78 protein-coding genes and 2 tRNA genes (1 of these 80 running past the window's edge) are annotated in these 86,958 nt (G+C 33.1%); 38 read left to right on the top strand and 42 right to left on the bottom strand.

From position 1 onward, the window contains the following. Positions 1 to 2,041 carry the 3' portion of an AAA family ATPase gene (locus tag IEV63_RS06165; RefSeq protein ID WP_188405915.1) on the top strand. Its footprint begins 986 nt before the window's first position, so only the last 2,041 of its 3,027 coding nucleotides appear in the window; its start codon lies beyond the left edge, outside the window; its stop codon occupies positions 2,039 to 2,041. A 114-nt stretch (positions 2,042 to 2,155) separates the two neighbouring features. Beyond that, entirely contained in the window at positions 2,156 to 2,926 is a 771-nt protein-coding gene (locus tag IEV63_RS06170) for a class I SAM-dependent methyltransferase (RefSeq protein WP_188405916.1), read from the top strand. Here IEV63_RS06170 and IEV63_RS06175 read toward each other — a convergent pair. The 8 genes from IEV63_RS06175 to IEV63_RS06210 form a co-directional block, all read right to left on the bottom strand. Beyond that, on the bottom strand, positions 2,919 to 3,929 hold the full coding sequence (locus IEV63_RS06175) for an FAD:protein FMN transferase (RefSeq protein ID WP_188405917.1): 1,011 nt from the start codon (positions 3,927 to 3,929) through the stop codon (positions 2,919 to 2,921). The two genes, IEV63_RS06170 and IEV63_RS06175, sit on opposite strands and share 8 nt — an antisense overlap. Further along, positions 3,929 to 4,288: a DUF8840 domain-containing protein gene (locus IEV63_RS06180; RefSeq protein ID WP_188405918.1), complete on the bottom strand. Its 360-nt coding sequence runs from the start codon at positions 4,286 to 4,288 to the stop codon at positions 3,929 to 3,931. The genes IEV63_RS06175 and IEV63_RS06180 overlap by 1 nt, the downstream gene beginning before the upstream one ends. A gap of 68 nt (positions 4,289 to 4,356) precedes the next feature. Further along, positions 4,357 to 5,652: an NADH:ubiquinone reductase (Na(+)-transporting) subunit F gene (gene nqrF / locus IEV63_RS06185; RefSeq protein ID WP_188405919.1), complete on the bottom strand. Its 1,296-nt coding sequence runs from the start codon at positions 5,650 to 5,652 to the stop codon at positions 4,357 to 4,359. A gap of 11 nt (positions 5,653 to 5,663) precedes the next feature. After that, positions 5,664 to 6,278, bottom strand: coding sequence for an NADH:ubiquinone reductase (Na(+)-transporting) subunit E (nqrE, locus tag IEV63_RS06190; protein WP_188405920.1), 615 nt, complete (start codon positions 6,276 to 6,278; stop codon positions 5,664 to 5,666). Between the two features lie 20 nt (positions 6,279 to 6,298). Beyond that, positions 6,299 to 7,027: an NADH:ubiquinone reductase (Na(+)-transporting) subunit D gene (locus IEV63_RS06195; RefSeq protein WP_188405921.1), complete on the bottom strand. Its 729-nt coding sequence runs from the start codon at positions 7,025 to 7,027 to the stop codon at positions 6,299 to 6,301. A gap of 2 nt (positions 7,028 to 7,029) precedes the next feature. Further along, complete coding sequence (nqrC, locus tag IEV63_RS06200; protein WP_188405922.1) at positions 7,030 to 7,752, bottom strand: NADH:ubiquinone reductase (Na(+)-transporting) subunit C; 723 nt, start codon at positions 7,750 to 7,752, stop codon at positions 7,030 to 7,032. 3 nt (positions 7,753 to 7,755) lie between these two features. Next, on the bottom strand, positions 7,756 to 8,928 hold the full coding sequence (locus IEV63_RS06205; RefSeq protein WP_188405923.1) for an NADH:ubiquinone reductase (Na(+)-transporting) subunit B: 1,173 nt from the start codon (positions 8,926 to 8,928) through the stop codon (positions 7,756 to 7,758). Positions 8,929 to 8,946: 18 nt separating this feature from the next. Beyond that, positions 8,947 to 10,290 carry a Na(+)-translocating NADH-quinone reductase subunit A gene (locus IEV63_RS06210; protein WP_188405924.1) on the bottom strand — a complete coding sequence of 448 codons (1,344 nt, stop codon included), beginning with the start codon at positions 10,288 to 10,290 and terminating at the stop codon, positions 8,947 to 8,949. Positions 10,291 to 10,433: 143 nt separating this feature from the next. On the opposite strand from IEV63_RS06210, the gene IEV63_RS06215 reads away from it, so the two are divergent. Next, on the top strand, positions 10,434 to 11,687 hold the full coding sequence (locus IEV63_RS06215; protein ID WP_188405925.1) for a type IX secretion system plug protein: 1,254 nt from the start codon (positions 10,434 to 10,436) through the stop codon (positions 11,685 to 11,687). Positions 11,688 to 11,800: 113 nt separating this feature from the next. Further along, complete coding sequence (gene pruA, locus IEV63_RS06220) at positions 11,801 to 13,429, top strand: L-glutamate gamma-semialdehyde dehydrogenase (protein WP_188405926.1); 1,629 nt, start codon at positions 11,801 to 11,803, stop codon at positions 13,427 to 13,429. 268 nt (positions 13,430 to 13,697) lie between these two features. Here the strand turns inward: pruA and IEV63_RS06225 are convergent, their stop codons facing one another. The 3 genes from IEV63_RS06225 to IEV63_RS06235 all read right to left on the bottom strand — a co-directional run bounded on the left by IEV63_RS06225 (position 13,698) and on the right by IEV63_RS06235 (position 16,742). Continuing rightward, positions 13,698 to 14,582: a T9SS type A sorting domain-containing protein gene (locus IEV63_RS06225; protein WP_188405927.1), complete on the bottom strand. Its 885-nt coding sequence runs from the start codon at positions 14,580 to 14,582 to the stop codon at positions 13,698 to 13,700. Positions 14,583 to 14,872: 290 nt separating this feature from the next. Continuing rightward, positions 14,873 to 16,177 (bottom strand): 30S ribosomal protein S12 methylthiotransferase RimO, encoded by a 1,305-nt coding sequence (gene rimO, locus IEV63_RS06230; RefSeq protein WP_188405928.1) that lies wholly within the window; start codon positions 16,175 to 16,177, stop codon positions 14,873 to 14,875. 238 nt (positions 16,178 to 16,415) lie between these two features. Then, positions 16,416 to 16,742: a DUF6122 family protein gene (locus tag IEV63_RS06235; protein WP_188405929.1), complete on the bottom strand. Its 327-nt coding sequence runs from the start codon at positions 16,740 to 16,742 to the stop codon at positions 16,416 to 16,418. A 362-nt stretch (positions 16,743 to 17,104) separates the two neighbouring features. Here IEV63_RS06235 and IEV63_RS06240 point away from each other — a divergent pair, with 362 nt between their 5' ends. After that, positions 17,105 to 17,842 (top strand): hypothetical protein, encoded by a 738-nt coding sequence (locus IEV63_RS06240; protein WP_188405930.1) that lies wholly within the window; start codon positions 17,105 to 17,107, stop codon positions 17,840 to 17,842. 80 nt (positions 17,843 to 17,922) lie between these two features. On the opposite strand, the gene IEV63_RS06245 is transcribed toward IEV63_RS06240, so the two are convergent. From IEV63_RS06245 to IEV63_RS06265, 5 genes are all read right to left on the bottom strand, one after another. Then, positions 17,923 to 19,251 carry a coiled-coil domain-containing protein gene (locus IEV63_RS06245; RefSeq protein WP_188405931.1) on the bottom strand — a complete coding sequence of 443 codons (1,329 nt, stop codon included), beginning with the start codon at positions 19,249 to 19,251 and terminating at the stop codon, positions 17,923 to 17,925. Positions 19,252 to 19,329: 78 nt separating this feature from the next. Further along, positions 19,330 to 20,064: a hypothetical protein gene (locus tag IEV63_RS06250; protein ID WP_188405932.1), complete on the bottom strand. Its 735-nt coding sequence runs from the start codon at positions 20,062 to 20,064 to the stop codon at positions 19,330 to 19,332. After that, positions 20,048 to 20,617 carry an RNA polymerase sigma factor gene (locus tag IEV63_RS06255; RefSeq protein WP_188405933.1) on the bottom strand — a complete coding sequence of 190 codons (570 nt, stop codon included), beginning with the start codon at positions 20,615 to 20,617 and terminating at the stop codon, positions 20,048 to 20,050. Before IEV63_RS06255 ends, IEV63_RS06250 begins: the two co-directional genes overlap by 17 nt. Positions 20,618 to 20,745: 128 nt before the next feature. After that, positions 20,746 to 21,582 (bottom strand): alpha/beta fold hydrolase, encoded by an 837-nt coding sequence (locus IEV63_RS06260; protein ID WP_188405934.1) that lies wholly within the window; start codon positions 21,580 to 21,582, stop codon positions 20,746 to 20,748. A gap of 59 nt (positions 21,583 to 21,641) precedes the next feature. Beyond that, on the bottom strand, positions 21,642 to 22,046 hold the full coding sequence (locus tag IEV63_RS06265; protein ID WP_188405935.1) for an acyl-CoA thioesterase: 405 nt from the start codon (positions 22,044 to 22,046) through the stop codon (positions 21,642 to 21,644). A 164-nt stretch (positions 22,047 to 22,210) separates the two neighbouring features. Between IEV63_RS06265 and dnaA the strand changes: the two genes are divergently transcribed. From dnaA to IEV63_RS06300, 7 genes are all read left to right on the top strand, one after another. Continuing rightward, positions 22,211 to 23,641 (top strand): chromosomal replication initiator protein DnaA, encoded by a 1,431-nt coding sequence (gene dnaA / locus IEV63_RS06270; protein ID WP_188405936.1) that lies wholly within the window; start codon positions 22,211 to 22,213, stop codon positions 23,639 to 23,641. 5 nt (positions 23,642 to 23,646) lie between these two features. Next, the gene (locus IEV63_RS06275; protein WP_188405937.1) at positions 23,647 to 24,120 is read left to right on the top strand and encodes a low molecular weight protein-tyrosine-phosphatase; all 474 of its coding nucleotides are present in this window, start codon (positions 23,647 to 23,649) and stop codon (positions 24,118 to 24,120) included. Beyond that, entirely contained in the window at positions 24,107 to 24,835 is a 729-nt protein-coding gene (locus tag IEV63_RS06280) for an SAM-dependent methyltransferase (RefSeq protein WP_188405938.1), read from the top strand. Before IEV63_RS06275 ends, IEV63_RS06280 begins: the two co-directional genes overlap by 14 nt. A gap of 65 nt (positions 24,836 to 24,900) precedes the next feature. Further along, on the top strand, positions 24,901 to 27,276 hold the full coding sequence (locus IEV63_RS06285) for a TonB-dependent receptor (protein WP_229737196.1): 2,376 nt from the start codon (positions 24,901 to 24,903) through the stop codon (positions 27,274 to 27,276). 1 nt (position 27,277) lies between these two features. Continuing rightward, complete coding sequence (locus tag IEV63_RS06290; RefSeq protein WP_188405939.1) at positions 27,278 to 28,093, top strand: DUF4249 domain-containing protein; 816 nt, start codon at positions 27,278 to 27,280, stop codon at positions 28,091 to 28,093. Next, positions 28,093 to 28,902: an N-acetylmuramic acid 6-phosphate etherase gene (gene murQ, locus IEV63_RS06295; protein ID WP_188405940.1), complete on the top strand. Its 810-nt coding sequence runs from the start codon at positions 28,093 to 28,095 to the stop codon at positions 28,900 to 28,902. Before IEV63_RS06290 ends, murQ begins: the two co-directional genes overlap by 1 nt. Next, on the top strand, positions 28,895 to 29,116 hold the full coding sequence (locus tag IEV63_RS06300; RefSeq protein ID WP_188405941.1) for a DUF6095 family protein: 222 nt from the start codon (positions 28,895 to 28,897) through the stop codon (positions 29,114 to 29,116). Before murQ ends, IEV63_RS06300 begins: the two co-directional genes overlap by 8 nt. A 37-nt stretch (positions 29,117 to 29,153) precedes the next feature. Here the strand turns inward: IEV63_RS06300 and IEV63_RS06305 are convergent, their stop codons facing one another. Genes IEV63_RS06305 through IEV63_RS06315 form a run of 3 tightly spaced genes read right to left on the bottom strand, consistent with a single transcriptional unit; the run spans position 29,154 to position 31,943 of the window. Beyond that, the gene (locus IEV63_RS06305) at positions 29,154 to 29,726 is read right to left on the bottom strand and encodes a DUF6252 domain-containing protein (protein WP_188405942.1); all 573 of its coding nucleotides are present in this window, start codon (positions 29,724 to 29,726) and stop codon (positions 29,154 to 29,156) included. A gap of 41 nt (positions 29,727 to 29,767) precedes the next feature. Continuing rightward, on the bottom strand, positions 29,768 to 31,102 hold the full coding sequence (locus tag IEV63_RS06310) for an MFS transporter (RefSeq protein WP_229737197.1): 1,335 nt from the start codon (positions 31,100 to 31,102) through the stop codon (positions 29,768 to 29,770). Beyond that, positions 31,095 to 31,943: a M48 family metallopeptidase gene (locus IEV63_RS06315; RefSeq protein WP_188405943.1), complete on the bottom strand. Its 849-nt coding sequence runs from the start codon at positions 31,941 to 31,943 to the stop codon at positions 31,095 to 31,097. The genes IEV63_RS06310 and IEV63_RS06315 overlap by 8 nt, the downstream gene beginning before the upstream one ends. A 182-nt stretch (positions 31,944 to 32,125) precedes the next feature. On the opposite strand from IEV63_RS06315, the gene msrB (IEV63_RS06320) reads away from it, so the two are divergent. The 5 genes from msrB (IEV63_RS06320) (at position 32,126) to IEV63_RS06340 (ending at position 37,372) form a co-directional block, all read left to right on the top strand. Continuing rightward, a complete protein-coding gene (msrB, locus tag IEV63_RS06320; RefSeq protein WP_188405944.1) occupies positions 32,126 to 32,617 on the top strand; it encodes a peptide-methionine (R)-S-oxide reductase MsrB in 492 nt (163 codons plus the stop codon). Positions 32,618 to 32,620: 3 nt separating this feature from the next. Next, the gene (gene msrB, locus IEV63_RS06325) at positions 32,621 to 33,004 is read left to right on the top strand and encodes a peptide-methionine (R)-S-oxide reductase MsrB (RefSeq protein WP_188405945.1); all 384 of its coding nucleotides are present in this window, start codon (positions 32,621 to 32,623) and stop codon (positions 33,002 to 33,004) included. A 4-nt stretch (positions 33,005 to 33,008) separates the two neighbouring features. Beyond that, positions 33,009 to 33,551, top strand: a complete 543-nt coding sequence (locus IEV63_RS06330) for a hypothetical protein (protein WP_188405946.1) — start codon at positions 33,009 to 33,011, stop codon at positions 33,549 to 33,551. 120 nt (positions 33,552 to 33,671) lie between these two features. Continuing rightward, on the top strand, positions 33,672 to 34,784 hold the full coding sequence (locus IEV63_RS06335; protein WP_188405947.1) for a PQQ-dependent sugar dehydrogenase: 1,113 nt from the start codon (positions 33,672 to 33,674) through the stop codon (positions 34,782 to 34,784). 176 nt (positions 34,785 to 34,960) lie between these two features. Beyond that, the gene (locus IEV63_RS06340) at positions 34,961 to 37,372 is read left to right on the top strand and encodes an alpha-ketoacid dehydrogenase subunit alpha/beta (RefSeq protein ID WP_188405948.1); all 2,412 of its coding nucleotides are present in this window, start codon (positions 34,961 to 34,963) and stop codon (positions 37,370 to 37,372) included. 28 nt (positions 37,373 to 37,400) lie between these two features. Here IEV63_RS06340 and IEV63_RS06345 read toward each other — a convergent pair whose 3' ends face one another. The 5 genes from IEV63_RS06345 to IEV63_RS06365 form a co-directional block, all read right to left on the bottom strand. Next, positions 37,401 to 38,936 (bottom strand): PH domain-containing protein, encoded by a 1,536-nt coding sequence (locus IEV63_RS06345; protein ID WP_188405949.1) that lies wholly within the window; start codon positions 38,934 to 38,936, stop codon positions 37,401 to 37,403. Next, positions 38,929 to 39,459, bottom strand: coding sequence for a PH domain-containing protein (locus IEV63_RS06350; protein ID WP_229737198.1), 531 nt, complete (start codon positions 39,457 to 39,459; stop codon positions 38,929 to 38,931). The genes IEV63_RS06345 and IEV63_RS06350 overlap by 8 nt, the downstream gene beginning before the upstream one ends. Positions 39,460 to 39,465: 6 nt before the next feature. Beyond that, complete coding sequence (locus IEV63_RS06355; RefSeq protein ID WP_188405950.1) at positions 39,466 to 40,050, bottom strand: SPOR domain-containing protein; 585 nt, start codon at positions 40,048 to 40,050, stop codon at positions 39,466 to 39,468. Positions 40,051 to 40,195: 145 nt separating this feature from the next. Next, positions 40,196 to 41,029 (bottom strand): 1,4-dihydroxy-2-naphthoyl-CoA synthase, encoded by an 834-nt coding sequence (locus IEV63_RS06360; protein WP_188405951.1) that lies wholly within the window; start codon positions 41,027 to 41,029, stop codon positions 40,196 to 40,198. A gap of 18 nt (positions 41,030 to 41,047) precedes the next feature. Continuing rightward, on the bottom strand, positions 41,048 to 41,563 hold the full coding sequence (locus IEV63_RS06365; protein ID WP_188405952.1) for a cysteine dioxygenase: 516 nt from the start codon (positions 41,561 to 41,563) through the stop codon (positions 41,048 to 41,050). Between the two features lie 87 nt (positions 41,564 to 41,650). On the opposite strand from IEV63_RS06365, the gene IEV63_RS06370 reads away from it, so the two are divergent. Beyond that, a complete protein-coding gene (locus tag IEV63_RS06370) occupies positions 41,651 to 43,000 on the top strand; it encodes a pyridoxal phosphate-dependent decarboxylase family protein (protein ID WP_188405953.1) in 1,350 nt (449 codons plus the stop codon). A 114-nt stretch (positions 43,001 to 43,114) separates the two neighbouring features. On the opposite strand, the gene IEV63_RS06375 is transcribed toward IEV63_RS06370, so the two are convergent. The 7 genes from IEV63_RS06375 to IEV63_RS06405 form a co-directional block, all read right to left on the bottom strand. Further along, on the bottom strand, positions 43,115 to 43,672 hold the full coding sequence (locus tag IEV63_RS06375; protein ID WP_188405954.1) for a thioredoxin family protein: 558 nt from the start codon (positions 43,670 to 43,672) through the stop codon (positions 43,115 to 43,117). A gap of 48 nt (positions 43,673 to 43,720) precedes the next feature. Further along, entirely contained in the window at positions 43,721 to 44,137 is a 417-nt protein-coding gene (locus tag IEV63_RS06380; protein ID WP_188405955.1) for an arsenate reductase ArsC, read from the bottom strand. 12 nt (positions 44,138 to 44,149) lie between these two features. Continuing rightward, the gene (gene arsB, locus IEV63_RS06385; protein WP_188405956.1) at positions 44,150 to 45,160 is read right to left on the bottom strand and encodes an ACR3 family arsenite efflux transporter; all 1,011 of its coding nucleotides are present in this window, start codon (positions 45,158 to 45,160) and stop codon (positions 44,150 to 44,152) included. Position 45,161: 1 nt separating this feature from the next. Next, the gene (locus IEV63_RS06390) at positions 45,162 to 45,650 is read right to left on the bottom strand and encodes a DUF6428 family protein (RefSeq protein ID WP_188405957.1); all 489 of its coding nucleotides are present in this window, start codon (positions 45,648 to 45,650) and stop codon (positions 45,162 to 45,164) included. Positions 45,651 to 45,661: 11 nt separating this feature from the next. Continuing rightward, a complete protein-coding gene (locus IEV63_RS06395; RefSeq protein ID WP_188405958.1) occupies positions 45,662 to 45,994 on the bottom strand; it encodes an ArsR/SmtB family transcription factor in 333 nt (110 codons plus the stop codon). A 129-nt stretch (positions 45,995 to 46,123) separates the two neighbouring features. Further along, entirely contained in the window at positions 46,124 to 47,629 is a 1,506-nt protein-coding gene (locus IEV63_RS06400) for an OmpP1/FadL family transporter (protein WP_188405959.1), read from the bottom strand. Positions 47,630 to 47,649: 20 nt separating this feature from the next. Then, positions 47,650 to 48,897, bottom strand: a complete 1,248-nt coding sequence (locus IEV63_RS06405) for a hypothetical protein (protein ID WP_188405960.1) — start codon at positions 48,895 to 48,897, stop codon at positions 47,650 to 47,652. Between the two features lie 112 nt (positions 48,898 to 49,009). Between IEV63_RS06405 and proS the strand changes: the two genes are divergently transcribed. The 8 genes from proS to IEV63_RS06445 all read left to right on the top strand — a co-directional run bounded on the left by proS (position 49,010) and on the right by IEV63_RS06445 (position 56,471). Then, positions 49,010 to 50,488, top strand: a complete 1,479-nt coding sequence (proS, locus tag IEV63_RS06410; protein WP_188405961.1) for a proline--tRNA ligase — start codon at positions 49,010 to 49,012, stop codon at positions 50,486 to 50,488. Positions 50,489 to 50,550: 62 nt separating this feature from the next. After that, positions 50,551 to 50,622 (top strand) — tRNA-Glu (locus IEV63_RS06415). Between the two features lie 19 nt (positions 50,623 to 50,641). Then, positions 50,642 to 50,713: transfer RNA gene (locus IEV63_RS06420), tRNA-Glu, on the top strand. 16 nt (positions 50,714 to 50,729) lie between these two features. Further along, positions 50,730 to 50,981: a 30S ribosomal protein S20 gene (gene rpsT, locus IEV63_RS06425; RefSeq protein ID WP_188405962.1), complete on the top strand. Its 252-nt coding sequence runs from the start codon at positions 50,730 to 50,732 to the stop codon at positions 50,979 to 50,981. Between the two features lie 307 nt (positions 50,982 to 51,288). Beyond that, the gene (locus IEV63_RS06430) at positions 51,289 to 53,469 is read left to right on the top strand and encodes an endonuclease MutS2 (protein WP_188405963.1); all 2,181 of its coding nucleotides are present in this window, start codon (positions 51,289 to 51,291) and stop codon (positions 53,467 to 53,469) included. Continuing rightward, complete coding sequence (locus IEV63_RS06435) at positions 53,469 to 53,897, top strand: thiol-disulfide oxidoreductase DCC family protein (protein ID WP_188405964.1); 429 nt, start codon at positions 53,469 to 53,471, stop codon at positions 53,895 to 53,897. Before IEV63_RS06430 ends, IEV63_RS06435 begins: the two co-directional genes overlap by 1 nt. A gap of 53 nt (positions 53,898 to 53,950) precedes the next feature. Continuing rightward, entirely contained in the window at positions 53,951 to 54,706 is a 756-nt protein-coding gene (truA, locus tag IEV63_RS06440; RefSeq protein ID WP_188405965.1) for a tRNA pseudouridine(38-40) synthase TruA, read from the top strand. Continuing rightward, positions 54,699 to 56,471: an ABC transporter ATP-binding protein gene (locus IEV63_RS06445; RefSeq protein WP_188405966.1), complete on the top strand. Its 1,773-nt coding sequence runs from the start codon at positions 54,699 to 54,701 to the stop codon at positions 56,469 to 56,471. Before truA ends, IEV63_RS06445 begins: the two co-directional genes overlap by 8 nt. A gap of 13 nt (positions 56,472 to 56,484) precedes the next feature. On the opposite strand, the gene IEV63_RS06450 is transcribed toward IEV63_RS06445, so the two are convergent. Beyond that, positions 56,485 to 56,649, bottom strand: a complete 165-nt coding sequence (locus IEV63_RS06450) for a hypothetical protein (RefSeq protein WP_188405967.1) — start codon at positions 56,647 to 56,649, stop codon at positions 56,485 to 56,487. Further along, positions 56,649 to 57,410, bottom strand: a complete 762-nt coding sequence (locus IEV63_RS06455; RefSeq protein WP_188405968.1) for an MBL fold metallo-hydrolase — start codon at positions 57,408 to 57,410, stop codon at positions 56,649 to 56,651. The genes IEV63_RS06450 and IEV63_RS06455 overlap by 1 nt, the downstream gene beginning before the upstream one ends. Positions 57,411 to 57,521: 111 nt before the next feature. Here IEV63_RS06455 and IEV63_RS06460 point away from each other — a divergent pair, with 111 nt between their 5' ends. Both IEV63_RS06460 and IEV63_RS06465 read left to right on the top strand, forming a co-directional pair. After that, on the top strand, positions 57,522 to 58,991 hold the full coding sequence (locus IEV63_RS06460; protein ID WP_188405969.1) for a TonB-dependent receptor: 1,470 nt from the start codon (positions 57,522 to 57,524) through the stop codon (positions 58,989 to 58,991). A 70-nt stretch (positions 58,992 to 59,061) separates the two neighbouring features. Further along, a complete protein-coding gene (locus tag IEV63_RS06465) occupies positions 59,062 to 59,298 on the top strand; it encodes a hypothetical protein (RefSeq protein WP_188405970.1) in 237 nt (78 codons plus the stop codon). Here the strand turns inward: IEV63_RS06465 and IEV63_RS06470 are convergent. The 5 genes from IEV63_RS06470 to IEV63_RS06490 form a co-directional block, all read right to left on the bottom strand. Continuing rightward, on the bottom strand, positions 59,288 to 62,353 hold the full coding sequence (locus IEV63_RS06470) for a tetratricopeptide repeat protein (RefSeq protein WP_188405971.1): 3,066 nt from the start codon (positions 62,351 to 62,353) through the stop codon (positions 59,288 to 59,290). The genes IEV63_RS06465 and IEV63_RS06470 overlap by 11 nt on opposite strands. An 86-nt stretch (positions 62,354 to 62,439) precedes the next feature. After that, positions 62,440 to 63,006: a phosphatase PAP2 family protein gene (locus IEV63_RS06475; RefSeq protein WP_308419937.1), complete on the bottom strand. Its 567-nt coding sequence runs from the start codon at positions 63,004 to 63,006 to the stop codon at positions 62,440 to 62,442. Further along, positions 63,006 to 63,614 (bottom strand): hypothetical protein, encoded by a 609-nt coding sequence (locus IEV63_RS06480; RefSeq protein WP_188405972.1) that lies wholly within the window; start codon positions 63,612 to 63,614, stop codon positions 63,006 to 63,008. The genes IEV63_RS06475 and IEV63_RS06480 overlap by 1 nt, the downstream gene beginning before the upstream one ends. 117 nt (positions 63,615 to 63,731) lie before the next feature. Continuing rightward, the gene (locus IEV63_RS06485) at positions 63,732 to 67,031 is read right to left on the bottom strand and encodes a TonB-dependent receptor (RefSeq protein WP_188405973.1); all 3,300 of its coding nucleotides are present in this window, start codon (positions 67,029 to 67,031) and stop codon (positions 63,732 to 63,734) included. A gap of 122 nt (positions 67,032 to 67,153) precedes the next feature. Beyond that, the gene (locus tag IEV63_RS06490) at positions 67,154 to 67,618 is read right to left on the bottom strand and encodes an Lrp/AsnC family transcriptional regulator (protein WP_188405974.1); all 465 of its coding nucleotides are present in this window, start codon (positions 67,616 to 67,618) and stop codon (positions 67,154 to 67,156) included. Between the two features lie 159 nt (positions 67,619 to 67,777). Here IEV63_RS06490 and IEV63_RS06495 point away from each other — a divergent pair, with 159 nt between their 5' ends. The 3 genes from IEV63_RS06495 (at position 67,778) to IEV63_RS06505 (ending at position 70,915) form a co-directional block, all read left to right on the top strand. Then, positions 67,778 to 69,007, top strand: a complete 1,230-nt coding sequence (locus IEV63_RS06495; RefSeq protein WP_188405975.1) for an aminotransferase class I/II-fold pyridoxal phosphate-dependent enzyme — start codon at positions 67,778 to 67,780, stop codon at positions 69,005 to 69,007. A gap of 277 nt (positions 69,008 to 69,284) precedes the next feature. Next, complete coding sequence (locus IEV63_RS06500) at positions 69,285 to 69,554, top strand: heavy-metal-associated domain-containing protein (RefSeq protein WP_188405976.1); 270 nt, start codon at positions 69,285 to 69,287, stop codon at positions 69,552 to 69,554. Between the two features lie 11 nt (positions 69,555 to 69,565). After that, on the top strand, positions 69,566 to 70,915 hold the full coding sequence (locus IEV63_RS06505) for an MBL fold metallo-hydrolase (protein WP_188405977.1): 1,350 nt from the start codon (positions 69,566 to 69,568) through the stop codon (positions 70,913 to 70,915). Between the two features lie 72 nt (positions 70,916 to 70,987). Here the strand turns inward: IEV63_RS06505 and fumC are convergent, their stop codons facing one another. Then, positions 70,988 to 72,388: a class II fumarate hydratase gene (gene fumC, locus IEV63_RS06510; protein WP_188405978.1), complete on the bottom strand. Its 1,401-nt coding sequence runs from the start codon at positions 72,386 to 72,388 to the stop codon at positions 70,988 to 70,990. Positions 72,389 to 72,537: 149 nt separating this feature from the next. Here fumC and IEV63_RS06515 point away from each other — a divergent pair, with 149 nt between their 5' ends. Further along, on the top strand, positions 72,538 to 72,711 hold the full coding sequence (locus IEV63_RS06515; protein WP_188405979.1) for a hypothetical protein: 174 nt from the start codon (positions 72,538 to 72,540) through the stop codon (positions 72,709 to 72,711). Positions 72,712 to 72,816: 105 nt separating this feature from the next. On the opposite strand, the gene IEV63_RS06520 is transcribed toward IEV63_RS06515, so the two are convergent. Beyond that, positions 72,817 to 75,258 (bottom strand): TonB-dependent receptor, encoded by a 2,442-nt coding sequence (locus IEV63_RS06520; RefSeq protein WP_188405980.1) that lies wholly within the window; start codon positions 75,256 to 75,258, stop codon positions 72,817 to 72,819. 157 nt (positions 75,259 to 75,415) lie between these two features. Further along, on the bottom strand, positions 75,416 to 78,646 hold the full coding sequence (locus tag IEV63_RS06525) for a cytochrome c biogenesis protein CcsA (RefSeq protein ID WP_229737199.1): 3,231 nt from the start codon (positions 78,644 to 78,646) through the stop codon (positions 75,416 to 75,418). A 241-nt stretch (positions 78,647 to 78,887) separates the two neighbouring features. Between IEV63_RS06525 and IEV63_RS06530 the strand changes: the two genes are divergently transcribed. From IEV63_RS06530 to IEV63_RS06555, 6 genes are all read left to right on the top strand, one after another. After that, complete coding sequence (locus IEV63_RS06530; RefSeq protein ID WP_188405981.1) at positions 78,888 to 79,649, top strand: Rossmann-like and DUF2520 domain-containing protein; 762 nt, start codon at positions 78,888 to 78,890, stop codon at positions 79,647 to 79,649. Continuing rightward, the gene (locus IEV63_RS06535; protein WP_188405982.1) at positions 79,633 to 80,139 is read left to right on the top strand and encodes a KdsC family phosphatase; all 507 of its coding nucleotides are present in this window, start codon (positions 79,633 to 79,635) and stop codon (positions 80,137 to 80,139) included. Before IEV63_RS06530 ends, IEV63_RS06535 begins: the two co-directional genes overlap by 17 nt. Positions 80,140 to 80,156: 17 nt before the next feature. Continuing rightward, positions 80,157 to 81,056, top strand: coding sequence for a UbiA family prenyltransferase (locus IEV63_RS06540; RefSeq protein ID WP_229737200.1), 900 nt, complete (start codon positions 80,157 to 80,159; stop codon positions 81,054 to 81,056). A gap of 76 nt (positions 81,057 to 81,132) precedes the next feature. Further along, positions 81,133 to 81,720: a Maf family nucleotide pyrophosphatase gene (locus IEV63_RS06545; protein WP_188405984.1), complete on the top strand. Its 588-nt coding sequence runs from the start codon at positions 81,133 to 81,135 to the stop codon at positions 81,718 to 81,720. A 64-nt stretch (positions 81,721 to 81,784) separates the two neighbouring features. Beyond that, a complete protein-coding gene (locus IEV63_RS06550) occupies positions 81,785 to 82,681 on the top strand; it encodes an ABC transporter ATP-binding protein (RefSeq protein WP_229737201.1) in 897 nt (298 codons plus the stop codon). 3 nt (positions 82,682 to 82,684) lie between these two features. Beyond that, on the top strand, positions 82,685 to 86,329 hold the full coding sequence (locus IEV63_RS06555) for an ABC transporter permease/M1 family aminopeptidase (protein ID WP_188405985.1): 3,645 nt from the start codon (positions 82,685 to 82,687) through the stop codon (positions 86,327 to 86,329). 238 nt (positions 86,330 to 86,567) lie between these two features. Here the strand turns inward: IEV63_RS06555 and IEV63_RS06560 are convergent. Then, on the bottom strand, positions 86,568 to 86,958 hold a 391-nt coding region (locus IEV63_RS06560), incomplete at its 5' end, for a T9SS type B sorting domain-containing protein (RefSeq protein ID WP_188405397.1).

Raw genomic sequence — 86,958 nt, forward strand, 5'->3', positions numbered from 1 at the left:
TGAAGAAGATAGCTTAATTAAAGCAATACAAAATATACTTCCGCATCAAATTGACTTAAAACAAGTAACTGCTCATTTGGAAGCTTTTCGAATAGAGGTAAATCGACTAACTCACCAACTAAATGATGTTAGGAAAGAATACAAATTACATTGGAATTCGTTAAAGAATGAACTACGAAAAGTGGATATCGAATTTAAAAATCAATCGCTTGAAGAAATTGAAATTGAATTAGACGAGAACTTGACTAGATGGAAAAAAGAAGAAAATAAGCTTCAATTACAAATTAAACAATTTGAAGCAAATTATGAGAAAATTGCTTCATCTGAAATTGCAGATTTATTAGAGAAAGCCATTGAAGCTAAACAACTTGAACCTGCCATATTCAAATTAAAAGCACAAACAGAAGAATACGAATTGCAAATTAAAAAATGCAATCAAGAATTAAAAGATTTGCCCAATCGATTAGAAAGTAAAATTAATCTAATTGAAAAAGAGCAACTCAAATTAGATGTAATTCAAGAAAAAAAACAACACCAACTAACTATCGCTAATTTGGATAAGTTACGCAGTTATTTACAAAATGGTGAAGCTTGTCCGTTGTGTGGGTCTGAAATGCATCCGTATGCGAAACATTTGCCAAAAATAGAAGATGATTTAGACCTTAAAATAAAGGAACAAAAACATAAGATTCAACAATTCGAAAAAGAGCGAAACACGCTCAATGAAGAACTAATAAGCTTACAAAACAAGCTCAAAACCAATCGGCAACAATTCCGTAAAACCAGTGAAGATTTAGCTACTGAACAACAAAAATGGGAAACCCATTACGCAGATTTAAGCAAGCAAAAAGGAAAATTAAACTGGGAAGATTATGCACAGCAACTTAAAAAATACCAAAGCAATTTAGAGCAGATTAAAAAAAATAAAGAGAAAATTGAGCTATCTAGAAATGTTGCTGAAAAACTAAGTGAGTTACAAGAATTAACAAAACAAGGCACAGTTGCTAAAAATAAATTAAATTCAGTTTATGAAGGATCTGATATCGATCATGAAGTTGGAAAACTAAAGTCGAATTGGGATAAACTTTCTGAAAAAATTGAAGGTAAAAAAGAAACAAAACTTCGATTAAAAAACAAACACAAAGAATTAGCTAATGAGTTTGATGTTTTTTCAAAACAATTAGAGAAAAAAGTAATTAGAAAAGGTTTTAAAAGCATCGATGCCAGTTTAGCTGCTAGATTAAGCGAGCAAGAATTTCAAAATTTACAGCATCAGCAACAAAAGTTAGCACAACAAGTTTCTGATGCAAAAGCCAAAATACAGCATATAGAGAAAGAGTTGACCACTATTTCGCAAAAAATAAAAGCGACATCTATGGATGAACTTCAAGGAGATATAACTCGAATTACAGAAGAAATTCAAGAAATTGAAGAAAGCAGCAAAAGGTTATTTAGCGAACTTGAGCGACAAAAAGAAAAACTTGAACGCATTTCAGCACTTCAAAAAGCAATTAAAAAAACACAAAAAGGAAACGAATACTGGCTGCTTATGGCCGAATTAATCGGTGATGCTGAAGGCAAAAAATTTAATGATTTTGCACAGGATTTAAGTTTAGAGCATTTATTAAGCATGGCAAATGTTCAATTAAAAGAGCTAAACGATCGCTACCAATTAGATCGCCCAAGCCCAGATGAAGGAAGCGATTTAGTAGTTATAGATTTCCATATGGGTAGCGAACGCCGTTCGGTGCGAACACTTTCTGGCGGAGAAACTTTTGTGGTCAGTTTAGCCTTGGCTTTAGCACTTTCCGATTTAGCTTCTAAAAATGTGCAAATCGATAGTTTGTTCATTGATGAAGGTTTTGGCACACTAGACCCAGAAACTTTAGATCAAACTTTGGACACCTTAGAACGCTTACAAGCCGAAAGCAATAAAACCATCGGCATAATTAGCCACGTTGAAGCTTTAAAAGAACGCATCCAAACCCAGATTAAATTAAGCAAAAACGGCCAAGGCTATTCTAGTTTAGAAGTGATTTAGGGATTGCTGATTGTTGATTGCAGATTGATGATTGGGGATTGGTAAATTCAAATCGGAAATCGGAAATCCCAAATCCTAAAGTCATAAGTTGTATTTTTACAGAAATTTTTCAGCTTGAAGCGAATCTTCAAATTTATTCTGAACATCGTTCCCAGACCTTTTTTAATTAGGTTAAGTTACTGGATTCGTCCATTTTTAATTCTGTATTACAAGGGAAACAAATACCAAGATCCAATTGACGACAAAAAATTTAGAAGTTTTTTACCTTACGGTTATGAAAATCAAAGAGAAAATGTGCTTTCACCATCTACACTTTCATTAGAGCGACATCGTTTGCTATGGTTATGGTTAAAAAATGAAACTGATTTTTTTAAAAAAACACAAAAAATATTGCATTTTGCTCCAGAACAAGCATTTTACAAGCGTTTTAAAAAGATGAACCACCTAGATTATGTAACTACTGATTTGAACTCACCTTTAGCCGATGTAAAAGCAGATATTTGCGATTTACCTTTTGAAGAAAATAGCTTTGATTGCATTTTATGCAATCATGTTTTAGAACACATTCCAGATGATGAAAAAGCGATGAAAGAATTGTATCGCATTTTAAAACCTAAAGGAATGGCGATTTTACAAATTCCTCAGGATTTAAACAGAGCTTCAACTTTTGAAGATGACAGCATTATCGACCCAAAAGAAAGAGCACGAATTTTTGGGCAATACGATCACGTTCGGATTTATGGTCGAGATTATTTTGAGAAATTAAGAAAAATAGGCTTTATAGTTGAAGAAGTCGATTACACCGATCAACTTTCTGAACAGGAAATTGAAAAGTACAGACTTCCCAAAGGTGAACTAATTCCGGTTTGCTTTAAACCTATTTGATAACATATTTATTTAAGCCTTCGGAAATATAGGTTTTCACTTCTTCTCCTTTTGAATAAATAAGTATTACTTCTATGTTTTCTAAATCGGGTAACAGCATCATGGTTTTTTCAAAACCCATCGCCATAAAAGCAGTTGCGTAAGCATCAGCCGTCATACAATCTTCAGCAAAAACACTTGCACTTAGCACATCAGAAGCTTCACTCCTACCTGTTTTTGGATTAATCGTATGCACAAATTTATTGCCATCGGCATCTGTTTTAAATTTACGGTAATTACCAGAAGTTGCCATGGCTCGGTTTTCTAATTTAACTATGTATTGAAGCAGTTCACGGTCTGATACAGAAGTTGCTTCAGGGTTATCAATACCGATTTTCCATACTTCTTGGTTTTCAATTTGTTTGCCTTTAGCTACCAGCTCTCCTCCAACTTCAACTAAATAATGTTGCACACCAAACTGGTTTAATAAAACAGCTAATCGGTCTACCGCATATCCTTTGGCAATAGAATTAAAATCGAGATAGGTTTCTAAGTGTGCTTTTTTTAATTTATTTTCAGCAGTAAGAAAAACTTTATCAAAACCTACATAAGTCATAAGGGAATCTATAGTTCTCGAATTCATTTGTAGATTGTAAGTTTCTGGACCAAAACCATAGGCATTTACCATAAGACCAACCGTTGGATCGAAGAAGCCTTGTGTAGCTTTATAAATTTGTTTTGAAGCCATAAAATTATCAACTAACTGTTGGTCTACTGTTACAGTTGTATCACCCGAATTAATTTTTGAAATATCAGAATTTGAAATGTAAGTGCTTAAAGATTGATTAAGTACAGAAAAAGTAGAGTCGATTGCTGAACTTAATTCCAATTCATTTGGATGAAAAAATTGAAGTTGAAATGTAGTTCCCAAGGCTTGTCCTGAATAAACTTGTAGGGAAGATTTTTTTTCTGTTGAGCAAGACAGAAGAACTAATGAAGTAATGAGTAAATAAAAAGTTTTCATTAAGATATAGGTTTTAATCCAGGATATTGCACAACATAATCTTCGTCTGAATTAACTGGTAAATCATAATTAGATTGATTGGCTAAGCCAACGCCAGCATAGAATGTTTTAGCGTTAAATTTATCTGCATGGTTTTTCATCTTTGTTAATAATTCTTCATTATACAAATTTGGGTCGTTAGGATAACGTACTGCTCTTACAATTACAAAGTGAAGCTTTTTATCTTTTAAAGCCACAAACTGTGGATTTTTCTTCAATTTAGAGTTTACTCCTAAGAACTCGTAGCCTTGTTTTTCTAAATCTTTACCCACAATGTTCATTGCAAGGTTATGTAATTGTTGTTCATCTAATATAGCCATATTACAAAATAAAATAAAAAACCCAAGCTAATAAAAAGCTTGGGTTGATTTTATAAATGATTTTACTTTTATCCACCAAAATCGTCGAAACGAATATTTTCGTCTGGGATTCCAAAATCTTCTCCCATTTTTTGAACAGCTTGATTCATTAAAGGTGGGCCACAGAAATACAATTCGATTTCTTCGGGTTCTTCATGATGGTTTAGGTAATTATCGATTACACATTGGTGAATAAAACCAACAAATCCATCACCTTCATCGTCAATACTTTTTTTCTCTTTCCAATTGTCTTCTTCTAAAGGCTCAGATAATGCCATGTAAAATTTGAAATTAGGAAAGTCTCTTTCTAAAGCTTTAAAGTGGTCTATATAAAATAATTCCCTTTTAGAACGACCACCATACCAATACGTAACTTTTCTACCTGTTTTCAGTGTTCTGAACAAATGGTATAAATGCGAACGCATAGGCGCCATTCCTGCTCCACCACCAACATACAACATTTCAGATTCAGATTCATTGATGAAGAATTCGCCATAAGGCCCCGAAATCACACATTTATCACCTTCTTTCAAATTGAAAATATAAGAAGATGCAACACCAGGGTTAACATCCATCCACGCATTTTTTTCACGATCCCAAGGTGGTGTGGCAATACGAACATTTAGCATAATTCTTCTTCCTTCTGCAGGGTAAGAAGCCATAGAATAAGCGCGTTCTACCACTTCATCATTCTTCATGGTTAAAGGCCAAAGACCAAAGTTATCCCATTCTTTCTGGAATTTATCTTTTTGGTCTGGGTGCTCTTCAGGATGAGCAGTGATGTCCATATCCTTGAAATTTACCGTACACTTAGGAACTTCAATTTGAATATATCCACCAGCTTTATAATCCATATCTTCTGGAATTTCAACAACAAATTCCTTAATAAAAGAAGCAACATTATAGTTTGAAACTACGGTAGCATCCCACTTTTTAATTCCAAAAATCTCTTCTGGAATTTCAATTTTCATATCTTGCTTTACTTTCACTTGGCAGCCTAAACGCCAACCTTCAGCAATTTCTTTTCTAGTAAAGTGTGGTTTTTCGGTGGGCAAAATTGCACCACCACCATCTTTAACGATGCACTTACATTGAACGCAAGTACCTCCACCACCACAAGCTGATGGTAAAAACAACTTATTATCGCCTAAGGTAGATAACAGAGTTGAGCCTGAGCCAACTTCCATGTCTTTTTCACCATTTACATTGATTGTAACTGGTCCTGAAGGTGATAATTTAGATTTTGCTGTTAGTAGTATAACCACTAATAATAAAACTAGGGTTAAGAAAACAACAATACTAGATAATATAACTGTATAATCCATATTTTTTATTTTTATAAATCAATTCCCATAAAACTCATAAATCCAATCGCCATCAATCCGGTAATTATAAATGTAATACCTAAACCTTTAAGGGGTGCAGGCACATTTGAATAAGCAATTTTTTCGCGTATAGCAGATATAGCCAAAATAGCCAAGAAAAATCCAATACCACTACCTAAGCCATAGACAGCAGCTTCATGAATACCTATAAAATCTTTTTGTTGCATAAATAACGACCCACCTAAAATAGCACAGTTTACTGCAATAAGGGGTAAAAATATACCCAAAGAACTATATAAAGCAGGTGCAAATTTTTCAACTGTCATTTCTACTAATTGTACCATCGATGCGATTACTGCAATAAACATGATAAAAGATAAAAAGCTTAAATCAACCGTAGCAAATTCGCTACCTAACCAAGTAAGTGCACCCGGCTGAAGCAAATAATTATCGATTAAATAGTTTACGGGTACGGTAATAAATAGTACGAAAATTACAGCAGCACCAAGTCCAACTGCAGTTTTAACTGTTTTGGAAACCGCCAAATAAGAACACATGCCCAAAAAGTAAGCAAATACCATGTTCTCGATGAAAATACTTTTTGTAAATAAATTAATTAAATCCATATAATAAACATTTTGACGATTTAGTTTTCTTCGATTAATTGTCTGTTTCTACTTCTTTGGATCCAAATTACGATTCCAACCACAATAAGTGCCATAGGAGAAAGCAAGAAGAATCCATTATCAACGTATCCTGCTTCATAAAATGCTTCAGGAATTACAGGTATTCCGAATAATTTTCCAGAGCCAAATAATTCTCTAAAGAAGGCTACAATAATTAGAATTAGACCGTAACCAGCTGCATTTCCAATTCCATCTAAAAAGGATTTATAAACACCGTTACCCAAAGCAAAAGCTTCTAAACGACCCATAATAATACAATTGGTAATAATCAATCCTATAAATATAGAAAGTTGTTTACTTACATCGTAAGCATAAGCTTTCAGAATTTGGTCAACTAAAATTACCATTGCAGCTACAACTACTAATTGAACAATAATTCTAATTCTGCTCGGTATAGAGTTTCTTAAAATAGAAATAATTACATTACTTAACGCCATTACAAACATTACTGCAAGTGACATTACAATAGCAGGTTTTAATTGCACGGTAATTGCTAATGCAGAACAAATACCTAATACTTGTACTGTAATAGGATTGTTATCATTCAAAGGATCGGATAGTAATTTTCTATTCGCTTTTGAAAGAAAGCCTTCTTTCTCTTCTGAACTAGAAAGGAATAAAATCAATTCTTTCTTTTTCTCTTCTTCTGAGTATTTTTTCTCAGTGTTCTTACTGTTTGCTTCTTTCATAATTATCGAGTTGCAAGTTTAGATTTCTTTTTTGTTTCAAAATAAGGCAAGTATCTTTTCAAACGTTCCTGCATCATATCAGTAACGCCATCTCCAGTAATAGTAGCTCCAGAAATAGAACTCACTTTATTATCACCTTTAACATTATCAGAGTAACCTTTTTCTACAATAACCCCAACTAGTTCTCCTTGATCATTAAATACTTCTTCGTTTTCAAATCTTTCCTTAAACCAATCGGTAGTGATTTCAGCTCCTAACCCAGCAGTTTCTCCTTTGTGATCAAAAACTACCCCTTTAATGGTATTTACATCTTCTTTTAGGGCAACATAACCCCAAATAGCATCCCAGAGTCCTTTACCACGTAGTGGAACTATATAATATTTTTCATTTTCGTAGTCTGCAACATACAATGGGTAGGCTTGCTCTTCAACTGGTTTTTTTAACTCTCTGGCTAAATTTACCGTAAATGCATCAACATCTTGCATTTGTTCACCTTGGTGGTTTAATGTAAGTTGTTCTGTAATGTATTTATTGTAAAGTTCTTCTGCTGCATCTCGCTCAACATTAATTCCAATAGTGGAAAGAATATTTTGCATTTTTTCTTTTCGAACATTTTCAGCTTGCATAGGCTGTAAAGATGTAGCTGCAAAACTTAATGCAGCCGCAACAACAATAACCATCGCTATTGCGAAGAAAAATGTATATTTATTACTGTTCTTATCCATATTTTAGGCTGTTTTTACCGTTTGCGTTTGCATTCGTTTTTTTCTTCTTTTTACATTGGCTTCAACCACATAATGATCGATAGTTGGAGCAAATACATTCATTAAAAGTATGGAAAGCATGATACCTTCTGGATATGCTGGATTAAGTGTGCGTATTAAAATCGCTGTTAATCCTATTAAAATTCCATAAATCCATTTTCCTTTCATGGTTTGCGCTGCACTTACTGGATCAGTTGCCATAAAAACAACACCAAAAGCAAAGCCACCTACAATTAAATGATTATACCATGCGAAATTAGTTAAAGCGTTGCCTTCAACACCCATAGATGGTAAGGCATTTAACAATAACCCCATGGCAGCCGCTCCTACAAAACCACCAACAATAATTCTCCAATCTGCTACTTTGGTAAGTACAATCAATAAGGCTCCCGCTAAAATGCATAAAGTTGAAGTTTCCGATATAGATCCTGGAATCATGCCAGTAAACATCGAAGCACTTTCGTACATCACTTCTTTTCCTGCTGCTAGCGTACCTAAGATAGTTTCACCCGAAACACCATCAACGTTTGCAGCTTCTGAAACCCAGACTTCGTTACCAGACATATATGTTGGATATGCAAAGAATGCGAATGCTCTTGCGGTTAAAGCAGGATTTAAAATATTCATCCCTGTTCCACCAAAAGCTTCTTTACCAATAAGTACTGCGAAAATAACCGATAAGGCTACCATCCATAAAGGAATATCTACTGGCATAATCATCGGAATTAATAATCCCGTTACCAAATAACCTTCATTTACTTCGTGACCACGCATAATGGCAAAGGCAAATTCAAGCGCTAAACCTACACCATAAGAAACCACAATCATCGGTACAATTTTCCAAGCACCATGAATAAAAGCATCCATAAAGCCAAATTCTTCACCTGTTTGTGAATAATATTGATAACCTGTATTCCACATTCCAAAAATAAGTGCAGGAACTAAAGCCAAAACAACTGTAATCATTGTTCTTTTTAAATCTACCGCATCACGTATATGCGCTCCCTTTTTGGTAGTATGATTAGGTACAAATAAAAATGTATCTAGAGCATTTACAGCTGGAGCAAATTTTTCAAATTTATTACCTGGCTGAAAAGGTTCTTTAATTTCATCAAGTCTTTTTCTAATCCAATTCATAGTCTTTCTTTTCTTTTTTTAACCAACTTCTGTTATCATTAAATCTAAACCTTGTCTAATAATATCCTGTGCTTCAATTTTAGACGTATTTGTATAATCTATCAACGCAAAATCTTCAGGAATAACTTCATATATACCAAGGCTTTCCATTTTTTCAATATCGCCAGCCATACAAGCTTTTAATAATTGCATAGGATAAATATCCATTGGCATTACTTCTTCCATTTCTCCTGTAACAACTAGCGCTCTTTCTTCTCCGTTAAGGTTGGTATTTACATCGTACTTTCTTTTTGAAAACAACCAAGAAAGTGATGTTTTAGACATAGAATGGATATGATTATCTTTAAAAGGCAACCATCCAAACATTCTATATGAATTCCCTTCTGGTATTAAAGTCAATTCATTTGGAAGAAAATTAATATACCCGTTATAGTCTATTTTTTGGCCGGTTAAAACATTACCAGAAATAATTCTTGTGTTTTCTGGCTCTTCTGCTAAAATTGATTTTACTTCTGCACCAATTTTAGTTTTAAAGTATTTGGTTTCTTTAGCAGCATTTCCAACAACAGCAATAATACGTTCTGCATTAAACTTTCCGGTTTCGAAAAGCTCGCCTATTATGGTCACGTCTTCTGGACGCACTGTCCAAACACGCTCACCTAGATTTATAGGGTTTATTTTTTGCACAATAACCCCAACATTTCCAGCTGGATGCGGACCTTGAACATTTACAACTTCAACATTTTCTACATGGCGTATTTCTCCTGTCGATTCTTTATCAACCCCTAAATACACCTTTCCTGATGTTAATTTAGTAAGTACATTTAAACCTGTTTGAAAGAAATTTATTTTGTTTTTCAAAATAAATTCCTGTGAAGCAGACAGGGGCGCCGTATCTACAGCAGAAACAAAAATAGCTTTCGGCGTATCTTCTGCGTTAGCTATTACATCGTATGGACGCTGCATAATAAAAGCTCCAAGACCTGATGAAAAAACTTGCTCTTTTACTTTTTCTGCATCAGCTTGTAAAGGATCCATTTTTTCGAATTCTTTGAACTCTTGTTTTTCATCTGGGGAAATAACCAATTGCAATATTCTTCTTTTATCTCCACGAACAATCTCTTTAAGTGTTCCACTTACAGGAGAAACAAATCTGGTTTTTTCTGAATATTTAGAAAAAAACAATTCGTCTCCAGCTTTCAGTTTAGCACCTTCTTTTACTACCATCTTTGGTACAATTGAATGAAAGTTGGGAGGTTGGACGGCAATGGTTTTCGATACTGGCGCGTCTACTAATATTTTTTCAGCTTCTCCTTTAAGATTAAGCTTTAATCCGCGTTTAACTTTAACGTCTATAGACATTTATTATCACTTTTTGTTAAGCGTTGCAAAAATAACAATTTAATATTCATTTTCAACTTAAACAAATATTTAAGTCTTGCTATTTTTAATGATTCTAAATAATACTAATTTAATTTTTTTACATTTACAGAAATTACTTTCACATGGTTAAATCAAGCATTTTTCTTATACTTTTTGCATGTTCATTTTGTTTGTTCGGACAAAATTTTGAAGTTATCCCACCACATTATATAAAGACTATTCAGCTATTAAGTAGTGAAAATGAATTTAATGGCACACCCATTATTAAACTTGGTTCAGGTTTTACCTTAAGTTTTGACGATATTCGGGCTGCCGAAGAAGATTATTATTATATAATCGAGCATTTTAATTACGACTGGACACCTTCGAAATTATCTAAAAATGAATATTTAGAAGGCTTTGATAATCAGCGCATTTTTGATTACACGAACTCATTTAACACCTTACAATCCTATTCTCATTACGAATTACAAATTCCTAATGAGAATATTCGTGCTATAAAAGAAAGCGGAAACTATATGTTGAAGATTTTAAATTATAATGGTGATGTTATTTTCTCCCGAAAATTTATTGTTTATGAAAATTTAGCCAAAGTACCTACAGAAATAAGACGATCTAGAGATTTAGAGTTTGTTCGAGAAAAACAAGTGGTTTACTTTATTGTTGAAAGCGAAAATTTAATTTTTAGAAATCCCAATCAAACCATTAATGCTACAATTATTCAAAATAACGATTTAAATGAAGCTATTTATGGATTAAAACCACAGTACACTTCTGGTAATAATTTAATTTACCGCTACGATCAAGAAGCTTCATTTTGGGGAGGAAATGAATACCGATTTTTTGATAATTCTGATATCCGATTAGCATCACAAGGAATTGATCGAATTGAACTTGGCAATAAGCTATATAACACCTATCTGAGACCACATCAGCCTAGAGATCAACAAAAATATAGATTTAACCCAGATATAAATGGTGGATTTAAAATAAACACCCAACAAGGTGCTGACCCAAGAAGAGAAGCAGAATATGCTTGGATTCACTTTCGTTTGAATGATACAAAACGAACACAAGGTGGTGAATTTCATCTGTATGGAAGATTTAATAATTATATTTTAGATGATAATACGCATCTTGTATTTAATGAAGCTTCAGGGTTATACGAAACCAAACTTTTGCTAAAACAAGGCTTTTATAACTTTAAGTATGTGTATTTAAGTCCAGATGGAGAATTTGACACTGGATATGTAAGCGGAAATCACGATATAACAGAAAATGAATACACCATACTTATTTATTATAGAGATATTGGAGCTCGTTTTGACCGATTAATTGGTGTTGGTAGCGCTAATTCAAGAAATATAATCAATTAAATATAAATGTTTTCAAAAGCTTAACACTCCTTAAATAAACCTTATCATACTAAGCTTTATAATCTTGTTAAATTATTTATATTTGAAGTGAATTCAAAAAAACAGTATAAAATATGGGAAAAGGATTTTTTCACGTACCGCCAGCAGTTAACGAACCCGTTAAATCATATGCACCAGGAACTACAGAACGCGACGCAGTTTTAAACACTTACCGCGAAATGTGGGAACAGCAAATTGAAATACCATTATATATTAATGGTAAAGAAATAAAATCTGGGAATACAAAAGAGATTCGCCCACCACACGACCATCATCATGTGGTTGGAAAATACCATACTGCAGAAAAAAAACATGTAGATGAAGCAATTGAAACTGCATTAGCAGCAAGAAAAGCTTGGGCAGATTTACCTTGGGAGCAACGTGCTGCTGTATTTCTGAAAGCAGCCGAATTAGTTGCTGGGCCTTATCGCTACAAACTAAATGCAGCGACCATGATAGGGCAATCTAAAAATATTTATCAAGCTGAAATTGACGCAGCTTGTGAGTTAGCAGACTTCTTACGTTTCAACGTAGAATATATGTCTCAAATTTACGACGACCAACCCGAATCTGATGCTAGCGCTTGGAATAGAGTTGAACATCGACCACTTGAAGGATTCATTTATGCCATTACTCCATTTAATTTTACTGCCATAGCTGGAAATTTACCAACAAGTGCTGCTATGATGGGTAATGTTGCGGTTTGGAAACCAAGTGACAGCCAAATGTATTCTGCGCAAGTAGTTATGGATGTATTTAAAGAAGCTGGTGTACCCGATGGCGTTATTAACATGATTGTAGGTGACCCAGAAATGATTACCGATACTATTTTAGCTCATCCAGATTTTGCAGGTGTTCACTATACTGGTAGTACTTCTGTATTTAAGGGAATTTGGTCTAAAATTGGAAAAAACATTAATAATTACAAGACTTACCCGCGTATTGTTGGAGAAACAGGCGGTAAAGATTTTATAGTTGCTCACGAATCTGCTGATCCTAAAATGGTAGCTACTGCCCTAGGACGCGGTGCTTTCGAATTTCAAGGACAAAAATGTTCTGCTGCTTCACGGTCGTATATTCCAAAAAGTTTATGGCCTAAAGTAAAAGATTTTTTAATTAAAGATGTACAATCTTTCAAAATGGGATCGCCTGAAGATATGCGTAATTTTATTACTGCCGTTATTCACGAAGGATCCTTTAATAAACTAGCTAAATACATCGACCAGGCTAAAGCTGCAGATGATGCTGAAATTATTGTAGGTGGTAACTACGATAAATCTAAAGGATGGTTTGTTGAACCAACGGTTATTGTAACCACCAATCCAAAATACGAAACCATGGAAACTGAATTATTCGGTCCTGTGTTGACGATTTACGTATATGAAGACGAAAAGTACGAAGAAACCTTGCATTTAGTAGATGAAACAAGTGAATATGCCTTAACGGGTTCTATTATTTCTACAGATCGTTATGCTGCAACGCTAGCTACTAAAATTTTAGAAAATGCAGCAGGTAACTTCTACATTAACGATAAATGTACAGGTGCAGTTGTAGGTAGACAACCTTTCGGTGGCGCTAGAAATAGTGGTACAAACGATAAAGCTGGATCGAAGTTGAATTTATTACGTTGGGTTTCTCAACGCTTAATTAAAGAAACTTTTGTCCCTGCAACCGATTATCGATACCCGTTTATGGGAGAGTAGTCTAATCTCAAAATAAATCTTAAAAAGCCTAACTAGATTAAATTTTAGTCAGGCTTTTTTATTGTTAATATTCAAAAACTCTATTAGTCTTAAAAACCCATATAAAACTTAATAGTATTCTTCATTTAGATAAAAAAGAATCATTTGTAAAGGTCTAATAAGTTATGTAATATATAAAATATGTTTTTTTATGGTGTTTTTAGTTTAAATAAAAAAAGCTACCCCTTTAAACTGAAGTAGCTTTTTAATTTATTGAAAACTGGTTTTTTTAATCAATAATAATTTTTTGAGTTCTCAAACCACCTGTTGTTTCAATTTTCAACAAGTAAATACCACTATTTAAAGATGTTACATTAATTTTACCATCGATAAAATTAGCATCTGTTTTTCTTCCTAATAAATCAAATAAACCAACGCTTTTTAATTCAAGAGACAAAGGCAAATCAATGTTTAATGATTCTTTCACCGGATTAGGGTAAACAGAAATTTGTGAAAGTGCAAAATTATCTGTATTAAGTGTTGTCTCTCCAATTAAATTAAGAATCAAGTGGTTGTCTGGAAAGTTTATTGCAGCAAAAGTACCAGGGCTTGTTAAACCACAAGCTGTAGAAGTTAAATAACTTGGCGAATCTTGCCCTGCATCGTTAGCCCCAATTCTAAAATCGTAATTGTTTGGAGGTCCTGGGTTAGCAACAATATCAACTGCTACAATTAATTCGGTTGAAGCATCAACTACAACAGGCGAATCAAACATTACTTCAAACAATACACCATCATCAGCAGCAGATACATCAAAGGTTTTTGATGCAACTTCAGTTAATGTTCCAGCTGGAAAAGCTTGATCAGATGTAAATAATCTTACGGTATTGGTAACAGTAGGGTTAGATCCAGCAACATCAGTAAATTCAGCAACAAATGCGATTCCCATTGCATCAAAATCTCCACTAAATCCAAAATCTGAAGGTGTGTAAGTTCGATAAAAAACATTATCCGATATACCTTCGTCTCCTGTGTTAGGCTGTTGATCAGGGTTAGATGCACAAGCAACCGTACCAGTATCAGAATCTTGACTCACAGAGTGAGACAAAGTTTGTTGTGCATACATACCCATTGTAAATAGGAATGAAGCAATTAAAAAAGTAGTTTTTTTCATGGTAAATTATTTAAGTTCGATTCAAAAATAAACATATTTTTAAATTAAACGCACTTATTATAGATATTTGTAATATTTATGTTAATAAGATACACTATTCAGCATTAAATAAAGATGTTTTAAATTTAAACTCAAACCTTAAGATTTTAATAGCACACAATCTTTTGTTAACTTTCAACAGATCATAAATATTAATCTTCTTAGATTTTAATTTACAACATTCAAAACCCTGCAAGGATAAAAATCCTTGCAGGGTTTTCATGAATTTATAACTGGAATTATTGCAACTACTAAACTACTGGCTCCGCGTACAAATCAAAATCGGCTGCATCGGTTATTCTTACTTTGGTAAAATCACCAGTTTTAATGTAGTGTTGGGTAGCATCAACTAAAACTTCATTATCTACATCGGGAGAGTCAAATTCGGTTCTTCCTACAAAATAGTTACCTTCTTTTCTATCGAACACACAGGTAAACTCCTTCCCTATTTTTTCTTGATTTTGTTCCCATGAAATCTGCGATTGAATTTCCATAATTTCGTTGGCGCGTTGCATTTTTACATCTTCAGGCACATCGTCTTCTAAGTTGTATGCATGTGTATTTTCTTCATGCGAATAGGTAAAACAACCCAAACGCTCAAATCGCATTTCTTGCACCCAAGCTTTTAATTCCTGAAAATCTTCTTCTGTTTCCCCAGGATAACCAACAATTAAAGTAGTTCTAATGGCCATTCCAGGAACTTTCTCTCTAAATTTATAAAGTAAATCGGTTGTTTTTTTGTGGTTGGTTCCCCGTCGCATCGATTTCAATAACTTATCCGAAATATGCTGTAACGGGATGTCGATATAATTACAGACTTTAGGTTCTTCGCGAATTACATCTAACACATCTTCTGGAAAACCAGTTGGAAAAGCATAATGCAATCTAATCCATTCAATACCTTCTACTTTTACCAAGTTTTGAAGCAACTCAGCTAGATTTCTTTTTTTGTATAAATCGAGACCATAGTAGGTTAAATCTTGCGCAATTAAGATGAGTTCTTTTACACCATTAGCAGCTAATTTTTTAGTCTCTTCTACTAATTCTTCAATGGGTTTAGACTTATGTCCGCCGCGCATTAAGGGAATTGCACAAAACGAACATGGACGGTCGCAACCCTCTGCAATTTTTAAGTACGCATAATTTTTAGGTGTGGTAGTTAAACGTTCGCCAATCAATTCATGTTTGTAATCGGCTCCCAAAGCTTTCAATAAAGCAGGTAATTCGGTAGTGCCAAAATATTGGTCTACCGTAGGAATTTCTTTTTGTAAGTCTGGCTTGTAGCGTTCAGACAAACAACCTGTTACAAAAACTTTATCGACCAAGCCATCTTCTTTTTGTTGTACAAAATCTAAAATGGTATTTACAGATTCTTCCTTTGCATTATCAATAAAACCGCAGGTATTCACCACCACAATATTACCTTCTTGCTCGTGTACAACTTCTTTGTTGTTAGCTTTCAGTTGACCCATCAAGACTTCAGAGTCGTAAATGTTTTTACTGCAACCTAAAGTTACTACATTAATTTTATTTTTCTTTAAAGACTTTGTACGCATAGCAAAATTTTGGTTGGCAAAGATACAATCTAAACTTCAATTAAATTCTTAATTAATACTTGATTATTAGGGCGTTCCCTTACATCAAAAAAGTAAGGTCAGGCTATCTCTTCAAGTACGCAGTAAAAGGCAAGTTTTATGGTATAAATATAGCTTCGTGAAGTCGCTATTTTTATACACAACAACTAAATCCTTTTACTTTGCGGGCTTTCTGTTCTATCCTTAACGCAGATTTCAACTACCCATAAGCTGTTAGTAAGCAATCCACCCCATCGGTAAACATATGAAAAAGTAAACCGATAAAAATCAAACGCAGAATTTTCTGCTTAACAAATACAGCTCCCAAAAGATAAACCACAATTGCTGGATAAGAATGAAAAGTATGGAAACCAATACTGCATCGGTCAGGATCAAAAATAGGATTTGCCCAGAGATGATCTACATCTACCAACATCGTGGCCAATAAAATTAAATAAGCTTTTTTCCAATTTGATGGCCAGTATAAATAGGCAATTATAGCAATAGCAGCAAAATGTAAAAAGTAATGTATTATTGGTTGAAACATGTTAAATTCTAAAAAAAATGTAATAAAAATTGATCATGTACTTCTACATTTTAAAAACTGCTTTCATATTTAATTAATGTAAAAATCATCTTACTAAAAATAGATGTCAGAGTAGAAATTTTATGAAAGGCAACTCCCGTTTCAATTAAATAATTAATAATAGTTAAAGTAAAAATAAACATAAATACAAATTAGGTAAGCCTTGTATGCAAACTTTTTTAAAACTTAAAGTAAAAATATACCGAATAGTTGATGTAGTTTTGCAGATTATAAAATTAACTGAAAATGAAAGTTTCATGTTAAATTATTTTACACAGAAAAGAGCCTGTTATAACTCTTAAAAAAACAAATAAAAAATAAAAATGAAGAATTTTAAAAAATTAGTATTGATCTTTATTGTTTTGGCTTCTTTTCAATTTCAAGCACAAGACAAAAAGGTAGCAGTTGTTTCCTTTTCAACGAATAAAGTAATTGGAGTTTCTGATTTGGAACTTAACGACCTTAAGATTTTGGCAGATAAAATATTCGATTTACAAAACGACCCAAATTTCAACCTAAGCCCTGTTTTAGAAAAATATCATACAGCATTTTTCGATAAATATTCCAAAAACTTCCCATTCCAGTTATTAGCTGAAGAAAATGTAATAAACAATCAAGCTTATATAGATTTTCAGCCTAAGTTCCCTGACACAGATACTAGCGTTAATGGAATTATTAATTACGATGGATATAAATACATTTACGAAGGAATTATTGGAAAATATAATGAAGAAGGAATGGCTAAACTATTTAGTAATGAAGCAGATGGAGTGCTTTTTACAAATATTTATTTTGGTTTAGTAAAAGGTTTCGGTATCGGATCAAATGCCACTGTAAAAATGAGAGCTTTTGTGCGTATAGCACTTTACGATAAAACAGGGAAAAAAGTATGGGTAATTAATGAAGCTGAAAATTCAAAGAAAACAACTGTAATGGTAAAGGGTATTCCAGTACTAGATCCTAAAAAAATAACTCCTATGTGTGAGAGCGCACTAGATGAATTAATGAAAGACTTAGACAAACGTTTAAAAAAAATAACCAAAAAATCAAAATCACTTTAATGTATTTTGAATTCAATAATTAAATGCAAACAAAAAAACGCCATCTACGGGCGTTTTTTTTAGTTTATTTAATTTATTGGCTAATCTAAATCAAATCGTATTCCAAATTGAATGTTGTGGGCATCCACTAGGTTGTCGGTAAACATGGGGTTTAAATTATATTGTGCATAAAAAGAAAAGTCGTTCCAGCCAACATAAGCGCTTAAACCATATAATAAATTAGTAGTATTAAAATCGTCTCTAATACGTTCTTTTACGCGCTGACCCGAGTCGTTAGTGTACTTAAGTTTATTGGTGTTTAATAAGTTAATACCTAAAAAACCACCCAAACCTACTTTAAAATCGTGGTCTGCATAAAATCGATTTCCCTTGCTATTGGTTTTTATGCCATTGCTACCTATTTGCAAATGCAATGGAAAAATTAAATTATCCATTCTAAACTTGTTTTTTCGTAAATTAAAATCGAATTCTTCAATAGTGGTTTGGTCACCATCTATAGCAAAAACATTGTTCCCTTCGGGTTTTAAACCATTAAATTGAAAAGAAAATCCATATTTAACACTTAAGGCACCTACATTTTTAAAAATACGAGTTTCACGGGCATAACCAATTTCAAAAGTTCTGCTGCCACCAAAACGGATTCCAGAATTGCTTAAAGAATTTCCGTCAGAAATGCTGTTATTGAAACCAACCGCTAAAACTAAAGCATCTGAGCTACGCGAACCTTTTATTTTCTTCACATTATTTGTTGCTAAGTTTTCAGGTTGCGTTGGAGCATCTGGTGTTGCTGGCAAAGGCGGAGATGGTGGAGTTGGCGCATTAACAATTTCTTCTTTTCGATCTTCAAATTGCTGTTGGCGGATGGCTTTCAATTCTTCTCGAGCTTTTAATAACTCTTCTCTTTTGGTTATTACTTCGTTTCGCTTCGCTTTTAAAGTTGCATACTCTTCGTGGTCACTGAGTTGAAAATCTTCAAACACATTGCCTAAAACTTCTAAAACATTAAACAAACTTTCAAGATCCTGCGTAGGCAAGTCTATTTCTAGTTCTTCAAAATCAATCTCCGAAAAATCTAAAGGATAATTGTTTCGCTTCATGTAAAGCGTGTACGAATCTACAATTTTATTTAAATCGTTTATGTTTTTTGCAGCCAGTTCAGAAGCTTCTAACTTTAATACTTTTGCTTCTTCTTTTGTTAATTCGTTAGCTTCAAGTTGTTCATTTACTTGTTTAATTTTTTGTTTCAAGGCTTCTTTTTCATAATCTTCAATGCGTTGTAATAGCGCTTCGTAATCTGCTTTCTCCGTTTCATTAAACTGTATATTTTCTGTTAATTGCGCATAAGCTGTTGCGCATTTCAATGAAAAAAGTATCATAAAAAAGGAGACAATAAGTAATTTGGTTTTCATCTTGTTAGTTTTAAAATTAGACATCGTTTAGTTTGTAGATGCTTGCATCTATTATTTAGGTGAAATAATTATTGAAATTTATTTTAAGCTTGCTAAGGCAGATTCTAAATTTTGTACATTATTTTTCACAAATTGCCACACTTTGTTTTGAAGCTTTTGTTCTGAAATATCATGCTCTACATCTGCCAATAAATCGCTGGCTTTAGCAAATTGATACAGCTCGTTATAAGTTGTATTTTTAATAAGTAATTGGGCTTCTGCTAGTAAAACTTCTGCTTCTTCTGCAGGCCTAAGTTTTTTGTTTGTATTGGAAGTGGAATCTAACTCTGCTTCTACTTCTGCTAATAGTTGATGCGCCTTATCTTGAATGAAAGCATCTTCATTTTTGTTTATTAAGCCAATTTTTTCAGCTGAAGCTATGGGCTTTTGTATTGCAAAATTTGTTTTATGAACTGATTTTTCTACTGCAAGGATGTTATTTTTTTGTTTAGATTCTTCATTTTTCAATGAAACTTGACTTTCAATAATTACGGGTTGAATAGTAAATTCACTTGGATAAATCACATCTTGTTTATCTAGTTTATTTTCTTCAACTAAGTTCGACTCCACCTCAGATGGTGTTGAAAAATCTGGAAAACTAATAAAAACAACAAATCCTATTAAACTCGCGGCAACTAAACTAATAATGAACTTCTTTTTAAGTTGAAATTGACTCTTTTTTTCTAAACCAGCTTCAACTGCTAACCAAGCTTCGTCAGAAGGTTGTATGCTGCTATTTCGCAGTTGACTTTTCCAATTATCTTGCTTTTTCATTTTGTTTTAATTTTGTAGTTACTGCATTTGCCACCCATTTTCTAGCTTTAAACAATTGCGATTTAGAAGTGTTTTCAGAAATAGATAAAAGCTGAGCAATCTCTTTATGTTTGTAGCTTTCAATTTCGTATAGCACAAAAATGAGTTTATAACCCGAAGGTAATTCGTCTATAATTTCTTGTGCTTTTTCAATTTTGTCTAAATTCATTTCAACTTCTGGCTGATTTAAAGCTTCGTGCAATCTAAAATCGTCTATCGGGAATTCTACTTTTTTCTGGCTGCGTAAAAAATCAATGCTTTCCCTTAGCATTATTTTTCGTAGCCAACCTTCAAAACTTCCTTCAAATTTGAATTTATTTAATTGTGCAAATGCTTTTAAAAAGCCTTTAGACATTACATCTTCTGCAAAATGCAAATCTTTAACGTACATGCGGCATAGTCCTAACATTTTTGGTGAAAAGCATTTATATAATTGAAATTGTGCTCGCCTATCGTTTTTTAAGCAAGCTTCAATTAAGCTTTTCTGTTGCTGATGTAAGTCTATTATTTTCATTTTTTCTGATAGGCTTCTATTACATAGACGGAAAAGTTTTTAAAATGGTTGCCTGGATTGTATGTTTTTCATAAAAAAACCTGACCAAAGATCGTCAGGTTTTTGTATAATTAATTGATTTACAATATTTAATTCTGAATAAAGTCGATTAAAATTTTATTCAATTCTTTATAATGCGTAAAGGTTAAGCCGTGTGGAGCATCCTTAATAATTTCAAATTTTGCATCTTTAATAATTCCAGCAGCTTTTTTTCCAGATACATCAATAGGTACAATTTCATCATCATCGCCATGCACTACTAAGGTAGGAATGTCAAATTTCTCACAATCTGCTCTAAAATCAGTTTTCCCAAAAGCATCAACACAATCTAAAGTAGCTTTTTTTGAAGCCGAACAAGCCACATACCAATTGTAGTTTACTTGGGCTTGACTTACCCTTTCTTCATTTTTAGTTAAATTGACAAAGTTTTTACCAAATTCTTCAAAAAATCCTGCTCGGTCTTTAGAAATACCTTCTTTCATACCATCAAAAACAGAAGCATCAAACGCATCTGGATTATCTTCAGTCTTCATCATAAATGGAACTACAGAAGAAATTAAAATGGCTTTTGAAAGGCGTTTAGTACCATATTTTCCAATATAGCGAGCAACTTCTCCACCACCCATAGAGAAACCAGCAAGAATAATATTATTCAATTCTAAGCCTTCAATTAAATCGTTTAAATCTATTGCTAAATCGTTATAAGTATAACCATTCCATGGCTTAGAACTCTCACCAAAACCACGTCTATCGTAAGTAATAGCGCGAAAACCAGCATCTACAAGATGAGCAATTTGTTGTTCCCACATGGCAAAATTAAGCGGCCAACCATGAATTAAAATAATGGGTTGTCCATTGCCATAATCATTATAAGCCAATTGAACTGATGAGCCTTTTTCAATGCTTGTCGTTTTTAAATAATTCATATAAAAGCTAATTTTTAATTCTGTTTAAAAATAAAAAATAATCGTGGCATAGGATATAATTAATACCCAAATTTTGAAAGTAAAAAAGAAGGACAACGCATAGGCTTTCTTGTTTTACTATCAACAAAAACCAAGGTTGTTGTTGCTTCTACTAATAACTGTTTAGTTTCTAAATTGTAAATTTTATAGGTAAAAATAATTCGCACATTCGGTTTTTCTTTCAACAGTGTTTCAACTTTTAGTGTATCGCCAAATTTAGCAGATGCCAAATAAGAGATTTGTAAGTTATAAACTGGAAGCATAACACCTTGTTCTTCCATTTTTTGGTAGTGTAAACCAAACTGATTGAGCCAATCTAACCTACCAAGTTCTAAATATTGAGGATAAATGCCATGATGAACCACTCCCATTTGGTCGGTTTCTGCATAGCGGACTTCTATTTTAGTTTTAGTTAATTTCGTCATTTTTAAAATGTTAAATTGATGTAAACAATTTTTTTGTAGTATGCACAAAAAAAACTAGAAATTCAATAGCAAATAAATTTTTTATTACACAATTTGTTCACATATTTGTCATCGCAAAAAAAGCAACTTGCTTTCTGTAATTAATTATAATAGTACTTAAATTTATGTCTAAAACTGCGGAAACGGTATGGAACAATTGTCTCAAATTCATTGAAGACAACATTTCTCCGCAAGCCTATAAAACTTGGTTCGAGCCAGTAATAGCCGTAAAATTACAAGAAAATTCTTTAAGTATTCAAGTGCCTTCTAAATTCTTTTACGAATGGTTAGAAGAGCATTATTTTAATTTATTAAAAGTTGCTTTAACCAAAGAAATTGGTAAGGGCGCTAAATTATTGTACATCATAAAGATGGAAAATAAAGCGGGTAGCTCACAATCTTTTACAGAAAAAATACCAAGTTCACATCGCGGCAGAGTTTCCTCACAAGATGTTAACGTAAAGTTATCTTCTAAGAATCCGGAATTAAAAAATCCTTTTGTAATCCCTGGAATTAAAAACTTAAAAATCGATTCGCAGCTTAATGCTAATTACAACTTCGATAATTTCTTAGAAGGTGAATCGAATAGATTAGCGCGTTCGGCTGGAAAAGCTATTGCTAATAAACCAGGTGGTACATCCTTTAACCCATTACTCGTTTTTGGTGGAAGTGGTTTAGGAAAAACACACTTAGCCCACGCTATAGGAGTCGATATTAAAGAAAAATATCCCGATAAAACAGTATTGTATATTTCAGCAGAAAAGTTCACCCAACAATATATTGATTCGGCTATAAAGCGAAAAAATTTAAACGACTTTATTCATTTTTATCAGCTAATTGATGTGTTAATTGTAGATGATATTCAACTTTTGTCAGGAAAAATGAAAACACAAGAAGCATTTTTTCATATTTTCAATCATTTACACCAAAATGGTAAGCAAGTTATTTTAACTAGCGACAAGGCACCAGTTGATATGCAAGAAATTGAACAACGCTTGTTATCTCGTTTTAAATGGGGGCTTTCTGCTGAATTGCAAGTTCCTGATTATTATACACGTAGAAAAATAATTGAAAGCAAGCTCTACAGAGATGGTGTAGAAATGCCCGAAGAAATTATCGATTTTGTGGCACGAAGCATAAAAACAAATATACGTGAATTAGAGGGTGCAATTATTTCATTAATCGCTCATTCTTCTTTTAGTAAAACTGAAGTTGACCTTAACCTAGCTCAACGTATAGTTTCCAATTTTGTGCGCAAAACCAAAAAAGATGTTTCTATAGATCAAATTCAGAAAGTAGTGAGCAGTTATTTTAATATGGATATTGAAACTCTTCAATCTAAAACTCGCAAGCGCCATATTGTACAAGCTCGACAAATCGCCATGTATTTTGCTAAAAAAATGACTAAATCTTCTTTAGCCAGCATAGGTAAACAAATTGGTAGTAGAGATCATGCTACAGTCTTACATGCTTGCAAAACCGTAGACAATTTACAAAGTACAGACAAAGAATTCAAAAAATACGTAGAAGATTTGAGTTCTAAGTTGAAATACTAAATTCAATGAATCAGACAAAAGTATTGATGGTTTGCTTAGGAAATATTTGCCGCTCACCTTTAGCGGAAGGAATTTTAAAAAGTAAATTGAATACAGATAATTTCGAAGTAGATTCAGCTGGAACTTCTGCTACTCATGCAGGTGAATTACCCGACTCACGCTCTATAAAAGTTGCACAACAAAATCAAATAGATATTAGTAATCAGCGTTCAAGACCTTTTAATAAAAATGATTTTGATGAATTTGATTTAATTTATGTTATGGATCAACAAAATTACAGCAATGTAGTTTCGCTTGCTAAAACCGAAGAACATCGAAAAAAAGTAAGCTTAATTTTGAATACAATCCACCCTAAAACAGATGCAGAAGTACCTGATCCTTATTATGGTGGCCAAAATGGATTTAAAAATGTTTTTTCTATGTTAAACGAAGCTTGCAAAGAAATAGCTAACCAACTTCAAAACAATGGCGACGCATAATCAAGAATTTCAAAAAGGTAGATTATTTTTAATTCCATCGCTTTTAGGTGAGCAACCACCATTAGAAGTTTTACCCCTATCTATTCGAAAAAAAATAAATGACATTAACATTTTTATAGCTGAAAATGAAAAAGTTACCAGAGCCTTTATCAAAAAAATTGTGCCTGGTAAGTCTCAATCAGATTTGCATTTTTTTTCGCTGAATAAATTTACTCAACCCTTAGAAATTCCGAGTTTTTTAGAGCCTTGTAAAGAAGGAAAAGACATTGGTTTGGTTTCCGATGCTGGTTGCCCTGGTGTGGCAGACCCCGGTTCTCAAATTGTTAAATTGGCTCATGAAAACTTAATAAAAGTTATTCCTTTAGTTGGGCCATCTTCTATACTATTAGCCCTGATGGCAAGTGGAATGAATGGACAAAATTTTGCGTTTAATGGCTATTTACCAATCGACAAATCCGAATGTAAAAGCAAAATTAAACAACTCGAAAAACGCTCTATAAAGGAACAACAAGCTCAAATTTTTATTGAAACTCCATACAGAAATGAACAGCTTTTAGAGCTTCTATTAAAAACATTATATCCAGAAACCAATTTATGCATTGCTTGCGAACTTACTCTTGCTAGCGAATACATTCAAACCAAAAAAAGTGCAGATTGGAAAAAAACTAAGTTAGACCTTCACAAAAAACCTTGTATCTTTATTATACAACAATAATTTAGCATTAAATTAGTTTTTAAACTTATCGCATTGTAATAGACTAATTTATATTTGCGCAAAAATTGAATATCAAGAAATTTAGTTACGTATTGCTTATTTTTTGGTTATCCTTCGGTTTTGTTAATGCACAAGATTTTTCCTTAACGGGAAAAGTTTTTAATAACGAAAACAAAGAGCCAATCTTAGGAGCAAACCTTATTGTTAAAAACACCAAATTTGCTGGCGTTACTAATTTTAATGGTAAATTCGAAATTCAACTTCCTAAAGGAGTTTACGAAATTGAATTTTCTTATTTGGGTTTCGAAAACCAAATAAAAACACTTGAAATCTCTAAAGACACCAATTTTGATATTTATTTAGTTCCAAGCGAAGAACAACTAGATGAAGTTTTGGTACAAGAAAATATTGAAAAAACAGAAATTCGAAGTGCAAGCATGAGCGTTAGCAAACTCACCAGCAAAACCATTAAACAAATTCCGGTTGTGCTAGGTGAAGCAGACGTTATTCGTTCTTTAATACAATTACCTGGCATATCGAATACTGGCGAAGGCGCTTCAGGCTTTAACGTTCGTGGTGGAAGCGCAGGACAAAATTTAGTTCTAGTAGACGAAGCTACCATTTTCAATTCTTCGCATTTATTTGGTTTATTTTCAGTTTTTAATCCAGATGCTATTAAAAATGTAAGCTTATTCAAAGGTGGTATCCCTGCAAATTTTGGTGGAAGAGTTGCATCTGTTCTTGATATTGAACAACGCCGTGGTAATACTCAAAAGTTTAAAGGAGAAGCCAATATAGGTGTAGTATCGAGTAAATTACTGCTGGAAGGTCCGATACAAAAAGATAAAAGTAGTTTTTTAATAAGCGGTAGAAGCTCTTACGCCCACTTGTTTCTTAAGTTAGCAGACAATCCCAATTCAGCTTATTTTTACGATGTAAATGCTAAATTTAATTTCAAGTTGAACAAAAATAATATCATTTCTACTTCTGCTTACTACGGTAGAGATGTTTTCGATATCAGCGATAACTTTATTAACACCTATGGAAGTAGTTTTATTTCCACTCGATGGAATCATGTATTTAACGAAAGTACTTTTAGTAACTTACATTTTATAGTAAACGATTATATCTACGATTTAGAAATTAATACAGCTGAATTTGTTTTTGAAACAGGTTTGAATAATTTCAATTTAAAATACGATGTAAATCAGCAAATCAACAACCAATTTACCTTAAAATATGGAATCGATTCATTTTATCATGAATTTAATCCGGGGGTAATAAAACCTAATAATCCTAATTCTGGTGTAAATTTACGTGTATTAGACAAAAAATTTGCAATCGAAAATGCTTTTTATCTTGGAGCAGAACACAATTTAACAAAAGATATTCAGTTAGAATATGGGCTTCGATTAAGTAGTTTTTATCGACTTGGTCAAAAAGGTTTTGCTTCTTACGAAAATAACGAACCCGTGTTTTATAACACCTCTATTGGTATTTATGAAGAAGCCCCAATTACTGCTCGAGAAAACATTTCTAAAAGTAATAGCATAAAAAGTTATCATAATTTAGAACCGCGCTTTTCGGTAGCTTACAGTTTAAACAACAATCAATCTTTTAAATTAGGATACCATAGAATGGTTCAAAACCTGCATTTAATATCCAACACTTCTGCCCCAACACCCTTCGACATTTGGGCACCAAGTGGTCCATATTTGCAGCCACAGAAAGCAGACCAATTAGCCATTGGGTATTTTCAAAATTTTAAAGAAGAAGCGTACTCGCTCGAAACAGAAGTTTACTATAAAAAAGTCCAAAACAGTTTCGATTTTATAAATGGCGCCAATTTAATTGCCAATAATAATATTGAGCGGGTTTTACTTAATGGTGAAGGTAGAGCTTATGGATGGGAATTTTTATTGAAAAAGAATACGGGTAAATTAACAGGCTGGATTGCTTACACCCTATCCAGAACCGAACAACGCACACCCGGAAGAACTCCAAGTGAACCAGGAATTAACAATGGCGAGTGGTATTTAAATAATTTCGATAAAACACACGATTTAAGTATAGTTGCCAATTATCAATTCAATAAAAAATGGTCCTTTAACGCAAGTTTTGTCGTACAAACCGGATTACCTGTTAATTTTCCAGTGGGTCAATACCAATTCCAAGATTTAACAATTCCCGTATATGAAGGAAGGAATTTAAACAGATTGCCTACTTTTCATAGATTAGATATTTCAGCTACCTTAATTCCATCTAAAAATGAAAATCGAGATTGGAAAACTTCTTGGTCTTTTGGTATTTACAATGTGTATAATCGAATGAATGCTGCAGCAATTAACTTTAGGCAAAATCAAGAAACAGGAGCAAACGAAGCTGTTCGACTTTCAATTTTTGGGGCAGTACCATCAGTTTCTTATAATATAAAATTTTAAGATGAAAGCAATTCAATTAGTTAGTCTTTTCTTAGTTTTCAGCCTTTGTACTTCATGCTTAGATGTAGTTGAAGTAGATTTAGAAGAAGCTACTCCAAGAACGGTAATCGATGCAACAATAAAATGGGAATACCCCAACGAAAGTAACAAACAGCTTATTCAAATAAGTGAAACGCGTAACTTTTTTGAAGATGAAATTACTTGGATTAGTAATGCAAATGTTGAAATTACGAATGCAAATAGCCAAACTTTTATTTTCGAAGAAATTGAACCTGGACAGTACATCACCAACAATTTTATACCCGAATTAAATGCAGATTACCAATTGCAAATACAAGCTAATGGAATTCAATATGAAGCCACAGAGCGATTTGTGAACCCATCGGTAATCGACTCTATTGTACAAGACGATGATGGAGGTTTTACAGGTGGCGAAAAAGAAGTTATTATTTATTTTCTAGATAATCCGGAGGAAGAAAATTATTATCTAGCGCGTTTTAATACCGAATTTTTAGCTTTTCCAGAAGTAGATATACAGTCTGATGAATTTAATAATGGCAATCGTATGTCGTTTAGCTTTGCTGACGAAGATTTAAAAACTGGAGATAAAGTAGAAATAGAATTTTACTCGATTAGTAAAGCTTATTACAATTTTTTATTTCGTTTGTTATTACAATCTGGTTCGGCAGGTGGCCCATTTCAAGCGCAACCTGCAACTGTTCGCGGAAACATAATCAATTCAGATAATTTTGATGATTTTCCATTTGGTTATTTTAGTTTGTCTACATTTGAAAAAGTTAGCGTTACAATAGAATAATGGGAGACTTCGAAAAAATAACCGAGCAAGATTCACTTTACAGCAATTTAGAACATATGCCAATAGGCGAATGTATTTCTGCTATAAATACAGAAGATCAAAAAGTTGCCTTAGCTGTAAAAAAAGCACTTCCACAAATTGAAAAATTAATTGAAGTAGTGGTCCATCAATTAAAAAAAGGTGGAAGATTATTTTATATTGGTGCTGGTACAAGTGGAAGGTTAGGAATTTTAGATGCAAGTGAATGCCCTCCTACTTTTGGTGTTTCGTCAGAACTTATTCAAGGAATAATAGCAGGTGGAAACAAAGCCATTCGTAAAGCCGTTGAAAACGCAGAAGATAACACAAACCAAGCTTGGAAAGATTTACAAAAACATCAAATTAGCTCAAAAGATGTTGTCATTGGCATTGCAGCTTCAGGAACAACTCCTTACGTAATTGGTGGCATTCAACAAGCTAGAGCTAATCAACTTAAAACGGGCTGCATTACGTGTAATCCTAAAAGTCCTTTAGTAGTATCTACAGAATTCCCTATTGAAGTAAAGGTAGGACCTGAGTTTGTAACGGGTAGTTCAAGAATGAAAGCTGGCACGGCACAGAAAATGATTCTTAATATGATAAGCACTACAGCTATGATTCAATTAGGAAGAGTTAAAGGCAACAAAATGGTAGATATGCAATTGAGCAACTACAAGCTTAACCAACGTGCAATCGAAATGTTAATGGGAATTAAAAATATTAGTTCTACAGAAGCTGAATTGCTTCTAAAAAGGCATGGTAGTGTAAGAAAAGCTTTAGAAAATGAATAAAAAAAAAGAAGTTTTAGGGAAAGGCGTTCGTTATTTAGCCATTTCGCTTCCGCTATGTTTTATTGGTCCTTCTGTAGTATTTAGTGCATTTAATAACCAAGACAAGTTTTTATTTATCCCTGTGTTAATTATTGGAATAGCTGTTTTAATTGGAGCCGGTTATTGCATTTTCAAAGGAATAAAAACTGTAATGCAAGCCCTTTTCGATAACTAGAGTTGCAAAATTTTAGTGAAATGTTTTTTGAGAAGTATTAATCTTCACCAGAACCATCTCCGTTACCATCACCATCACCCGGTAGCTCATCATCACCTGGAACTTCTATTTCTATAACTTCAATAAATCGAACATCTTCAAAAATACCTTCAGTCATTTGAATATCTTCTCCCAAACCAACAAATTCGGATAAAGTTCCTGAAAATGTACCTGAGATTATTCCAATTTCTTCATTATAACTAGAAATGGTCAACTCTCCAGATGTTGCTATATAAAAAGTCTGTGCACTGGTGTTATTGGGCACATAAGTAAGAATTAATTCTTCACTAGTGTTAGAAAGTGTATAAGTTCCAACAGTTGGATTGCTTATGTTAATGCTCAATTCTGCATTCCCTTTTTTACCAGACAATTCAAGTGCTTCTTCTTGTATTGCTGTTATTTCTTCAGCTACATAAAGTGTTTCATTTAAACGAACTTGAAAAGTTGCATCTCCATTAGGATCAAAAACATCGTTGATATCTTCGCCAAAACCACCATCTAGTGGCTCGTTATCGCAACTGATAAAAAATAAGGTAGAAACAAATAAGAATGAAAAAATATATTTAGGCATAAGTATAACGATTTAATGGGCGTAAACTTAATTAATTTAATTTAAATACGAGTACGCTTAGGAATACGGATTAATAAAAAAATTCCTACAATAAAAAAAACAACTAAAAATATAACTGAATTACGCATACTATCAGTTAGTTGGCTAATTAATCCAAAAATAGACATCCCTACAACAATTCCAATTTTTTCGGTTACATCGTAAAAACTAAAAAATGATGTAGTGTCTTTTGTATTAGGTAATAATTTGGCATATGTAGAGCGCGAAAGCGATTGAATGGCTCCCATAACTAATCCCACAAAAAAAGCAGCTAAATAAAAATCGGTTGGCGATTTCATAAAAAAAGCGTAAATACAAATACAGGCCCAAATACAGTTAATTACAATTAAAGTGAAAATATTACCGAATTTTCTTGCCAATTTCGCTGCTAAATAAGCCCCACCAATAGCAACTATTTGAATAAGAAGTATACTAATTATAAGTCCACTAGTTTCATCCTGACCAGACCAGTTAATTTCTTCCATTCCAAAATAGGTAGCAATTAACATAATGGTTTGTACAGCCATACTATATACAAAAAAAGCTCCTAAAAACTGTTGCAATGTCGGAATGCTTTTAATGTTGACAAAAACTTGTTTTATTTCCTTAAAACCATTCAGGAAAATTTCTTTAGAATAGGCATTCTTTTTAAAACTTTTAGGTAAATAGGCATACGTGTATTGACTAAAACCTATCCACCAAATACCAGTTAGCACAAACGAAATTCGTGTTGGTTGAGCATTGCTATCGAAACCAAAGTAATCGTATCCCATAATCATGCTTAAACAAATTAAAAGCAAAATAACGCTTCCAATATACCCTAAGCTAAATCCAAAAGCACTAGCTTGATCTTGTTGATCTTTAAAAGCTATATCTGGCAAATACGAATTGTAAAACACAATACTTCCCCAAAAGCCAATTAAACCAAAGAAATAGAACAACAAACCGATTTCAATATGTTCTAGGGTAAACCAATATAAACCGATACATGAAATTGCGCCTAAGTAATTGAAGAATTTCATGTAAATACGTTTGTTCCCAATATAATCTGCTATTCCAGAAAGCAGCGGACTTAAAATAGAAATACAAACAAAAGCAAAAGCCGTAATATAACTAATGAGTGAATCGTTATTTATATTAAAACCCAGAAAATCAACTTGATCGTTAATTACTTCTCCGGCTTCATTTTTTACCAAAGTAAGGGCTCCGTAAAATATAGGAAAAATAGCAGATGAAATAACTAAACTGTATACTGAATTTGCCCAATCGTAAAAAGCCCAAGCTTTAATTAGCTTGGGATGACCTTTAGGCAAGACAGTTTCTTTTTTATTAATCACTAATCGGAGTATTTGGTTTAAATTTAGTTACTCCAAACTTCTTAGCTTCTTCTTTTGCTAGGCTAGACATGCGGTTTAAATTTTCAATTCTATTTTCAGTTGAAGGATGTGTACTTAAAAACTCAGGTGGTTTATTACCGCCGCTAGCTTGATCCATTCGTTTCCACAATTCTGAGCCTTCATCAGGATCATAACCCGCAATGGCCATTAATTTAAGGCCAATCTCATCGGCTTCTGTTTCATGTTTTCTACTAAAAGGAAGCATCCCTAAATATTGAGAACCAAGACCATAGGCCAAATTGAAATACTCTTGCTGTTGTTGATCTTCAGAAAAAATAGCTCCACCAACCACACCTAAACTTTGTTGTAATGTACTAGCGCTCATTCGCTGTTGTCCATGATTAGCAAGCGCATGCGCAACTTCGTGTCCCATAATGGTTGCTATTCCATTTTCGTTAGCTGCAACTGGTAAAATACCTGTATAAAAAGCTACTTTTCCACCTGGCATAGCCCAGGCATTAACAGTATTTTCATCGATTAGTACAAATTCCCATTTGTAGTTATCAGTATAATTCTTGTATCCATTCGCATCAAGCCATTGTTCTGCTGCTTGTGCAATTTCGTTACCAATTCGTTTAATCATTTCTGCTCTAGGTGTTTCTGTAATAATTGTACTTTGTTCTTTTACTTGTTCATACTGCTGAAAAGACATAGGTAATATTTGATTATTTGGCACGATGGCCATTGTTTTATTACCTGTAAAAGGATTAGTAGCACAATTGGAAACAAAAATGAAAACGAAAACACTAAGAATTATTTTGGCTTGAGATGTTTTAAACATAAAATTAATTTTAAACAAATTTACATGTTTCTTTGTTGTATGCATTAACTCGTCTAAGATAATTTTTATCTGTAGAAGTCTTTACAAAAACCAAACAGATAATTTAAACTTCTTTTTAGAATTGAGTCGGACTTTAATCTATACATTTACAAAAAAGGCACACTTTTTGAAAAATATTATTTATGAAAAAATTAATTGTACTTTTTACCTTATTTAGCTTGGCTTGTAATACTACTGCACAGCAAGAAAAACAAACCCAAACAGAGAAAAAATTTGAAGTTGAAAAATCTGAACAAGAATGGAAATCCGAGCTCAGCGAAATGGAGTTTCAGGTTTTAAGAAAAGCGGCAACCGAACGAGCGTTTAGCAGTTCATTAAACAATATAAAAAAGGCAGGAACCTTTGTCTGTGCAGCTTGTGAAAATCCGTTGTATAAAACAAAAGACAAGTTTAATAGCGGTACAGGATGGCCTAGTTTTGATCGAGCCATCGAAGGTAGCCTTGCTTATTCTTCAGACCGAAAACTCGGTTACAAACGCGATGAAGCTTTGTGTGGTAAATGTGGTGGACATTTAGGCCATATTTTTGAAGATGGCCCAAGAGAAACCACAGGAATGCGACACTGCATTAACGGTGTAGCCTTGAAATTTGTTCCAGATGAAAAAGAAAAATAAACTATGAAATTATCTAATAAAGAATGGAAACAGAAGTTAAGCGAAGAACAATTTAAAATTCTTCGAGAAGCTTCAACAGAACGGCCTTTTACAGGCAAATACAACATGCACTTTGAAGATGGAACCTACAAATGTGCTGGATGCAATACACCTTTATTTGCAAGCGAAACTAAATTTGACAGCAGTTGTGGCTGGCCAAGTTTTGATGAAGCCATTGAAGGAAGTATTGAATACAAACAAGATCGAACACTGGGAATGCTCAGAACTGAAATTTTATGTACCAACTGCGGCGGACACTTAGGCCACGTTTTTGATGACGGCCCAACTGCAACTGGCAAACGATACTGCGTTAATTCGCTTAGTTTAAATTTTAACTCAAACCCTTAACCTTATGAAAAAAATTGGAACTTTACTTTTATGCTTGTTTTTTATAGCAGCATGTACAGACGATGTTGGCCCTCCAGGACCACAAGGACCACAAGGACCAGCTGGTATAAATATTTTAGGGAATATTTTTGAAGTTACTGTAAATTTTACATCGCAAAATAATTATGGTACATTAATTGACTTTCCTCAAGAAATTGAAGTTTTTGAAACCGATGTAGTACTGGTTTATTTATTAGAAGATGTAATTCCCGACTCAACTGGACCTATTGATGTTTGGTCTTTGTTACCTAGAACTTTTTATCTAGATGATGGAAGTCAAGTTGCGTATAATTTTACCCATACGTTTTTAGATGTAGAATTGTTTTTAGCGGGAAACACTAATTTTTCAACTTTAGGAAGCGCATTTACACTCGATCAAACTTTTAGAATTGCAGTAGTTCCTGCCGAATTTGCTGAAAATCCTGATATAAATGTAGCTGACATGCAAGAAGTTGTTCAAGTTTTAGCATCGCAGCAAGATGACTTTAACATTCAAAAACTAGAATAAACTTGATTTATAAAAAAACCATATTTTAAGCCATTTCATCTTTAGAAATGGCTTTTTTTTTTGCAATTTTGTTAACTCAGTTTACATTAACAATGCTTAATTTCACAAAAAAAATACCACATGAAAAATATTATATTTTGCCTACCTATACTATTGTTTACTGTGTTAGCCTGCGCTCAAAAAGATGAAAATATTGTTGAAGTTGAACAAGATTACGAATATGAAGTAATTACAGATCAATTAGAAATAACATGGGGAATCGACTTTTTTAATGATGGAAGCTTTTTGGCAACCGAAAAAGAAGGAAAATTATACCATTACAAAAATGGAAACTTAAATGAAGTAGGTAATGTTCCTGAAATTATGTTGAAAGGACAAGGCGGATTAATGGACGTTAAAATACATCCTGACTTTAAAAACAATCAATTTATTTATTTGAGTTTTGCAGAACAGGGAAATAAAGATGGTGTAGGCAACACGAAAATTATACGTGCTAAATTTACTGGAAATCAACTAAACGATATTATCCAAATTTACAAAGCTTCACCAGATTCAAATAAGCCTTACCATTTTGGAAGTAGAGTAGAATTTGATAATGATGGATATTTATATTTTTCAGTTGGAGACCGAGGTAATCGCGACGAGAATCCACAGGACATAAAACGAGATGGCGGAAAAATTTATCGCTTGAATGATGATGGAAGCATTCCTGAAAACAATCCTTTTGTAAATGAAGCCAATGCGAAGAAAGCTGTTTATTCGTATGGACACCGAAATCCACAAGGAATGGAATTAAATCCCTTTACAGGAAAAATATGGGTGCACGAACACGGCCCAAAAGGCGGTGATGAAATTAACATAATTCATGCTGGAAAAAATTATGGGTGGCCTGTAATTAGTTATGGAATAAATTACGACGGCACAAGTTTTACAGATGAAACTTCCAAACCTGGCATGGAGCAACCTATTTACTATTGGGTTCCATCGATTGCTCCAAGTGGAATGACCTTTGTAACTTCAGATTTATATCCCGAACTGAAAGGAAATTTACTAGTAGGTTCCCTTAAATTTTTATATTTAGAACATTGTATTCTTGAAAATAACAAGGTTGTAAAACGAGAACGCTTACTTAAAAATATAGGTAGAGTTCGCAGCATAAAGCAAAGCCCAGATGGTTACTTGTATGCTGGTGTAGAAGGTTTAGGAATTGTGAAAATTCTTCCTAAATCTTAAAATTCGCAATAAATTCAACCCTAGAATAATTGTAAATTAAAAAAGGATTTTTTTAAGATTCATCAATAAAATGCATTTTTATTAATAAAAATGCATTTTTTAGTTTGCAGAGCTTCATTTAGCTATTGATTATGTAAGTTAAATATTGTATTTTCGCAAGACTTAAAAAAGATGTTATGCCAGATATTTCCCCTAAAAAAGATGAACTTTCGTTTGAAGATTTCAAAAAAGAAGTGCTTCAAGATTATACTATTGCAGTAATCAGTAGAGAATGTAGTTTGTTAGGAAGACGTGAAGTTTTAACTGGAAAAGCAAAGTTCGGAATTTTTGGTGACGGAAAAGAAGTACCTCAACTTGCTTGGGCTAAGTCTTTTAAAAATGGAGATTTTAGATCGGGTTATTACCGCGATCAAACCTTTATGATGGCTATTGGCAAATTAAGTATAGAAGAATTTTTTGCTGGATTGTATGCTAATACAGACATTCAACAAGAACCAATGTCGGCTGGTAGGCAAATGGGCGGTCATTTTATGACACATTCTTTAAATGAAGATGGCAGTTGGAAAAACCTTACAGAACAAAAAAATTCGAGTGCAGATATTTCTCCTACAGCAGGACAAATGCCTAGGCTACTTGGGTTAGCACAAGCATCAAAAGTGTATCGTGCTGAAAAAAATATAGATAGTACATTATTTTCGAACAACGGAAATGAAATTGCTTGGGGAACAATCGGCAATGCCAGTACTAGTGAAGGTTTATTTTGGGAAACCATCAATGCAGCTGGTGTTTTACAAGTCCCGATGGTAATTAACGTTTGGGACGATGATTATGGAATTTCAGTTCATGCCAAACACCAAACTACCAAAGAAAATATTTCAGAAATCTTAAAAGGATTTCAACGTGAAGAAGGAACTAATGGTTTCGAAATTTTAAAGGTTAAAGGTTGGGATTATCCAAGTTTGATTGAAGCTTACCAAAAAGCAGAAAAATTTGCTAGAGAAGAACATGTTCCTGTTCTAATTCACGTAGTAGAATTAACCCAACCACAAGGACATTCTACCTCAGGTTCACACGAACGTTACAAAAGCAAAGAACGCTTAGAATGGGAAAAAGAAAACGATTGCAACTTCAAAATGCGCCAGTGGATTTTAGATCACGGCATGGCTACAGAAGAAGATTTATCGCAACTGGAAAAAGACATTAAAAAACAAGTGCGAGATGGAAAAAAAGCAGCTTGGACGGCCTTCGGAAAACAAGCAAAACAAGAAAACAAAGAAGCAATTGCTTTGCTTACCGATTTAGCTAATGCAAGCGAAAACAAAGCTTTTATTCAACCACTTGTCAACGAATTAAAAGAAAACACTGAACCACTTAAATCGGTTGTAATTGCTACAGCTCGTAAAGCATTGCGTTTTGTGCGTAACGAAAATATAGAACCTAAAACTAAATTAATCAATTGGATAACTGATTTTAAAAATAGAATTCAGCCACAATACAGTAGTAACCTTCAAAGTGAAAGCAAATGGAAGGCTACCAACATTGAAGCTATAGATCCAATTTACGATACCGATGCGAAAGAAGTAGATGCACGCATGATTTTACGCGACAACTTCGATAAAATATTTGAAAACAAACCTAAAGCTTTGATATTTGGAGAAGATTCTGGTGAAATTGGTGATGTAAACCAAGGCTTAGAAGGCTTACAAGAAAAATACGGTTCCATACGTGTCGCCGATACTGGAATTAGAGAAGCTACTATTTTAGGTCAAGGAATTGGAATGGCATTACGTGGCTTAAGACCCATTGCCGAAATTCAATACTTAGATTATATTTTGTATGCTCTGCAAATTATGAGTGATGATTTAGCAACTACCGCATACAGAACTGCTGGAAAACAAAAGGCACCTTTAATTGTACGTACGCGAGGACACCGATTAGAAGGAATTTGGCACTCAGGCTCACCCATGGGTGGTGTGTTGAATTTAATTCGTGGCGTGCATGTCTTAGTTCCAAGAAATATGACCAAAGCAGCTGGTTTTTACAATACTTTATTAGCTAGTGACGAACCAGGCTTAATCGTTGAATGTTTAAATGGTTATCGTTTAAAAGAGAAAATGCCTTCAAATTTAGGAGAATTTAAAACCGCTATTGGCCAAGTTGAAACCATTCGCGAAGGAAGCGATATTACTTTAGTTTCCTACGGTTCAACTTTACGAATTGTTTTGCAAGCCGCAAATGAATTACAAGAACTGGGAATTGATGCAGAAGTAATCGATGTACAGTCTTTAGTTCCATTCGATTTGAATCACGACATTGTAAAAAGCGTAGCAAAAACCAATCGTTTAATGGTGATTGATGAAGATGTTCCTGGTGGCGCTTCAGCTTATATTTTACAAAAAATTATAGACGAGCAAAATGCATATATGCATTTAGATAGCAAACCACAATGTTTAACTGCAAAGGCGCATCGACCAGCTTATGGCACAGATGGAGATTACTTTTCAAAACCTTCATCTGATGATGTTTTTGAACAAGTTTATGCGATTATGCACGAATTTAAACCCAGTCGGTTTCCTAAGTTAATGTAATCATTTATTGAAGCATATAAGGCGATGCTTATATCCAATCTAAACGAGAAGATTCAATTTTGTAAAGCATAAAATTAAATAACTTTAAGCTTTCTTGGTATGGTAAATAAGAAATAGAAATATTTCCAGATGCTGTGTATATCAATAGGTCAGAATGATCATTTCTTCGCTGAAAAATACTCCTTTTTAGTTGAACAGATTGTATTTTGTGCAAAGCTACATATTCAAGTTTTGTATGAATAGATCCCGAGCCTATTTGCAAAACATCATCATTTAAACCAATAAAACTCTTTTTAACAATTTTGTAATTTAAGAAAGAAAAGCCTATTAATATTAAAAGTGCAAATGCTATTGCAGCAAATATTGAAAACAATAAATATCCTGCAATTCCAAAGCCTAATACCACAGGAAGCTGTCGCCAAAACAAAACAATCATGTAACGAAAACTCGTGTGCACATATACAAAATTCTGCTGCAAATTTAAATCGAAAATCGCTTCAAAAAACTCTTTAAATTGTTCTGAAGTTATTCCTACTAAACCAATTTTTTGCTTCTCTGTAATTTCAGATGCAGATGCTTGGCTTACAAAAACTTTATTAATTTTAAAAAGACGAAGAATTGGATTGTGTTCAAAACTAACAACTTGTGTCTTATTTTTCTTAATAACTTGATTTACTTTTTTAAATAAACCATATTCAACTTCAAAATTGTTTTTTATGCGAACAACCTTTAAATTAAAGTATTTAATTACTTCTAGGGAAACGGTTAACAAAAAAACTAAGGAAATTAACACAAATGCTACTAAAGCAATAAAACTTAAAGTTTCGGGCAAACGATTTACCAAATCTTCATTGAAATCAACTTCAATAAACCTACTTAAAATATCATTTACAAAGTTGCTTATGCTACCAATAAAAACTGCAAGTAAGCCAAGGCCTTTAAGGTAGTTTGAGCTTAAACCTACCTTTAAAAGTTTACCAAATGAAAGATGTAATAAGGTTGATGTGGATTGTGACGAAGTTTTACTTTCGATGTCCTTGTGGTGGTGGTGATCTTGATTTTTATCAGCTACAACTTTAGCATCGTCTAAAACATCTTTAACATCTTCTAACAAAGCATTTTTTAATTGTTTTGCGGTAGTTTGGCTTAAGGCTTTAATTTTAATTTCAGAAGCACTTTCGCCAGCTGTTTCAATTTGAAACCCTACTACTCCAAATACTTGTTGCAAAATGTTTTGCTGGAGATTAATATTTTGAATTCGGTGAAAAGGAATTTCAACTTTACTGCGCTTAATTACTCCTTTTTGAACAATAAAGGCTTTTTGTTGAATTTGAAATTGGTATTTTAAATAGGATAAATACGAAAATATAAATTGTAGAATAACCAATACAATAATACCAGCCACTAAATAAACAGAATAATTTTCCCTGAAATTTTCACTTAAAAAAGGGGCAAACAGAGCATAAAAAAAACGCTTAAACTGCTTAGCTACATCTGCAAAAAATATAAGGAAAATCCCATTTACAGATTGCCGTTGAGGTTGAGAAAAATCCTGTTTACTCATCTTTATCTTCACTTACCTGCAAAACTTTAGCTTTCAATTTTTCAGCGGTTTGCAAGTCCAATCCATTAATTACTAGGTCTCCGCTTGAAGCACCAGCCGTAAATAATTTCAACGAATATAAATTTAGCAGACGTAAAATTGGTCCTTGTTTAATTTCTACGTGTTGTATACGCTTAAAAGGAATAACGGTTTCTTTAAAAAAGAAAAAGCCTTTTTGAAAAATAATATCCAACTCACGAACACCAAATTTTCGTTTAGGAAATCCTTTGAAAGTTTCAATTGCTGTAAATAATAGGATAACTAAAAATAAAGCAGATGCAATTTTTAATATTATCCTCGGAAATTCTTCAATAAAAAAATAAAAACCAGTAATTAATCCTACAAAGAAAAAAACCAATAATAAAAAATTAAACCACAATACATACTGGTATTTTTTAGCAATAGGTACTAATTTAGCTTTCGAAAAATCGGGTAATTCTTTAACTGGAACCGATAAATTAGAAAACTCGATTGATGTATTCATATAATATTAAAATTGAGCATCTACTCGCTCTCCATTTTCATATTTACCTACAAAAGCATCTTTAAAGTTAAGCTGCTTTACTACTTTACGCAATTCTTCAGCTTCAGCTTCAGTTTCAAAAACACCTAAAGTAAATAAATTAAAATCTTGGTAATTAGCATTGCGAACAATATTGTAACTATCTGAACTTAAGCGTGTGTTAAACTTTTTAAAAGCACCTAATTGAACCGCGTAAAATGCATTCAAGTCCAAAGGATGACTTGTATGTTGTGCAGCTAAATCTTTTTCTAGTTGTGCAATTGAAGCTTTATAATTTTCAATTTCAGATTTTTTTACGACTACTTCATCTGCCGCCAGGCTATTGGTTTCAATACCTAATGTTTCAGGTGAATTAAAAAAGATAACTAAACTTATAATGAGCAGAACAAGGCAAATTATAAATCCAATTAAAAAGCCTTTCTTTTTGGTTTTAGCATCTTCAACATCTTCTTGAAGTTGCTTTTGATTAGCTTGTGTAGCTTTCAAGTTTTTCTCAGCTTTTGAAGCTTTGTCTTTTAATTTTTGTAATTCTTCTTCGGTTAAAACAGGCATATGAACTGGATTAGGTTAAAAGAGTAAAGTTAAGAAATTATTTAACTATTTGATTAAAATGCAATTACATGTAGATAAAATTTATTAAACTAACTTAAGATAAGATAGTAAACAGTCTTTTAAACATAAAGCTGATTCCACTCTATTACGGAATCCATTTCACCTTGCTAAAATCGGGTTTACGTTTCTCTAAAAATGCGTTTCTACCTTCTTTGGCTTCTTCGGTCATATAAGCTAATCGTGTAGCTTCACCAGCAAAAACTTGCTGTCCTACCATTCCATCGTCTGTGGCATTAAAAGCAAACTTCAACATTTTTATAGATGTTGGCGATTTGGCTAAAATTTCCATTGCCCAATTAAATGCTTCTTCTTCTAGTTTTTCATGTGGAATTACGGCATTCACCATTCCCATTTCAAAAGCTTCTTGAGCAGAATAGTTTCTGCCTAAAAAGAAAATTTCTCTAGCGCGCTTCTGCCCTACCATTTTAGCCAAATAAGCTGAGCCATAGCCGCCATCAAAACTAGTTACATCTGCATCAGTTTGCTTAAAGATAGCGTGTTCTTTACTAGCTAAAGTTAAATCGCAAACCGTATGTAGCGAATGTCCGCCACCAACTGCCCAGCCCGGCACAACAGCAATTACTACTTTTGGCATAAACCGAATTAAGCGTTGCACTTCTAAAATGTTTAATCTCGGCATGCCATCATCGTCTACATAGCCTTGAAAGCCACGAGCATTTTGGTCGCCACCACTACAAAAGGAATATATACCATCTTTAGGCGATGGTCCTTCAGCTGAAAGTAATACCACGCCAATATTTACATCTTCTCTCGCATCGAGTAAGGCTTCAAAAAGTTCGCCTACCGTTTTTGGGCGAAAGGCGTTTCGCACTTCGGGGCGATTAAAAGCGATTCGCGCTACACCACCTGATTTTTTATAGGTAATATCTTGGTATTCTTTAACGATTTTCCAGTTCATTTGTAAATTTATTATTTTTTATAAAGTAGAATTTTCTGTATCATAACTTAAAGATTTAACAACGAAATCTTCTTCATCTTCATCGTAAATAGTGCATTCGTCAATAGGCCCAACATACAGATGAAGCGACATGCTTCTGCCTTTGGCAATATTATGAAGCGAATGGTAACCTAATTTATCGTTCATATAAGACAAGCCTTCTTTTTCCATGATCAATTCATTTTTAAATGAAAGTTCATCGTTGTAATTGAAGCGTTTTTCATGTAATTTTCCCTTCGCCAAATAAACCCAACACTCTTCTCCACCATGGCAGTGTATATCGGTTACTTGTCCTTCTTCCCAACAAAGCAACAAGAGTTCATAATCATCCGTGCGGTCAATGCAATTTCTGGTATATGAAGTTGAATCCCACGTTGCAAATTCAGCCAAATCGGATTCCGAAATTTGCAAATATGAAACAATGCGTTTAAAATCTTTGTTTTTACATTTGGGTAAAATGCTTAATAAGTCAGAGAGTGAATTGATGTTTTGCAAAATAAAAGCTTTTAAAATGATCAAAAAATCAGGACTAAAGCCCAATAATTTCAATATTTTCGTAAATATAAATTCATTACCATAGTTATGCAAGAAGACTTGAGCTTATTTCATGAAATCGCTGAAAAATTATTTACTGAAGAAGAGAAAAATCCCGTTGTTAGACCTATTCCACCTGATGAAGTTTACGATGAATTTAATTTGCATTTAGATGAAGATGGAATAACTGAAAATGAATTTGCTGAACTGATTGAAAAAGTGGTTTTAAACACGCCAAGAACTTCTTCTAAATTATTTTTTAATCAACTTTTTGGTGGCAGAAATACCAAAGCAACTTTAGGCGAATTATTAGCTGTTTTGTTGAATACGAGCATGTATACTTACAAAGTGGGTGGACCACAAGTGGGAATAGAAAAAGCACTTTTAAGTGAAATTTGTAATTTAATTAATTATCCTAAAAACGCAGGTGGCACTTTTGCTCCTGGCGGGTCGATGAGTAATTTTATGGCCTTATTAATGGCAAGAGATGTTGCCAATCAGCATATTAAAACGGAGGGCGTTCACCAAAAAATGACTTTATATACTTCAGCTGAATCGCACTACTCTATTCAAAAAAATGCAAGTTTTGCTGGCGTGGGAACTCAACAAATTAGAAGCATACAAACCGATGAGTTTGGAAAAATGATTCCAGCTGAATTTGAAAAACAAGTACAACAAGATATGGCCGATGGATTTTTACCATTCTTTGTTAACATCACCGCTGGAACTACAGTTTTAGGGGCATTTGACGAAATTGAAAGCTTAGATGCCATCGCTAAAAAATACAAAATTTGGAGTCATGTAGATGGTGCGTATTGTGGTGCTGTTTTGTTTAGTGAAAAATATAAACACTTGATAAAAGGAGTTGAAAACGTAGATTCGTTTAGTTTTAATGCGCATAAAATGTTAAACACGCCTTTAAGTAGTTCCATCATTGTTACGAAAAACCGATATAATCTACATCATTCTTTTGCCTGCGATGCCAATTATTTATACCAAACAGATGGAGATGATTTTAACTTAGGAAAAACATCGCTACAATGTGGCAGAAGAAACGATGCGTTGAAGTATTGGTGCTTATGGAAATCGATAGGTACTAGAGGTTTAGCGAAAATGGTTAATCATCAATTTGCTTTGGCTGAAACCGCTCGAAACTATATAAAAGAAAATGATGATTATACTTTGTATAGTTACGACGATTCTATTTCAATTTGCTTTAATTACAAAGATATCGATCCAAAGGTATTGTGCAATTTACTATACGAAGAAGCCAAGCTAATGGTAGGTTATGGTCATTTCGATGGAGTTGATTTTATTCGTTTGGTCACTATTAATAGTAATAATACAGATGAAGAAATTGAAAACTTTTTTAAAGTTCTAGAGAAATTTGCAAAATAATTAAAAGCTGAGTAAGTTTAGCTTTGATTATGATTTTAAATTTATTCCGCTAATTCCGAAATCCTTAAATTTCACCTATTAACAAGAAAGCTATCATTAGGCAATTAAGCTAGTTTATTCTTTCCATTTAATGTTGCACCCCATACTCGGTTTTTGATTTTTTGGTGGTGATTGATTATTTCTAATAGCGTCCAAAGCTTCACGAATATTTCTTCCTGAAATCGGCACACCATTTTTTGGTCTAGAATCGTCTAACTGTCCACGGTAAAAAAGTTGGTTTTCTTCATCAAAAACATAAAAATCTGGAGTGCAAGCTGCTTTATAAGCTCTTGCTACGCTTTGATCTTCATCGTATAAATAAGGAAAAGGATAATTTAATTTTCGAGCATACTCAAACATTTTATCAGGATGATCTTCGGGGTAATTCTCCACATCATTACTAGATATAGCCACAAAACCAAAACCCAAAATTCGGTAATCGTTAGCTAAGCGAACAATTTCTTCGTTTACATGCTTAACGTATGGACAATGGTTACAAATAAACATAACCACAGTTCCTTTTTCTCCACGAATAGCTTTAAAAGTATAAAATTCTCTACTTAATGTATCTTTTAATTGAAAGTCGGGAGCTTCAATACCTAACTCCAACATGTTTGAAGGTGTAAGTGACATATTTTTTTGAAGCTAATTTACATTAATATGTAAAATAAGAAGCTGTTTTTAAGCAAATTTATCGGCTGCAAAATCCAAGCAATATTGCTTAATCATTTCACGTACTTTTCTAAATTCTTCCAACACTTCATCTTCACTTCCTTTGGCTTTAGCTGGGTCTGGGAAATTATAGTGCAAGCGCTCTCCTTTTCCGATAAACAAAGGACATTTTTCTTTGGCATGATCGCAAACCGTGATGATGTAATCAAATTCAATAGCTTTGTATTCATCTAAGTGATTAGAAGTATGATTAGACAAATCAATTTCTTCTTCCTTCATTAATTCAATGGCTTTTGGATTTACGCCATGCGTTTCTACACCAGCACTATACACTTCAACTAAATCTGCTAAATAAGTTTTTAGGAAACCATGTGCTATTTGACTTCTACAGCTGTTTCCTGTACATAAAATTAAGATTTTTTTCATTTTGAATATTGTTTAATATCGCCATTTATTGGCAATGGCTACTAGAGATAACATAATAGGTACTTCAATTAAAACACCTACCACAGTAGCTAAAGATGCACCCGAATTTAATCCGAACAAGGAAATTGCTACGGCAACCGCTAACTCAAAAAAATTACTAGCACCAATCATAGCAGAAGGCGCACAAACCTTATGTTTCAATTTTATATAGCGACCTAAAAACCACGTAATAAAAAAGATAAAATAAGTTTGAATGGTGAGTGGTACAGCAATTAGCAAAATATGAAAGGGGTTATTTAAAATTTTATCGCCTTGAAAAGCGAATAAAAGTACTAAAGTGGTAATTAAAGCAACCATAGAAACGGACTTCAACTTCGCAATAAAAACTTGGGTAAACCATTCTTTACCTTTAGATTTAATAAATAAATTGCTGGACAAATAACCTGCAACTAAAGGAATAACAACAAAAATCAAAACAGAATACAACAAAGTGTCGTATGGAATTTCAATATTTGTGACGCCCAACAAAAAACGAACAATGGGAATAAAAAGCACCAATAAAATTAAATCGTTTAACGAAACTTGCACTAAGGTATAATTGGCATCGCCCTTTGTTAAATACGACCAAACAAACACCATGGCAGTACAAGGAGCAGCTCCCAAAATAATGGCTCCAGCAATATATTGTTCGGCTTCTTCTGGATGTAGATAAGCTTGAAAAACTTGGTCGAAAAACAACCAAGCAAAAAAGGCCATCGTAAAAGGTTTTACTAACCAATTAATAACGATGGTTAATCCTAATCCTTTAGAATTTTGCTTTACATTTTTTAAAGAAGAAAAATCAATTTGTACCATCATGGGGTAAATCATCATCCAAACCAAAATGGCTACAGGAATATTGACTTTTGCAATTTCTAATTCACTTAAAAATTGAATAGAGTTACCTGCAATGCTTCCTATAGCTATACCAGCTATTATGCCTAAAGCTACCCAAACACTTAAATATTTTTCGAATGTTCCCATTTTAGCAGCAACCAGAATTTGGAGTACAGGCTTGCATTTTAGCTTGTAATTCAGAAAGCTTCATTTTGGGTTTCTTTTTTGGCATTTTATTTTCAGGAATACCACAACTATCTTTGGCTAAACAATCGGTTAAAGTAGTTTGTAAAATGAATTTTCCATCGGCAAAATCTAAATGATATTTCCCTATGGTATTGCCTTGGTATTCTACTTCCACTTCTAAATCTTCACTAATTCCAAGTTTTTCTTCAGAAAGTAAGATGATATTTTTCAACTTTTTAGGCTCCAAACGATGATCTACATCTTCGGCTGTCCACAATTGAAAATTGACTGCTTTTTCATTTCGAATTGTTCCACCACAATCGATAAAATCACGTTGAACCAAACCGACTTCAGTTACATGAAAATGATGTGGAACTGTTTCACCATCTGGCAAATTAAAGATAAGTTGATTTACTTTTTCTAGATGTTGTTTTATTTCTTTTAATTTCATTATTAAATATTTTAACAGCACAAAGATTTCAATGCTGCTTCTTGATTTATAAAATTTCCGATACTTTTTCTAAATTCATTCCATTGGTCAACATCTAAACAGTAACATGTAGACGGACCTTGAATCGTACCTTGAATTAAACCTGCTTTTTTCAAGGCTAACAAATGCTGACTTACAGTAGATTGCGCCAGTCCTAAATCCTGAACAAAATCTCCACAAACACAAGTTTCAGTTTGAAGCAAACGATTAATGATGGTTATTCTCGCTGGATGTGCCACGGCTTTTGCCAGGTTGGCAATTGCATTAACTTCGTTTGTAAAAAGCTTGGTTTTTGTAGTTCCCATTTCTATAATTTAATGCAAATATAGATATTAATCGTAACATTACGATGAATGATGATTAAAAAAAAGCCTAAATATTAATTTAGGCTTTTTCTCAAACAATTATAAAAATCAAACAAACAACAATTCAAATTATAAATTAAAGCTTAAACTTAGCATGATATTGTTTATAGTGTTTTCTACAAAGGCGCGTTCTTGCAATCCAGTTTGTACAAATTCATCATTTCGCTCCAAGTGCGTTCTTCGCCAAGCTAAATCTAGTGAGGTATTACCAAAACTATACCCTAAACCTAACGAAAATCCGTTGGTATCGCCAATTATAAATCCTTCTGAATATGGACTTTCTGCGTAATGATAACCACTCCTCAAACTCCATAGTCCTATTCTATATTCTCCTCCAAGATTAAAATTATTAGTAGCTTGAAATACTTGGTCTATTTGAGCATTTTCAGTTTGGAAACCGCGAGATGTAAATCGCTGGTTAGAAAAATCCTGATAGGAATAATCCATACTTATAATTCCATTGTTTCCGAATATATAAGCAAAACTAAATGTACCTTTTCCAGGCGATCGGAAGTTGTATGATGGAAACAAGACAAGCGTATCAGGAAATGCACTAATAAATTCATTTCTACTTTGCGAAAAAGTCTCTAAGCCTTGCGAAATTTCATCTTCAATTCTAAACCAAGTTGGCGATTGGTATGCCAACCCAATCCGAACTTGCTCGATGGGTTTGTAAATGGCTCCAAACTGAAATGAAAAACCCGACCCACGCGTTCGCAAATCATTTTCATAATAAACTTCTCGAATATCACCGGTTCCATCATTCGTTTCAAGATAGGATGAAAAACGATCATAATTGACAAAATGAAAATTAAGATTCATCCCCACGTATAATTTTTTAAAAAGTTGACTTCCTAGATTAAATGAAAGCTGTCCATTTAAACCCGATTCTCGAGTAATCATATCGTTAGTAAAAGAAGTCGAATTTATATTGGCTTGATAAGACGAATCATCTAAAGCCGTAGGATCTATTAAAAAAGTTTCGTAGGCTAAATAAGCTTCTTGCGCTGCAAAACCAAACTGCTGACCAAGGTTTCTATATAAACTTGAAAAATTTTGATTATTGGGTATAAAGTTGTTTACAGGAATTTCTTCAGCACGATTTACAAAATAATCGCCAATGGTATTAGCCGTTTCCCCAAAAGCAGCAAACCGAGCATCATGATTAAAGGTTCTATCGTAATTAACACCAAAAGATATTTTATTAACTGAAGAGTTTTCGTTGTTATTTTTATAGACAAAAACCATTCCTGCCTGAGACAAATCAAAATTTCTTCTTCTTGTCTCATCATTTTGAGAAGACAAAGTACCAAAACTGGTTTCAACTTTATTAAAATTTTGATCTAAAGTAAAAGCAGCTTTGTTAGTAATGAAAACCGCAGAACCTGCTGGATTGATTTTTAATGAAGATAAATCTCCTCCTAAAGCTCCAAATGCACCACTCATTCCAACAAAACGGGCTGTCCCTGTTAATTCTTGTCTCGAAAAACGATAAGCATCATTTAAATCTTGTGCTGCTGCACCAAGTGATGCAGCACACAAGAAACTTAAAGTACTATTTTTAATCCAATTCATAATTTCAAAATTAATTTATATTATCGTCTGCCACCAGATCTACTGCTACCTCCACTAGAGCGAGTCCCACCGCTACTTCGGCTACTGCTTGAACTTCGAGTTGAAGTTGACCTTGAACTTGAACGTGTACTAGACGACCTTGCATTGCTATTTCGGCTAGAGCTTCTATTTACTCTGGAAGTTCCATTTGTAGAACGCAATGCACCATTAGTACGCTGTAAGCTTGATGATCTTGAATTTGAATATGCTCTAGCATTTGACCTAGCGTTCACACCGTTAGAATTTCTAACTCGTCTTACATTAGTAGCATTACTTCTGCTTAGTGAACTTCTTGAACTTCGTACGTTGGCTCTTGTAGATCTAACATTTCGCGATGAAGAATTGCCCCGAACATTAGCACTACTTCTCACACCAGAACTTCTACGATCTGAACTTCGTACATTTCTGTTACTTCTAACATTATTGCTACCCCTAACACTTGATGAATTTCGATTACTTCTAACACCAGAATTATTGGCATATGCGTTACGATTATTTCTAAAACCAGCATTGCGGTAACTTCTATTATAAGCATACGATCCATAAAAACCACCTCCATAACCCCATCCAGGGCCATAAAAGCCACCATACCAAGCTGGACCGTACAAACCGCCCCAACCCCATGCTGGACCATAAAAACCACCCCAGCCTAGACCCCATCTTGAGCCATATATTCCGCCCCAGCCCCATCTAGGGCCGTAAAAACCACCCCAATTATTAAAAAATGGGTCGTAAAAGCCGCCGCCCCAACCAGCACCTCCGTAAATATTAACATTAACATTTGAAGCAGTAGTACCCCAACCGCCATTACTCATACCTTGCGATTGACTTGCATATTCGACATAATCTACGTCATCATTATAATAAAAATTAGTATTTTCGGGAAGCGAATTAGTTGAAGATGAGTAATTATCTACATCGGTGAATGATTCGGGCGATGTAGTTTGTCTAGCTTTTTCAATTTGCTCTCCTTGTTCTTTAAAATAATTGGCATAATCAGTATTAGAAGATGCATTAGATTTAGGATTTACATTAGTATTAATTGAAGGCTCAGCTGTTCTTTGGTTAGCTATGCCTACTCGAGATTCGTTATTAGAATAGTTACTTTCTCCGTAAATACCATCATTTGGTGTACTTACGTTTTGAAAAGAACCGCAAGAAGACATAAAAACCACACCTAGGCTTACACCTAGTGTTTTTAATTGAAACTTTAAATTTTTGACTTGCATAACTTGTGGTTTTAAATGTTTAACTTATTACAAATTTACTTAGTTTTGTTGCTCTAAAACTGAAGTATAAATATAGAAACAATATTTGTGCCAAACACACAAAACACTTGCAATGAGTAAAAGCTTAACAAAACGTTCGGAAGATTATTCGAAATGGTACAATGAGCTAGTCGTAAAAGCAGACTTAGCTGAAAATTCGTCCGTACGAGGATCTATGGTTATTAAACCATACGGATATGCCATATGGGAAAAAGTACAAGCACAATTAGACAAAAGGTTTAAAGAAACAGGACATCAAAATGCCTATTTCCCATTATTTGTCCCCAAAAGCTTATTTGAAGCTGAAGAAAAAAATGCTGAAGGCTTTGCTAAAGAATGTGCTGTTGTTACGCACTATCGACTTAAAACCAATCCTGAAGATCCTACTAAATTAATGGTTGATCCTGAAGCGAAGTTGGAAGAAGAATTAATTGTAAGACCAACTTCTGAAGCCATTATCTGGAACACTTATAAAAACTGGATTCAATCCTACCGCGATTTACCAATTTTAATTAATCAATGGGCAAATGTTGTGCGCTGGGAAATGCGAACTCGTTTGTTTTTAAGAACTGCTGAGTTTCTTTGGCAAGAAGGACATACGGCCCATGCCACAAGGCAAGAAGCCATTGAAGAAACAGTACAAATGAATAACATTTATGCTGAATTTGCAGAAGAATTTATGGCCATACCTGTTATTAAAGGCCGAAAATCTGAAAGTGAAAAATTTGCTGGAGCAGAAGAAACTTACTGCATTGAAGCACTTATGCAAGATGGAAAAGCTTTGCAAGCTGGAACATCACACTTTTTAGGGCAAAATTTTGCAAAAGCATTTGATGTTAAGTATACAAACCAAGAAGGCAAACAAGAATTAGTTTGGGCTACAAGTTGGGGAGTTTCAACTCGACTTATGGGCGCACTAATTATGACACATAGCGATGATAAAGGCTTGGTCTTACCTCCTAAATTAGCTCCACACCAAGTGGTAATTGTCCCTATTTATCGCTCTAACGAACAATACAATTCTGTTTGTGAAGTAGCTAAACAAATAAAATTAAATCTAGAAAATGCAGGCGTAAGTGTAAAATTTGATGACCGAGACACTCATAAGCCAGGTTGGAAATTTGCACAGTACGAATTACAAGGCGTTCCACTACGGATTGCTATTGGGCCAAAAGATTTAGAAAAAGGCAGTGTTGAACTTGCAAGAAGAGACACACTTTCTAAAGAGTTTGTGCAACAATCTGAATTAGTGTCAATTGTAAAAGATTTATTGCTCGATATTCAAGATAGCTTATTCTACAAAGCAAAAGCATTTAGAGATGCACACATAACCGAAGTAAATACTTTTGATGAATTTAAAAATGTTTTAAAAGAGAAAGGAGGTTTTATTTCTGCACATTGGGATGGCACTGCAGCAACCGAACAAAAGATAAAAGAATTGACCAAAGCAACAATTAGATGCATACCATCTCATTTTAAAAATGAAGTTGGAAAGTGTATATATTCAGGTGCTTCATCTAACCAACGTGTGTTATTTGCAAAAGCTTATTAATTTTTTTGAATAAAATCTTTGTAGATATGAAATAAAGCTTATTTTTGCATCCGCAAATTAATGGTCCGTTCGTCTAGTGGTTAGGACGCCAGGTTTTCATCCTGGTAACAGGGGTTCGATTCCCCTACGGACTACAATAAATAAACGGTAACTGGTCCGTTCGTCTAGTGGTTAGGACGCCAGGTTTTCATCCTGGTAACAGGGGTTCGATTCCCCTACGGACTACAATAAATCAAATAAAATGGCAAATCATAAGTCGGCATTAAAAAGAATAAGAAGTAACGAAGCTAAGCGCTTAAGAAATCGTTATCAGCATAAAACTACTCGTAGTGCTATTAAGAAATTAAAGCAAGCTGAAACTCAAGACGATGCTAATAAGCAACTTCCAACAGTTATTTCTATGATTGATAAATTAGCAAAGAAAAATATTATTCATAACAATAAAGCTGCTAATTTAAAATCTCAATTAATGAAGCACGTAGCTGCTCTATAATTGATAATCTTATCTACAGCAAAAGCTCCAATAATTGGGGCTTTTTTTGTTGATGAAAAGCCATAACATCTTCAACAAAGACTATTACGTGACTAAATATCCGATTCATTCTCCTTAAATTTGATTTTTAAAAGATAGGGCTTTTAAACAGGCATAGTTTAAAAACTGAATATTAAAATCGATATAACTAACAGATTTAAAACTTTATTGAAGGCTAGGATGGTTTTATTTTTAAGGCTTTTTTGCCATTTAGTTAAGCTCAAAAATCCGTTGTTTTAAGTAAGTTTGCATCCAACAAAAAAAATGGATGATAGACATTAGTGAAAAAACCTTACAAGATTTAGAGTTTCCTACAATTTGTAAGCAACTAGCTGAATTTTGTTTAACTGAAAAAGGAAAAGAAAAAGCGCTGGCTTTGGTGCCTAAAATATCGCATAAACGTTCCTATTTTTCACTTTTACAAACCCAAGAATACAAATCTTCTTCCTGGCAAGAAGTTCGTATTCCTAACCATGGATTCGATAAAATTGATAAAGAATTAGATTTATTAGGAATCGAAAATTCGCGTTTAGAACTCAACAGTTTCAGGAAATTAAAAGAATTATCGATTACAGCTACCACGCTTCAACTTCATTTTGAAAAATATAAAGAAGTTTATCCAATGTTGTATCAAACTTCTTCGAGTATAGAACACACTTTATTTATTCATCAACGTATTGAAGAAGTTGTGAATCGTTTTGGTGAAATTAAAAATGAAGCATCACCATTACTTCAACAAATACGTAAAAACTTAAATAGTGTAAAAAGTAAAATCGGAAGCAGTTTTGCTAGTGCTTTAGGCCGCTACAGCAGTTATGGATATTTAGACGATATTCGCGAAAGCATAGTAGAAAATGTTAGAGTTTTAGCCGTAACTGCCATGCATCGCCGAAAAGTAAAAGGCCGCGTTTTAGGACATTCTAAAACAGGAAGCATTGTTTACATTCAACCAGAAGAAACACAGCATTATGATACGGAATTCAACAATTTACAATACGAAGAACACGAAGAAATTCAACGTATTTTATTGGCTTTAACCGATGCTCTACGTCCTTTTGTAAATGCACTTAACGATTACCAAAAATTTTTAAGTGAGATTGATTTAATTTCTGCTAAAGTAAAATATGCTGAATTATACAATGGGATTCTACCTAAGCTAACTAAGGATAAAGAAATTTACTTAAAAGATGCTTTTCACCCATTGTTACTTATCGATAACAACAAAAAAAACACCAAAACCTATCCGCAAGATATTCGTTTGGATAAGGACAATCAAATTATTGTAATTTCTGGCCCAAATGCAGGAGGAAAAAGCATCACTTTAAAAACAGTTGGCTTAGTGCAATTAATGCTGCACACCGGGATGTTAGTTCCGGTACACGAATATTCAAGGCTTACTTTTTTCGATAAAATTTTAACCGATATTGGCGATAATCAAAGTATTGAAAATCATTTAAGCACCTATAGTTATCGTTTAAAAAACATGCGCAAATTCTTAAAAAAGTGCGATGAAAACACCTTGTTTTTAATCGATGAATTCGGCACAGGAACCGACCCTGAATTGGGAGGTGCTTTAGCTGAAACTTTTTTAGAAGTTTTCTACGAAAAACAATCCTTTGGAATTATTACTACTCACTACGCTAATTTGAAAATGATGGCGAATGAAAACAAAGAAATCGTAAATGCTAATATGATGTTTGATGCCCATTCGCTAGAACCGATATTTAAATTAAAACTAGGTGAAGCAGGAAGTTCGTTTACTTTTGAAGTTGCACAAAAAAATGGTATTCCATATAGCCTAATCAACCGTTCCAAAAAGAAAGTGGAACGCGGTAAAATTCGATTTGACAAAAGCATTGCTAAATTACAAATGGAACGCTCAAAATTGGCTAAAACCAATAGTGAGCTCCAAAACAAAAAACAAGAAGCTGCAGAAGAACAAGAAAAGTTTGACGAAATTAATGCAAGAATTCAAGATAAATTAGAAAAGTATCAAGAATTGTACGATTCCAATCAACGAATGATTAATTTAGGAGAGAAAATTAATAGCATAGGCGAAAAGTATTTCAACTCTAAAAACAAAAAACAACTCATTAGCGACTTTTTAAAGGTAATTGAAAAGGAAAATTCTAAACGTATAAAAGAAACCAAAAAAGAACAACAGCGTAAAAAACGAGAAGAGCATCGTGTAAAACAAGAGCTTTCAAAAAAAGTTGAAAAAATTAGAGAAAAAAAGAAAGTTGAAAAAGAAAAGAAAGCCGAAAAAGAAAAACTACAAGAACAAAAGCCAAAAGTAAAATTGAAACTAAACGATAGTGTGCGAATGGTAGATGGAAAAGCTGTAGGCACCATCAATAAATTTGAAAAAAATAAAGTAGTTGTAAATTACGGGGCATTTACAACCAGCGTTTCAGAAGAACAATTAGAGTTGGTAAAACGAGCAAAATAATGAACGACGAAAAAAAATTACCTGAAGGAAAAATGCTCATCTTATTTGATGGTGTTTGCCATTTTTGCAACGATTCCATTCGATTTATTATGAAAAGAGACCAACATAATTTGTTTTATTTTGCTTCCTTACAAAGCCAATTAGGACAAAAAATGACTAAAGAACGTGGTATAGATACAGAAAAGGTAGATTCTATAATTTTAATTGACCCAGGGAATGCCTATTACATCAAATCTACTGCAGCTCTGGAAATTACTAAAAAACTTACAGGCTTATGGCCTATACTAAGTGTTTTTCTGTATTTACCTGAAGGATTTAGAAATTGGTTTTACGATTTTGTAGCTAAAAACCGCTACGATTGGTTTGGAAAAATGGATGCTTGCCCCATGCCAAGCCCAGAAGAGCAGGATCGATTTTTAGATACCTAAGATTTCGCCGCTCTTACAAACTGAAAGAAACCTATCTTTGCAAAAAATTGAATTTGAAATATTTTATTCAACTTTCTTATTTTGGTAAAAACTACTGTGGATGGCAAATTCAACCAGACCAAGCTAGCATACAAGAAACATTAAACGAAAAAATTAATGTAGCGCTTCAAGAAAAAGTTGAATTGGTGGGTTCAGGAAGAACCGATACTGGCGTTCATGCTAAAAATTACATTGCTCATTTTACTTGTACAACATCAATAGGAAACATGCAGCAATTTATTTTTAAACTCAACACTTTACTCCCAAAAGATATTGCAATTCATAATTGCTGGCCAGTTTCAGAAGATGCCCATGCTCGATTTTCGGCCATTAGTCGAAGCTATTCATATTGGCTAACTCAAGAAAAAAATCCATTTTTAATCGACCAAGCTTATTACGTAAAACGAAAAGTAGATATAAAATTAATGAATCTAGCTGCTAAAGAACTTAAAAATTACCGTAACTTTAAGGCTTTTAGCAAGGTAAAAACACAAGTTTATACCTATAATTGTGAGATTTACTACGCAAATTGGAAAGAGCTAGACAATGGGGTTTTAGAATTCAATATTTCTGCAAATCGATTTTTAAGAAATATGGTTCGTGCCATTGTTGGAACTTTAATTGATGTGGGGTTAAAAAAAATAAGTATTTCAGATTTTAAAAAAATAATCGAAAGTAAAGAACGTGCTAAGGCTGGAAAATCGGTTCCAGCTAAAGCTCTGTGCTTAAATTACATACAATATCCAAAAGAATTAATGCCGCATGAGTAAAACAAAAACAGGAAATGCGTTTGACTTTAATTTGTTTAAACGTCTTTTACATTCTACAAAACCTTATAAGCTTACCTTTGTTTATGTAGTTTTTGCAGCTATTGCATTAAGCATTGTAGGTTTGGTTCGTCCTTACTTATTAAAACTGATTATCGATGATGCCATTACGGCAAAAGATTATGGATTTTTAATAGAATTACTCTCTTGGACTTTAGCTGCTTTAGTCGCTGAAGTTGTATTTCAACTTAGTTTTATTTACTACGCCAATTGGTTAGGACAAGAAGTAATTCGAGATATTCGGGTACAACTTTTTAAGAAAATTCTCAACTTCAAAAAAAAATATTTCGACACTTCTTCCATTGGAAGATTGGTAACGCGTGCCGTTGGAGATATTGAGACCATTGCTAGTATTTTTAGCCAAGGCTTATTTATGATTATGAGCGATATTTTAAAAATGGGTGCTATTCTTGGTTTTCTATTTTATCAGTCTTGGGAATTAACCCTAATTGTATTAGCACTTTTTCCATTAATCATCATTGCAACTCGAATTTTTCAACGTAAAATGAAAGGCGCTTTCGAGATTGTGCGTAATCAAGTTGCTAATCTCAATTCGTTTGTACAAGAGCGAATAACAGGAATGAAAATCGTTCAGATTTTTAACAGAGAAGACAAAGAATTTAAAGATTTTAAACAAATAAACGAAGAGCATAAAAAAGGTTGGATTAAAACCGTTTGGTATAATTCAATTTATTTTGCTTTTGTAGAAATGGTAACTTCGATAGCTATTGGTTTACTGGTTTGGTATGGCGGAATGCGGATTATTGGCAACGAAGCTTTAAGTATTGGTTTGGTGGTTATGTTTATAGAATACACACAACAATTGTTTAGACCGCTTCGACAAATTGCCGACAAATTTAATTCATTACAAATGGGAATGGTTGCTGCCAATCGTGTTTTTGGAATTTTAGATACCGATTCCTTTATTAAAAATGAAGGAAAGTTGATAGCCAACAATGTTAAAGGACAACTCCGTTTTGAAAATGTGGTTTTTGGTTACAACACTAATGAAGATGTAATTAAAGGAATAAATTTAAAAGTAAATGCAGGCGAAACGATTGCTATTGTTGGCGCAACTGGCGCTGGAAAAAGCACTATCATTAATCTACTTTCTCGTTTTTATGAAATAAATTCTGGTAGAATTACACTTGATGGCACTGATATTAAAGATTATGAATTGGCATCTTTACGAAAAGAAATTTCGGTAGTACTACAAGATGTATTTTTATTTGCAGATAGTATTTTGAATAATATTACGCTTCAAAAAAAAGAAATTACAAGAGAAGAAGTAATGCTAGCTGCCGAAGAAATTGGGGTGGCCGAATTTATTGAAACCTTACCAGGTGGATTCGATTACAATGTAAAAGAACGCGGTGCTATGCTATCTTCAGGTCAACGCCAACTAATTGCTTTTTTAAGAGCTTATGTTAATAAACCCAGTATTTTGGTTTTAGATGAGGCTACATCGTCTATCGATTCGTATTCTGAACAATTAATTCAAAATGCAACAGACAAAATTACCAAAGGAAGAACTTCGATTGTTATTGCTCACCGATTAGCAACTATTAAAAATGCCGACAAAATTGTAGTAATGGATGCTGGAAAAATTGTTGAATTAGGAACCCATGATGAGTTGCTAAAAAACGTTAACGGAAACTATAAAAATCTTTACGAAGCTCAATTTAAAGATAAGGAATTAGCTAATTAGAAAGTATTTTTCTTTAGCTTTTTTTTGCGCTTAGTTGTTGTTCAAGCAATTCAATTTTTGTTTCAAGTTGTTTAATTTCTTCTGCTTGTTTTTCTAATCCTTTTTTAGAATTAAAGAAAATCATTAGCGCTATTAATGCACTAAAAACAAAACCAAATAAGTAGAATTTACATTTCATTATACTTCAAGACTTAAGTTATCGTAGGCTAAAAAAAAGTTTTCTGGTAGTTCTTTTTGTACTTCATCATGAAAACCCATATGATGACTAATATGTGTAAAATAAGTTTGCTTAGCTCCTATTTTTTGTGAAACTTCAATAGCTTGGTTTAAATTTAAATGCGAACGATGCTCTTCTTTTCGAAGCGCATTTAATACTAAAATTTTAACTCCTTTTAATTTTGCAATTTCTGCTTCAGGAATTATTTTAGCATCAGTTACATAAGCAAAATCACCAAATCGGAATCCGTATACTTGTAATTTAGGATGATATACATTTACAGGTACTACCTTTTTATTACCAAGCTTAAACACTTCGTCTGTTAAAATGTTCTCATCTAAAGTTGGTGCTCCTGGATACTTGTTTTCAATTTCAAAAATATATTCAAATCGTTTTTTTAATTCCTTTAAAACACGCTTGTGAGCAAAAACCGAAATATCACCTTGCCGAAAATAAAATGGTCTCACATCGTCTAAACCAACCACGTGGTCGTTATGTTCGTGTGTAAATAAAATACCATCTATCTTTTTTACATTATTGGCAATCATTTGTTGTCTAAAATCGGGACCACAATCAATTACATATACAAAATTTTCCCACTCTAGCAATAAAGACACACGTAGCCTTTTGTCCTTAGGATTAGTACTCAAACAAACGGGGTGGTCACTTCCAATAATGGGAATACCTTGCGATGTTCCAGTACCTAAAAATGTTATTTTCAAATCCTTAGTTTTAACACAAAAGTAGTTAATATAATTTCATTTAAAAAGCTTATTCCCTACCTTTGTAGTAAACACTAGTTAAATAATATTAACTTATAAATACGGAGTTTCATGCCTATAAAAATAATGGGAGATCAGGATTTTGAAAGAGTACCTTCAATAAAAAACAAATCGCTGCGCATAAACTTAAACAAGAACATTTATGGAACCTTTGCAGAGATTGGTGCAGGCCAGGAAACCGTAAGAAATTTCTTTAGAGCTGGTGGTTCTTCTGGAACAATTGCAAAAACCATGAGTGCATACGATAAAGATTTTAGTGATGCAATTTATGGAGTTGAAGACGATAAGCGGTATGTTACCGAAAGTCGACTTCATAAAATGTTAGATCATGAAACGAACTTAATAGAAGACAGAATTGTACGTGAAAAACATCCCAACAAATTGTTTTTTACTTACGCCAATACAGTAGCAACTATCGATTTTGCAAAACGCTACAAAGGCCACGGATGGGTTGGCATTAAATATCAATTAAAGCCAGATGCTGAATACAACAAAATTGTCCTGCACATTCGTTTTAAAGAAAACGACGCTAGATTACAACAAAATACATTAGGTATTTTAGGTACAAATTTAATTTATGGTGCATTTTATGCTTATAATGATGCTAAACAAATTTTATTAAATTTATACGACCACATTGATAAAGACCAAATTGAAATTGATACCATTAACTTTTCAGGTCCCGCTTTTAAAGATGTAGACAATAGGCTTATGAGTTTGCAATTGGTAAAAAATGGCATGACTGATGCCGTTATGTTCGATTCGAATGCAAACAACGTTTTACCTGCAAAAGTTTTATACAAAAAAAATATTTTAGCATTGCGGGGAAGTTTTAGACCCGTAACTAAGGTAAATGAAGATATTTACGAGAAATCAATTGCTTTATTTGCTAAAGAACGAAAAGTTAAAAAAGAAAATATTGAAGTTGTTTTTGAAATTACCTTATCTAATCTACGCTCAGAAGGCGAAATTAATGAAGAAGATTTTATGGACAGAGCTAAATTACTCTGTTCTTTAGGCCATACGGTAATGATTTCAAATTTTCAAGAATATTACAAATTGGTAGAATATTTTTCAAACTATACCAAAGAACGAATGGGATTGGCCATGGGCGTTAATAACCTCATCGATATTTTTGATGAGAAATACTACCGACACTTAAGCGGTGGAATTTTAGAAGCTTTTGGTAAATTGTTTTTCAAAGATTTAAGGGTTTATTTATATCCTTACAAGAGTCCTAGCACTGGAAAAGTTATTACTTCAGATAACTTAAAAGTGCACCCACGTATGAAGGAATTGTACAAATTCTTCAAAATTAATGGTCGAGTAGTTGATATTGAAGATTTTGATCCAGATGTGCTTGGTATTTTTTCTAGACAAGTTTTAGCCATGATAGCTAATGAAGATGAAGGCTGGGAAGAAATGCTTCCAGAAAAAACGGTTGCAATGATTAAGAGTCAAGGTTTATTTAAAAGAGAATACCAACGTCCAGAAAAAATTGGTTTTCAATTAGACCATTAAAAATAGAAAAAATTATTAAAAAACTCAGGCTTTGAAGCACTGAGTTTTTTTGTTATTAAGAACTAAATAAATGAAGATTTTTACAAACCTGTGGAGCGCAATCGGCTTTAGATACTTAGTTATCTTAATTTTTGCAGCAATTTTATGGATTGTTTTTCAATTTGTATTCGAAGAAATAACCAAAATTCATATGGGAATAGCAGCAATAATAGCAATTATACTATCGCCTAGAATGAAAACCATAAAGTCTCAAAACCAAACTACTTACCACATGAAATGGTGGGCATTTAAGTTTATTAAAATTTAATTACTCGATTAGACTTTGTTTTAGTAGAGTCTGTTTCTTGGGTTGCTTCCACTTCTACCGAAGAATTTTTTTGAGCAATTTCTTGTTTCATGGTATAAAGTTCAGCCTTAACTTCGGTTAAAATTTCTGGATAAGCTGTGGCGCTTTTTTCTAAGCTTTCTAATATATAGGTGGCATTAAAAGCATCATCTAAGGCATAATAATTTTTTGCCATAATGATCAAGCCTTTAAAGCCAAATTCTTTAAATCTTGAATAATTTTTGGTTAGTTTTTTAACTGCTTCAGTTGAAGCTTGAAATTCGCCTTTTCGATGTTTAAAATAGGCATCATAATAAATGGCTTCTGCAGCTAATTTACCTGTTGCACTTTCTTGTACTATGGCATAAGCTTCCTCGGCTTCATTTTCTCGATCGATTTTCATGTAAGCTCTTGCAGAAAACAAATAAGCATCGTTTACAGCGCGTTCTTCAACCGATTTTAAATCTTTTACCTTACTGGCATAAGTTATAGTTTCTTCAAAATTTTCGGTATGGTAGTAGGCTTTCATTAAGTTGGATACGGCAAAAACAACATTTTGTGTAAATTGGGCTTTAGTCTCCAACTGCTTCAGTATAGGAATGGCTTCTGTGTAATTTTCTTCTTCTAAATATACTTGTGCTGATCTTGAAAGGGCCGTTTCAGTAAATTCTGATGTTGAAGCTTCAATTACTTCTTTAAAGTAAGCTAAACTTTCTTGTTTATCGCCTTGATTGTATAGCAATTGAGCTAAATAAAAATTTGCCTTTAAACTATGTATCCCTTTGGGGAATTGGTTAATATACTTTTTAAATCCTAGTATAGCTTTTTGGTTGTTTCCAGAAAGAAATGGTTTTTCAGCAGATTCGAATGTTGCATTATCAACATCGGAATCGGCAAGATCTACAAAGTCCAAATTATTTACCCAAGCTGCATAAGTTTCAGGTTTACCTTGGTCTATATAAATTAATCTAACAGTATTTACGGCTTGTGCTGCTTGTTCTGAATTAGGATAATTGGCCACTAATTGCTTCAAAGTATTTAAGGCCTTTTCGTTTTGATTAGCATTGTAAAAAATTAACCCTTTTTTTGATAAGGCTCTTGGTTTTAAAACAGAATTAGGATGCTCATCTATAATTTTTTGATATGCATTTAAGGCTTGAGGTTGATTGTTTTCTGCACTGTAAGTATTTGCTAATTCGTAAAGTGCATTATCGCGGTATGGTGATGATGTAAACTGTATTAAAAAATTACTGAGGTCATCTATTTTTCGGTTATTACGGTCTACAAAACCATAACTAATTGCTTTTTGAAAAAATGCATAATCGTTATTAAAACCTTGCATAGCCAAAGCTTTATTGTAAGCTTCCATGGCTGGCCAGTAGTTCCCCGATGCAAAATGTACATCGCCTAAACGAACATAAGCATCGTGTTGCAAAGCTTTATCTTTAGCAGCAGATGCAAAAAAATTAAAGTAAGTTTGTGCTTGTTCGTAATTTTTATTTTTAAAATAGGCATATCCTAAATTATAATTTACATCTTCATATTCGGCAGTAGATTTGGCTAAAACTGAATTAGAAAATTGCTTAAAACCAACAATAGCATCTGTATAACTTCCTTGCAAATAATCAATTTCGGCTATCCAAAATTGTGTTTTAGCTAATATTTTCTTATCGTGTGGCTGATTAATTGATTTTTTTAAATACGTTTTAGCTTCACTAAGCTTATTTTCGTTAAATAGTTCGATTGCATAGCTGTAGGTTACTTTTTGATATTGTTTTTTATCATCATAATTTTTACTTCCTTCTAAAAGAAGCAAAGCTTTAGGATAGTTTTTTTCGGCCAGATAGGCTCCAATCAATAAGCTTCCAACTTCGTCAGCTTGATTTGAAGTGGGATACTTTTCTAAAAATTGAGTCAATACTTCGGGAACACTTGTGTAAACATTTCCTAACTCGTAACTCAATTTTGCATAATTTAAAAATGCATCTTCTTGTATTTCTAAATTAAAATCGAGTTCAGAAACATTTTTAAAAGCATTCAAGGCTTCAGATTTAGCATCGTTTTTTAAATATGATTGTGCTAAATGATAATATGCTTTTTGGGCAACTTCATCTTTACCACCAATTATTTTATTAAATTCTGAAGCTGCCTTTTGATAATCTTCTTGCATAAAATAAGCATAACCTAGTTGGTAATGGTCTACATTACTCCATTTTCCACGTTCGCCTTCGTAAGCTTCTAAATAAGGAACAGCTTCTTGATACTCTTCAAGATTGAAATAACTTTCACCAATAATTTTGTTTAATTGAGATTGCTCTTGGTAATTGGCTTTTTTTAATTTTTCTTTTGCTGAAGCAATGGCTTCTTCAAAATTTCCAGCTTTAAAGTTCATATCACTTTTAAAATAAGCCATATCTTGTTTAAAGTTCGGGTCTGCTTCTACTTCACTAAATAATTCTTTTGCTTTTCGGTAATCGTTTTCTGCGTAGGCAATATAACCGAGATAGTATTTGGCCTGTGAACCAAATTCTGTATCATTTTTAACCCTATTAAAATAGGTGTTTGCTCTTTTAAAGTCATCGCTTTTAAAAGATGCATAAGCAAATTTAAAATAATATTCAGATTGTAAACCTTTATCTAAGTTATAAGCGTCAACCTGGTTAAACCATCTTCTAGACTGTGCAAAATTAGCTATATCGAAATAATAATTTCCAACCAAAAAAGCGGCTTCATTGCGTTTATTACTATTGGGGTTGTTCCGAATAAAACCTTCCATTGCTATAGCTGCATTGGATTGATTTAATTTAAGTGCTGCACTTATCTCGTAAAATGCTGCATTGGTTTTTAACTGAGTTTGATTTGTGGTTTCCTTTACATCGCTAAATAATTTTTGTGCAGGTACATACTGCTGTTTTTGGTATAGATCTAAGGCACCTTGAAAAGTACTAATAAGGTTAAGATGTGCTTCAGATTGTTGAGCAAAAATAAGATTAAAAGGAATTATTAAAAGAAATAGAAAAACTACAAAATTGCGCATATAGGTTTGTTTTAAACTAGCCAAAGATAGAAATATATCTATAGATGTAAACGTAAAAAAACAGAATAATTGTATGAGTAAATTTACTATTGGTTGTATTTTTTTTGAAATTTTTGGTATAAATAAAAACCAAAATTACCAAACATAAAACCCATTGTAAAGCCAACTAAAATATCGCCTGGATAATGCACACCTATATAAATACGGCTATAAGTTATAACAAAAGACCAAAGTAACAACCAGTATATAATTTTTGGATAAACCGGTTTTAATACACGGCTTATAAAAATTGCTATAGCCATGCTACTAGATGCGTGAGCAGAATAAAAACCAAAGTTGCCGCAGCGTTTAGCAGAAAAACGAGCAAATTCCATGAAATCTTCGTTGCAGGGTCTTGGACGTTCGAAAAAATACTTAAAGAACCCAGCTAATTGATCGTTTAAGGCAACTAAAATTAGTGCAATAAGTAAAGTAATACCAAGACTTTTTAAATTGTATTTTTTATAAATTACAAAAAGTAAAAAAAGGTATAAAGGAATTGATGTCCATTTTTCTGTAATGATAATCCAAAACCAATCCCATTCTCTACTGCCTAAATTATTTAGGTATAAGAATAATTGGGTATCCCATTCTATGAATTGGTCTAACAACATTAAGATTGTTTAATTGAATTTTGTTTTTTACTAAGGTAATAAAATTCGCCTATAGAAATTAGTATTATGCTATAACCTAAAAGCTCTATGCTTTCTTCTGATGCATCTTTAATAGTTCTAAAAAAGCCATCTCCCATTAAATTTTCCCAATTGGTTCCTTTTCCATAGAGGCGAGAAAAAACATGTAGAGTAAACAAACCTACCGTAAAAACTCCAAATGCAAACTGATGTTGAATTTCTGCAACTTGTTTCCAAAAAGGTTTTCCGTGTTTTAATAAAATTATAATAGCAATAGCTACAACACTAAACGCAAGAATTTGCCATAAGCCATCGAAGAAACCGTCTAAAATTGAATCTAATTCTCGAATTAAATGCGTTAAAAAAAACAAGCTTAAAACAGCATTAAAGTAACGAAAAGCTTCGAATTTTATACTTGTAAAAGCTAAAAAAAGAACACCTATAAGCAAGAATATTTCTTGCGTTCGCTCTGTAAAAGAATCTTCTTTAAACTCACCAGTCATAAAATCTAATTTAATCATGTAAGTCGCAAAAAATAAAACTAAAGCATAAATAGGAAAACGTAAAAAGGTGGGTAGTAAATTACGCATATTGAATTTTGTTGTTAAATATTAGGCAGCAAAGAAACAAAAAATATTTGTTGTGTATAATAGCAAATAAAAAAGCCCCTATAAATAGAGGCTTTTTAAATACATGAGTAATGAGAATTAATTAAAGGTATAACGAACCCCTAACTGTAATCTCCAAGTATCGCCAATACTATTGGTATTTCTAAACGTTTCAGTTGGTAATTCTGATGTTCCAGAAACCGTATTCATTCTATACACTGGTTCACCTTGGGCATTTCTTCCACGGAAATTTAACAAATTGGTTTGATTTGCAAATTCTGGTACTCCCCAATCTGAATTCAATAAATTACCAAAATTCAAGAAATCTAAAGAAAATTGAATTTTGTTTTTATTATCGTTGGTTAACGCCACGTCTTGAGTTAAACGCAAATCAAAACGATGTAACCAAGGTCTTAATGCAGCATTTCGCTCTGCAATACTTCCTCTATTTTCGCTTAAATAATCGTCTTGATTAATGTAGTTATCTAAAGCTGCTGCTTGTTCTGAAGCAGAAATAACTCGATCTCCAGCATTGTAAGCTTCAAAATTTAACTCTGATGCGCTATTAGGAATGTACATTAAACGATTAGACGAGTCTCCAAAATTACCCGAATACGTATAACTAAACCTTCCTGCGTTGCTTCCTTGATAAAATACAGAAATTGTTGTGTTTTCGGTTTGATAAGCTACATTACCAATAACACGATGTGGCACATCGAAAGCAGAGTAGCTTAATTCTGGATTATTTCGATCTTCTTTTACTGTACTTGCCCAAAGCGATTGTGCTTGGCTACCACCAGATGCATCTAAATCGCGAGAGCGAGAATGTGTATAAGCCGCAAAAGCAGAAAAACCATTATCGAATTCCTTAGAGAATTGAGCTGTAAGGGAATAGTAGTCTGCTTTTTTATTAGCATTGGTTAACAAGAAAACATTTCTAAACTGGTCGTCGTTGGAGTAGCTTCCTTCCCAATAAGGACGCTGATCTGGACCACTTAACAGTCCGTCTGGTTCTCTCAAAACTGCATTATAAGCTATAGGTGTGGTAACATCTTTCGAATAAATAAATTCTAAGGTACCTACAATTCCGTAAGGTAATTGTTGATCTACAGCTAAGTTAGATCTCCATACTTGTGGAAGTTTGAAATTTTTATCGGTTAGATTTAACTCATTTGATAAAGTTTGTTCAGGATTTTCAGGATTACCGAAAGTTACGTCAGGATCGAATTGCCAGTTTGAATCAAAAATACCTGAATTAGCTACTTCTTCGCCTTCAAAGCCTAAACCTCCACGTACAACACCCGAACCATTTACTTGGTTAGATAACCATACAAAAGGCAATCTACCAGAAAAAACACCTGTTCCGCCACGTACTTGAGTTGTTCCATCTCCATTAACATCCCAGTTGAAACCAACTCTTGGAGACCACAACGGATTTACATCTGGGAACTGGCTTACATCTGGAGTAAACGTATTACCATCTAAATCTTGAAAGCCCCAATTTTCTGAAATAAATGCTGAATTTCCTGGTGTTCTTCTTGCTTCAACTAAATTGTTTAACAATTGATTACTTGGAATTGGCGTGTCGTAAAAAGGTAAGTCTACACGTAAACCAGCAGTTAACTTTAGGTTATCGTTTACTTGCCATTCATCTTGTAAATATAGACCAAGTTGATTAAAAATAGTTTGGTCGGTAGGTGGTGTAGTTGAACCATCTAAGGCATAACTTCTTGCAAATGCATCAGGTAAAGCACCTGGAATTCGGTTAATAATAGCATCTTCAAAAGCTTGGTATGTATTGAAACGATAAAAGCCATTAAAAACAGGATTAAATGCATTATCGAAAGTCATTCGTTCAAAATTTACACCAGCGGTAAATTTATGTTCTTTATAGAAGTACGAAAAATCGTTCGTTATATTAAAAATATCATTTTCTAGTAAATTTCCAACCGAAAATAATTCATTTCCTAAAGAAAAATAATACAATGGGTCACCTGCTGGTCCTGGTTCTAAAACTTCAATAAATGGAAAAGCTTGTCCACCCGGAATACCGCGTTTTGGATCTTGAACAGATGTATAACCCACATTTAATTGATTAGACATATTTTTTCCTAAAACCGATGTTAATTCACCTACAAAAGAAGTTACTTCCCGATCATTAGTATAGTTGGTATTTCTAAAATTCATGGCTTCAATGCCAGTTCTAGAAGTGTTTCTGTAACGTGTATCGATAAACCGAATTGAGTTACCATTAGTTGGTACATCGTTAAAAGCAGTATAACGATTGTAACGTGCCATAAATTTATGATCTTTATTAATGTTCCAATCTAGTCTTGCATTAAATCGAGTTTGTTCTGAAGCAAAGCTGTAACCTTCGAAGGCTCCAGTTTGATAACCATATAAATCTAACATATTGTTTCTTACATCTTGTAGCAAATCTGCTGGCACACGAGAGACAGAAACGTTATCTGGTGTTTCTCCTGGTCGTAAGGCTCTTTTATTAAAACTTGGCACCAATTCTTCTTCTTCTTCATAAGAAACAAAAAAGAACAATTTATCTTTAATAATTGGGCCGCCTACTGTAAAACCTTGAATTTCAGTTTTAGCATCGTTTTTATTTAAACGCAAGTCTCCTACCAAATCGCCCGTCATTTGATCATTACGTAGAAAGTAATAAGCAGAACCTTTAAAATTATTGTTACCCGATTTAGTAACTGCATTAACCGAAGCTCCTGTAAAGCCAGCTGTTCTTACATCGTAAGGAGCTAAATTTACTTGCACTTCTTCAATTGCATCTAACGAGACTGGGTTACCACCAGCAAATTGAGAACTTCCTAAACCAAAGTTATTATTGTAAATATTACCATCTATGGTATAGTTATTAAATCTGCTTGAAGTACCAGCAAAAGATGTTCCGTTAGATTGCGGAGTTAAACGTGTAAAATCGTTAATGCTTCTACTTATAGTTGGTAAAGCATCAATTTTTTTTCGCGATAAGTTTGTAGAAGCTCCCGTTTTAGATGGATCTGAAATTCCACGTTTAGAAGAAACTATCACTTCATCTAATAAACCACCAGTTTTCATGGTTACTTTTAAATTATAACTTTGTCCTAAGCCTAAATTAATGTCTGTGTAGCTTTGGTCTTCAAAACCTATATAACTTACAATTACTTGGTAAGGACCACCAACACGTACATTCGGAAAGTAAAATTGACCATCAAAATTAGTTGTAGTTTGGTAAGTTGTTCCAGATGGTAGGTGTTTGGCCTGCACTTCGGCATCCATAAGAGGTATTCCTGCATCGTCTTTAACAGCTCCTTGCATACTCGATGTAGTAACTCCTTGCGCAAATGCTCCAAAAGAGCATAACAGGATAAAAAACAGTAAAATTTGTTTCATTTTCATTGTGTTTTTGTTTATATATATTTTTATACAAATCAAATGAAAACTCAAGCATCATAGGTCACTTAATAGTCAAGACTGTTTTATTTTAATGTAAATAATTTCAGTTAATATTAGTTTTAGGTTAATAATGAAATACCTGCTTGATTTTTAACTTCATTTATACTAAAAGCACTTTGCGTATTAGCTATATGTGGTATATCGGTTAATTTATTCACCATAAAACTTCTATACTCAGTAATATTTTTAACTCTAATTTTCAGTAAGTAATCGTAGGTACCGCTAATGTGAAAGCATTCCAATACTTCATTTAAATCTTTTATTTTACTTTCAAATTCCAATAAATAAGCTTGACTATGCTTAGTTAATTGTATCATACAAAAGGACAAAAACTCTTTTTCAATTTTTTCTGTATTAAGTTGTATAGTATATTGCTGAATAACTTTGTTTCTTTCTAACTGCTTTATGCGTTCATAAACAGCTGTAGCAGATAAATTTACCTGACTAGCTAAAGCTTTTACACTTTGTTTTGCATCAGATTGAAGCAACTCTAATAGCAATTTATCGGTTGAGTCTAATTTCATAATTGTAATATTTTCAGATTTAATTGATTTTATTAGATCAATATAGAATATATATCTATTTTTTTAAACTAATATAGATTATTTTACTAATAAAATAACACACAATAGTATTTTAATTTATTTGTAATCATTTTTGATACAATAAATAAAAAAATAATCATGAAACACAAGCCTGCAAATCAAATACAAGATCTTCAATTTTTTGGAGAGTTTGGTGGTGTAAACCCATCCATATCAGATTCTTCAACGTATACTTTTATGAATGCAAAAGCCATGATGGACACCTTTACAGGTGAACAAGCGGGTTGCTATTTGTATTCTAGACATAGTTCGCCAAGTACTCAATATCTATCTGAAGCCTTAGCGAAGTTAGAAAATACCGAAGCTGCACAAGTTTTTGCTTCTGGAATGGGTGCCATTAGTTCTACTTTAATGCAATTGTGTAAAAAAGAAAACCATATCGTTTCTAGCAGAACTATTTATGGTGGCACTTATGCTTTTATGAAACATTTTTTACCTGAATTTGGAGTAGAAACCAGTTTTGTAGATATCACGAATATTCAAGCTGTTGAAGCTGCTATTACTTCACAAACAAAAGTTTTGTACTGTGAAACGTTAAGCAACCCCTTATTAGAAGTTGCAGACATTAAAGCCCTTTCTAAATTAGCTAAACAATACCATTTAAGCTTGGTGGTAGATAATACCTTTACTCCACTTTGCATTTCGCCAACACAACAGGGTGCGGACATTGTAATTCATAGTTTAACTAAATTTATTAATGGAAGTTCGGATGCAGTTGGCGGAGCAGTTTGTGGTAGTTCAGAATTTATTGAAAGCCTAAAAGATGTTAACCATGGTGCTGGAATGTTACTGGGGCAAACTATGGATACTCTACGAGCAGCATCAATTTTAAAAAACCTAAGGACTCTACCTATTCGAATGCAAAAACATAGTGCCAACGCACTTTATTTAGCTGGATTTTTTGAGAGCTTAGGTTTACAATGTGCTTACCCTGGCTTACAAAGCCACAAAGGAAATCAAACTTTTCAAAATATTGGAAATGCTGAATTTGGATGCAGTGGACTGCTTACATTGGACTTAGGTTCAATTGAAAAGGCTACTCAGTTTATGGAATTGATGCAATACGAAAATGTGGGTTATTTAGCTGTTAGCTTAGGTTTTTATAAAACTTTATTTACTGCATCTGGAAGTTCTACTTCTTCAGAAATTCCTGAAGATGAACAAAAGGAAATGGGATTATCTGAAGGATTGGTTCGTTTTTCAATAGGTTTAGACCACGATATTAAAAGAACAGCAAATAAAATCCAAAAATGCTTAGTTGCCTGTGGTATATTAAATAATAAAACACAAATTGAAGTTACTGCCTAATAACTAAGCATGTTTTAAGCAGTCACTTCAATTTTTCGATATGCTCAAGAGAATTTGCTTAAAAATAAAATTTTTCTTAAACGCTTCACATAATCATGTAATAAAGAAAATTTCTAGTGTAAATAAAGTTATAAGCGAAGTTTAATTACTTCGCTTTTTTATTGGTATCCTAAAACAAAAGATTATTCAATTTACTTATAAGTTAGATAATAGCAATTGCGTAACTTATGTTACAACTACATTTCATTAAAAAACATATTTTTGTAAAAAATTATATATGGAACTCAATTTTAAAGTTCAAAACTTAAAATGTGGTGGATGTGCAAATAGCATTACTAAAAAGCTTTTAAGTTTAAATGAAGTAAATGCTGTAAATGTAAATTCAGAAACTGCTGAAGTTACAGTTAGCACTACCAATGCTTCATCTGAAGCGATTTTAAGAGAAACTTTACTTAGCTTAGGATATCCCGTTGAAGGTGATAAAAATGCAATAACAAGTAAAGCAAAATCTTTTATTAGTTGTGCAACAGGAAGAATGTCGAATTAAAAAATTAAACTATGAAAATTAAACAATTTGAAGATGCGCCACTTGCGCATTATTCTTACGCCATAATAAGTAATGAAAAAATGGTAGTAGTAGACCCAGCTAGAAACCCACTACCCTACTATCAATTTGCAGAAGAAAACAATGCCGAAATTGTAGGTGTTCTAGAAACACATCCACATGCCGATTTTGTAAGTAGCCATTTGCAAATTCATAAAGAAACAGATGCTACTATTTACGTTAGTAAAATGGTAGGTGCAGAATATCCACACCAAGCTTTTGATGATGGAGATGAGTTTATGTTTGGAAATGCAACTGTAAAAGCCATTCATACACCAGGCCATTCACCAGACGGAATTACTTTTTATATAACCAATTCTGAAAATGACACAAAAGCTTTATTTACTGGAGACACTTTATTTATTGGAGATGTCGGCCGACCAGACTTACGTGAAAAAGCAGGAAACATGAAAGCTAAACGTCAAGAATTAGCAGAAGCCATGTACCAAACCATACAGACTAAGTTTACAAATTTAAGCGATGATGTGTTGGTGTATCCTGCACATGGTGCTGGAAGTTTATGTGGAAAAAACATGAGTGATGCCGCCAGCTCTACACTAGGAAACGAGCGTGTTGGAAACTGGGCATTCAAAAAGCAAACACAAGAAGAGTTTGTAAATGAAATTTTAAAAGACCAACCCTTTATACCAAGTTATTTTGGTTTTAATGTTGATATTAATAAAAAGGGAGCCACTAACTTTAAAAGTAGCATTTCTGATCTTGTAGTGAAGCTAAATATAAATACAATTGAAAAAAATAGCCTTATTGTAGATGTTAGAGATCAAGCTGAATTCAAAAAAGCTCATTTTAAGGGAAGTTATAACATCATGGCAAGAGACAGCAAAGATAAAATTGAAACTTGGCTAGGTTCCATTATTCAACCAGAAGAAGCGTTTTATCTTGTGGTTAATTCAATATCTGAAATTGAAGAAATCATTAGTCGTATTGCCAAAATTGGTTACGAAAAACAAATTAAAGCGGTTGTAAGTATAGGTAAAAATGCTAATGTAGTATCAACTGAACCTTTAGATTTAAAGCATTTTAAATCTAATTTAAACGATTATAAAATTATCGATATTCGTAATGAAAGTGAGCATAAAAATGAAGTTAAGTTCGAAGCATCTTTAAATCATCCATTAAATCACTTGCGTACTTCTGCAAAAGAAATAGCTAAAGACAAGCCGATAGTAGTTCACTGTGCTGGTGGATACCGTAGTGCGGCTGGAGCAAGTATACTTGAAGCTAAATTAGAAAATGCAAAAGTGTTCGATTTAAGTACAGCTATTGAAGATTTTAATTCATAATTATTAATTCATAATTAAATCTCTTTGCAAAAAAAAAGGCGCTGATTAGCGCCTTTTTTATGTAATAGTATTTTATATTAATTTTCTTCCCGTCATTTCTTCAGGTTTTACCCACTCGTCAAATTCTTTTTCGGTGGTGTGACCTAAACGTACTGCTTCTTCTTTTAAAGTTGTTCCGTTTTGATGGGCTGCGTTGGCAATTTCAGCTGCTTTATAATAGCCTATTTTAGTATTTAAGGCAGTAACCAACATCAATGAATTTCTCAACAACTCATCAATTCGTTCTTGGTTGGGCTCTATTCCTTTTGCACAGTTTACATCGAATGAAACACAAGCATCACCTAATAATTGAGCTGAAGCCAGCAAATTAGAAGCCATTACTGGTTTAAAAACATTCAATTCAAATTGACCTTGCATTCCACCAACGCTAATAGCCACATCATTACCCATTACTTGCGCGCAAACCATGGTTAAAGCTTCACACTGCGTTGGGTTTACTTTACCTGGCATAATGGATGAGCCTGGTTCGTTAGCAGGTATGATTAACTCTCCGATACCACTTCTTGGGCCTGAAGAAAGCATGCGTATATCATTAGCAATTTTATTCAAAGAAACTGCTAATTGTTTAAGAGCTCCGTGTGTTTCAACAAATGCATCATGTGCTGCTAAGGCTTCAAACTTATTTTCAGCAGAAACAAATGGTAATCCTGTAAATTTAGCAATATATTCAGCTACTTTCTGGGCATAATTATCGGGTGTGTTTAAACCTGTACCAACTGCAGTACCGCCTAAAGCTAATTCTTGTAAATGGGGTAATGTGTTTTTTAAGGCTTTTAAACCATGATCCAATTGCGAAACATAGCCACTAAATTCTTGGCCTATGGTTAAAGGGGTAGCATCCATAAAATGTGTTCTACCAATTTTAACAACATCTTTAAAGGCTTCTGCTTTTTTATGTAATGTATCTCTTAACTGTTGAATACCAGGAATAGTTACTTCAACAATTTTTTTATAGGCTGCAATATGCATTCCAGTTGGAAAAGTATCGTTAGAAGATTGCGATTTGTTTACATCATCGTTTGGCGAAACACTGCGTGTTCCTTCTCCTAATTTATTTCCTTGAATTTGATGGGCTCGGTTAGCTACTACTTCGTTCACATTCATATTACTTTGCGTGCCCGATCCTGTTTGCCAAATTACTAACGGAAATTGATCGTTGTGTTTTCCTTCTAAAATTTCATCGCAAACTTGTGCGATTAAATCTCTTTTTTCTTTAGCTAAAACACCTAGCTCTGCATTGGTAAACGCAGCAGCTTTTTTTAAGTACGCAAAACCTTCAATAATTTCGAAAGGCATGGACGCGGCTGGACCGATTTTAAAATTATTTCTAGAGCGTTCGGTTTGTGCTCCCCAAAGTTTTTCTGCTGGAACTTTAACTTCTCCTATAGTATCTTTTTCTATTCTATATTCCATGTAATTTGATTTTATAACTTCAACAAATTTAAGAAAATATGTTACTGTTTAATAGTGTTTAGTGCATTAAAAAAAGTTGATAATTTCTATTTGAAAATGCATGTGATTTTTAGTTGATGTACTATATTTGCAATATAAATTAAAGCATTATGTTCGATATTAATCAATATTTAGGTTTTCTTGCATTTTTAACCATATTAACCATAGGTTTTTGGTTGTTAATATTTTTAACTGCTATTATTCCATATTGGATTGGTGGTGCTTTAATAGAGCGTCTTAAAGAGCTAAAAGAAGCTAAGAAAAAGAAACAGGAAACTGAATAAGTATTTTTAGAAACTGCATTTACTTTAGGTAAACTATTAATATCATAAAAAAACCTAAGTTTTAAAACTTAGGTTTTTTTTGTTGGGTATTTCTTAATTATTTTATTAGTAACCATCATCATCATCATAACCGCCACCACCAGAACCTCTTCGCTTGTCTTTTGGTTGATTAAAACGGTATACAAAAGTTAAAGTTACTTGGCGTTCTCTCCATTGAAATTCACTATCTGAAATAAAGTTTGGAGTAACTGTAAATTGATCTCGCACTCTAGAATTAAATAAGTCTCTAACGTTTAGTGAAATGGTAGCTTTTTCGTTTAAAATATCTTTACTAAATGCTAAATCTAAAGATGCAATTGGGTCTGTTTTAGTTTGGGCATTTTCTCTTGGTCCACGATAAAAGGCATTGGTTTGCCATTGAATATCCCAAGGTAAGATTACGTTGGCGCTAAATCTACCGAAATAGGATTCGTTAGTTGCGCCGTATTCAATACCTTCAAACTCTCCGTCACTTTCAAATCTGAAATAATTGAAGCTCAAGTTAGTTCTCAACCATTTTGCTGGATTATACAACAGACCAAGTTCTGCACCATACCGTTCTTCGGTAGATAAATTTATAGGAATGTTTTCAATAATATCAATACCATCTTCTGCTGTATCTCTTCCTGTATCACGCTGAACACGTTCAAAAGATTCTGTTTCTCTTTGGTAGTAGACCGAACCTGTTAAGGTTATTTGTTCCCATTGTTTTAAATAACCTAAATCGAATGCATTAGCAAATGCAGGGTCTAAATCTGGATTTCCTTGAAAGATATTAGTTCTACTGGATTGAGAAGGGAAAGGATTTAAAAACCAGCTTCTAGGTCGATTAATTCTTCGGTTATAGCCTAATGATATATTTTCTTCTTCTCCTATTTCATAAATTAAATTTACCGTTGGAAACAAACCATTAAAGGTTTTATCAAAATTAAAGTTCTGATCGAAATTTTCTTCATTAACAGGAATCGTTTCACCTTTTAATTGAGTTTGTTCAAAACGAAGACCTAACAAAAAAGAAAACTTATCTCCTAATTTATCACCATATTGTGAGTAAACCGCCGTGATGTTTTGTTGAAAATTGAATGTACTAGATAACGAGTCGTTGAGTGTAAAAGGAGCATCTTCTGCTAATTTTCTATTAACTAAAAAGCCTTGCTTAGCGTCTGAGTAATCCCCACGAAAACCAGCTTCAAACTGAGTTTCTCCGATAGGAAGGACATAATCAGCCTGTATTAAAAAGCTTTTTTCGTCTTCTGTTTCAAACACATTTTGTCTAGCAACAAAGTCTGTAGATGGAGAAATAATATCTTCAAAAATCCGATTGTCTTTAGTTTCATCTTTATTAGAATACTGAAAATCTGCCGTTAATTTATGGTCTCGGTTATCTGGATCGAATCGTTTTTCGTAGTTAAGAGCATATTGAAAGCGTTTATCATCTTCAGCTTCTTCTTCAGTTCGGAGTGTCGTACTATTTTCTGTTTGATTTAAAAAGCGAGTTGTTCTGTTTCGTGTTCGGTCTAAGTCGTCTCCTAAGCGCATAAAAAAACTTGCAGTTAAAGAAGAAGTTTCATCAAAAAAATATTCAACACCAGTATTCATATTGAAATTTTCACCGCTTCTATCGTATTTTCTATTTTCAATAATTCTATCGAAATTTGGATTTCCAGGATATTGATTATCGTAGAATGCATTACCAGGGCCTTTTCTATCGGTATATCCTAAATTATTAAATATATTAAATTTATCTGTACGTAGGTTAATATTGGTATAAGCTCCTGTATTTCTTGGATCTCCAATTGTTCCACGAAAAGAACCATTAATTCCTAATGTCTTTTCTCTTTTTAAAATAATATTGATAATTCCACCAGAGCCTTCTGCATCATAACGGGCCGATGGGCTTGTAATAACTTCTACAGATTCTATTGCATCTGCTGGTAATTGCTGAAAAACATCTTGATCACCAAAGCCTGCTACCGAAGAAGGTTTACCATTAATTAAGATACGTACATTTGCGTTTCCTCGTAAGCTTATTGCACCATCTACATCTACCGTTACCGATGGCACATTAGCTAATGCTTCACTAACTGTTCCACCAGCAGTAGTTAGGTCTTTTCCTACATTATAAATTTTCTTATCAAGCCGAACATCTACTTGTGTAGTTTCATAAACAACATTTACTTCATCTAATTCTTGCTGAGCAAATTGAAGACTAATTGTTCCTAAATTTGTATCCTTATTTATGGATTTATTGTTAATCTTTTTGGTTTCAAAAGAAATAAATTCGACTTCAATATGGTAGGTTCCACTGTCTACTTTAATTGAAAAATTTCCATCAAAATCGGTTACGCTACCTTTTACATCTTCAGGATTGTTGGTTGGTATTACTTTAACGGAAGCCATTTCTAAGGGAATGCCTTGATCGTCTATAACTTTTCCTTTAATTTCATATTCTTGTGCGTAAGATATGCTTACTAATAAGCATAGAAAGAGTCCAATAAAATATTTCACAGTTTTTGTTTATGTGTTTTTACGGTAGTTTGACTTTAAAAAGAAAGCTGCGTTTAATGGGGTGTAGTTAATATTGAGTTAATGAAGCTCAGAAATATTAGAGACTAACAAATAAAAATAATTAAATCATTGTATATCAAGTAAATAAAAATTTTTATTATTTTGATTTAGCATAAAATTTATTAAATTTTCTTTTGGAAAAATAACCAAGAATGAACCAAGCTGCTAAACTTCCTAAAATAAATTTATAACTAATTATTTGGTCTCCACTAGCATACGAATGTAGACCAGATAAATAGAAATTAACTCCAAAATACGTCATTAAAATTGAACCAAAAGCTAAAATCGAAGCCCAATTAAAAGCCCAAAAACCACGCAGTCCAGGAACTAATCGCATATGAATAACAAAAGCATATACAAAAATACTAATCAAAGCCCAAGTTTCTTTTGGGTCCCAACCCCAATATCTACCCCAGCTTTCATTTGCCCATTGTCCACCTAAAAAGTTACCAATAGTCAACATTACTAAACCTACGGTTAGTGCTAATTCGTTTATATAAGAAAGCTCTTGAATATTCAACTTCATTTTTTTAATGTTGTCTTTATTGGTAAACAACATTAAAATTAGAGCTGCCAAACCAATAATCATTCCTAAAGCAAATGGTCCATAACTACCAACAATTACAGCTACATGAATCATTAGCCAATACGAATCTAATACAGGCTGAAGGTTAGAAATGGATGGATCCATCCAATTCCAATGCGCAACCATTAAAATAATTCCTGTTACAAAAGCAGTTGACCCCATAGTTAAATCGCTTTTTCTACCAAAAGCTAATCCCATAGCAGCTGTTGCCCATGCCACGTAAATCATGCTCTCGTAGGCATCGCTCCAAGGTGCATGACCAGAAATGTACCAACGTAAGGCTAAACCAGCAGTATGTAATAGTATAGAAGCAACAAATACAATTTTTGTAAATTTAATAACAACAGATGCAAACTTAGAATCTTTGAAAATTTGGATAATAACAAAAATTACCATTAATAAGCCCACATATAAGTAGGCTTGGAATAAAGCGTTAAAAATATCGACTTTATTATACAATATTTCTGCTTTCACTTTGGTTTCTGAAGGCATTACTTGTTTACCATGTTTTTTTTGAAACCCATCTAAGATAGCGAGTAATTCGTTGGGCTGTTCGTAATTATTGGTTTCAATTGCATTTTGAAGCGTGCTCATGTATAATGGAAATACTTTATGCACAATTGTAGAATCTGGTCCTACAAAAAAAACTTCGTCTTCTGCTTCGCGAATTTCTGGAATAGAAACCCAACGATTAGCAGGGTGGTTAGGAATTGGAAAAACTCGCAAAACATCGCCTTGTAGCGCATCGTATAATAAATTTACTCGTTGATCTGCTTCGATAAAATCTTTTTGAAATTGATTAGGCACTGCAGCAGAATAAGCATCTCTAAGAAATGGAGCAAGTTTATACTCATTGTTTTCATCAAAAAAATCAGTAATGGAAACATATTTTTTTCCACGATCTATTCCTAATAAGTTATGTAAACTATCGTTTTTGGGTTTCAAATAAATAATGGGTGCAGGAAACCAACGCATAGGATTTTCAATCATAGATATAAAAGCTTGGTCGCTATTTAAGCCTGCATATTCATCTTTTTTACTCAATTTTCTAAGCAATTCAGAAGAATAAGTATTTACTGGTTTCATCCGTCCATTCGCATCTTGAATAATAAGTTCTCCAAAACGTTTAGCGTGCGCTTTGCTAACAGCTTTAGACTGAATAATTGAATCTAAAGTTTGTTGGTCTATTTGTGGAGCTTTGTTTACCGCTTGCGAAGTTGTTTCGGGTAATTCATCTTGATCTACATTTTCAATTTGTTGAGCTTTAAGTCCAAATTGCAAACCAAAAAACAAGATAAAGAAACTTGCGAGTTTTATTTTTTTGCTTTTTACCTTATCTAATTTTTTCCTAAGCTCACCAAATCGCGAATTACGATCGAAAAGAATAGCCATTAATCCAAAATACAATAAAAAGTAACCAATGTATGTAATCCAAGTTCCCCACCAATCGTGGTTTACACTTAAAATTGTTCCGCCTTCATCGGCATCAAAAGATGCTTGAAAAAAACGATAGCCTTTATGGTCTAAAACATGATTCATATAAATATCATAAGGATAAGATTCGCTCCCATCAATTACGTTAACTTTACTCATAAAAGATGCGTAACTAGGATTAGCTCGATCTTCTGTTCCTGGATGTTTTTCAGCAATAAAATCGTTTAATTTTATAGAAAAAGGCAATTCGTATTCCTTGCTTCCGTAACGCAGATAAATATCGAAACCACCCACTTCTATTTTTTTCATATCTTCAAGAAATCCTTTTCCTCCTAAAACACCAACTTGTTTAGTTTCATTATTTGCCGAAACTTTAAAAATAACGCCTTGTGGCATATTGGGTTTTTTCATTTCTGGCTCACCTACGCTATATTCACCTCGTACTACTGGATCTGGAAATACAATCTGCATACCACCAATATTATACAAAGAACGTAACTGCAATTCTTGAACAGAATCGGCTACTAGATCACCTTTTTTTTGGTCTGCCATCCGCATGTATCGACCATCGAATGGTGATTCTATAGTAAATCCTGTTTTATTGGTTCCTGTAATATTTACAGCCCCATCGGTGTATTTATTAAAAGCAAATAGCATATTGCTTATATTGGCCAACTCTCCTTCTCGTAAGTAACGGTCTTGACGTTGTCCGGTTGAACCAGTTTCAACCATTTTAAGGTAATTCTCTCCATCTGTTGTAGGAACGAGTTGCTCTTGGGCTGCTTCAAAAAAGCTTACAACTTCAATTTGTATAGCAGTTTTATCAAAGCTTGTTTCTATGCGTTTGTTATTATTTAAACCTGGAGCAAGTAATAGCGGAAAATTTTCTTTTTTCCGAAGCAATTCGCCTTCAATTTTTCCATCGATGTATGTTGTTAAAAAAGTCTTTTCAGTTAGCATGGTATTGGCAACTTCTCCTTCACGAATAGGCATAACTCCTTCGTAACCAATATAACGTGTAATCCAGGCACCCGTAAGAATTAAAATAAAGGACAAGTGCAGAACTAAAGTTGTCCACTTTTTTTGACTTATTAATTTATATCTAAAAATATTTCCTATAAAATTAATTACAAAAAACACCATAATAACTTCAAACCACCATGCATCGTAAATATAATATTTAGCAGTTGCGGTTGAGTAAGAATTTTCTACAAATGTACCTATTGCCATAGCTAACGCATAGATTATAAAAAGCATTGCCATTAGGCGAGTCGAAAATAATATATCTTTAATTTTTTGCTGAATCATCAATAGAAATTTGAAATGCAAAGATACTTAATATACTAAGAAAAATAGAGCTATTTAACCGATTTAGAATTCGATATAAGTTAAGTAAATGATAAAAAAATGAAGTTGAAGCTACGACCAATACGAACGTCTTAATTCTATTTAGGTTTAAAATTGAAGTTTTTAAAAAGCCTTTTTGAAAAGTCTATTTGCTTTTAGAAGGTATTGTTTACTTTTACGCTTTAGTTGAAGCTTTTTTAAAATGATAAAAACTGTAATAATTGGTTTCGGAAATGTAGGCTTTCACCTTGCAAAAGCATGTAAATTGGCTAACGAAATCGACTTGCTTCAAATTTATAACCGAAGTGAAGTTGAAGCTAATGAGCAAAAAGAAATTGGTGTAGAGTTTATAAGCAACTTCAAACTATTAAAAAAAGCAGATGTTTATATTGTTAGTGTAAAAGACGATGTGGTAGCAAATGTAGTTCAACAAATTCCATTTGCAAACAAAATAGTTGCACATACTTCAGGAAGTTTGCAATTACTTAATACAAAGCAAAACGATGCAGTTTTTTATCCCTTGCAAACTTTTAGTAAAAACAAACTATTAAATTATAAGACAATTCCTATTTGTTTGGAAGCAAACCAAAAAAAAACGTTTACAACACTTGAAAAAATGGCTAAGAGTATTTCGCCAAATGTATATTCTATTTCTACAGAACAACGGCAAGAGTTACATTTAAGTGCTGTTTTTGTGTGTAATTTTGTAAATCATTTATATGTAATTGGTGAAGAAATTTGCAAACAACATCAAATTCCTTTTGAAATTTTAGAGGCTTTAATTGAAGAAACTGCAAATAAAATTAAAACTCTATCTCCAGTTGAAGCGCAGACTGGTCCAGCCTTACGTCACGACCAAAAAACCATAACTAGACACTTAACCCAACTAGAAAAAACTAATTTTAAGGATATTTACCAACAACTTACAAATTCGATAGCTAAAAAACATGGAACAAAATTATAAAGAATTATTAGAAAAAATTAAATGCTTCATATTTGATGTAGATGGTGTTTTAACCAGTGGTAAATTATTAATTTCCGACCAAGGAACATTGTTAAGAAGCATGAATGTAAAAGATGGTTTTGCTATGAAATACGCACTAAGCAGAGGGTACAGCTTATGTATTATTTCTGGCGGCACCAACGAAGGAGTTCGTGAACGCTTAAAAACCCTTGGCATAACCGATGTATATTTAGGAATTAACGACAAAGTAGAAGTTTTAGACGAATACCTAGATATTTATGGAATTTCTAGAAGTGAAGTTGCTTATATGGGCGATGATATTCCAGATGTCTATCCTATGAAAGAAGTTTTGTTGCCTACTTGTCCACAAAATGCTGTGCCTGAAGTTAAGCGCTTAGCCAAATATATCTCACATAAAAATGGTGGCGAAGGCTGTGTACGCGACTTAATTGAGCAAGTTTTAAAAACGCAAGGAAAATGGGCCATTTAATTTAATTAAACTTACTTGTGCAAACCCGTATACGCGCCTTTATAAATTTAATTCGGCTACCTAACTTATTAATGTTAGCGCTTGTACAAATTTTAATCATTGTATTTTTTCTACCTACTTTTATACCAGCTTTTAAGTTCGAAACTTGGAAACTAATTATTTTAGTTGGTAGTATTTGCTTGATAGCTGCAGGCGGAAACTTAATCAATGCGCATTTTGACCAACAAACAGATTTAATTAACAAATCGAGACATTACACTAACTACAAAATTCTCGGTAAAAAAAATAGTATTTTTTTATATGTAATACTTTCATTATTAGGATTAATTTTGGGTTTATACTTATCTTTCATCTTCAATAATTATATAGCTGGCGGTATTTATTGCTTTGTGTTTATTGCTTTATATTTATATTCAAAATACTTAAAAGGCAGTTTTTTAATTGGTAATTTATTGGTAAGTACATTAATTGGGTTAAGTATTTTACTTCCTTGGATTATAAGTGTTCAGTACGAAGTTTATTCAATTCAGGATTCTGTTTTTCAGTTATTTTTAAGCTACTCATTATTTGCTACTTTCATTAATTTTGCAAGAGAATTAGCTAAAGATGCAGAAGACATTATTGGCGATTTTTCTGCAAGACATACAACTTGCCCAATACTTATTGGTAAAAAACGCACACAACAACTAGTACAAGTCATCGTGTTTTTCTGTTTAATTGGACTGCTTGGGGTATATTTTAGATTTTTTTCAGGCCAATTGGCGCCTATGTTATACATCTTTTTTGGTCTAATTTCTACAGGAATCCTAGTTTTTGTAAAAGCAGGAAATGCAAAAAGAAAAAGGAATTTTAAAAATGTAAGTACCTTATTAAAATTTTGGATGTTTTTAGGCTTAATTAGTTTTGCCTTTTATTGAAATAGTCAAAGTCAAAACCAAATAAGCCGTTTTTAAAAAGTCTTTATTTATCAATTATTTAGAAAATTAAAATATAATGCTTCAACAAAAACTATCGCACTTACAAATTATTTTAGCTTCAAGCTCACCAAGAAGGAAAGCTTTACTCGAAGAATTGTTGCTTCAATTTACAACCGAAGTATATCCTGTAGACGAAGCTTTCCCAAAACAGCTTCAACAAGAAGAAATTACAGATTTTTTAGTAAAATTAAAAGCGGATGCGTTTCGGAAATTAAGCGAAAACGAAGTAATTATTACTGGCGACACCATTGTATGGAATAACAAAAAAGCTTTGAACAAACCCGCAAATAAGGATGAAGCATTTAACATGCTAAAAAGTTTATCGGGTAAAACGCATCAAGTTATTTCTTCAATTGGTGTAACTTCATCTAAAAAACAAATTATTAAAAACGACAGAGTAGATGTTAGTTTTAGAGAACTAACATCTAATGAAATTGAGTTTTATATCGAGCATTTTCAACCATTTGATAAAGCTGGTGCTTACGGAATTCAAGAATGGATTGGAAAAATAGGAATTACTTCTATTCGTGGTTCATTTTACACCGTTATGGGCTTACCTGTTCATTTGCTATATGATGCATTGTTAGCAATAGCAAAAAAGTAATTCTAGCAAAAATGTAACAAATTAAAGATTTTGCATACTTACTTGGTAACTTAAATATGCAACAATGATTCAGTTACAACTTAAAAACTTATCAAAAACATACGCTAACGGAGTAAAAGCTTTAGATGATATTTCTATTGAAATAAATGCTGGAATGTTTGGTCTTTTAGGCCCTAACGGTGCAGGAAAATCAACTTTAATGCGAACCATCGCTACGCTTCAAAAACCAGATTCAGGTGAAATTCACTTAGGAGATATTAATGTTTTAGAAGAAAAAATGCGTTTGCGAAAAGTTTTAGGGTATTTACCACAGCAATTTGGGGTGTATCCAAAAATGTCTGCCGAAGCTTTACTGAATTATTTTGCAGAATTAAAAGGAATTACCAACAAAAAAGAGCGTCAAGAAATTGTAGCTTATGCTTTAGCTGTAACAAATCTTACCGAAGTAAAAAACAAACATGTCGCTGGATATTCTGGTGGTATGAAACAGCGTTTTGGTATTGCACAATTGTTATTAAACAATCCAAAATTAATTATTGTAGATGAGCCTACTGCTGGTTTAGATCCTGCAGAAAGACATCGTTTTTTGAATGTATTACGTGAAATAGGTACCAATCATATTGTTATTTTATCTACACATATTGTAGATGATGTAAAAGAATTGTGTACAGACATGGCTATTTTAAATGGTGGAAAGATTTTGAGTAAAATGTCGCCTAAAGAAGCAGTTGAAAATATTCAAGGTAAAATTTGGACTACCATTACTGACCGTGATGGTGAAGATGAATTAGCTAACAAATACAATGTAATTTCGAGTAATTATAACCAAGACAATACCTTAAACGTCCGGGTTTTTGCTGAACAAATGCCAGATGCCATTTTTAAACAAGCAGAAGCAGATTTGGCCGACGTATATTTTGTGCATTTAAAAGAAGACGAACAACAAACTATAAATTCGTAAGCTATGTTAAGTAAAATAGTTTCATTCGAATTAAAATATTGGCTAAAAAGTCCATTATTATATACCTATGCCATCATCATGGCAGTTATTTCTATGTTTATCATGGCTTCTGCCGTTGGCGTTTTTGACGATTCTACAGTTACAGTAACTGGAATTAGCAAAATTAATTCAGCAAAAGGTATTACTGGCTTATTAGCTGCAATGGCTTTATTAGTGTACTTTTTGTTACCATCGATTGTAGGAACATCTATACATAAAGATTATAAATACGAAATGTATCAGGTGATTTTTGCTTATCCGTTTACCAAATTTTCTTATTTATTCGGAAAATTTATAAGCAGTTTTTTTATGGTATTGGTAGTTATTGTTTTTTGTATGCTCGGAATTTGGAGCGGCACACAACTACCAGGTGCTAACCAAGAATTATTACTCGATTTTCAGTTTTTAAATTACTTACAGCCCTTTTTAGTGATAGTAATTCCTAATTTATTGTTTTTTGGAGCTATTGTTTTTGGGGTGGTTACTTTCTCAAGAAATATTTTTGTAGGCTTCATTACAGTGGTAATTTTAATTGTTATTCAAAGTTTAGCAAATTCTTATATGCAGGATTTAGATACCAAAAACATTGCGGCTTTATTAGACCCAACGGGAATGTCTGCTGTTAGTTTAGAAACAGAATACTGGACGGTTGCTGAAGAAAACTCAAAATTAATACCCTTAAAAAACTATGTTTTATACAACCGCCTATTATGGCTTGGAATCAGCTCTGTTATTTTCACTTTAATATTTAGTTTATTTAAATTTCATCAACAGGCAGTAAGTTTCAATTTCTTTAAGAAGAAGGGAAACCGAATTACTAAACAAAATTTTGGTGTTAACTCTCGTATTCCTATGCCATCTTTTCAAGTAGATTTTTCTTTTGTAAGTCAATTACAAACAGCTTGGAAACACACATTTATCGAATTGAAATACATCTTAAAAAACTGGGCTTTTATTTCAATTGCTGTAGTGGCCATATTAATTACATGGCTAGTTTTAGAAGTAGGAATGCCCATACAAGGAACAGATACTTTACCAGTAACGCGAAATGTAATTTTGTTAGCAAATGGTGGACTTTCTTTGTTTTTAATGATTCTTATATTTTTATTCTCTGGCATGTTGCTTCACCGTGGGAGAATAAGCTATATGGATCAACTACTTGATGCTACTCCAATTTCGAGTTGGGTAATGCTATTGGCAAAATTTCTTGCCATTATATTCATGATTTTTATTTTATATGCGATATTAATTAGTATTGGCATCAGTTTTCAAGCAACTAAAGGCTTTTATAATTTTGAAATTGGACTTTACCTGTTTGATTTTTATGTTATTAACATCTGGAATTGGATTATTTACACTTTTTTAGCTTTCTTTTTTCACAGCCTTATTAAAAATTATATAGTAGGATTTGTTAGCTTAATTGCGCTTACAATTTTTTTAGGCTTCTTTTCTAGCTTTGGTATAGAACAAGCCATTTTTAATTTCAACGAAATTAGCAGTGTTAGTTACTCAGATATGAATGGCTACGGAAGTGGACTTACGCGTTTTTTTATGTATAAATTATACTGGGGTTTATTCGGTATTGCCTTATACATCTTAGCTTTATTGTTTTATAGACGGGGAATTTACGCTTCTATTCAAGAACGTTTTAACCAGGCTGGAAAACGATTTACAGCTGTTAATCAAATTATTTTATCTCTAAGTTTAATTGGTTTTTTAGGTATTGGCAGCTACATATACTATGTAAATAATATTCAAAATGAACGACTTTCAGGAAAAGAAAGAGAATTACGAACTGTTGAATATGAAAGAACTTATGGGCAATTTGCAAGTATTACACAACCTCGAATCGTAGCTTCTAAAATCAACTTAGATTTGTTTCCCGAAACAAGAGATTTTGAAGTTAATGGTCTTTATAATTTAATGAACAAAACCAATAAAGCCATCGATTCTATTCATCTAAACCTCAATGATAGACCAATAGAATATAGCTTCAACAAAAAGCATCAAGTGGTTTTAAAAGATAGCATTTACAATTATCATATTATTCAATTAAATGAAGCTTTACAGCCGGGAGAATCAATTGAATTTAATTTCAATATGAAAAATAAACCCAATACGTGGTTGCGAAATAACTCACCTGTAATTGCCAATGGCACTTTCATAAATAACAGTACTTTCCCAAGTATTGGCTACAATGAAAATGCAGAGTTAAAAAATAATATAGTACGTGAAAAATATAATTTACCACCAAAAGATCGAATGAAATCTCCATTAGATAGTACTAATTTGAAAAATACTTATATAGCTAACGATGCAGATTGGATTGATTTTGAAACTACAGTTAGCACTTCTCCAAACCAAGTTGCCATCGCACCAGGTTACTTGCAAAAAGAGTGGGAAGAAGATGGAAGAAGATATTTTCACTATAAAATGGACGATAAAATTTTAAATTTCTACAATTTTATGTCGGCTGAATATGAAGTTGTTGAAGAAAATTTTAACGGAATTAAATTACAGATTTTTTATCATAAAGGGCATGATTATAACCTAGAACGTATGCTAAAGGGAGCTAAAAAGGGCCTAGCATATTATGAAGAAAATTTTAGTCCTTATCAATTTAAACAATTAAGAATTATAGAGTTTCCAAGCGTTTTTGGAACCTTTGCCCAAGCATTTGCTAATACCGTCCCTTTTTCTGAATCCATTGGATTTATTGCTGATGTAAATGATGAAGACGAAGGAGTAGATTATCCATTTAGTGTTACTGCTCACGAAGTAGCTCATCAATGGTGGGCGCACCAAGTAATTGGGGCAAATGTACGTGGAGCAACCGTCATGTCCGAAAGTTTATCTGAATACAGTTCGTTAAGAGTACTCGAAAGTGCGTTTGGTGCAGAAAAAATGAGACGCTTTCTAAAAGATGCTTTAGACAAATACTTAAGTGGCAGAAAGTTTGAAAGCCAAGTGGAATTACCACTTATTTTAAATGAAAATCAACAATATATTCATTACAACAAAGGTTCGATGGTAATGTATGCCATGAGTGACTATTTAGGCGAAAAGAACTTTAACGCAGCTTTGAGTTCATACATAGATCAAGTAGCTTTTCAAGAACCACCTTACACAACGGCTATTGAGTTTACCGAACATTTAAAAACACGCACGCCAGATTCGCTTCAGTATTTAATCACAGATTTATTTGAAACCATTACCCTTTACGACAATAAAATTATAAAAGCTGAATTAGAAACTGTAGATAACAACAAACATAAAGTAAAATTTACTGCGCAAGTTGCTAAATACCGTAGTGACGAAAAAGGAAATACAGTATATGATGAAATGTACGGTACAACTTTAACTGAAGAAATAAACGGTGAAGAAGTTGAATCTTTATTTTTAGCTGATTATATTGATGTAGGCATTTACACTGAAAATGAAATCGATGGTAAAAAAGAAGAAAAACTCATTTATTTGAAAAAGCATAAAATTGAAGAAATTAACAATGCTTTTGAGATTGAAGTAGACCAAAAGCCAACTAGAGTAGGTATCGATCCACTGAATAAATTAATCGATCGAAATTCGAATGATAATCGAAGAAGTTTATAGTTTTCATCAACGTCAATTGGTTTAAGTTTTCATAGCAATAAGACACCGTATCGCAGCACGGGGTGACAATCAAAACTGTCATTCCGCACTTGATGCGGAATCTCATGAATTTGACCCAAAATGCTAAACCGGACTTGCTTTGCTTTTTCATAAGGATAAGACTCCGTGTCGCCGCACGGAGTGACAATTCCTAGGGAATGTTTACAGGTTGTTCAAACCCGTTTTACATGGACTTTCTCTACCGCTTCAACGTAAAATTAGCCTTAAACTCTTGTCTCTTTCCGGTTGATGGTTCTTCGTATTCTACGCTAAACCAGTAATCGTTTGCTGGCATTACTTTACCGTTGTACGTGCCATCCCATCCTGGGCTACTTGGACTGAGTTGTTTTAGCAGCTTTCCGTAACGATCAAAAATGTAAATTTTCGCGTTGTTTTGATTGGCTATACCAATAATATTCCATCTATCGTTATAACCATCTTCGTTGGGGGTGAAGAATTGTGGGTAATCGATTAAGGATACTTCTACAATAACTTCGCCACAACCCCCTACATCTCTCCCGCGTACTTGGCGAACCCCAGCTTCTAAATTACTGAAGATGATGCTTACTTCTCCTTCTGCTAAACTGCTC

Origin of the sequence: Psychroflexus salis, from assembly GCF_014640175.1 — a bacterium.
Classification (GTDB): Bacteria; Bacteroidota; Bacteroidia; order Flavobacteriales; family Flavobacteriaceae; genus Psychroflexus; species Psychroflexus salis.

Excerpts from the sequence above, each read along its gene's own strand:
- IEV63_RS06175 (WP_188405917.1), bottom strand. The coding sequence starts at position 3,929 with ATGAAAACTTTTTATTTACTCATTACTTCATTAGTTCTTCTGTCTTGC.
- IEV63_RS06180 (WP_188405918.1), bottom strand. The coding sequence starts at position 4,288 with ATGGCTATATTAGATGAACAACAATTACATAACCTTGCAATGAACATT.
- nqrF (WP_188405919.1), bottom strand. The coding sequence starts at position 5,652 with ATGGATTATACAGTTATATTATCTAGTATTGTTGTTTTCTTAACCCTA.
- nqrE (WP_188405920.1), bottom strand. The coding sequence starts at position 6,278 with ATGGATTTAATTAATTTATTTACAAAAAGTATTTTCATCGAGAACATG.
- IEV63_RS06195 (WP_188405921.1), bottom strand. The coding sequence starts at position 7,027 with ATGAAAGAAGCAAACAGTAAGAACACTGAGAAAAAATACTCAGAAGAA.
- nqrC (WP_188405922.1), bottom strand. The coding sequence starts at position 7,752 with ATGGATAAGAACAGTAATAAATATACATTTTTCTTCGCAATAGCGATG.
- IEV63_RS06205 (WP_188405923.1), bottom strand. The coding sequence starts at position 8,928 with ATGAATTGGATTAGAAAAAGACTTGATGAAATTAAAGAACCTTTTCAG.
- IEV63_RS06210 (WP_188405924.1), bottom strand. The coding sequence starts at position 10,290 with ATGTCTATAGACGTTAAAGTTAAACGCGGATTAAAGCTTAATCTTAAA.
- IEV63_RS06215 (WP_188405925.1), top strand. The coding sequence starts at position 10,434 with ATGGTTAAATCAAGCATTTTTCTTATACTTTTTGCATGTTCATTTTGT.
- pruA (WP_188405926.1), top strand. The coding sequence starts at position 11,801 with ATGGGAAAAGGATTTTTTCACGTACCGCCAGCAGTTAACGAACCCGTT.
- IEV63_RS06225 (WP_188405927.1), bottom strand. The coding sequence starts at position 14,582 with ATGAAAAAAACTACTTTTTTAATTGCTTCATTCCTATTTACAATGGGT.
- rimO (WP_188405928.1), bottom strand. The coding sequence starts at position 16,177 with ATGCGTACAAAGTCTTTAAAGAAAAATAAAATTAATGTAGTAACTTTA.
- IEV63_RS06235 (WP_188405929.1), bottom strand. The coding sequence starts at position 16,742 with ATGTTTCAACCAATAATACATTACTTTTTACATTTTGCTGCTATTGCT.
- IEV63_RS06240 (WP_188405930.1), top strand. The coding sequence starts at position 17,105 with ATGAAGAATTTTAAAAAATTAGTATTGATCTTTATTGTTTTGGCTTCT.
- IEV63_RS06245 (WP_188405931.1), bottom strand. The coding sequence starts at position 19,251 with ATGAAAACCAAATTACTTATTGTCTCCTTTTTTATGATACTTTTTTCA.
- IEV63_RS06250 (WP_188405932.1), bottom strand. The coding sequence starts at position 20,064 with ATGAAAAAGCAAGATAATTGGAAAAGTCAACTGCGAAATAGCAGCATA.
- IEV63_RS06255 (WP_188405933.1), bottom strand. The coding sequence starts at position 20,617 with ATGAAAATAATAGACTTACATCAGCAACAGAAAAGCTTAATTGAAGCT.
- IEV63_RS06260 (WP_188405934.1), bottom strand. The coding sequence starts at position 21,582 with ATGAATTATTTAAAAACGACAAGCATTGAAAAAGGCTCATCAGTTCAA.
- IEV63_RS06265 (WP_188405935.1), bottom strand. The coding sequence starts at position 22,046 with ATGACGAAATTAACTAAAACTAAAATAGAAGTCCGCTATGCAGAAACC.
- dnaA (WP_188405936.1), top strand. The coding sequence starts at position 22,211 with ATGTCTAAAACTGCGGAAACGGTATGGAACAATTGTCTCAAATTCATT.
- IEV63_RS06275 (WP_188405937.1), top strand. The coding sequence starts at position 23,647 with ATGAATCAGACAAAAGTATTGATGGTTTGCTTAGGAAATATTTGCCGC.
- IEV63_RS06280 (WP_188405938.1), top strand. The coding sequence starts at position 24,107 with ATGGCGACGCATAATCAAGAATTTCAAAAAGGTAGATTATTTTTAATT.
- IEV63_RS06290 (WP_188405939.1), top strand. The coding sequence starts at position 27,278 with ATGAAAGCAATTCAATTAGTTAGTCTTTTCTTAGTTTTCAGCCTTTGT.
- murQ (WP_188405940.1), top strand. The coding sequence starts at position 28,093 with ATGGGAGACTTCGAAAAAATAACCGAGCAAGATTCACTTTACAGCAAT.
- IEV63_RS06300 (WP_188405941.1), top strand. The coding sequence starts at position 28,895 with ATGAATAAAAAAAAAGAAGTTTTAGGGAAAGGCGTTCGTTATTTAGCC.
- IEV63_RS06305 (WP_188405942.1), bottom strand. The coding sequence starts at position 29,726 with ATGCCTAAATATATTTTTTCATTCTTATTTGTTTCTACCTTATTTTTT.
- IEV63_RS06315 (WP_188405943.1), bottom strand. The coding sequence starts at position 31,943 with ATGTTTAAAACATCTCAAGCCAAAATAATTCTTAGTGTTTTCGTTTTC.
- msrB (WP_188405944.1), top strand. The coding sequence starts at position 32,126 with ATGAAAAAATTAATTGTACTTTTTACCTTATTTAGCTTGGCTTGTAAT.
- msrB (WP_188405945.1), top strand. The coding sequence starts at position 32,621 with ATGAAATTATCTAATAAAGAATGGAAACAGAAGTTAAGCGAAGAACAA.
- IEV63_RS06330 (WP_188405946.1), top strand. The coding sequence starts at position 33,009 with ATGAAAAAAATTGGAACTTTACTTTTATGCTTGTTTTTTATAGCAGCA.
- IEV63_RS06335 (WP_188405947.1), top strand. The coding sequence starts at position 33,672 with ATGAAAAATATTATATTTTGCCTACCTATACTATTGTTTACTGTGTTA.
- IEV63_RS06340 (WP_188405948.1), top strand. The coding sequence starts at position 34,961 with ATGCCAGATATTTCCCCTAAAAAAGATGAACTTTCGTTTGAAGATTTC.
- IEV63_RS06345 (WP_188405949.1), bottom strand. The coding sequence starts at position 38,936 with ATGAGTAAACAGGATTTTTCTCAACCTCAACGGCAATCTGTAAATGGG.
- IEV63_RS06350 (WP_229737198.1), bottom strand. The coding sequence starts at position 39,459 with ATGAATACATCAATCGAGTTTTCTAATTTATCGGTTCCAGTTAAAGAA.
- IEV63_RS06355 (WP_188405950.1), bottom strand. The coding sequence starts at position 40,050 with ATGCCTGTTTTAACCGAAGAAGAATTACAAAAATTAAAAGACAAAGCT.
- IEV63_RS06360 (WP_188405951.1), bottom strand. The coding sequence starts at position 41,029 with ATGAACTGGAAAATCGTTAAAGAATACCAAGATATTACCTATAAAAAA.
- IEV63_RS06370 (WP_188405953.1), top strand. The coding sequence starts at position 41,651 with ATGCAAGAAGACTTGAGCTTATTTCATGAAATCGCTGAAAAATTATTT.
- IEV63_RS06375 (WP_188405954.1), bottom strand. The coding sequence starts at position 43,672 with ATGTCACTTACACCTTCAAACATGTTGGAGTTAGGTATTGAAGCTCCC.
- IEV63_RS06380 (WP_188405955.1), bottom strand. The coding sequence starts at position 44,137 with ATGAAAAAAATCTTAATTTTATGTACAGGAAACAGCTGTAGAAGTCAA.
- arsB (WP_188405956.1), bottom strand. The coding sequence starts at position 45,160 with ATGGGAACATTCGAAAAATATTTAAGTGTTTGGGTAGCTTTAGGCATA.
- IEV63_RS06390 (WP_188405957.1), bottom strand. The coding sequence starts at position 45,650 with ATGAAATTAAAAGAAATAAAACAACATCTAGAAAAAGTAAATCAACTT.
- IEV63_RS06395 (WP_188405958.1), bottom strand. The coding sequence starts at position 45,994 with ATGGGAACTACAAAAACCAAGCTTTTTACAAACGAAGTTAATGCAATT.
- IEV63_RS06400 (WP_188405959.1), bottom strand. The coding sequence starts at position 47,629 with ATGAATTGGATTAAAAATAGTACTTTAAGTTTCTTGTGTGCTGCATCA.
- IEV63_RS06405 (WP_188405960.1), bottom strand. The coding sequence starts at position 48,897 with ATGCAAGTCAAAAATTTAAAGTTTCAATTAAAAACACTAGGTGTAAGC.
- proS (WP_188405961.1), top strand. The coding sequence starts at position 49,010 with ATGAGTAAAAGCTTAACAAAACGTTCGGAAGATTATTCGAAATGGTAC.
- rpsT (WP_188405962.1), top strand. The coding sequence starts at position 50,730 with ATGGCAAATCATAAGTCGGCATTAAAAAGAATAAGAAGTAACGAAGCT.
- IEV63_RS06430 (WP_188405963.1), top strand. The coding sequence starts at position 51,289 with ATGATAGACATTAGTGAAAAAACCTTACAAGATTTAGAGTTTCCTACA.
- IEV63_RS06435 (WP_188405964.1), top strand. The coding sequence starts at position 53,469 with ATGAACGACGAAAAAAAATTACCTGAAGGAAAAATGCTCATCTTATTT.
- IEV63_RS06445 (WP_188405966.1), top strand. The coding sequence starts at position 54,699 with ATGAGTAAAACAAAAACAGGAAATGCGTTTGACTTTAATTTGTTTAAA.
- IEV63_RS06450 (WP_188405967.1), bottom strand. The coding sequence starts at position 56,649 with ATGAAATGTAAATTCTACTTATTTGGTTTTGTTTTTAGTGCATTAATA.
- IEV63_RS06460 (WP_188405969.1), top strand. The coding sequence starts at position 57,522 with ATGCCTATAAAAATAATGGGAGATCAGGATTTTGAAAGAGTACCTTCA.
- IEV63_RS06465 (WP_188405970.1), top strand. The coding sequence starts at position 59,062 with ATGAAGATTTTTACAAACCTGTGGAGCGCAATCGGCTTTAGATACTTA.
- IEV63_RS06470 (WP_188405971.1), bottom strand. The coding sequence starts at position 62,353 with ATGCGCAATTTTGTAGTTTTTCTATTTCTTTTAATAATTCCTTTTAAT.
- IEV63_RS06475 (WP_308419937.1), bottom strand. The coding sequence starts at position 63,006 with ATGTTGTTAGACCAATTCATAGAATGGGATACCCAATTATTCTTATAC.
- IEV63_RS06480 (WP_188405972.1), bottom strand. The coding sequence starts at position 63,614 with ATGCGTAATTTACTACCCACCTTTTTACGTTTTCCTATTTATGCTTTA.
- IEV63_RS06485 (WP_188405973.1), bottom strand. The coding sequence starts at position 67,031 with ATGAAACAAATTTTACTGTTTTTTATCCTGTTATGCTCTTTTGGAGCA.
- IEV63_RS06490 (WP_188405974.1), bottom strand. The coding sequence starts at position 67,618 with ATGAAATTAGACTCAACCGATAAATTGCTATTAGAGTTGCTTCAATCT.
- IEV63_RS06495 (WP_188405975.1), top strand. The coding sequence starts at position 67,778 with ATGAAACACAAGCCTGCAAATCAAATACAAGATCTTCAATTTTTTGGA.
- IEV63_RS06500 (WP_188405976.1), top strand. The coding sequence starts at position 69,285 with ATGGAACTCAATTTTAAAGTTCAAAACTTAAAATGTGGTGGATGTGCA.
- IEV63_RS06505 (WP_188405977.1), top strand. The coding sequence starts at position 69,566 with ATGAAAATTAAACAATTTGAAGATGCGCCACTTGCGCATTATTCTTAC.
- fumC (WP_188405978.1), bottom strand. The coding sequence starts at position 72,388 with ATGGAATATAGAATAGAAAAAGATACTATAGGAGAAGTTAAAGTTCCA.
- IEV63_RS06515 (WP_188405979.1), top strand. The coding sequence starts at position 72,538 with ATGTTCGATATTAATCAATATTTAGGTTTTCTTGCATTTTTAACCATA.
- IEV63_RS06525 (WP_229737199.1), bottom strand. The coding sequence starts at position 78,646 with ATGATTCAGCAAAAAATTAAAGATATATTATTTTCGACTCGCCTAATG.
- IEV63_RS06530 (WP_188405981.1), top strand. The coding sequence starts at position 78,888 with ATGATAAAAACTGTAATAATTGGTTTCGGAAATGTAGGCTTTCACCTT.
- IEV63_RS06535 (WP_188405982.1), top strand. The coding sequence starts at position 79,633 with ATGGAACAAAATTATAAAGAATTATTAGAAAAAATTAAATGCTTCATA.
- IEV63_RS06545 (WP_188405984.1), top strand. The coding sequence starts at position 81,133 with ATGCTTCAACAAAAACTATCGCACTTACAAATTATTTTAGCTTCAAGC.
- IEV63_RS06550 (WP_229737201.1), top strand. The coding sequence starts at position 81,785 with ATGATTCAGTTACAACTTAAAAACTTATCAAAAACATACGCTAACGGA.
- IEV63_RS06555 (WP_188405985.1), top strand. The coding sequence starts at position 82,685 with ATGTTAAGTAAAATAGTTTCATTCGAATTAAAATATTGGCTAAAAAGT.